Here is a 113,574-nt window from a genome sequence, read left to right on the forward strand (position 1 = left end):
CAACCTAGACAGGCCCCACCTTGGTATCGGAGGCCAAACTCCGATCGATCGAGTCAACAACGGTCGAGGTCAGTACAGCTAGAGGCGGCGCGCACCCGGCTGAAGCCCGCGGCCAGGGCGCTGCGCAGCGCAACCGCCCCGCGTGACGGACCGAGCAATATCGCGGCTACGGCGACCAGTGCCGCCGCGAACGCGAGCGCCGCCAGGGCGGCGCGGAGGGAAGCGGTCAGCTGGGTAGTCAGCGCGGCAGCGGTCGAGAGTGGCATGATGCCGGGGCTCACGGTGGTCTCGAAATATGCCGCCCCGAGGCTCAGCGCTCCGCTGAGCAGCAGAAACGCCGCGACGAGGCCGAGACTCGTGCGGGCGAGCGCGCGCGTGCGCCGGCGGGCGAGCGCGATGCCCCCGGCCAGGAGCCCGAGCGCTACCCACGGGAGCCGGGCGCCGACCGCGACCGCGGACGCATACCCGAGCTGGGCGCCGACCATCGCGTCCGAGGTCGCGAGCGGGATCGAGGCGTGGGTGCGGGGGATCATCGACGCGAATGCCATCCCCCGTGCCTCGAGTTGGGCTCGCACCTCGTCAACGATCACCCCGGCTTCGAGCGCGAGGGTTCCGGTGTCGCGGTCGAGGGTGAGAAGGCCGTTCGTGTTGCCCTGCAGGAGCGCCACGGTGGCCCGGTGCGTCTGCGTGAGGGCGAGCTGCCACGTCCCCGAGAACGCGTCTGAAGCGACGGTATCCTCAACGGCGGTTGCGACGACCGACCGCATGCCCTGGGCCGCCGGAACGGCGAGGAGTGTGAGGGCTGCGTCCGCTTCCTGCGGCAGGTCCAGGCTCGTGAGCCCGGTCACGACCGAATCGACAATCCCGTCGAAATCGACCTGGGCGTCCACGGTGGCCATGACCTCATCGCTGAGGAACCCCTGCACGGCAGGATCCGAGGCAAGCGGTGCCAGCGTCGCGACGAAGCGGTCCGTATCGACGAGCTCGACGCGCACCCAGGACCCGAGGACGGCCACCGGGGCGAGCAGGACCGCGAGCGTGAGCGCGAGTGCGGAGAGGACGCTGCGTCCCATGCGCCGTGGCTGGGCTTGGGCGCGCAGCTTTCGGTTCTCGCGTTCGAGCTCTCGGAGGCGCCGTTCGTGGGCCGCGGGGAGGGGTGGGACCGCGCTCATTCGGGGCTCCTTCGGGATGCGCTCAGGGGACTGGGCCCCGCCGCACCGGGGCGCAGAGGGATAGGTTCCCATCATGCCCGATCTGGTGAGCCGAAGTGGCCTCCTCGCACGCGGCAATGAGTTCGCGGGCGGTCGTGAGCGCCTGTGCCGCCTCGGCGGCGGAGACGCGCACGAGGGCGAATGCCGCCACCACCTGGCCGGTGCACGCGTGTGCGAGCCGATCGATGGTCGCGGGGTCGTGTGCGGGTAGGCGGGCGGAGACGCCGCGCCGGATCGCGGCGAAGAGTTCTGCGCGGTAGGCCGCGATGGTTGCGGCGACCACCGGGTCGTCCGCGAGGGCGGATCCCGCCGTGTTGATGAGGAGGCACCCGCCGAGTGCTGGGAGCGCGTCGGGGCGAGCGAGGGCGTCGCGGAGTCCGGTGAGGTAGGTGTCGATCGCGTCGGGTGTGGTGGGGTCGGCCGTGAGCGGCTGCAGCCGGGGGCGCACCACACGGTCGAGATAGAACTGCACCGCCGCGTCGAAGAGCCCCCGCTTTGAGCCGAAGGAGTTGTACATGCTGGATCGGCTCAGCCCCGTGGCGCGCTCGAGCTCGGGGATCGATGCGGCGTCGTAGCCGACGCGCCAGAACACGTCGAGGGCGGCGCGCACGGCCGACGTGTGATCGAACGCGGGGGTGCGGGCCACGATTCCTCTTTCTGTACTGACCAGTTCAGTATATATTGGAACGATCATTACAGAAAGGGTCGCGTGACGACCCCATTCCCGAAGGGGGCGCAATGCTCGTTGCCGGCTTAGTCCTCGCGGCGCTCGCCGCGGTGCTCCACGTGTTCATCTTTGTCTTGGAGTCGATTGCGTGGCTCGGACCCCGCGCTCGCGCGACCTTTGGCACCTCGCCGAGCGAGGCGGCGGCGACCAAGGAGCTCGCCTTCAACCAGGGCTTCTACAATCTGTTTCTCGCGGTTGCGGTGGGCCTCGGCATCACTGTGACGGCGGCGGGATCACCGGCCGTCGGCCTCACGCTCGTGTTCACGGGGATCGGGTCGATGCTTGCCGCAAGCCTCGTGCTGGTGCTTGCGAACCGCGCCCGGGCCGCTGCCGCGCTCACGCAGGGCACGCTGCCGCTCCTGAGCACGGTGCTGCTGACCGTCGCACTGCTCACCGCACACTAACCACGGCCCGGCATGAGCCGGTCCCTGTCCCCACCCACCACCCAGGAGGCCCCCGAATGACCACTGACACGCACGACATCAGCACCCAGATCCAGCTCGTCTCGCGCCCCATCGGATGGCCGACCGCCGAGGATTTCCGCACCGTGCAGATCGCACTCGGGCCGCTCCAGCCTGGGGAGATCCGCGTGCGCAACGAGTTCGTCTCGGTCGATCCCTACATGCGCGGGCGCATGAATGACGCGCGCAGCTATGTCGCCCCCTACGAGCTGGGGGAGACCATCCTCGGCGGCGCCGTGGGGCGCGTGGTCGCCTCGGCGGCGGCGGATGTGCCGGTGGGGGCCGCGGTTCTGCACCAGCGCGGCTGGGCCGACGTAGTGCAGGGCGACGCGGCGACATTCCGCGTGGTGCCGGACCTGCCGGGGGTCCCGCTCTCGCTCCGCCTGCACATCCTCGGAATGACGGGCCTGACCGCCTACGCGGGGCTGACCCGGATCGCGGCGATGCAGCCGGGGGACACCGTGTTCGTTTCCGGGGCTGCCGGCTCGGTCGGCACCGCCGTCGGCCAGATCGCGAGACTTCTCGGGGCCGGCCGGGTCGTCGGATCCGCGGGAACGCCGGAAAAGGTGGCGCTCCTGACCGAGAAGTACGGCTTCGACGCGGCATTCAACTACCGCGACGGTGAGGTGAGTGCCTTGCTCGCGGCCGCGGCACCCGACGGGATTGATGTGTTCTTCGACAACGTGGGCGGCGACCATCTGGGCGCCGCGCTCGATGCGTTCCGCGACGGCGGCCGCGCCGCGCTGTGCGGGGCGATCTCGAGCTACAACGCGTCCGAGCCGGTCCCGGGCCCCGCGAACCTCGCGAATATCATCACCCGGGCGCTCCGCCTCGAGGGGTTCACGATTGGTCAGCATCTCGACCTCGCGCCCGAGTTCCAGGGCCGCATGGCCGAGTGGATGGCGGCGGGCAAGATCGTGTTCGACGAGACAATCGTGGACGGGATCGAGCACACGGTCGACGCGTTCCTGGACATGCTCCGCGGGGCGAACACCGGCAAAATGCTGGTGCGGGTTGGCGCGTAGCGCAACCGAGCGCGTCCGAGCGCGAGGGGGCGGTGGGTGCGGCACGCCTGAGCGTCTCGCACCCACCGCCCCGGGGTGAGCGCTAGCCGAGTGCGACCGCGATCTCGTTGGGTGCGTCCGGGAGGGTGACACTCGCGAGGGTCGCGCCCGTCGTGAGGTCTACCGCGTGCACGGCCCGGCTCGCCGGCTCGGTCACGTAGGCAACGTCACCGTCGGCGACGATCGTCGGGTGCGGGTCCTGCCAGTCGGCCGGACCCGTCCACGGGTCAATGACGGGGAACGCGTCCAGGATCTTGCCTGACGCGGCATCGAGCACGTGGATGGCGCCGTCAGTGGAGAGAATGTAGGCGTGGCCCTCCGGTCCGCGCACCACGTCGCGGTAGGTATACCGCACCTCGTCCGGCAGCTCGGCGACCCGCAGCGTCTGGGCCTGGGTATCGATGAGGGTCACGGCGTCGAGGAGGTATCCCTCGGCGTCGGGGTCGTTCTTGTAGTCGCCGACCACCAGCGGGCTCTCCTCCGACACAAAGGCGTTCCCCATCCGGCCGTAGGCGTCGGGGGCCGGCAGCTTCGTGAACGTTCCGTCGGTAAAGAGGAGCGCGCCGTTCTCGCAGCCGAACACGACGGCCTCACCCTGCGCGGTGCCCTCACCATGAATGCCGGGGCAGTCGCGCGAGGTGTCGTGCTCGTGCCAGTGATCGTCGTGCGCCTCGAGCGCGGCGGCGCCGCTGCGCGTGTTCGCATCGCCGACCGTGGTCAGGAGCGTGCCGTCCCCGAGCACGATCGATACGCCGTGGTGCGGTGCAGCCGCCTCGTGCACCCGGCTCTCGGGCATCGTCGTGTTGTCCGCGGAGAGCGCGTCTGACTCCAGCACGGTGGTGCGCCCGGTGCCGTCGTCGAACAGCACCGTGTGGCCGTCGTGCCGCACCACGTGTCCCGCCGCGGTCGCGGGGAACACGAGCCCGGTGAGTTCCGCGGCGTGCGTGTCGAGCACCTCGAATCCCCGCGAGGTGGTGACGAGCAGGTGGCGCCCGTCGCCAAACGCGTTGAGGCGAGTGAACTCCTCGGTGTCGAGGCTGTCGACCGCGGTGAGGGTGCCGTCAGCGAGGCCACTCGCGTCGAGCACCGTGATGCCGCCGTTCGTGGTGACGGCGAGCCGCTGAGCCGAGGCGAGCGGCGCGGTCTCCGGGTTCGACCCGGCCGCGGGTTCGCCGGGCGTGGCGCAGCCGCTGGCGAGCAGCGCGAGCCCCGCGCTCGCCGCGATGCTGAGCATCAGGCGGGCGTGCCGCGCTGACCTCGGGCGGGTGGAAGTGGGGTGATTCATGCGTTCCCTTTCTGGGGGTGTGGGGTGGGTGGCCGCGGTGCGGCCGGGGGTCAGGATCCGAGGCCGTCCGCGATGCGTGCGGCATTGGTGGCGAGCATCTCCAGGTAGCTCTCCGCGCCACCGCCCGGCGGCGAGAGTGACTCGGTGTAGAGTTCCGCGACGGCGACGTCAATGCCGGCTTCGTCGGCGAGGACCCGCATCAGCCGATCCGGCGCGGAAGACTCCGCGAAGATCGTGGGCACGCCCGCTGCGGTGATGGCGTCCACGAGCTCGTTCAGATCGGCCGCGCTCGGGGCCGCGAGGGTGGTGCCGCCCGGGATCGCGGTTCCGAGAATGCGGAAATCGTAGCGCTCGGCGAGATAGGCGAAGACATGGTGATTGGTGACGAGCGTTCGCTGTGCTCGGGGGATCGCAGCAAAGCGGTCCGCGATGTCTCGGTCAAGGGCACCGAGCTCCGCCCGGTAGGCGGCACCGCGCTCGGCGATCTGGGTGCGGGCCGTGGGGTCGAAGCCCGGGAGTGCGCCGCTCGTGAGCGTCTCCGTCAGGGCGGCAATCACGTCGTCCATGCGCTGCGGGTCGGTCCAGAAGTGGGGATCGGGCGTCGCCGGATCGGGGGCTGCGGGATCGGAATCCGCGCCCGCGAGCCCCGCGCCCAGCGGCGTGATGTGCTCCCCAGCAACAAAGAGCGCGCCGCCCGCCTCGCTGACGCGGTCCAAGTGGTGCTGCACGCCCTCCTCGAGTCCCAGACCGCTCGCGACGACGAGGTCCGCGCGTTCGAGCGCCGCGGCCTGCGGGGCGGAGATCTCGAAGGAGTGCGGGTCGGCGTTCGGGCGCATGAGCGTGGTCACCGCGGCCGCGTCGCCCACGATGTTCTCGACGACGTCGCCCAGGATATTGGTGGTGACCATGATGGTGGGCGCGTGCGCCGCCGTGCTGCCCGTGGCGGCGCCGGGCGCGCACCCGGCCAGGGCGAGCAGCGCGGCGAACGCGAGACCCGCGCCCAGGCGCCGGAGTCGCGGGGGCCGCGGCACGGCGACCCGGCCGTTCCCGGTCCCGCTCATCGCCCGGTCTCCGCGAGGAAGGCGGGGGCGACCCCGGGATGGAGCTCGCGTGCGACGCGCGCCGAGTCCGCGAAGTCGATCTCGAAGACGGTCCCGAGTTCCGGCGAACCGAGATAGGCCCGGTTTGCGTCGACCGTGAGGGAGAGCGCCGGCTCGGCCGCGTCCGCGAGATCCGCCGCGGTGAGGAGCGGCTCGGTCGCGGCACGTTCCCTGCCCTCGGCGAACACCCGGACGCGGCCGGTCTGATCGAGCACCACCACGTGGCCCACCGCATCGTCCACGGCCACCGCGCGGAGGAGCGGCACGTCGGTCGGGGTCCATTCCCAGCTCTGAGCGCGGGTGTCGAGCAGCCAGAACCCCGGATCCGTGCCGAGCCCGGCGACGGTGGGGCGGCCCATGCGTCCCGCGAACGCGGTCGCGGGTGCGACGCCGAGATCCGGCAGGGGGAGATGCGCGAAGTTCGGCGTTCCGTCCTCGGCGATGGTGCCGAGCACGGCCCCGTCGCTGCAGCCGATCACCACGCCCGCGCGGGTGGGGTGAGCGCCAGCGGCCGCCGGGCACGCCGCACCGGAATCAGACGGCGTCCCGTCGGCGGCGAGGAATCGGAGCCGGTCGGCCCGCCCCTCGGTAGCCGCGGCCGCGCCGAGCTCCGTCACCACGGCCCCCTCGCCGAGCGGAACCAGGAGCCCGGCGTGCGGTGCACCGGCGAGCCGGAATGACTCGGTGATCCGGCCCTCGGAGAGTGCCGCGTTGTCGAGCAGTACCGCCTCGCCGGTATCCGGGAAGAAGACACCGGTGTGCCCCGCGGTCGCGAGGGGGCCGCCGACGGTGGTGGCCACGCCCGCCCCGGGCACGGTGCCGAGCAGAGCGGGCGTGCCGCGGTAGTAGTGAAAGTGGTCCCCGTGATCCCACGTCCACGCGGCGCTGTCGACGATGTCGAGCCCGTCGTCACGGGCGGCGAAGACGTACCTGCCGTCGGTCGCGGCGGTGGCCGGCGGAGCGATGGTGCCGAGGGTCGACTCGGATCCGCTCAGCAGGTCGAGCAGTCCCACCGCGCCCTGCGGGTCGATGGTGACGAGGTGCAGCGGGGCTTCGCCGAGCTCCTCGGCCCCCGCAATGTCGCCGTGGGGCGCGTCGGTCGCGGCCGACGGGGGCGTGTCCGGCCGGGGAGCCTGTGGCTGCGGCGTGGCCGCCGTGCAGCCGGTGAGGGTGAAGGCGAGGAGCGTGCCGATGGCGGCGGTTCTGGGGGTGAGGTTCATGCGTGACTTTCCAGCGGAGAGGCGGGCAGGGGCGCGCGCGAGGGGCGCGGGCGGGTGGTGATGAGGTGCGCGAGATGCGATGCGCCGGCGAGCGCGATCGCGCTGATCGCGATCGTGGCCCCGGCCGCGGTGGCGGCGTGCCAGGACACCGCCAAGCCGAGCCCCACCGCCGCGATGCCTGCGACGCCGGCGAGCGCCATGCGGTCGGGGATCCGGCGACTCCACGGGGTCGCGGCGACGGCCGGCCCGAGCAGCAGCGCGACGACGAGGAGCGTGCCGACGGCCTGGGCGGACGCGACAACGGCGAGCGTCACGAGCCCGGTGAGCGCGGCGCCCGCGAGCCTGACGCGGTGCCCGAGCGCCTGGGCGATCCGCGGGTCGAAGGCGAGCGCGACGAAGGCCCGGTGTCCGGCGGCCGCCACCGCGATGGTGAGGGCCGTCGCGACAGCGAGGAGCAGCAGATCGGCGGTGGAGATCGCCAGGACGTCGCCGAAGAGCAGGGCGGTCGCGTCGGTGGCAAAGCTGCCGGAGTGCGAGACGATGATCACCCCGAGCGCCAGCATGGCCACAAAGAGCAGGCCGATGCTGGTGTCGTACGAGAGCTTGCCGCGCCGCTGGAGCGCCCCGATCAGCGCGCTCATGAGGGCCGCGGTGACGGCGCCACCGAGCATCGGCGGCGCGCCGGCGAGCGTCGCGACGGCCACCCCGGGCAACATGCCGTGCCCGAGCGCTTCGCCCAGAAACGCCATCCCGCGGATCACGACCCAGGTGCCGACGACCCCACAGATGATCGCCACGAGGGCACCGCCCACGAGGGCACGAGCGAAGAACGCGGTGCCGAGGGCGTCGAGAATCCAGTGCATGGGAGACGACCATACAGATAACGAGAACCATTCTCAACATGATAGATTTCGTGTCATGGAACACGACACCGCGATCCGGGCCGCCGGAATCCACGCCAGATATGGCCACCGTCCGGTGCTGACCGGGATCGATCTCCGCGTGTCCTGGGGTACCGTGACCGTGATCACGGGCCCCAACGGTGCCGGCAAATCCACACTGCTGGAGATCCTCGCCGGCGTGCGCGCCCCCCACGCGGGCACCGTGCGGCGGGCCGGCCCGGTGGCGCTCGTGGTGCAGCGCCCCCTCGCCCCACCCGGGCTTCCGCTCACCGTCGGCGACGCGGTCGCGATCGGGGCCGCGCGCCCCGGCCGGCGCGCCACGCGCAGCGCCGCACCCGGCTGGGCCCCCGCACCACGACGCCGCCGGCGCGACATCGCGGGAGCCGTGGCCGGCGCGCTCGCCGCCGTGGACCTCGCAGGCTTCGCGGCACGCGATTTCGCCGGGCTCTCGGGCGGCCAGCGGCAGCGCGTGCTCATCGCTCAGGGGCTGGCCACCGGCGCACCGATCCTGCTGCTCGACGAACCGGCCGCCGGCCTCGACGCCGCAAGCCGTGCGCGGACGCGAGACATCCTCGCCGCGGCCGCCCACCGGGGCGTCGCCGTGTGCTGCGTGAGCCACGACCCCGAAGACATCGCCGCCGCGGATCGGAACATCCCCCTCGACGCCGTGGCGACGGCGTGAGTCTCCTCGCGCGGGCGCGGCCGCCCGGGGTGCCGCACCGGACTGGCACCCGCACCGGCACACGCACGTTCGCGTATGCGATCGCGGGCGGGGCGACAGTGCTCGCGCTGATTGCCGTGCGCGCGATCCTGCCGGGCGATGCGCCCTGGCTGCCCGCCGCGGCGAGCGACCTCGTCACCCTCGCCCTCGCCGTGTTCGTCGAATCGTTGCCCTTCGTGATCCTGGGGACACTGCTGTCCATCGGGGTGCAGGTGTGGCTGCCCGCCGGGGCGCTCGAGCGCCTCCTGCCGCGCCGCCCGTGGCCGCGCCGCGTGGTGCTCTCGCTGTGCGGCGTCGTGCTGCCCGTCTGCGAGTGCGGCAACGTGCCGCTGGCGCGCGGCCTGATCCAGCGCGGCTTCAGCCCTGCCGAGGCCATCACCTTCCTGCTCGCCGCTCCGATCCTGAATCCGGTCACGATCCTCACCACCGCTCACGCGTTCGGTTGGGACTCGTGGGTGCTGATCGCGCGCATCGGCGGAGGGTTCGTGATCGCGAACCTGCTGGGCTGGTGGCTCAGCGCGCACCCGCAGCCGCGGGACCTGCTCGCACCGGGGTTCCGTGCCGCCTGCGATCATGCGCACGCACCGAGTGGGAGCCGCATCGCCCGGAGCGCCGACAGTTTTCTCACGGAGCTGTCGCAGCTGATGCCGGCCCTCGCGTTCGGATCACTCCTCGCGGGGGCGATCCAGGTGGGCGTGCCGCGCAGCGTGCTCATTGCGCTCGGCGCACACCCCCTCTGGTCGGTGCTGGCGCTCCTCGCACTCGGGTTCGTCATCTCGCTGTGCTCCAACGTTGATGCGTTTTTCATCCTCTCGCTGAGCGCCGCGTTTCTGCCGGGAAGCATCGTCGCCTTCTTGCTCTTCGGCGCGATGATGGACGTGAAAATGGTGGCGCTGCTGCGGACCACCTTCACGGGGCGCACGATCGCGCTCCTCGGCGGTACCGCCGCCGCGTGCGCCGCGGCGATCGGGTGGGGGATGAATCTTGTCGCCTAAACCGAACCGCCGCCCCGGGCTCGTGCTGCTCGTCGCCGGCATCGCGGTCACGCTCTCGCTCGCGCTGTCCGGCCGGCTCGAGTGGTACATCCATCCCCGCTCCGTGACGTTCACCATCGTGATGGTGTCCCTCGCCGGCGTCGCGTGGTGCGCGGCCTGCGCGGTGCGCGGCTCTGCGCAGCCGCGGCACACCGTGGCACGGCAGCCCCGCGGCTGGCGACGCCCGCTCGGCACGGTGCTCGCGCTGTGCTGCGCCGGGGCGGTCGTGCTCCTGCCACCGGCAACGCTGAGCCCGGAGGCCGTGGCCCAGCGCGCGGCCCCGGAAGCGATGGGACTCGGGATCGGCCCGGAAACCGCCGCGGGCACGGCCGATCTCGCCCAGCGTGACGACGGCGAACTCACCATCCGCCAGTGGGCGCTCCTCGTGCGCGGGGCCGACTCCGCGGCGATCACGGGACGCGCAGCCGAGCTGGTGGGCTTCATCACCCCGGATGCCGACGATCCCGAGTCGCTGTTCGTGGTGACCCGGTACGCCATTACCTGCTGCGCGGTCGACGCCCAAGCCGTGGGGGTGCCCGTGTACCGGCCCGGGTGGCAGGCGGAGTTTGCCCCGGGTGACTGGGTCCAGACCACCGGGGTGTTCGCGGCGAACCCGAGCGTCACGAGCCGCTGGGCGGCGGTGCTCTTGCCCGCACGCATGGCACCCACCGCCGAACCGGAGGATCCCTATGTCAGCTAGCCGATTCCGCGCGCGCACCGCCGGCATCCTCAGCGCGGTGTTGCTCGGGGCGACGGGACTCGCCGCCGCGAACGTGCTGCAGCCCCCGCGCATCATCGCGGTCGAATCACGTCCGGCGGCGCTCGCCGAGACCGACGGGGCGAACATCACCATTCGGCTCAGTCAGCCCATCGCCGCGGTCGCCCCCGCCGACATCCGCACCGAACCCGAGGTCCCCCTCACCGTGTCCACGGCTGGGGCCGCGGTCACCCTGCGACTCGGGACCCGGCTCGACTATGCCAGCACGCTGCAGCTGACGCTGCGGGTGACGGGCACGGCGACGGGCGTGCGCGGCGAGCTGGTTACGAGCCTGGCAGCCCCGGACACCCGCGTCACCACGCTGGTGCGGGGCGGCCCGGGGCAGGATCGCTTCGTGAGCGATGACCTGGTGCGGGGCGGCCGCCCGACCGATTTTCTCCCGGGGGTGGGCGTTCGCGAGTACGCGATGCTCCCCGATCGCGTTGTGGTGCTGCACGATGCGGGCACACCGGACTCCGCGCAGCAGGCGCTCGGCACCTACGCGATCGCCGACGGCACCTCCCAGCCGGTCATCCGAGACACCGACGGAGATCTGTCAGCGCTTCGGGCGGATCCGGCGGCGCTGTCGTTTGGGGTCGTCGCGACGGGGCTCGTGGTCGACGGGCAGCTCCTCGAGCGCGCCCTGCTCGTGTTTGACGGGCGAAGCGCGACGGGCGCACCCGCGGTGGTTCGGGACGAGGCCGGTGCCGCCATTTCCGTGGCCGACTGGCGCTTCGTGCCCGGGGACGGCGAGCTCGTGATCCGTGACGCCGCCGGCCAGAGCTGGCGGGCGCATCCGCTCCTGGGGGAGCCGGCGACGCGGATCCCACCCGACGATCCCCGCGCGCTGCTGCTCCCCGCGCCGGACGGTGCCGTCACCGTGTCCGACGGGGCCGAGATGCTGCCGAGCGCCGACCGGCGCCACGTGATCCGGCGCACCGCCGATGGCGCACGCGAGTGGTTCACGCCGCCCGGATCCGGCAGCCGCGTGGGTGCCATCTGCGCGGCCCCGGGTGGCCGCATCGTTGCCGTGGAGATCACCTCGGCGGAGGGTCAGCCCGACGGTCGGCCGGGGCGGCCCGGCCTGACGCACACCGTGACGCAGTTCCGTGATGCCCGATCGGGGGTGCTGCTCCGCAGCCTGATCGGCTTCGCGCCGCACTGGTGTTGAGGCGAGGGGTTACCCGGCGGACAGGCGCAGCGAGGCGTTGCCCTGCCGGGTCACATAGCAGCGTTCGGCGGCACTCGCGGTGACGGCCTCTGGGCTGGCGGTCAGGCGGACGCGGCCACCCGAGAGCGCTGCCCCGATCCCCGCGACGGTCCAGAGGTCCACCCGGTCCTGCCCGAAGCTCGCGAGCAGTTGCTCCGAGAGGAAGAAGGAGTACTCGGGCGCCCCGGCACCCGCGTCGACGCCCACCGGGCGGCCGATCAGGGTCGCCGAACGGTTCCGGCGGCGGCCGTTGAGGATCAACGTCGCGTTCGGGAGCCTGTTCGCGAGCGCACCGGCAAGACGGCGGCTCGCGCCGCGCACGCCGCGGGTGCCCGCACAGGCGGTGCTCAGCCGGTCCACCGCGCGAAGCGCGCCGAGCCTGACTGCGGAGGGCGGGGCGGTGGGGAAGCGGGTGCTGGCCTCCTCGGGCACGAGCGCGACGCGAAGCTCCAGGCCGTGCGCGGACGCCTCGAACCGGATCGCGCGCGCGGCGTGTGCGAGGCCCGGTTCGGCCGCGACGAGCGCGTCGATCCCGGCGACATCGCCCGCGCGGATGAGTCCGAGCTTGCGCCGGTCCGTGGGATGGGGCAGCGACGCATCGCGCGCCTCGGGCACGAAGTCTCGCAGGAACGCGCGGTGCAGCCCGACCCACTGGGTGCGGGTCTCGGGCGACATGCGGTGCCACCGCTTCGGGGCGTAGAAGCGGAGTCCTTTCCGCTGAAAGAACTGGAGGACCAGACGGTCGCCGGTCTCGGTGTCCGCGCTGCCGTCACGCAGGATCTGCGCGATTCGGCGGCAGGATGCAACGTAGTTCTCGGGGTCGATGCTGCGGGACGAAATATTCTGCCCGTCGTCGCGCAGCGCGATGAAGTACAGCGGGTCGGTGCCGCAGAACATGATCCGGTTCGCACGGGTGTAGGCCTGGGCCACGAAGATCCCGTCCTCGAGCCGCACCTGCTCCTCCGGAAAGGTGAGCCCGTGCCGCTCGATGAACTCCCGGCGGAACAGCTTCTGCGGGGACAGCGTCTCCATCGCGCGCGAGATCGAGATCGCGCCTTGCGGGTGGCGACTGTACAGCGACTGCACCTGGCGGCCGCCGGTGCCCGCGAAGCGCGGGATCACGATCTCGGCGGGCGGCTTCGCCGGGGACCGCTCCGCGAGCTCCACCATGCTGCGCAGCGCATGCGGTGCCATCGTGTCGTCGGCATCCATGAAAAACAGGTACTCGCCCGCGGCGCGCTCGATGCCGCGGTTGCGCGGGTGCCCGGGCCACCCGCTGTTGGCCTGATGGATCACCAGGACGCGCGGATCTCGCGCGGCGAAGCGATCGAGCTCGGCCCCGGAACCATCGGTCGAGCCGTCGTTGACCGCGATGATCTCGAGTTCGGGAAGATCCTGCGCGAGCACCGACTCGAGCGCGCCCGTGAGGTAGGGCATGGCGTTGTACACGGGAACAATCACGCTCACGCGGGGGTGGGAAAGGGAATGCATCGGGTGGTCCGTCCTGCTCGGCAGGGAGGCGGACCCTCCTGCAGCATCCCTGAGCGTACTCGCGGAAGCATGAGGGTCGGCTGAGGGGTTCCGCTGGGGTGAGGGGCGACCGGACCCCCGCGAGACGCCAGGTTGGGGCCTTTCTCCGTCAGATGCCGTGCGAGATCGAGATCTCGGTGCCGTGGGGGTGGGCAAGGCCGGGTAGGGGTGGTGGAGGGGCTGTGCAGGTGAGTGTAAGGTTAGGGGACAGTGGTCAAGTATGGCCAGAGTCCAGAAAAATTTGATTGTTTGTGGGGCACGGTCTAGCTTCACACTATTGATGGTGCGAGCCTCGATGTGTGTCACAGGAGGCTCATCGCATCAGGGGGAGTAGGGTCGATATGCGTCACGGAATTGCTGGAGGGCGGCGCTCGTTCAGCTGGCGACGAAGTCAGTCATTCGCGGCTGTCCTCCTCACGCTTTCAGCGCTATTCGGGCTGTTGGCGTTCCCGGTGCCGGCCCATGCGGACGATGAGTTCGCTGTCGGAACGCTGAGCTACCGAGTGAATGAGTCGTCTCCTGGCACCGTTACGGTCACCGGGGTGGTGCTCGCAGAGGGGTACTACCTTCAGCGTGTTCCTCCCACAGTGACCTTCGGTGGTCAGACCTACGATGTGACGGATATCGGCCCATTCGCGTTCATGCAGCCTCTGTGGCAAATTGAGCTCGGCGATGCCACGAACCTGAAGACGATCGGCGACTCTGCGTTCGTATCGCAACCCATCAGCTCCGTGACGATCCCTGACGGTGTCACCACAATTGGAGATTACGCGTTTTCTCGGACTCACTTGGACGAGATTGTTCTTCCTGACAGCGTGACTTCGCTCGGGGTCCACGCATTCAGTTACTCCCAGCTGAAGTCAGCGGTGTTGTCCAACGGCCTCACCGAGGTCCCGGACTCTGCGTTTCTCGGGAACAAGCTCACCTCTGTGCAGATTCCTGAGGGCGTCACGAGTGTGGGCGACTACGCGTTTCAGTTCAACCAGCTGACATCAGTCGCGCTTCCCGACACCCTTTCTGAGATCGGGTTTGCCGCTTTTGCCGAGAATCGATTGCCCTCGATCGAGTTTCCAGGGGGTCTCTCGACAATTGGGGAGTCGGCCTTCAACGACAATGAACTGACTACCGTGACGTTTCCGCGGTCTCTCAGTCGCCTGGAGTCCGCGTTCAATTTCAATCGTCTGTTGACTTCTTTTGTCTTCCTCGGGCCGGTTCCTCTGGGAAGTCAGGGGACGTTGGAAGTGACGGGGATTGGGCGCAAGGGCAAGATCTCCCATCTCGAGGAATTTGGGCCGTCGGCAGACTGGGTTGCCAGTGTAGGCGGATACTTGGACCCCGAACACGTCGAGCAGCTGCCGGAAATCGATGAGCCTGCGGCCGGAACTCACAGCGCGGGCGCGATGACTCCCACGCAGGCCCTGCAGACGGAGTTTTCTCCGTGCTGGGGAGAGGGGGACGACCAGTGGTTCTGGGGTGCCTCACGCTGCGACGGGTAGCTTCATTCTGATTCGGGAGCGCACTTCGGGCAAAGAAAAAGGCTCCCACCGCCGGAGCGATGGAAGCCAGTGTTGCAGTGCCCCCGGAGGGATTCGAACCCCCGACCTACGGTACCGGAAACCGGCGCTCTATCCCCTGAGCTACGGAGGCGAGCAATTGCAACCACGCCAGCCTAGCGCATATCCGAGGCGGGGTTGTGCACCGTGGGCGGAGCCGGGCGGTTCGCGCCGCTAGACTGTGGTGTTGTGACGCCACAAGAACTCGCCTCCGCCCTTGCCCGCATCGTGACCGACATTGTGGGGGCCCGCGGCCTCGACCTCGTCGTGACGGACGCCGACACGCAGGTGGACCGACCCAAGAACCGAGATCACGGCGACTGGGCCTCGAACGTGGCCATGAAGTTCGCCAAGCGCCTGGGTGTCAACCCGCGCGAACTCGCGCAGGAGATCGCCGCCGCCGCCGAGGGAATCGACGGTGTTGCCAAGGCCGAGGTCGCTGGGCCCGGCTTCATTAATCTCACCCTCGACGCGGCAAGCGCCGGGGAGACCGCCCGCCGCGTCGTCGAGCAGGGCGAGAACTACGGCCGCACGGACGTGCTCGCCGGGCACCGGATCAACCTCGAATTCGTGTCGGCGAACCCGACCGGGCCGCTGCACATGGGCCACACCCGGTGGGCCGCCCTCGGCGACTCCACCGCTCGCGTGCTGCGGGCCGCCGGTGCCGAGGTGACGAACGAGTACTACATCAACGACGCCGGCGCGCAGATGAACAAGTTCGGCCGCTCCGTGTTCGCGGCCGCGCTCGGCGAGGACGCGCCCGAGGACGCGTACCCGGGTGAGTACATCCAGTCGCTCGGGGAGCGCGTGCGCCAGCAGATCCCGAACCTGCCCGAGCTCGCCGCCGCCGACCGCGAGGCCGCCCTCGAACAGGCGCAGGAACTCGCGTACCAGCTGCAGCTCGCGGAGATCAAGGACTCGCTGGAGCGCTTCAACGTGCACTTCGACGTGTACTACTCCGAGCGCACGCTGCACACGCCCGGCGCGGACGGCAGCCCGAGCCCGATCGAGGCCGCCGTGGACCGCCTGCGGGCGCAGGGGCACGTCTTCGAGGAAGACGACGCGATCTGGGTGCGCACCACGACGTTCGGCGACGACAAGGATCGCGTGTTTACGCGCGGCAACGGCATCTACACCTATTTCGCTGCGGATGCCGCCTACTACCTCGACAAGATGGATCGCGGCTTCACCGAGAAGATCTACCTGCTGGGTGCGGATCACCACGGCTACATCGGGCGCCTCACGGCGATCGCCGGGGCCGCGGGCGACGACATCGAGACCGGTATTTCCGTGCTCATCGGCCAGCTCGTGAACCTCGACGGCGCGCGCCTGTCGAAGCGCGCCGGCAACATCATCGAGCTCGACGATCTGCTCGAGTGGCTCGGCGCGGATGCGCTGCGGTACTGGCTCGCCCGCTACCCGGCCGACTCCCCGCTCGCGCTCGACGGCGAGAAGCTGCGCAGTCGCACGAACGACAACCCGGTGTTCTACGTGCAGTACGCCCACGCGCGCACCTGCGCCGTGGATCGCAACGCGGCCACGGCCGGCCTGGATCGCAGCGCGTTCGCGCCGGAACTGCTCACGCACGAGACCGAGGCGGAGCTGCTCGGCAAGCTGCAGCAGTACCCGGGGATCGTCGCGGGTGCGGCAGAGCTGCGGGAGCCGCACCGCGTTGCGCGCTTCCTGGAGGAACTCGCGGCCGCGTTCAACCGCTGGTACGACAACTGCCGCGTGCTGCCCCAGGGCGAAGACCCGATCACGGACCTGCACCGGACGCGCCTGTGGCTGAACGACGCCGCGGGGCAGGTGCTGCGCAACGGCCTGGACCTGTTGGGTGTGAGCGCGCCCGAGCGGATGTAGCCGCATTTCCCGGTAGGCTCGGCGCACGATCAGTCCCGAAGGAGCGCTCATGACACGCGGTACCCCTCGCTGGTGGAAGAAGCTGCTGGGTGTGCTCATCGCGCTCGCGGTGCTCGCCGGGGCGGGGGAGCTCGCGCTGCGCCTGATCGTTCCCGGCGTGATCGAGAACGCGGTGCGGTCGCAGCTGAAGCTCTCCGGGGATCACCCCGTGGACGTGTCACTCGGCGGTTCTGCGCTGCTGAACGCCCTGCGGGGTGGGATCGGCGACGTTCGCGTCGCGGTGCCGGAGGCCCCGATCCGCGACGGCATCGTCGCGGACGCGGAGCTCGCGGCCGGCCTCGTCCCATTCAACCCGCTGAACGGGGAGATCCGTGACGGCGACGTGCGCGTCACCGTGCCGCAGGATCAGCTGGGGCCCTTCGTGAGTCTCCTTACGAAGGGCGTTGCAACCACGGGCGAGGTGCGCGACGGGAACGTGGTGATCGGGCGGAGCATTTCCGTGCTCGGGCAGGACATTCCGCTCACGATTTCGCTCTCGGTCGGCGTGGTCGACGGGGACATCCTGCTCGAACCGCAGCGGGTGAGCGCGGCCGGGCTGGATCTCACTGCCGAGCAGATCACCGAGGCGACCGGCACCCTGCTCGACCCGGTGCTGCACCCGGAGCCGGTGTGCGTGCGGGATCAGCTCCCCGCGGGCGTGACGATCACCGAGGTCACGCTGTCCAGCACCGGTTCCGCGATCATCGACGCGTCCCTCGCCCCGGGCATCGTGTCCGATCCGGCACAGCGCGCGAAGGGCAGCTGCGAGTAAGTCGCCCGGGCGGGAAGGCCCCGCGGGCTACAGCCCCGCCGCGCGGAGCGCGAGCCACGCGGCGGCGCGGTCGTCCGCGCGGTGCATCGCGAGCCCCGTGAGCTCCTCGATCCGCCGGATCCGGGAGGCGAGGGTTTGCCGGTGGATGCCCAGCTGTTCCGCGCTTGCGCGATGCGCGCCGTGGGACGCGAGGAACACCTGGAGCGTGGCCCCGAGCTCCCCGTGGGCGCCCGTGGCGTCCCGCAGCGGATCGAGCACCCGCGCGATCTCTTCCCCGGCGCGGTCGTCGAGCGCGGACAGGACGAGGCCGACGGTGGAGAGCTCGGTGAAGTCCACCACGGGGAGGTCGTCCGTGAACGCGGACTCGATCGCCTGATGCGCCTGCGTGGCGCTCGGGGCGAGGGCATCGGCGGGGGCCGCGGCACCGATGCCGAGGTGGAGCCCCCGGCCGGCCACGGGGGTGAAACCGTGCACGCGGGCGGCGAGTTCCGGGGCGAGCTCCCCGCGCACGAAGCCGCGAACCCGCCCCTGGGTGCTCGCGAACACGTGCTCCGCGCCGAGTTCGTCGCACCAGCGCCGGATCAGGCGCTCGGTGTCGATCGTGCGGGTCTTCGCGCCGAGCTCGAAGGCCGTGAGATGCGATTCGTGGACGCCCCAGCGGTGCAGGAGCGCGGGGGCGTCGGGGCCGCCGGCGAGCAGGGTGTCGATGAGCGCTTCTCGGCCGAGGTGCTCGGTGAGTGAGGGGTCGTGTGTGCGCAGCAGGAGGTCGAAGAGCGCCGCGGCGAGGGAGGCGAGGTCGCGCGCGTGGCTCGTGCGGCTCGATCGGGTGGCGATGACCAGCCGGCCTGCGAGGTCCTGGTCGGAGCCGACCTGATGGGTCTGGAGGCCGTGGTGCCGCACGCGTACGGGGCGGCCCGTGGCGACGGCGATGGCGTCGGAGACGTGGAGCCGGCCGGCACCGGCGCTCGCGATCACCTGCGCCTCCGGATCGAGCAGCACCGCCCACCCGTCGATGCGCCGGGCCAGCTCGGCGATGACGGCGGTGAGGCCGCCGCGGCGCGCCACCTGCGTGAGTACGTTCATGCCGGCGGTGACGAGGCGGTCCGCGGCCCCGCGGTCCTCGGCGATGAGGGTGGTCAGGGTCGCGTGCAGGGCCACGTCGGCGAACTCGGTGCCGAGGATCGCGGTCATCCCGGCTGCCGAGAGTGCTGAGCGGAGCTCCGCGTCCCGCAGCGGGGTGACGTAGACGGCACCCGTGAGCGCCTCGCTCGCGGGTCCGCCCGCACTCAGGCGTGCGAGAAGTTCCTGTTCGGAGCCGGTAATGAGCGTCGCATAGTTGGGGTTTCCGACGACGACATACGAGGAGATGTCGGTCACCCCGTCGACGGGGGTGCGCGCGTCCAGGCGCGCCTCGACGCACTCCCCGCCCACGGCGCGGACCACGGCGGCAAGATCCAGGGCCATGCATGGAGTGTACCAAGTGGTGAATTGAGTACAGAAGATTCATCGTTTGGGTCGGTGACAGGTGGGCGGCTTCGTCCGTAACATCGCTTCCGTCGCGTTCGCCGCACCGTGCACCCGCCGGGGCCGCGACGCGATCCGAGTCACTCGAAAACGAAGGAGTTGTCCCCATGAAGGCTGTGGTGTTCCGCGATCCGGAGACCCGTGTCGAGGTCGCTCAGGTCGACCTTGCTGCCCCGAAGGCCGGAGAGGTTCGCGTCAAGATCGCCGCAGCCGGCGTCTGCCACTCTGACCTGCATGTCAAACGTGGCGAATGGGAAGCCCCCGCACCGATGGTGATGGGGCACGAGGGCTCGGGGGTCGTCGTCGAGCTGGGCGAGGGAGTGACCTCCCTGGCCGTCGGCGACCACGTCGTGCTGAGCTGGGTGCCGCCGTGCGGCGAGTGCCGTCACTGCCTGCAGGGCCACGAGGCGCGCTGCCAGAAGGTCGCCACGGTCGTGGCACCCCAGGGCGTGCTGTTCGACGGCACCTCGCGGCTGTCGCTGGGGGAGGAGCAGATCCACCACTACCTCGGCGTCTCCTCCTTCGCCGAGGAGGTCATCGTGCCGGCTTCCGGCGCCATCAAGGTCCGCGACGACGCGCCGCTCGATGTCATCGCGGTCGTGGGCTGCGCCGTGGCCACCGGGGTCGGGGCCGTGCTGAACACCGCCGCGGTCGAGCCCGGGGCCACCGTCGCCGTGATCGGCTGCGGCGGCGTGGGCCTCAACGTGGTGCAGGGCGCGAAGCTCGCGGGTGCCGAGCGCATCATCGCGATCGACGTGGTCGCGGAGAAGACCACCATGGCGCTGCAGTTCGGGGCGACCGACCGGATCGACGCGTCCGAGCGCGATGCCGTCGAGCAGCTGTTCGAGCTCATGCCCGACGGCGTGGACTACGTGTTCGACGCGATCGGTCGCACCTCGACCACCGAGCAGGCGATCCAGATGCTCGGCCTCGGCGGCGCCGCCGTCATCGTCGGGCTGCCCCCCACGGGTGCGAAGGCCTCGTTCGAGCCGCTCGTGCTCGCGGAGGCCGACCAGCGGATCCTGGGCTCGAACTACGGCTCGGTGCGCCCGTCGATCGACATCCCCGCACTCGTGGACCGCTACATGGACGGCCAGCTGAAGCTGGATCCGCTCATCTCGGGCCGCCGTTCCCTCGACGAGGCCGCAGAGGCGCTCGACGACCTCGAGGCCGGCGGCGTGCTGCGCACGCTCCTTATCCCGTAACCCGACCCACGTCCTCGACGAAGAGAAAAGACTCACGTACTGACATGACTCAGACCACCGAACGCAAGGTCGACGCCGGCCTCCGCGAGGGGGTGATGTCTGGCCCCGAACTCGCGGCCCAGGCCATCGCCAACATCGCGCCGAGCGCCGTCATCGCCTTCACCGCCGCCTCGATCTTCCTCGGGGCCGGCAATGGCACCATGTTCGCTTTCGTGCTCGCCACGATCGTGATCCTCTGTGTCGGCTACATCATCTCGATGTTCGCCCGCCGCCACGCCTCGGCCGGCTCGCTCTACACCTACGTGTCGAAGGGCCTGGGCCCGACCGGCGCCTTCGCCGCGGGGACCGCGCTGCTCATCGGCTCGTGGGGCATCGCCGCCGGCTCGCTCGGCGGTGCCGTCTCCTACAGGTCGGACCTCCTGCGGATCTTCGGCATCGACCGCGCCGACAGCACGGGGTGGCTCATCGGCCTCGCCGTGGTCATTGGCGGCCTCGCGACCTTCTTCACCATTCGCGGAATCCGGATCTCCGCCCGCGTCTCGCTGGTTCTCGAACTCGCGTCCGTGGCGATCATCCTCGTCCTGCTGATCGCGGCGCTCGTGTGGCTCGGCCCGGACGCGTGGGATCCCGCGCAGTTCTCGTTCGAGGGGGTGCCGTTCCAGGGCGTCGCCGCGGGCATGGTGCTCGGGATCCTCGGCTTCGTCGGCTTCTCCTCGGCCGACGCGCTTGGCCGCGAAGCGCGCAACCCGCACACCGCGATCCCGCGCGCCATCATGTGGAGCGCCGTGGTGGTGGGCGTCCTCTACGTGTTCGCCGCCTACACCCAGATCGCGGTGCTCGGCGACGATCTCGGCACCGTGGCGAGCCCGCTGCAGGCCATCAACGACCGGATCGGCATGCCCGGCTGGTTCGCGCCGGTGCTCGTGTTCGGCGTTGCGGCATCGTTCTTCGCCGTGGTGGTCGCGCCGCTCAACGTCGTGGGACGCATCGTCTACGTGATGGGCAAGGAGGGCATCATGCCCGAGCGCTTCGGCCGCACCCACGAACAGCACCTCACCCCGCACCGCGTCCTGCTGATCGCGGGACCCGCGGCGATCGTGCTCGACGTGATCCTCTTGCTGGCGGGCACCCATCCGATGGACATCGTGGTGTGGGTGGACACCTACGGCACGTACGGGTACATGGTCGCCTACGCGCTCGTCGCGATCGCCGGTGTGGTCTACACGACGCGCGCCGGGATCCCGAACCGACTCGTGTGGCTCTGCGCCGTGGTCGCGGTGGTGGCCATGGGGTATGTGTTCTTCGCGAATGTGTGGCCCGTCCCCGCATTCCCGATCAACGTGATCCCCTACCTGTTCGCAGCGACCATGCTTGCCGCGTTCCTGCGGTTCTGGTGGGTGAAGCGGAACCGCCCCGAGGTCCTGGCGCGCGTGGGCAACACGCACACCGAGATGCTGGAGGGCGTGGGCTAACCGCCACGCACCGACACCGCGGCCCGGTCACACACGGCGTGTGACCGGGCCGCGGTGTCGGTGCCACACGTCGGCGGTGCCAGCCCCGAGGCCTCGCCGCCCAGCGGATGTTGTCACACTCCCGTTCGGACATGCGTCGCACGCTAAGCTGGACGGGTTCGTTCTGAGCCTGTGCTCCGTTCGCACGGCTTCAGGGGCCAATCCGGGTCCGCTCGCCACGCGCTGCCCGCTGCAGCGCCGCGAGCGCAACGACCACGACGTACTCACCCCAGGAGCCCCAGATGGACACCACCAACACGATTGACCCGCGCGTCTTTCCCCCGACCGCCCGCCGCGGCAGTTCCTGCGGCGAACTGAAGCTCGGCGAGATTCAGGCGACCGCGCTGACCGCGGAGTTCGGCTCGCCGCTCTACGTGGTCGACGAGGACGCCGCCCGGGCTCGCGCCGTCGAGGTGCGCACCGCCCTGCAGCGCGAGGCCGCGCGTATCGGCACCGCGGCCACCGTGTATTACGCGACCAAGGCGTTTCTGTGCGTCGAGGTGGCGCGCTGGATGGCGGAAGAGGGGCTGGCCATCGACGTCGCCAGCGGGGGCGAGCTCGCCGTCGCGCTCGCCGCGGGGGTCGATCCTGCCCTGATCGGTTTTCACGGCAACAACAAGTCCGAAGCCGAGATCGCGCGCGCCGTCGCCGCGGGCGTGGGCACCATCATCCTGGATAGCGAGTGGGAGACCGAGCGCGTTGCCCGCGCCGCGGCCGCGGCCGGGGTCCGGCAGCGCGTGCGCCTCCGCGTGAACAGCGGCGTGCACGCCTCGACGCACGACTTCCTCGCGACCTCGCACGAGGACCAGAAGTTTGGCCAGCCGCTCGCGGAGGCCCCGCGCCTCGTCGGCGACATCCTGCAGCACGAGTCGCTCGAGTTCGTCGGCCTGCACTGCCACATCGGCTCCCAGATTTTCGCGACCGACGGGTTCCGCGAGTCCGCGCGACGGCTGCTCGGGGTCTACCCCGAACTGGCGCGCCTCGCCGGTCGCGACATCCCCGAGTTGAACCTGGGCGGCGGCTTCGGCATCGCCTACACGAGCGCGGCGGCCGATGAGGCCCCCGCGATCGCAGACGTGGCGCGCCAGCTCGCCGATATCGTCGCAGAGACCGCCGCCGAGGCCGGCATTCCGGTCCCGCACCTCGCGTTCGAGCCGGGCCGCGGCATCATCGGCCAGGCGGGTGTCACGCTGTACACGGTCGGCACGACAAAGACGGTGCAGCTCGCGGGGAGCGACGCGGCGGCGGATCCCGCCGACCTCGGCTTCAGCGAACGGCTCTACGTGAGCGTGGACGGCGGTATGAGCGACAACGCGCGCCCCGCCCTCTACGGGGCTGACTACCAGGTCCGCATCGCGAACCGCGCAAGCGACGCCGCCCCGGCCCTCGTGCGGGTCGTCGGCAAGCACTGCGAGTCCGGCGACATCGTGGTGCAGCGCGACGTGCTCCCGGGCGATGTTCGCCCCGGCGACACCCTCGCGGTGGCCGCGACCGGCGCCTACTGCTGGGCCCTCGCGAGCAACTACAACTACGTGCCCCGGCCACCGGTCGTCGCGATCTCCGGCGGCTCGGCGCGGATCATCGTGCGCGGCGACACGGAGGAAGAACTCCTCGCCAAGAGCGTCCAGGACGCACGCGTATTTACCCCCACCACGAACGGAGCAACCAAGTGAACGGATACCGCGATCTCCGCGTCGCGCTGCTGGGCTGCGGCTCGGTCGGCGCGCAGACGGCCCGACTCATCCTCGAACACGGGGAGGAGCTCGCCGCCCGCATCGGAGCGCGCTTGACGCTCGCCGGGATTGCGGTGCGCGACGTGAACGCGAAGCGCGACGTCGAGCTGCCGCAGGAGCTGTTCACCACGGACGCTGAGCGTCTCGTGCAGAGCGCCGACATCGTGATCGAGCTCATGGGCGGCATCGAGCCGGCCCGCACCCTGATCCTGCAGGCGCTGCAGGGCGGTGCCGACGTGGTCACCGCCAACAAGGCCCTGATCGCCGAGCACGGCCGCGAGCTCGCGGACGCCGCCGAGCAGGTCGGTGCACAGCTGTCCTACGAGGCCGCCGTCGCCGCCGCGATCCCGATCCTGCGCCCGCTGCGCGAGAGCCTCGCGGGTGACCACATCACCCGCGTGCTCGGGATCGTCAACGGCTCCACAAACTACATCCTCGATCGCATGGATCGCTTCGGGGACAGCGCCGAGGACGCGATGCGCGTTGCGGCGGAGCTCGGCTACCTGGAGGCGGACCCCACGCTCGACGTCGAGGGCTTCGACGCCGCGCAGAAGGCGACGATCCTCGCGAGCATCGCGTTCCACACCGAGATGCCGGTCGACGCGGTGCACCGCGAGGGCATCTCGAACATCACGCTCGCGCAGATCGAGGCGGCGAAGCACGCCGGGTACGTGATCAAGCTGCTCGCGATCGCCGAGCGGATCACCTCGAGCGACGGCGTGGCCGGCGTTTCGGCCCGGGTCTACCCGGCGCTGATCCGACGCGACCACCCGCTCGCCGCCGTCTATGGCGGCAAGAACGCGGTCTTCGTGGAAGCCGAAGCCGCGGGCGAACTCATGTTCTACGGTGCGGGCGCGGGCGGCGCGGAAACGGCATCCGCCGTGCTCGGTGACCTCGTGTCGGCGGCGCGTCGCCACGTCATCGGCGGCCCCGGCATCCCGGGTTCGCTGCACGCGGAGCTCCCGATTCTCCCCGTGGGTGAGGTCAACACGGCGTACCAGGTGATGCTTGACGTGCACGATCAGCCCGGGGTGCTTGCCGGGATCGCGGGCATCCTCGCGGAGCACGGCGTGTCGGCGGCGAGCGTCGAGCAGACCGTGGCGAAGGAGCAGGAAGGCCGCGCCGCCCTCGTGATCGGCACGCACGTCGCCCGCGAGGCCGATCTGGCCGCGATGGTTGACGCGCTGCGCGCCTCCGACCTCGTGCTCGAGGTCACCAGCGTGCTGCGGCTCGAGGGCAACGCATGAGCGGCGCCGCGTCTCGCGCCGTCCGCGTACACGTCCCCTCGACGAGCGCCAACCTCGGCCCCGGCTTCGACACGCTCGGGATCGCCCTCGCCTACGGGGACGACCTCACCGCGGTGACGCGCCCGGAGGCCGGCGCGACGGTTGCCGTGACCGGCGTCGGCGCGGGCGAGGTTCCGACGGACGCCTCGAACCTGGTGGTGCGCTCCGCCGCGCACGTGTACGAGCGGCTCGGCCGCGAGCTGCCGGGCCTGAACGTTGAAGCCACGAACCGGATCCCGCACGGCCGCGGCATGGGATCCTCGGGCTCCGCGATCGTCGCGGGCGTAATGATTGCCGCTGGCCTGCTCGCGAGCGATCCCGACGCGCCGGTGGAGCTCACGGAAGCGCAGCTGCTCGCCTTCGCGACGGAGCTGGAGGGGCACCCGGATAACGTGGCGCCCGCGCTCTTCGGCGGGCTCACGATCGCCTGGTCCACCGAGGCCGGGCCGCAGTTCAAGCGGCTGCTGGTGCACCGCGGAGTCGCTCCGCTCGTGCTGGTGCCGAGCTTCACCATGTCCACCGAGCTCGCGCGCAGCCTGCAACCCGAACAGGTGCCACACGAGGACGCCGTGTTCAACGTGTCGCGCTCCGCGCTGCTGATCGCCGCCCTCACGCAGAGCCCGGAACTGCTGATGCAGGCCACCGAGGACCGCCTGCACCAGGACTACCGCGGCGACGCGATGCCCGCCACGCGGGATCTGATTCGGGAACTGCGCGCTGCGGGACACCCGGCGGTGGTGTCCGGGGCGGGCCCCTCGATTCTCGTGCTGTCACCCGGGCCCGCCGAGCGTCAAGCCGCGGCGGATCTGGTCGCGCAGGCCCACCCGGATTGGCGTGTGCTGCTCCTCGCCGTGGACACCAAGGGTGCTACAGTGGAGGAGATCCCCGCGTAGCTGGTGCGCTCATCGAGTGCGTCGGATACCCGCGGCCCGGATGGTTTCGGTGCGAGTTCCTCGGAGCTCGCAACCGGCACGCCGCTGTGGCCGGGGAGTGTGGATCGTTTTCCTCACCGTGACGCGAGTGTCCGGTGATCCCGACGCACCTGATGTGCACCCTCTCGGGAGCGCGTGGCCGTGAGTGCCCGCGGTTCCTGCGGAGTTCCGAAAGGAAGAAACGTGGAATCCAACGTAGAAGACCAGAACACCCCCGCCGCGAGCGAGGAAGCGCCGGCACCGCGCCGTCGCGCCTCGCGTCGCGTCAGCGCAGCCGCTGGCGCGACCGCGGAGGCCGCGGCCGTCCTCGCTGCACCCGCAGCGGAGGCGACCGCGCCCGAAGCCGCCGCGGCACCCGCCGCCGAGGCACCCGCCGCCGCGGCACCCGCTGCTGAGGCACCCGCTGCTGAGGCGCCAGCAGCCGAGGCCGCGCCGAAGAAGCGCGCGACGCGCACGCGGAAGAAGGCGGAGCCCGTCGAGACGCCCGCCGCGGAGACGGCAGACGCCGCGCAGGCTCCCGACGCTGCGGCTGACGCGCCGGCCGAGGAGGCCGCCGCCGAGCCCGCGCCGAAGAAGCGCGCGACGCGGAGCCGGAAGAAGGCCGAGCCCGCTGAGGCCCCGGCAGCTGAGGCTACCGATGCCGCCGAGGCGGCACCGGCTGCCGCCGAAGCTCCGGCCGCCGCAGCCGAGACGCCGGCCGAGGCACCCGCCGAGCCGGTGAAGCGCACGCGGAGCCGCCGTGCAAAGAGCGAGCCCGCGGACGCCACCGCGACGGACGCGGCAGCCGCGGACACCGCCGCAGCCCCGACCGAGACCCCCGCCGAGGCACCCGCCGAGACGGCTCAGGCCGAGTCCACCTCGGATGACTCCGCGAAGAGCGCGGACTCGAAGAACGAGGCGGGCGAGGGCGAGAAGCCGAGCCGCAACCGCCGCACCCGCGGCCGCGGTGCGAAGACCGAAACGCCGGATGCCGCCGAGCAGGGCGAGCCGGAGTCGGATGCCGAGGAGACCGGCCGGGGTCGCGGCCAGTCGCAGAACGGCGACAAGGGTCGGCAGAACGGCCAGAATAACGGCCAGAACGGCCAGAACGGCCAGAACGGCCAGAACAGCGGCCAGAACGGCCCCGCGGACAAGGGCGGTTCGGAGAGCTCCAGCCGTTCGAGCCGCACCCGGCAGCGCGATCGCAAGCGTCGCGGATCCGGCGACGATCTTGAGCCGGAACTCACCGAGGATGACGTTCTGCTGCCGATCGCCGGCATCCTGGACGTGCTCGACAACTACGCCTTCGTGCGCACGAGCGGGTACCTCCCCGGCACGAGCGACGTGTATGTGTCGCTCGGCCAGGTCAAGAAGTACGGCCTGCGCCGCGGCGACGCGGTGGTGGGCGCGATCCGCCAGCCCCGCGAGGGCGAGTCGGGGAGCCGTCAGAAGTACAACGCCATCGTCAAGATCGACGCGGTGAACGGGCGCACGCTCGAGGAGACCGACACCCGCGTCGACGCGGCCGACCTGACGCCGATCTACCCGGACACCCGCTTGCGTCTCGAGGGAACGCCGAGCCCCGCGCTCGGTCGCGCCATCGACCTCGTGGCCCCCATCGGGCTGGGCCAGCGCGGCCTGATCGTGGTGCCCGCGCGCACCGCGGGCACCCCGATCCTGACCGAGCTCGCCGAGGCCGTCCGGGCCAACGCGCCCGAGGCACACCTGATGCTGGTGCTCGCCGATGCGCAGCCCGAGGACGTCACGCACCTCCAGCGCACGGTGCGCGGCGAGGTCGTCGCGGCCTCCTTCGACCGCCCGGCCGAGGACCAGGCCACCGTCGCGGAGCTCTCCATCGAGCGCGCCAAGCGGATGCTCGAGCTCGGCCACGACGTGGTCGTGCTCATCGACTCGCTCAACCGTTTCGCCCGGGCCTACGCGCAGGCGCAGCACGGCCAGGCCCGCCCGGCCCACGACGAGATCGACGAGTTCGCGCTCGGCCAGATCATGAAGCTGCTCGCCGCCGCGCGCAACGTGGAGAACGGGGGCTCGCTCACGATTCTTGCCACTGCGCAGCACGGCACCGGCCTGCCCGCAGATCAGACGCTGCTCCGCGAGGCGCGCCGCGTCGTCAACAGCGAGATCCGGATCGGCAAGACCCGTGCGGGCATCGCCCCGACCGTGCAGCTCGCCAAGTCGCGCACCGCGAACGCCGCGGCCATGCTGAGCGCGGACGAGTCCAGCGTCCTCGGCCTGCTCCGCGAAGCGCTGCAGGACGACGACGCCGAACAGCAGCTCGTGAAGCGCATCCGCGAGACCGCGTCGAACGCCGCGCTCCTCGCCGAGGTGCAGCGCGCCGGCGGCCTCTCCTAAGCAGTTCCTCGCGCTCCGCGACTGATCACGGGTCTTCCCGTCATCCTGCGCGCGCGGAGCCTTCCGCGGAGTCCGGCCTCACGGCCGGGCTCCGCGGGGTCGGCCGCCCGGCCGGAGCGCAGGATGCTGAGTTTTGATCACCCGGAGGAAACATGTTCGAACAGGTCGCGGGACTGCTCGCAGAGCACGCCCAGCTGCAGGAAGACCTCGCCGATCCGGCGCTGCACGCCGACGCGGCGCGCGCCAAGAAGGTGAACCGGCGCTACGCCGAGCTCAGCAAGATCAAGGCCGCGCACGAGCACTGGGTCCAGCTCGGTGCCGACCTCGAAGCCGCCCGCGAGCTCGCGCGCGAGGACGAGGCGTTCGCCGAGGAGATCCCCGAGCTCGAGGCCGGGCTTGCGGAGGCGCAGGAGAAGGTGCGCCGACTCCTGATCCCGCGCGATCCCGACGATGCCCGCGACGTGATCCTCGAGATCAAGGGCGGCGAGGGCGGAGCCGAGTCGGCGCTGTTCGGTGCCGACCTGCTCCGGATGTACATGTACTACGCGGAGTCGAAGGGGTGGAAGACCGAGATCCTCGAGAAGGACGAGAGCGACCTCGGCGGCTACAAGAACGTGCAGGTTGCGATCAAGGCGAACCCGAGCGATCCGTCGCAGGGGGCCTGGGCGCACCTGAAGTACGAGGGCGGGGTGCACCGGGTGCAGCGCGTCCCCGTGACCGAGTCGCAGGGTCGCATCCACACCTCGACCACGGGCGTGCTCGTGTACCCCGAGGTGGACGAGCCCGAGGAGGTCGAGATCCACCAGAACGACCTCAAGATCGACGTCTACCGCTCCTCCGGCCCCGGCGGGCAGTCGGTGAACACGACGGACTCCGCCGTGCGCATCACGCACCTCCCCACCGGCATCGTTGTCGCGATGCAGAACGAGAAGAGCCAGCTGCAGAACCGCGAGGCCGGCATGCGCGTGCTCCGCGCCCGCATCCTCGCGCGGCAGCAGGAGGAAGCGGCAGCCGAGGCCAGCGCGCACCGCTCGAGCCAGATCCGCACCATGGATCGCTCGGAGCGCATCCGCACGTACAACTTCCCGGAGAACCGCATCGCGGACCATCGGACCGGGTTCAAGGCCTACAACCTCGACCACGTCATGAACGGTGCCCTCGATCCCGTGATCGAATCGTGCATCCGGATGGACGAGGAGTCCCGGCTGGCGGCGCTCGGCCAGCAGTAGCGGGTGCGGGGGCTCGCGCTGGCGCAGTACGCTGAGGGGATGACCGAAACTCAGCTGCCCATCGTGGGCCCCCTCGTTACGCTCCGCGTTCCCCGGCAGGAGGACCACGCGCCGCTCGTCGCGATTCTCGCCGAGCCCGAGGTGGCGCTCTGGTGGGTCGGCTACACGCCGGAGCGCGTGCAGGCGGAGTTCATTGACGAGCCGGGCACCACCCGGATCATCGAGGTGGACGGGGAGTGCGCGGGCGTGCTCGTGGTGCTGCGCGGCTCGGACCCCGAGTACCCGACCACCGTCATGCACATCTTCATCGGCACCCGCTTCCGCGGTCGCCGGATCGGCGAGGAGGCCCTCGCGCTCGGCATTCGGGCCGAGTTCGCGGCGGGAATCAGCCGCATCACGCTCGACCCGAACATCCACAACGAGGGCGTGATCCGGAGCTACGAGCGGCTCGGCTTCAAGCGCGTGGGCGTGTTCCGCGACTACCAGGTGCGCCCCGGCGGTCACCTGGAAGACGCGATGTTCCTGGATCTCACCCGCAGCGACTTCCCGGACGGCCCGCCGCTGCCGCCCCGCGACTAGCATTCGCGCGGGCCGGGGTGCCCGGGGAGCGTCGTCGCGCCGCGGGCGCCCTGACCAGGAGTAGCATGGACGATATGCGATCCGCACGTCCTCTGCTGCCCTGGATCGTGTGGGGGATCGCGGCGCTGCTCTACTCCGTCGCGGTGATCAATCGTTCCTCTCTCGCCGCGCTCGGCCCGGCCGCGCAGTCGCACTTCGGGATCGACGCGACCACGCTGTCGCTGTTCCCCATGATTCAGCTCATCGTGTACGCGGCACTGCAGATTCCCGTCGGCGTGCTGCTCGACCGCTTCAGCGCAACGTCGATGCTGCTCGCGGGATCGCTGCTCATGGTGCTCGGGCAGGTGCTCATGGCGACGGTGCACAACGTGGAGCTCGCGATCCTCGCCCGCGTGCTCGTCGGAGCGGGCGACGCGTGCACGTTCATCAGCGTGATGCGCCTGCTGCCGGAGTGGTTCGCGGTGCGGCAATTGCCGATCGTGAGCCAGCTCACGGGCCTGATCGGCCAGGCGGGTCAGCTCGTGTCCGTCGCACCGCTCGCCCTGTTTGTGGACATCGCGGGCTGGTCGAGCGGTTTCCTGGGGCTCGCCGCGGTCGGCCTGCTGATGACGATCGTGGGCGCGCTGGTGGTGCGGGATCGGCCGGGTGCCGGCACCTTCGCGGAGCGCCTCGTGGGGCGTACCGGCAGGATCACGCGGAACGCACGGGGCCTGGGCGGCGGGCTCGCCACGGGCGCGTTCCAGATGCCGCCGCCGAGCACCGAGCTGATCCAGATCGTGGGGGAGCGCTCGCCCCGCAGCGAGAAGAGCCTGTGGACGCGGGCGCGGCGCCTCCTGCGGATCCCGGGTGTGCGGCTCGCGTACTGGATGCACTTCACCTCGCCGTTTGCGCTGAACGTGTTCCTGCTGCTCTGGGGCACGCCGTTCCTGGTGGGCGGCGTGGGGCTTTCGCAGCCGGCCGCGGGCGGCCTGCTCAGCCTGACCGTGCTCTCCTCGATGTTCGCGGGGCTGGTGCTCGGTCCGATCAGTTCGCGGTTCCTGGAGCGCCGGGTGTGGGTGTATTTCGGGATCGTGCTCGCGATCGCGGCGGCCTGGATCGCGGTGCTCGTGTGGCCGGGCACCCCGCCGACCTGGTTGCTCGTGGTGCTGCTCGTCGTGATGCCGCTCGGCGGCCCCGCGTCGATGATCGCGTTCGAGGTGCTGCGCTCGCACACGCCACGCAGTTTCACGGGCTTCGCGACTGGCCTCGTGAACACGGCCGGGTTTACCGCGTCGCTGATCGTGATCCTGCTCATCGGGCTGGTGCTTGACCTCCAGGGGGCGGGCTCGCCGGAGGACTACTCGTTGACCGCGTTCCGGGTGGCGTTCGCCGTGCAGATCCCGTTCTGGGCGCTCGGGATCATCATGATCCTGATCGAGCAGCGCCGCACGGGTCGCTGGATGCGCACCCACGGCCGCAGCCTCCGCTAGCCGCACAGCCACCCTGCTGCCGCTGCCGCTGCCGCTGCCGCTGCCGCTGCCGCCGCGTCCGCGCGGGGCGCCGCCCCGAGGCTAGATCACGTAGAAGTCGGCGGTGTCGGGCTGCTCGGCCCGGGGAGCGCCGCGCCGCGGGCGCGCCTGCGCGGGGATCCCGGTGAGGGTGGTCCAGGGCGGCGCGGAGCGCACGACAACGGCGTTCGCTCCCACCGCGGAGTCGTGCTCGAGTTCGATGGCCCCGAGCAGCTTCGCGCCGGCACCCACGATCACCCGATCGCCGAGCGTGGGGTGCCGCTTCCCCGTGCCGTGGCCGGTGCCGCCCAGGGTGACGCCGTGGTAGATCAGCACGTCGTCGCCGATCTCTGCCGTTTCCCCGATGACCACGCCCATGCCGTGATCGATGAACAGGCGGCGTCCGATCCGCGCGCCCGGGTGGATCTCGATCCCCGTGACGAAGCGGGTGAGCTGCGAGATCGCGCGGGGGAGAAAGCGCATGCCGCGCCGCCACAGGGCGTGCGAGAGGCGATGCCACCACACGGCGTGCAGGCCCGAGTAAATGAAGAACACCTCGGCGCTGCCGCGCGCCGCGGGATCGTGGTCGCGCGCCGCGGCGATGTCCTCACGGATTCGGGAAAAGATGCTCACGCCGTGCGTCTCCTGTTGGGGGTCGGTGTCGGGTGCGGATGGGGCCGTCTCGGGTGCAACAGCGGGTCCGGGCAGAATATGCCCGGACCCGGAGTGTGCGTGACGCCGATGGGGCGCTCGGGGATTAGACCGCGAGGTCTTCGTAGAGCACCGTGGAGAAGTAGCGCTCACCGAAGTCGGGCACGATGACCACGATCTTCTTTCCGGCGTTCTCGGGCCGCTGCGCGAGCTGCGTCGCCGCCCACACGGCGGCACCGCCCGAGATGCCCGCGAGAATGCCCTCGTCGGTGCCGAGCGCCCGCGCCGTGGTGATGGAGTCCGCGAGGGCGACGTCGATGACCTCGTCGTAGACGTCGCGGTCGAGGATCTGGGGCACGAAGTTGGCGCCGAGGCCCTGGATCTTGTGGGGGCCTGCGGTGCCCTCGGTCAGCAGCGGGGAGTCGACGGGCTCGACCGCGACAACCTGCACCCCGGGGTTCTGGTCCTTGAGGTAGCCGCCGGCACCCGTGATGGTGCCGCCCGTGCCGATGCCGGCGACGAAGATGTCGACGCCGCCGTCGGTGTCGGCCCAGATCTCGGGTCCGGTCGTGGCGCGGTGGATCGCCGGGTTTGCGGGGTTCGCGAACTGCTGCGCGAGCACCGCGCCCGGGGTGCTCGCGGCGATCTCCTCGGCCTTCGCGACCGCACCCTTCATGCCCAGGGGGCCCTCGGTGAGGACGATCTCCGCGCCGTAGGCGGCGAGCAGCTTGCGGCGCTCCACGCTCATGGTCTCCGGCATTGTGAGGATCACGCGGTAGCCGCGGGCCGCGCCGACAAACGCGAGCGCGATGCCGGTGTTGCCGCTCGTGCCCTCCACGATGGTTCCGCCCGGGGCGAGCGCACCCGACTGCTCAGCGGCGTCGATGATCGCGATCCCGATGCGGTCCTTCACCGAGCCCGCGGGGTTGTAAAACTCGAGCTTCGCGAAGACCTCGGCACCGGCGTCCCCCGTGACCCGATTGAGTCGAACGAGCGGGGTGTTGCCGAATGCCTGCGTGATGTTGTCGTACGTCCGTGCCATGAGCCAGGGTCCTCCTCGGGTTGGTCGATCCACTCAAACTATAGCTCCACCTTATTCCACGAGTATGTATGCGTTATGGGATATTGCGGCGTGTGACGGCCCGTGGCGCGGCGGACACGATCCGCTGTGGGAGAGTGGGGGAGTGCAGGATGCGGAACACACGGAGATGGGCGCGGCGATCGCGCGGATGCAGGCGATGCTCGCGGCGGGCGGGATCGAGGATCCGGCCGCCGACGTCGAGCTGATTCTCGCCCACGTGCTCGGCGTCAGCCGCGGCCGCGTGCAGGCGCTCACCGTGATGGGGGAGTCGCTCACGGGGGCGCAGTGGGACGCTGCGCGGGAACTCGCCGAGGAACGGGCGCGGCGCACCCCGCTCCAGCACCTGACAGGGCGGGCGCCGTTCCGGACGATCGAGCTCTCGGTCGGCCCCGGCGTGTTTGTGCCCCGGCCGGAAACCGAGACGGTCGCGCAGTTCGCGATCGATGCCCTGCAGCTCGTCCCCTCCGCCGCGCCCATCGCGGTCGACCTGTGTACCGGGAGCGGAGCGATCGCGCTGGCCCTCGCCCATGAGGTGCCCACGGCGCGGGTGTGGGCGGTGGAGAAGAGCCGCGAGGCGCACGCCTGGGCGGAACGCAACGTGTCCGAGTGGGGCGACGGGCGGGTGACCCTGCTCCGCGGCGATGTGGCCAGGCTGGGGGCGCTCCCCGAGATCGGGGCGCTCCAGGGCACCGTGGACGTGCTGATCTCGAACCCGCCCTACGTGCCCGCGGACATGGTGCCGCGGGACCCCGAGGTCCGCGACCACGATCCGGAACTCGCGCTGTACGGCGGGGCGGACGGCCTCGACGTGGTGCGCATCATCAGCCGGGCCGCCCGGGAGCTGGTGCGCCCCGGCGGCCTCCTCGTGCTGGAACACGCGGAACTGCAGGGGGCGGCGATTCGCGAACTGCTCGCCGCCGACGGCTGGCGGGCCGCGGCAACCCACCCGGATCTGACGGGCCGGGATCGCGCGACCACCGCGCTGCGGTAGCCCGGCCCCCGCGCCCGCCGCGCACGATCTCGGTCCGGAGCGACCCACGCCCAGCCGCGCAGGAGTAGCATTGATCGCTATGGCCGAGGTCTTTGATTGCACTGATAGTTCCGAGCTGCTCAGCGGCACCCGCACCGCGCGTCGCGCGATCGGTCGGGGGGAGCTCATTGTGATGCCCACGGACACCGTCTACGGCGTGGCCGCTGACGCGTTTTCGCCCGAGGCGGTGCAGCGCCTGCTGGACGCCAAAGGACGCGGACGGCAGTCGCCGCCGCCCGTCCTGATCCCGAACACCGGGACGCTCGCGGCGCTCGCGGTCGAGGTCTCCGAGTCCCTCGAGGCGCTCGCCGGGGCATTCTGGCCCGGTCCGCTCACCATCATCACCCAGGCGAATCCCGCGCTGAGCTGGGACCTGGGGGACACGGGCGGCACCGTGGCGCTCCGGATCCCGAACCATCCGCTCGCGCTTGAACTGCTCCAGGAGACCGGCCCGCTCGCGGTGTCCTCGGCGAACAAGACGGGCGAGCCCGCGGCGCGCACCGCCGCGGCGGCGCAGGAGATGCTCGGCGACAGCGTTGCCGTGTACCTCGAGGTCGGCGAGGGGGAGGGCGACGGCGTCGCCTCGACTATCATCGACGCGACCGGACTGAGCCCGGAGGGCGGAACGATCCGGATCCTGCGCGCCGGCGGCGTCACCCGGGAGGCCATCGCGGAGCTGTTGCCGCAGGTCACCGTCGAGGGGTAATCGTGTTCCCGTACCTCGTGGTGGCGCTGGTCGCGGCAGCGGTGACCGCGGCGGCGTCGTTTGTCGTGCTGCGGCTCAGCCGACGCTTCAAACTCGCCCCGGAGGTGCGCGCGCGCGACGTCCACAGCACGCCGACCCCGCGCCTCGGCGGGATCGCCATGTTTATCGGGGTGCTCGCGGCGTTCGCCGTCGCGGGCTCGCAGCGGGAGTTCGCGGAGCTGTTCACGGAGGGCTCCGAGATGTGGGCGCTGCTGGGCGCCTGCGCCATCATCGCCGCCGTCGGGATCCTCGACGACCTGCTCGATCTCGACTGGATGATCAAGCTCGCCGCCCAGCTGGCCGCGGCCGGGCTCCTCGCCTGGAGTGGCGTGCAGATCATCTCGTTGCCCTTCGGGAACACGCTGATTGTCGGATCGCCCGTCCTGAACTTCATCCTGACCGTGTTCTTGATGACCCTCGTGATGAACGCGGTGAACTTCGTCGACGGGCTCGACGGCCTGGTCGCCGGCGTCGCGATCATCGCCAACGCGGTCTTCTTCATCTACACGCGGCTCTTGCACGAGCAGATCGGCCGGGTGGACTCGGTGACACTCGCGAGCCTCATCGCCGCGGTGCTGCTCGGGATCTGCATCGGATTCCTGCCCTTCAACTGGCACCGGGCACAGATGTTCATGGGCGATACCGGGGCGCTTCTGGTGGGGCTCCTGATGGCGACCTCCACGGTCTCGGTCACGGGACAGCTCAACCCCGCCGCACTCGACGTGAATCTCGTGCTCCCCAGCTTCATCCCGATCCTGCTGCCCATCGCGGTCCTCGCGTTGCCGCTCGCGGACTTTACGCTCGCCGTGCTGCGCCGCATGCGGGCGGGGAAGAGCCCCTTCACCGCGGACCGGATGCACCTGCATCACCGGCTGCTCGACATGGGACACTCTCCGCTGCAGGCCGTGTGCATCTTCTACCTCGGCACGGCGGTGCTCTCGGTCGCGCTGCTGCTCGCGTTCACGCAGCAGAATCTCGTGCTCCCCGCGGTGGTCCTGCTCGTCGGCGGTGCGCTCTGCGCGCTGCTCCTCTTTTTCCCCGCGCGGCGAGTGCGTGCAGCGCTTGCGCAGCGCGGCGCGGTAGCGTTGACGAGACGGGGCACGCCCGTCGCCGCCCCCGAGACGCCCGAAGCGGCCGGAGGCCCGTCGACCGAAAGGACCTCCGAGTGAGTTCTCCCGCCCAGCCCGAGAGCCCCCGAGGCGTGACCCCCGCGTCCGCGGATGCGTTCCCGATGCCTACCTCCCAGCCGATGCTGCTGCGCGGCGTGAAGTGGGGCATTATTGCGACGCTCGCGTCGATGATCGTCTTCGCCGGCATCGGTTTTGCCGTGAGCGCGAACCGTGGCCTGGTCGGGGGACTCCTCGGCGCGGCGATCGGCGGGGTCCTCCTGCTCATTACGGTCGGCAGCATCGCGTTCGCGAACCGCTTCGTGCGCAGCCCCATGTACCTGCAGATCTTCTTCAGTATTGTCCTGGGGGCCTGGGTCGTGAAGCTGATCGGCTTTGTCGTCGCGGCGTTCCTGCTCCGGGATCAGCCCTGGCTCGACCCGAAGATGCTGTTCATCGCCCTCGTTGCGACGGTCCTGGTCTCGATCGTGATCGATGCGATTATCGTTGCGAAGGCCCGCGTTCCCTACGTTGCCGACACGCCGTAGCCCGCAGGGGGCAGCTGGATCGTCGGAGAATAAACCCCGATGATGCGGAAATTGGCCGCTCCCACGCCGGGGGCCGGGTTTTGCTCAGAGTGAAATCTTGCTAGGATAAGTTCGTTCCCTGCTGGGCCGCACCGCTCCTGTGTGCCTGCCGGTGCCGGGGCACGACCATCGTTCGAAGCCGTGCGGCATGCCGCACCCCGAATCAGGAGAATGGCGCTGTTCGCTAACCCTATGCACTTCGTTGCCCCCGGACTTGTCCGCACCGAAGAGGGCGGCTTCCACGGCCCCACTCTTGACGACTTCTTCCCGGCCGCGCTGCTCTTCGAGGGCACCCCGTTCGAGATGAACCGCATCATGATCATTCGCGTGGTCATGGTCTTTGTACTGCTGCTGCTCTTCTGGCTCGGCACGCGCAACCTGCGCGTCATCCCCGGCCGCGGGCAGGGCGTACTCGAGTTCGCCCTCGACTTCGTTCGCAAGAACGTCATCGAGGAGCAGCTCGGCGTCAAGGAAGGGCGCCGCTTCCAGCCGCTGCTGATGACCATCTTCTTCTTGGTCTTCGCGTTCAATATCACCGGCGTGATCCCGGGCTTCAATATCGCGGCGTCGTCCGTGGTGGGCTTCCCGATCTTCATGGCCGTGGTCGCGTACATCGCGTTCATTTACGCGGGCCTCAAGAAGCACCCGGGCAAGTTCCTGAAGAACTCCCTGTTCCCGGCTGGCGTCCCGAAGGTCATGTACCTGCTGGTGACCCCCGTCGAGTTCCTCTCGACGTTCGTGATGCGTCCGGTGACGCTCGCGCTGCGACTCCTCATGAACATGCTCGTCGGTCACATGATCCTCGTGCTGCTCTGGGCCGCGACGAACTTCTTCATCCTCGAAGCGGGCGGCCTGTTCCCCGCGCTCGGGGCTGGCACGTTCGTCTTCGGCTTCGCGTTCACCCTCTTCGAGGTGTTCGTGTCCGCCCTGCAGGCCTACGTCTTTACTCTGCTCACCGCGCTCTACATCCAGCTCGCGCTGGCTGAAGAGCACTAAGAAAAAACCCCTGGGCGCGGTTTCCGCCGCGCACCACTACGGAAGGAAACACATAACGTGTCTGTTCTCGCTGAAATCTCGGGCAACATCGCAACCGTCGGCTACGGCCTCGCAGCCATCGGCCCGGCAATCGGTGTGGCCATCGTCGTCGGCAAGACCATTGAGAGCACCGCTCGCCAGCCGGAGCTCGCTGGCAAGCTCCAGGGCATGATGTGGATCGGCATCGCCTTCACCGAGATGCTCGCCCTCATCGGCGTCGCGACGTACTTCATCTTCGCGTAACCCCCATCCTTTCCTGAGTCTCGAAAGGGAGGCACGATGAATCCCGCAGTGCAGCTCGCTGCCGAGGGCGCGGCCCAAAACCCGCTGCTCCCAGCGACGTACGACATCGTCTGGTCGGCGATTGCGTTCATCATCATCCTCATCGCGTTCTGGAAGGTCTTCCTTCCGAAGGTGCAGGCAATGCTTGACGCCCGCGCAGAAGCGATCGAGGGCAATATCGCCAAGGCCGATGAGGCTCAGGCGAAGGCCGAGGCGGCCCTGCAGGAGTACACCGCGCAGCTCGCGAGTGCTCGCCAGGAGGCCGGCGAGATCCGTGACTCGGCCCGCGCCGACGCCACCAAGATCGTCGCCAAGGCGAAGGACGATGCAGTGGCTGAGTCCGCGCGCATCGCCCAGGCCGCACAGGTGCAGATCGAGGCGGAGCGCCAGAGCGCCGTTGTCTCGCTGCGTAAGGACGTGGGTTCGCTCGCGATCGACCTCGCCTCGAGCGTGGTCGGCGAGAGCCTGACCGACGACCAGAAGGCATCCGCGCTCGTGGATCGCTTCCTCGCTGATCTCGAGGCGTCCGAGAAGGCGGCTCAGTAATGGGCAGCGCGTCACGCGAAGCACTGGCTCAGGCGCAGACCGCGATCACCGGGCGTCTCGCTCAGGCCGCGGGCTCCGAGCTGCTGCAGGCCGCGAGTCGCATCGCCGAGAGCCCGGCTCTGGCCGCGGCCCTCGGCGACGCCTCAGCTCCGGCTGAGGCGAAGACCCAGCTCATCGAGCGGCTCTTCGGCGGGTTCTCCGCTGGCGCGCGTTCCGTGCTGTCTGCCGCAGTCCAGGGCCGCTGGTCCACCGTTGACGAGTTCGTCGACGGCGTCGAGGAGCTCGGTCTGCGAGCCGAGAGCGCCTCGAACGCCGGACTCTCCGATGAGCTCCTCGCGATCGCCGACGTGATCTCGGGCAACCACGAGCTCCAGCTCAGCCTGGCCAGCAAGCTTGCCGATCCGGCGGGGAAGGTCGCACTGATCTCCCGCCTGGTTGACGGCAAGGTCTCCGCCTCCGCCGCCCGCGTCGTGACGCACCTCGTGGCTTCGGCCCGTGGCCGCAAGATCGACTCCGCGCTTCGCCGGGCAGCCCGAACCGCTGCGGATCAGAACGGCAGCGAGCTCGCGACCGTCACCGTCGCAGCGCCGCTGTCCGCTGATCAGCAGAGCCGGCTCGCCCGCGCGCTTGAGCAGTCCGCCGGTCGTCCGGTGACGCTCAAGATCGTGATCGACCCGAGCCTGGTCGGCGGGATCCGTATCCAGATCGCAGACGACATCATCGACGGCAGCGTCCGCGCCCGCCTTGATGACCTCCGCGTGAAGCTCGCGGCATAGCGCGCACAACTTTTCATCCCGGGGGCGGCGCTTCCGGATCAGACAGAGGAAACGAAATGGCAGAACTCTCCATCAGCCCGGACGAGATCCGGAATGCGCTGAAAGACCTCGCAGCGTCGTACGAGCCGGCCCAGTCGGGTAAGACCGAGGTCGGTACGGTTGTGGACGCCGCTGACGGCATCGCCCACGTCGAGGGTCTCCCCGGCGTGATGGCGAACGAGCTGGTCCGCTTCGCGGACGGCACGCTGGGACTCGCACAGAACCTTGAAGAGGACGAGATCGGTGTCGTCGTGCTCGGCGAGTTCACCGGCATCGAGGAGGGCCAGCAGGTCACCCGCACCGGCGAGGTGCTCTCGGTCGCCGTGGGCGAGGGCTACCTCGGCCGCGTGGTCGACCCGCTGGGCAACCCGATCGACGGCCTCGGCGAGATCGCCGGCGTCGAGGGGCGCCGCGCGCTCGAGCTCCAGGCTCCGGGCGTGATGCAGCGGAAGTCGGTGCACGAGCCCCTGCAGACCGGCATCAAGGCGATCGACGCCATGATCCCCGTCGGCCGTGGCCAGCGCCAGCTCATCATCGGCGACCGCCAGACCGGTAAGACGGCGCTCGCGATCGACACGATCATCAACCAGAAGGCCAACTGGGCTTCGGGCGACAAGACGAAGCAGGTGCGTTGCATCTACGTCGCGATCGGCCAGAAGGGCTCGACCATCGCTTCGGTGAAGGGCGCGCTCGAAGAGGCTGGCGCGATGGAGTACACCACCATCGTGGCGTCTCCCGCGTCCGACCCCGCAGGCTTCAAGTACCTGGCACCGTACACCGGCTCGGCCATCGGCCAGCACTGGATGTACGACGGCAAGCACGTCCTCATCATCTTCGATGACCTCTCGAAGCAGGCTGAGGCCTACCGCGCCGTGTCGCTGCTGCTGCGCCGCCCGCCGGGGCGCGAGGCATACCCGGGTGACGTCTTCTACCTCCACTCCCGCCTGCTGGAGCGTTGCGCGAAGCTGTCGGACGAGCTCGGCGCGGGCTCGATGACGGGTCTCCCGATCATCGAGACCAAGGCGAACGACGTCTCGGCGTACATCCCGACCAACGTGATCTCGATCACCGACGGCCAGATCTTCCTCCAGTCGGACCTGTTCAACGCGAACCAGCGTCCCGCGGTCGACGTGGGCATCTCGGTGTCCCGCGTGGGCGGCGACGCGCAGGTCAAGTCGATCAAGAAGGTCTCCGGCACGCTCAAGCTTGAGCTCGCCCAGTACCGTGCACTCGAGGCCTTCGCGATGTTCGCATCCGACCTCGACGCGGCAAGCCGCAAGCAGCTCGAGCGTGGCGCACGCCTCACCGAGCTCCTGAAGCAGCCGCAGTACACGCCGTACCCCGTCGAGGAGCAGACCGTCTCCATCTGGGCCGGCACCAAGGGCTTCATGGACGACGTGCCCGTCGAGGACATCCTCCGCTTCGAGCGCGAGTTCCTCGACTACCTCGGCCGCAACTCCGAGGCGCTCAACACGCTCCGCGCGACCAACGTGCTCGACGACGACACCGTCGCCGACATCACCGCGCAGATCGAGAAGTTCAAGAGCGAGTTCCGCACCTCCTCGGGCAAGAGCCTGAACGAGCAGTTCGGTGAGCTCGACGAGGCCGAGATCAAGCAGGAGCAGCTGGTCGTCAAGAAGTAGTGATGTTCCCCGGCGGGCGCCCACGCGCCCGCCGGGGTCACACGACCAGCCAGCACCTACCAATACAGGAGAGACATGGGAGCGCAACTTCGGGTCTACCGGCAGAAGATTCGTTCTGCCCAGACGACCAAGAAGATCACCCGTGCGATGGAGCTGATCGCGGCCTCTCGCATTCAAAAGGCGAAGGCCCGCGTCGAAGCTTCGACGCCCTACGCCACAGCGATCACGCGCGCGGTCTCGGCCGTCGCAACGCACTCGAACACCGATCACCCGCTGCTCACCGAGGCCGACACGGTCACGCGCGCAGCCGTCGTGATCTTTTCCTCGGACCGCGGCCTCGCGGGCGCGTTCAACTCGCAGGTTCTGCGGGAGGCCGAGGAGCTCAGCGAGCTGCTCCGCTCTGAGGGTAAGGAAGTCGTGTACTACCTCGTCGGCCGCAAGGCGCAGGGGTACTTCGCGTTCCGCAAGCGCGCTTCCGAGCGCGTCTGGATCGGCGACACGGAAAACCCCGGCTTCGAGGTCGCTTCGGAGATCGCTGACGCGGTCCTCGAGGTCTTCGGACGCCCGGCGGACGAGGGCGGTGCCCAGGAGATCCATCTCGTGTACAACCGCCTCATCAGCATGGTGAGCCAGGTTCCCGAGGTGCACCGCCTGCTCCCGCTGGAGGTCGTCGAGGGCGTCGCAGATCCCGAGGAAGGCCCGTCGCCGCTGTACGCGTTCGAGCCCGAGCCCGATATGGTCCTCGACCAGCTGCTTCCCGCCTACATCGAGTCGCGCATCTTCAACGCGATGCTCGAGTCCGCAGCGGCCAAGCACGCAGCGACGCAGAAGGCGATGAAGTCCGCGAGCGACAACGCAGACACGCTGATCCGCGACTACACCCGCCTCGCGAACAACGCTCGTCAGGCAGAGATTACCCAGCAGATTTCCGAGATTGTTGGCGGCGCGGACGCGCTGTCAGGCTAAGTGGAAGCACGAAGAGAGAGAATCATGACCGAATCCGCCGCTGTGGCGACTGAGGCTACCGCACAGGTTGCCGGGCGCATCGCCCGCGTGACCGGCCCCGTCGTCGACATCGAGTTCCCGCACGACGCGATCCCCGCTGTCTACAACGCGCTCCACACCACGATCGACTTCGGCGATGGCCAGGAGCCGCTGAAGCTCGTCCTCGAGGTTGCTCAGCACCTCGGCGACAACGTGGTCCGTGCGATCGCCCTGAAGCCCACCGACGGTCTCGTTCGTGGCCAGGAAGTCTTCGACACCGGTGACTCGATCACCGTTCCCGTCGGCGACATCACCAAGGGCAAGGTCTTCAACGTCACCGGTGATGTGCTCAACCTCCCCGAGGGTGAGACCATCGAGGTGTCGGAGCGCTGGAGCATCCACCGCACGCCGCCCGCCTTCGACCAGCTCGAGTCCAAGACGCAGCTGTTCGAGACCGGCATCAAGTCGATCGACCTCCTGACGCCGTACGTCCAGGGTGGCAAGATCGGTCTGTTCGGTGGTGCCGGCGTCGGCAAGACCGTCCTCATCCAGGAGATGATCCAGCGCGTGGCGCAGGATCACGGTGGTGTGTCGGTGTTCGCCGGCGTGGGCGAGCGTACCCGTGAGGGCAACGACCTCATCCACGAGATGGACGAGGCTGGCGTCTTCGACAAGACCGCACTGGTCTTCGGCCAGATGGATGAGCCGCCGGGGACCCGTCTCCGTGTCGCGCTGTCGGCACTGACCATGGCGGAGTACTTCCGCGATGTGCAGAAGCAGGACGTGCTGCTCTTCATCGACAACATCTTCCGCTTCACGCAGGCCGGTTCCGAGGTCTCGACGCTGCTCGGGCGTATGCCCTCCGCCGTGGGCTACCAGCCGAACCTCGCCGACGAGATGGGCATCCTCCAGGAGCGCATCACCTCGACGCGTGGCCACTCGATCACCTCGCTGCAGGCGATCTACGTCCCCGCCGACGACTACACCGACCCGGCACCCGCGACCACCTTCGCGCACCTCGACGCCACCACGGAGCTCTCCCGTGAAATCGCGTCGAAGGGCCTGTACCCGGCAATTGACCCGCTGACCTCGTCCAGCCGGATCATGGACCCCCGGTACTTGGGCGCGGACCACTACCGCGTCGCCACGACGGTCAAGCAGATCCTGCAGAAGAACAAGGAACTGCAGGAGATCATCGCCATCCTCGGTGTCGATGAGCTCTCCGAAGAGGACAAGATCACGGTAGCGCGCGCACGCCGCATCCAGCAGTTCCTCTCGCAGAACACCTACATGGCGAAGAAGTTCACCGGTGTCGAGGGCTCCACGGTCCCGCTCAAGGAGACCATCGAGTCCTTCGATGCGATCGCCAAGGGCGAGTTCGACCACGTCGCAGAGCAGGCGTTCTTCAACGTCGGCGGCATCAGCGATGTGGAAGAGAAGTGGGCACAGATGCAGAAGGATCTGGACTAAGCATGAGCCAGCTCAACGTGAGTGTCGTCTCGGCGGACCGCGAGGTCTGGGCCGGCGCCGCAACCCAGGTGGTTGCGCGCACGGTCGAGGGCTCGATCGGCATCCTCGCTGGTCACGAACCGCTGCTCGCTCTCCTCGGAGAGGGTGAAGTGAAGGTGACCACTCCGGACGGTGAGAACGTGACGGTCGACGCAGAGGGCGGGTTCCTCTCGGTCGATCACGACACGGTGACCATCGTCGCTGGTAAGGCAGGTCTCGCCTAGCGAGATCCCCGCAGCGGCCGCGTGAGCGGCTGCCGCGACCGAGCGTGAGGCCGGTTCGCCACCCCCGGGTGTGCGGACCGGCCTCACGCCGTTTTCCCGAAGTGCAAAGGACCCCCGCATGCTGATCCTCCTCCCTCCCTCCGAAACCAAACGGACCGGCGGCACCGGTGAGTTCGATCCCGCGCGCCTGTCGCGGGACGCCATCCTGGGCGCGCCCCGAGCCGCGGTGCGCGCGGCGCTCGAGACCGTGAGCGCCGACGAAGAGGCTGCGGTGCGCGCGCTCAAGCTCGGCACCAAGAACCGTGGGGAGCGCGAGCACAATCTCGCTCTCTCGACGAGCGGGGTGATGCCGGTCATGGATCGGTACACCGGGGTCCTCTACGACGCGCTCGACGCGCCGTCCCTGGACCCTGCCGCCCGCGAGTGGCTGGCCGCCCATGTCGCCGTGCAGTCCGCGTTGTTTGGGGTGCTCGGACTGGGGGAGGAGATCCCCGCCTACCGGGTGTCCGCGGGCTCCCGGCTGCCCGAGCTGGGGTCGCCGCTGAAGCGGCTGTGGTCCGACGCCCACGCCGAGCTCGACTGGGCGCGTGCCGGGCTCATCCTGGATCTCCGCTCGCTCGACTACGTGGCCCTCGCCCCGCTTCCGCGAGATCGCGGCTGGTTCGTGCACGTGTCGCAGCGCGGTGACGACGGCGTCGTGCGCGCCCTGAACCACTTCAACAAGGCGGCGAAGGGCGACCTGGTGCGGCGGCTCGCCCGTGCGGGGGAGGACTACGAGCGTGTCGAAGACCTGCTCGACTGGGCCACCGCCGAGGGCCTTGAGCTCACGGCGGACCCCGAGGCGCGGGAGCTCACCCTGATCACCCGGCTCGGGGCCCCGGCGCGGACTTCGTGAGGGGCGTCTGCGCGGCGTCGATCGCCAGGACCGCGTCGTAGAGCACCTGGATTCCGCGCCCAATATCCGCGGTGTCGCTCCATTCCTCGGGACAGTGGCTGCGCCCGTCGCGGGACGGGATGAAGATCATCGCGCTCGGCGCGATCTCTGCCATCGACACGCCGTCGTGCGTGGCGCCGGAGGAGAGCCTGAGGGGCGCGTGACCGCTGCGCTCCGCCGCGCGAACGACGAGCTGCGAGAGCGCCTCGTCCATCGGTGTGGGCGCATCCGTGTGCACCCAGCCCAGCCTGGTGCTCGTGCGATGAGCTCGGTCAAGCTCCACGACTCGCGCGCCGAAGGCGGTGCGCAGATCCGCGAGACCTTCGGCCGTCGGGCTCCTGAACTCGCCCGTAACGTGCGCGGCCTCGGAGATGGTGTTGGTCAGCGGGCTCGGGGTCGTGATGGCACCGGCGGTGCCGACCGCGTCCGCGGCGGCAGCCGCGACATCCCGAATCGTGAGTACGGCGTCCGCCGCACAGCACAGCGCATCGGAGCGTGTGGACATGGGCATGGTGCCGGCGTGGTCCCGGCGACCGGTGACGTCGAGCGTGAAGGTGCTGATGCCGCAGATGCTCGTGACCACACCGATCGCGGCTCCGCGCGCTTCGAGCACCGGCCCCTGTTCGATGTGTAACTCCAGGAAGGCGGCGATGTCGCCGCGTTTCCACCGCACACCGTCCAGGTGCTCGGGGGAGTGACCGCCCCGAGCCATGAGCGCTGCAAGCGATTCACCGCGCTCGTCGGTCGCCTCGAGGGCGGCGCGGTCGAGGCTCCCCGCGATGGCTCTGGAGCCGACGAGCTTGATCCCCTGCGGGTTGCCCTCCTCGTTTGCGAAATCGACAACGCGCAGGCCGCGGCGCAGGCGGACGCCTGCCGCGGTGAGCATCCGGACGACCTCGATGGCCCCGAGCACCCCGACGATGCCGTCGAAGCGGCCGCCACCGGGAACGGTGTCTGAATGACTCCCCATCACGATGTCCGGCATCGCAGGATCGGTGCCCTCGCGCACGCCGATGAGGTTTCCGGCGGCGTCGATCTGTGCGCTCAGGCCGGCGTCGCGCATGCGTGCGAGCAGCCAGGAGCGTGCGGCCCGATCCTCCTCGCTAAAGCCGGTGCGTGACCAGCCCGGCAGCTCGGTCGAGACGAGGCCCGACAGGTGCTCCCACTCCTCGGAGAACCGCGCCAGCTCGGGGGCACCGCGTGTCATGACCGCACCCGCGTGAGCGCCCCGGGTCCCAATTGCGCGCCAGAACGCTCGGTGCTGGCAGCGCTGGCGGCGACCGCGGCAGCGGCGGCAGCCGCGACGTCGCCGTGCCGTGCGAGTTCGGCCGCGAACACCCCGCAAAACACGTCGCCGGCACCGCTCGTGTCGACGGGCGTCACGGCCGGCGGGGGCAGCACGAGCGGGGTGCGCGCACCCGGTTCCCAGACGGCGGCGCCGTCAGCTCCGAGCGTCACGATTACCGTCCCGGCAAAGGCCAGCGCAGCGACGCAGGCCGCCACCTCGTCAAGTGACCGCGGTTCCTGTCGCCCGGCAAGCTGCCCGAGCTCCGTTCGATTTGGAATCACGACGTTGAAGCCGGGGAGCAGCGGTGCCAGCGCGGCGGCGTCACCTGCCGGTGCCGGATTCAGCACTCGCCAGGGCACGGTCGGCTGCGCGGCACACACCGCGGTGACGGCGAGTGGCGTTTCGAGCTGCGTCAGCAGCACCGTCGGCGGGTGCGCGCTGAGGGCTGCGGCAACGCCGGCGGGATCGACCGCGCGGTTTGCGCCCGGTGTGACGATGATGACGTTCTCGGCATCGTCCGCGACCAGCAGCACCGCGCTCCCGGTCGGCGCGTCCGGGGCGCGCTCGAGGCCGGAAAGCTCAACGCCGAGCGCGCGCAGATTCGCCGTCGCCGCATCCGCCGCGGCGTCGTCACCGACGCTGCCCACGAAGCGGACGGTGGCACCGCCCCAGGCCGCGGCCGCGGCCTGGTTCCCGCCTTTCCCGCCCGGTGCGACGAGCTGCGCCGTGCTCAGGGTGGTCTCACCCGGGCCGGGGAGCGACGTGACCCGCAGCGTCGTGTCCAGGTTGATCGAGCCCACCACGGTCACCGCAGGCGTGTGCCCCGGCGTCATGAGCGGCGTCCCAGCTCCTCGAGCGCGGCGAGCACCAGGTCCCAGTACCCGGCGGCGTCGAGCCGCATGGCGACCCGCGCGTTGGGAGCGTGCTCCGGGTAGCGGTTGTGGAGATCCACCAGCGTGGCACCGCGCGTCCACTCACCGGTGAGTTCCACCGCGACAAACGCGTCAACCCACTCAATGAGCTCGGGCTGGATGAGCGCCGCGATGGTGCAGGGATCGTGGACCGGCGGGGCGGCGAAGTCCCAGACCCGGTGGTACGAGGATCCGAAGAAGCCCATCCACGCCGCAGCGGTCTGGCCGACCTCGTGCGGCAGCTCCTGCATTCGCCGCACGACCTCGGGTGTGGCGAGCGCCTGGTGGGTGAGGTTGAGCCCGATCATTCGCACAGGCACGCCGGAGCGGAGCACAATGTCGAGCGCCTCCGGATCCGCGAAGGTGTTGAACTCGGCGGCCGGGGTGTGGTTCCCACGCTCGGTCGAACCGCCCATGAAGATGATCTCGGCGATGCCCTCGCGCAGATCCGGCCTGGCGGACAGCAGCGCCCCCACGTTGGTCATCGGTCCGATCACCGCGAGCGTCACCGGCTGCGCCGCGCCCTCGATCAGCCGGGTCATCAGGGCGACCGCGTCCTCCGCGATCGCACCGCGCCTGGGCACCGGCAGTTCGGGGCCGTCGAGGCCGGAGCCGCCATGCACGTAGTTCCCCAGCGTGGCGGCACCCCGCAGCGGTCCCGTCGCTCCCGCGGCGACCGGCACGTCAGTGGCCCCCGCCAGCTCCAGGACCTGGAGCGCGTTGCGCGTGGCGTCCTCGAGCGCACAGTTGCCGAAGCACGTGGTCACGGCGAGCAGATCGATCTCGGAGGAGGCGACGGCGAGCAGGATCGCGATCGCGTCGTCGTGCCCGGGGTCGCAGTCGATGATGACGGGAGTCGCGGTCATGAGTCCTCCCCTGCGAGCCAGCGGAGCATGCCGCCGACGAGCGGCGCGAAGCCATCCCAGTCGAGGAACGGCTGCGGGCACCAGTGCGGTCCGATGTCAGAGGTCCACGCGAGCGCGCGGCCGGCACCGAAGGTGTGCGTGGTCAGCAGCGGATGATTCCCCACCGTGGCGACGAGCTCGGCCCCGTCTCTGAGCGCGACCTCGTTGTAGCCCAGCAGATCGGGCGCGCCGGCGAGCAGCGCCCCGAGCGGGTGCCCGCCCGCCACGGCGGCGACCGGGGACCCCTCGGGGGTCTCGACGCGGTCGTCGCCAGCGAGCATCTGCACGGGGAGGGCCTCCGCGAGCGGTGTGCGGGCGAAGTTCGCCGCGGCGTTGATGCCCTGGAAGCTCAGGTAACCACCGGCCATCATGAGCCCGCCGCCGCGCTGGGTCCATTCGACCAGTGCGCGGAGGGAGTTCTCGCTGCGCTCGCCTCGGGTCCAGGTCTCCGGGGTGAGGAGGAACGAGTTGGAGCCGATATCGGAGATGATGATGACGTCGTACTCGGCGAGTTCATCCGCGGTGCGCGGGAATTTCGCGGCGACATCGTGTCCATACATCTGCTCGACGACGATCGATTCCGTCGCGGCCGCCGCGATGAACGCGTCGGCACCCGTCCCGAAACTGGTGCTCGTGAAGTGGTCGAAACCCTTCTGATGGATCTCGTGAACGGTCCAGCTTTCACCTGCGAGCAGTACGCGAATCATGATTGCCTCCTGGTGGCGTTGGGAGTGGGGGAGTGGGAAGAGGGTGCGGCCGCGCGGCCGGCGAGCATCGCGCGCGGGTTCGCGATCAGCAACTGGTCGATTGCGGCGGTATCGAATCCCAGCCGGCGCAGCCGCGGGACAAAGTACTGCAGGATGTGCCCGTAGCCCGGGCCGCCGTACTCGCGAAGCAGTGATTTCAGGAAGATGTCCTGTGAAATGAGCAGCCGAGACAGGTGCCCGGCGGCCGCGAGGTCGGCGAGGCGCTGCGCGTTCTCCTCGTCCGAGGGGCACTGCACGCCCTGGTCGGCGTAGAACACTTCCATGCCGATCATGTCGTACTGGAGCCACGCGCCGCGTCCGAGCAGTTCGTGCTGATACGCGACGTCCGCGCCGGAGGGGCCCATGTGGCAGAGCACCACCGACTCGGGGGCGACGCCACTGCGCTCGGCGAGATCCAGCACCTCGTGTCCGCGGCGGAACCAGGCCGGCAGGTGCACCTGCACCGGGAGTCCGGTCTCGCGCTGGGCGAGGAAGGCGCCGCGCAGGCTGCGCCGCTCCGTCTCGGGGAACTCGGCACCCACGCCGATCTCGCCGATGATGCCCGGCCGTACCCCGTCGACCCCTACGGTGAGGTCGGCGAGGATCTGTTGCGCGATGTCCTCCGAATCGAACGCCGCGAAGCCCTCCGGCAGACTGGGATCGAGGTAGTACCCGGTGCCGGCGATGATCGTTACGCCGGTGCGGCGGCTCAGCTCGCGCAGCGCCGGAAGATTCCGGCCGCCGTTCATGCTGGTCGTGTCGATCACCGTCGCCCCGCCAAGGTCCCGAAACCTGGCGAGCTCGCGTGCCGCCAGGTCGAGGTCGTCGAGCCGGCAGTTGTCGAGATTGCCGAAGGGATCGTTCTTGAGCTCCCAGAGCACACTCATGTCGACGGGCTGATCCCAGTACGCCTCCGCGTCGACGCCGCGGGCGGTGGTGCGCTGCGCCCACGACGTGACATCGTTGACGAGGTGCTCGTGGGTGAGCGTGACGCCGAGCTCGGTGACCGGAATTTCCCCGGTCACGGTCGTGACGGTTGCGGTCACGTCGCGCTCCGTGAGAACTTCGCGAACAGGCGGGTGTTCACGAGGATCGCGACCACCAGGATGAGCCCCTGCACGATGGGAATCCAATACACGTCGACCTTCAGGAGCACGAGCCCGTTGCTGAGGATCCCGAGGGTGAGCGCCCCGACGGCGGTGCCCATGATCGAACCGCGGCCGCCCATGAGCGAGGTGCCGCCGAGCACCACGGCGGTGATCACCTCAAGCTCGAACATGGTCCCGGAGTTCGGGGAGCCGCTCGAGAGCCGCGCCGCGGTGATGATGCCCGCGACCGCGGCGGCCAGCCCGGTCAACCCGAGCACCGCCATCTGGATCCGGCGAATGTCGACGCCGGAGCGGCGCAGCGATTCCGCGTTGGAACCGACCGCGACGACGTACCGACCGAAGCGGGTGTGGTTGAACACGTACCAGGCGAGCGCGACGGCGAAGATCGCGATCCACGTCGGCGTGTACAGGCCCAGGAAACGGCCCTGGCCGATGGGCGTGAGCAGGGGCGAGGTGATGGGCGTGCTGTAGCCGCCGGTCACGAAGAGCGCAACACCGCGGAGCGCGGTGAGGCCGGCGAGCGTCACAATGAACGACTGCATCCTGCCAAACGCCGTGAGCGCACCGTTCACGAGCCCGAGGACAAGGCCGAGCGCGAGGGTCAGGATCAGCGCGACGATCGCGTTGCCGCTGACCGCCCAGATCCCCAGCACGGCGGCGGAGAGCCCGACGAGCGAGCCGACGGAGAGGTCGATCTGGCCGGTCGTGATCACGAACGTCATCGCCATCGCGACAATGACCGTCGGGGCGATCTGGCGCGCAACGTTCACGAGGTTCTCTGCCGAGAAGAAGTCCTGGGTCAGAATCGAGAAGAGCACGAAGAGCAGGACGAAGACGACCGTGATGGACAGCACGCCGAAATGCGTGCTGACGAAGCGGGACATCCCCCGGGAGGACGTCTGAGTTGCTGTGGTGATGATCGATGAGGTCACTGGAGGCTACTTTCCCATCATGGCCGTGACGAGGTCGGTCAGGCTGGTCTGCTCGGGATTCAGTTTCTTGTGGAGGACGCCCTCGTAGAGGACGTCGAAGCGGTCGCACACCTCGAAGAGATCCTGCAGGCGGTGCGTGATGAGGATCACGCTGACCCCGCGCGCCGACACGTCGCGAATGAGCTGGAGCACCATCTCGACCTCCTTCGCGGCGAGCGCAGCGGTGGGCTCGTCGAGGACGAGCACCTTCGGATCGAATGCGACGGCGCGTGCAATCGCGATGGCCTGCCGCTGGCCACCCGAGAGTGTCCCCACCTCCTGAGTGGTGTCGGGGATCCGGATGTGCAGCTTTTCGAGGTCGCGCGCCGCATCCTCGTGCATCTTCGCGAGGTTGAGCCTGCGCGTGAGCGGGTGGTAGGGCTCGCGGCCGAGGAAGAGATTGCCAGCGACATCGATGTCGTTGCAGAGCGCGAGGTCTTGATAGACCATCTCGATTCCGGCCCGCCGTGCTGCGCGGGGATCCGAGTTTTCGAGGGCGACGCCATCGATCAGAATGCTCCCGGAGTCCGGGGTGACCGCGCCCGCGAGCATCTTCATCAGCGTCGACTTGCCCGCGCCATTGTCGCCGACGAGGCCGATGACCTCGCCGGGTGCGACAGCGAGGTTGACCCCGCGGAGCACCTTCACGGCACCGTAGTGTTTCCGGATATCCACCATTTCAACGCGTGGTGTGGAGTTCATGTGTTCGTTCCTTGGCAGTAGGCGGGTGGCATCCGCGGTGGATGCCACCCGGTCACTCAGTTGAAGATCTCGCGGAACTCGTCGACGTTGTCGCTGGTCACCATGGTGATCGGCACGTCGATGAACTCGCTCGGCTCGGCACCGTCGAGGATGGCCTTGATTTCCTTGACGGCCTCCGTGCCTTCCTGCCGGGGGTCTTGCTGAATGACGGCCCGGACCAGCCCGCTGTCGATCCCGGCGATGACCTCGGCGGTCAGATCCCAGCCGATGATTGTCGTACTCGTGTCTTTCCCGGAGAGCGCGGCGACAGCGCCGACCGTGGCGGGCTCGCCGGTGGTGTAGATGAAGTTCATGTCCGGCTGCGCGGTGACGAGATCCTGGGCCGCGGTGGCCGCCTTCTCCTGGACGTTGTCGCCGTTGACGCTCTGCGTGTGTGTCGCGCCGGCCTTGTCGATCGCGGCGCGGAAGCTGTCTTCGCGCTGGTTCTGGATGAACGAGCTCTTGGCGTTGACGACCCCGTAGCTCTGGCCGGAAATGAGGCCTTCCTCGATGGCCCAGGCGGCCGCTTCGGCACCGGCCGCGGTGTTGTCGACCCCGACGAAGGTGTCGACGCCCTCCACCTCCGCGTCGATCGCGATCACGGGGATGCCCTGGGCCTGCGCTGCGGTGACCGCGGGCTGCACCCCATTGACATCAATGGCAACCACAATCAGCGCGTCCACGCCCTGGGTGACGAAGTTCTCGATGTCCGAGCTTTGCCGGGCCGAGTCGTTGTTGGCGTTGGTGATGTTGAGCTCGCAGCCGAGTTCGTCGGCCGCTTCCTGAGCTCCCGCGTTCATCTCGGTGAAGAACACCGCGGTTTGGTTGATCTGCGTCATGCCGATGACGCAGGAATCTGAACTGGCTCCGCCGGAGCCGCCCGCCTCGGGGCTTTCGTTTCCGGTGCTGCACGAGGTGAGGGCGACGGCCGCCATGGCTGCCGTCGCCGCGACGGCAAGACCGCGTTGGGTGCGTGTGAGAGACATCTTTGTACTCCAATAACACTGGGTTGGAAATCGATTACCGGACTGGACTTCAGAGTAGCCTTACGAGAGAGCGCCGGGAACCGGAACTTGTGTCTCATTTTGGTAACGAGTGTGGGAGGTGGGCGTGAGCCATCGGAAACCCGTCACGATGAAGGACGTCGCGGCCCATGCGGGGGTCTCGGCCGCAACCGTTTCGCGCGCGTTGAGTGGTGGGCGATCCATGAACCCCGCGGTTCGGGATCGCGTGCAGGCCGCCGCGCGGGATCTCGGCTACCAGATCAACCTGCTGGGCCGCGCGCTGCGTCAGCAGCGCCTCAACATCGTCGGGCTCATGGTCCCCGACCTCGACAATCCATTCTTCGCGGCCCTCGCTGAGCAGCTGGCTCGCACGCTCAGGAGCCACGGCTTTGAACTGCTCGTGAGCAGCGCAGCGGGAAGCGTCGAGGTGGAAGCGCAGGGGGTGCAATCGTTCCTCGGGCAGCAGATCCATTCGCTCGTGATCATCCCCTGCGACGAGGTGGAGAGCGCGGCCACGCTGCGCCTCGCTCAGCAGCGGGTCACCGTGGTCCAGTTCGACCGACGAGTCGCCACGGTTGACGTGCCGTTCGTGGGCGGGGACAACGCCGCGGGCATGGAACTGATCGCGGCCCACGTGCGCGCGACGGGGGTGTCTGAATCCGAGGTCGCCTTTTTTGGCGCGGATCCGCACTCCTCTTCCGGACGAGAGCGCTGGGAAGGATTCCACCGGGCATTCCCCAACTCCCCCCAGTTCTCCGGGGCGTTCGATATCGACTGGGGGTACCAGGCGGTCACGGAGCTCTTGAGCCGCGGAACGAAGACGGGGACCATCGTCGCCGCGGCCGACGTCATCGCGCTGGGAGCGATTTCCGGGCTGCACGCGGCGGGCATGAACGTTCCGGGTGACTTCCGCGTGGTGGGGTTTGACGGCGTCGGAATCGCAAGCTTCGCGCTTCCCAAGCTCACCACTGTGCGCCAGCCGGTGGAGAAAATGAGCGATGCGATCAGGCTCCTGATTGGTGCGGAGCCCGGCAGCGCGACCCCGGCGGAGACGCTGCTGCAGCCGGAGTTTGTGCTCGGAGAGTCGAGTCCGGAGTAGGGCTTTTGCCCCGAGGCGGCGTTCACTTGCTCGGCACGGTAGGATATCCAGGTGTCTAAGAGGTGGAACCGGTGACCGTGCGCGGCGAGAACGCGTCTCGGCGACGTTTGCGGTACCGCACCGATTGTGACCTCGAGATCGAGCTCTCCTGGTTCGGGGTGACCGATGTCGGGCGACGACGCGAGACGAATCAGGACAGCTACGTCACGCTGCCCCCGATCTTCGCGGTTGCCGACGGCATGGGTGGGCACTCGGCGGGCGAAATCGCCTCGGCCGCCGTGGTGCGGCGCCTCGCCGAACTCGGCGGTTCGATCGAGGTGTCCGAGAACGACATCGACGAGCTGCTCGCCGATGCGGTCGACGACATCGAGCTCGACGCCGGAGAAACGGAGCTGGGCGCGGGCACGACCGTGACCGGGGTCTGCCTGAGCGCCGAGGACCAGCCCACGTGGAAAGTCTTTAACATCGGCGATTCCCGCGTGTACCAGTACTTCAAGGGTGCGCTGAGCCAGATCACGGTGGACCATTCCGTGGTCCAGCACCTGATCGACACGGGCGCGATCACGGAGGAAGAGGCGGAAACGCACCCGCACGCCAACGTGATCACCCGCGCGGTCGGCTTCAACGAGGCTCCGGTGCCCGAGTACACCTCGCTCGCCCTGATCCCGGGACAGCGCCTGCTGATCTGCTCCGACGGCCTGACCAAAGAGCTCACCGACATCGGGATCCAGCACTTTCTCGCGACCCAGCCCACCGCTGAAGCGGCGGCGACGATGCTCGTGCAGCAGGCCGTGGAAAACGCCGGGCGCGACAACGTCACCGCGATCGTGCTCGACGTCCACGCCGTGGGCGACGTGATCGACACCGGCAGCGTGCAGGCGGCGGGCATCGACCTCTCCGAACTCGACGAAGAGGTCGACACCGAACCCGTGACGGTGTTCGAAGCCCCGTAGCGATTCCGGCTGCGTTTACGCGGCCGTCGGGCGCTCACGCGGACGCGTCGCCGGGCCCACCGGGCGGCGTGGCGCGGGAACCGGGCCACTGCGGACACGTCCGCGCCGGGGACGCCTAGCCGCGCTTCCGGAGCGTGAGGAGTGCGACGGCCACCGATCCGGCGCACCACAGCAGCACCACCAGGAGATCTCGCCCGCTCGCGGAGAACGTCTGGCCCGCGAGGCCCGCGCGCATGAGATTCGCCATCGACTCGATGGGGAGCACGTCGTGCACGTTCTGGAGCCACTGCGGCAGGTGCGCGGCGGGGAAGCTGATGGGTGAGAACAGCAACAGCAGGAAGACCAGGAGCTGAGAGAGCAGCATCGCGATCATCGGCGGCAGGATCACCGCGAAGGCGTACCCGATCGATGCCGCGGTGAGCGACACCAGCAGCGCCACGGGAACGATCCACCACTGGAGTTCGTAGCTGAGATCGTAGCGGATCGCGCCCACGACCGCGCCCAGTACGAGCCCGGGGAGTGCGAGCAGGGTCCACACGCTGAGATCCGCGGCGAGAAACGCCGCCCGGGGGACGGGGAGCGTGCGCAGCCACTCGGCGCTGCCCTCCAAGCGTGACTGGGACATCTGCTGCGGCGTCATGACCAGTCCGACCGTGATGAGCGTGATCGTGGGAGCCCCGGTCGCGAGGAACAGCGCGGCCTCGGGGGACACGTCGCCGATCAGGATTTCGTAGCCCAGCACCGTGGAGACCGCGAGCCCGGTCTGCACGACGATCGTGAGCGGCAGGTTCTCGGCCTGTCGCCGCACCTGCCAGACGAGCAGGAACCAGGTCGCGCGGAGGCCCGCGGCGCGCGGGGTGCGCTGCAGCGCCGGGACGCCCCGCGCCGTGGTCGAGATGGTGCTCATGCGGCCCGCCCCCGTTCCTGCGACGCCGGCTCGGAAGACTCTGCCCCGACCAGTTCCAGATAGACGTCTTCCAGTGACGCGGGGGTGAGCGCAAAGCGATCCAGCGCTCCCGCGTCGACCGCTGCGTGCGCCCACGCCACCAGCTCCGCGGCGCGCTCGGCGGGGACCGCGACGGTGGCCTGAGCCGGACCCGTGCGATCCGCACGGAGGCCGGGTGGGAGGGGCGGGACGGTGACTCCGTCGAGCGTGAGGAGGAGCTGCGCGCGGAGGTGCGCGGTGAGCGCTGCGGGCGTGCCCGAGGCGAGGACCGCACCCCGGTTCAGCACCACGAGCTCGTCGACGGCGTGCTCCGCCTCGCGCACGTTGTGGGTCACGAGCAGCACGGCCTGGCCCTCGGCGGCGATCTCGCGGATTGCGGCCCACAGGAGGCGTCGCCGCGCCGGGTCGACGTCGTTGGTGGGTTCGTCGAGGATGACGAGCGAGCCCGGGCGCACCGCGGCCATGCAGAACGCGGTCAGCCGAGCGATGCCGCCGGAGATCTTCTGCGCCGGTGTGTCGGCCCAGGGGCCCAGGTCGAGCGCGTCCAGAAGCTCCGCCGTGCGCGTGCGAATCTCGCGGGCTTCGCCGCCGCGGATCCGGCCGACGAGCTCAATCGCGGTACGCGGCGAGAGGCCCGTGATCGGCACGTTGGCCTGCGCCTGCACGGAGACGAGCGCGCGTGCCCGGGCGGGGTGCGCGACCGCGTCGACCCCGGCGAGGGAGATGGTCCCGGAGTCGGGTGTGAGGAGACCGGTGATCTGGTTGACGAGGGTCGTCTTCCCGGCGCCGTTGTGGCCGAGTACGCCGAGCACCTGTCCGGGATGGGCGGTGAGGGAGACTTCCGCGTTCGCGGCAGCGGGTGCCCCGCGATAGCGCTTGGTGAGGCGCTCGATGCGCAGCACGGGATCGTGCGGCAATCGGGCAGTGGTCGTGCGGTGGGGCATGTGCGGTCCTTTCGTCGGCCGGGTTCACCCGGTCATACCCTTCGGGATCAACATACTCACGGGTATGTATTGAAAACAATACGGATACCCGGAAGGATTTGCGGTTACACTGTCCGCATGGGGGCACGAGCACGCAACGACCGCGGCGAGAGCGGCGACCAGCAACTGCGGGACGCCGCGCAGGCGCTCGCGGATGCCGCGGGCCAACTCGGCCAGAGCTTCAAAGCCGCGAGTAGCTCAGCGGAGAGCGGCGTCACGAAGGGGCTCCTCGCCGCAGCCGAGGCGTTGGCTCAGGCCTCGGCGTGGGTGGAACAACGTGCCCGGCCGCTGAGCACCCGCGAGCAGCTCCTGGTGCAGGCGGCGCGACTGTTCGCAGAACGTGGCTTTGCCGGGGTGTCGCTCGTGGACATCGCGCAGGCCGCGGGGTTCACGAAGGGGGCGGTCTACACGCACTTCGGGTCCAAGGAGCAGGTGTTTCTCGCGAGCGTCCGCTCGGTCGTGGAGCGGCTCCGGGACTCGGACGGTGCGGGTGAGCCGGAGACGCCACTGCCCGAGCGAGCAGACGTGGAGCCCGACCTCGACGCGATCGCGACGCTCGGCGTCGAAGCCCTGCTCTTCGGCCGCCGCGTCCCCGAGCATCGCGCCGAGGTGCGCGAACTCATCGCCGAGCTCATCCCCGCGCTCGCCCGCGCGGGGGAGCAGGCCGCGGCGGGGCAGGCCGCGACGGAGACGGGTGCCGAGCCCAACGACGAACGCGTCCTCGCGCGCGAGGAGATCGCCTTCGCGCTCCAGGCCATGCGCGCCCTGCTCGCGGGCATCGCCGAGCGCTAGGCGCCCTCGAGCGAGCGTGCGCCCGAGCGTGCGTCCGCCCGCGAGTGTGCTTGCGTCCGCCTGCCCGCGCGTCCGCGCGAGTGTGCGCCCGCCTCCACGGAGGCGCTTGCCTGCGCGTGCGCATGGGCCGGGGTGCTCGCGCGCGTCCGTGCCTGCCCGCGAGCGTGCGCCCGCCCGCCCGTCTCCACGGAGGCGCTTGCCTGCGCGTGCGCCAGGGCCGGGGTACTCGCGCGCATCCGTGCCTGCTCGCTTGTGCGCCTGCCCGCCCGTGTGTCCGGGCACCCGGCCCCGCTCTTGCGCACGATCCGGCCATCCATGGGTGAGTTTTCGGGGCTTCGCGGCGCTCAAGCCCCGAAAACTCACCCATGGATGCTGTGCCAGGGGCGGGAAGGGCCCGGAGCCCGGGGCGGGGGCGCGACGGGGCGGGGCGCGGGCCGAGCCGAGGGTCGAACGCGTGCTCGCGCGTGAGGAGATCGCCTCCGCGCTCCAGGCCATGCGTGCCCTGTTCGCGGGCATCGCCGAGCTCTAGGTGCCCGCGCGCGTGCGCCTGCTTGGCCGCTCGTGCATGCGCGTGCTCGCCCGCGTGAGCCTGCGTGCCTGTGTGCCCGCGCGTGCACCTGCTCTGGGGTACCCGTGCGCGTACGTATTTGTCCGTGCATGCCCGCCCTGGGGCCCGGGTGCCCGTGCGCCAGGGTGCCTGGGCACCCGGACTCCGCGCTCGCGGACGATCCTGCCGTCCATGGGTGAGTTTTCGGGGCTTCGCGGCGCTCAAGCCCCGCAAACTCACCCATGAATGCTGTGCCGGGGGCGGGCGGGGCCCGGATCCCGGGGCGGGGCGGAGGCCGAGACGAAGGTTGAACGCGTGCTCGGGCGTGAGGAGATCGCCTTCGCCCTCCAGGCCATGCGTGCCCTGTTTGCGGGCATCGCAGGGCTCTGGGCCCGCGCGCGCTCAAGAGTGAGCCTGCCTGGCCGCGTGTGCTTGCCCGCGTGTGCGTGCCCGCGTACTCCCGGGTACCTGTCTGCCTGCGTGCCGGGTCCAGGGTACTCGCGCGCGTACGTACATGTCTGCCCGTGGCATGGGTGCGCGTGCGCCCGGGCCGGGGTACTCGGGCGCGTCCGGACGTGCCCGCCCGGGCACCGGGCCCCGCTTTCGCGAGTGATCCCGCCATCCATGGGTGAGTTCTCGGGGCTTCGTGGCGCTCAAGCCCCGAAAACTCACCCATGGATGTGCGCCGGGGAAGGGAAGGGCCCGGATCCCCGGGACGGGGGCGCGGGGCGGAGGCGGAGCCGAAGGTCGAACGCGTGTTCGGGCGTGTGGAGATCGCCTTCGCGCTCCAGGACATGCGTGGCCTGTTCGCGGGCATCGCCGAGCGTTGGGCCCGCGTGCGCTCAAGAGTGAGCCCGCCTGGCCGCATGTGCTTGCCCGCGTGCTCCCGGGCGCTTGTCTGCCTGGGTGCCTGGGCCTGGGGACTCCCGCGCGTACGTACAAGTCTGCCCGGGCCCGAGTGCCTGTGCGCCCGCCCGCCTCTACGTAGGTGCTTGCCTGCGCGTGCGCCTTGGCCGGGGTATTCGGGCGCGTCCGGACGTGCCCGCCCGAGCGTCCGGGCGCCGGGCCCCGCCCTCGCGCGGACGATCCGGCCATCCATGGGTGAGTTTTCGGGGCTTCGCGGCGCTTAAGCCCCGAAAACTCACCCATGGATGCTGTTCCGGGGAAGAGAGGGCCCGGATTCCCGGAGCGGGGTAGGGAAGAGCAGGGCCCGGATCCCGGGGCGAGGCGCGGCGCACGCGGCCGGCACAGGGCCGGGGCGGCGCACGCGGGCGGAGACACGAACGCCCGCCGGGCACACGGGGTGACCGGCGGGCGCGTGTCGCGGCGCGCGACGGGTTACGCGGTGGCGGCGGCGAAGGCCGCGTCGAGCACGCTCAGCACGTCCTCGAGGAGCTCATCCGTCATCTTCAGCGAGGGCAGGAAGCGGATCGCCTGGTTGTGCACGCCCGAGCTGAGCAACAGCACGCCCTGCTGCGCGGCAAAGTCAATCACCTGCGCCACCACCTCGGCGTTCGGCGCCGTGGTGCCGGGCTGTACGACCTCGATCGCGAGCATCGCGCCCTTCCCGCGGACCTCGGCGATGACCGGGTACTTCTCCGCGAGACGCGTGAGGCCCGCACCGAACACGCGCTCGATGCGCCGCGCCTCGGCCAGGAGATCCTGCGCCTCGATCTGCTCGAACACGGCGACGGCCGCCGCGCAGGAGACGGGGTTGCCGCCGAACGTGCCGCCGAGGCCGCCGGGCTGGGACTGATCCATGATCTCCGCGCGGCCCGTAATGCCGGCGAGGGGCAGGCCGCCCGCGATGCCCTTGGCGGAGAGCACGATGTCGGGCTCCACGCCGAACTGCTCGATCGAGAACACGGTGCCGGTGCGCGCCATGCCGGCCTGCACTTCGTCCGCGATGAACACGATGCCGTTGTCCCGGCACCACTCGGCGAGTGCCGGGAGGAAACCGTCGGCGGGGACAATGAAGCCGCCCTCACCCTGGATCGGCTCGACCACCAGGCAGGCCAGATCCGACGCGCCCGCGCACTTTTCGAGGTAGGCGATGGTCCGCGCCGCGGCCTCCGCGCCGCTGAGCCCATCCTGCAGCGGGTACGAGTTCGGGGCCTTGTAGATGTCGCTGGCGCGGGGGCCGTAGCCGAGCGCGTACGGCGCCGCCTTGTGGTTCATGCTCGCGGTGAGCATCGTGCGGCCGTGGTACGCGTGCTCCAGCACGGCGACGCCGGGGCGGCCCGTGAACTTGCGCGCGATCTTGACGCCGTTCTCCACGGCCTCGGCCCCGGAGTTCATGAGCAGCGTCTTGTACGGCGCGTCCGCGGTGGAGCCGGGCACGTGCTTCGCGAGGTGCTCGGCAACCTGCACGTACGGCTCATACGGGGTCATGGTGAAGAGGGTGTGGGTGACCTTCTGGAGCTGGGCAGTGGCCGCCGCGACGACGGCGTCGTCGGTGTGCCCGACGGTCATCACGCCAATTCCGCCGCACATGTCGACGATGTGGTTCCCGTCGACGTCGACGACAATCGAGTCGTGCGCACGCTCAATGTAGACGGGGAGCACGCTGTGCACCCCGGGCGGCACCACGGCCTGCCGTCGGGCGTGGATCTCCTGGGATCGGGGCCCGGGGATCGCGGTCACCACGCGACGCTCCTGAGAGACGGCGGTCTCCGGCGAAGCCGCGTCGGCGCTGACGGGGGAGGAGTGAGTGCTCACGTTCGATTCGGTCATGAGTTCGATCCTAGTCTTGCGGGGCGAACGCGGGGGCTGGCTCCCGCGGGCCCGCGGTGACTACGCTGGGGCCATGAAGGATCTTCACGAGTACCGGATCGACATCGAATGGTCGGGCAACCGCGGCACCGGGACGAGCGGCTACCGCGAGTACGGCCGGGAACTCCTGATCCACGCGGAACACAAGCCCCCGCTTGAGGGGTCGGCCGACCCCACGTTCCACGGCAATCGGGATCGCTGGAACCCGGAGGAGCTCCTGGTGGCGGCCCTCGCGCAGTGCCACATGCTGTCGTACCTGCACATGGCGGTGCGCGCCGGGGTGGTCGTGACGGCGTACACGGACGCCGCGAGCGGCACGATGCAGCAGCGCGGGATCGGCGGTGCCTTCACGGAGGTCGTGCTGCGCCCCCGCGTCACCGTGACGGACGCGAGCATGGTGGACGCGGCGCGGGAGGCACACGCCGCGGCGCGGGAGGCCTGCTTCATCGCGAACTCGGTGAACTTCCCCGTGCACCACGAACCGGAGATCGTTGTCGCCGGATCGGAGAGCGCCGCTCCGGAGCCGATGTAACACGGACCCGCGAGCCCGCGAGACCGAATAGACTGGAGGGTATGGCCCAGACCTCCTCGTTTTCGCTCTCCACGCCCATCTTCTATGTGAACGACGCCCCGCACATCGGGCACGCGTACACGGAGGTTGCCGCGGATGTGCTCGCCCGGTGGCACCGCCAGGCGGGTGACGAGACGTATTTCCTCACGGGAACCGACGAGCACGGGCAGAAGATCCTGCGCACCGCGACCGCGAACGGTGTCGCCCCGAAGGAGTGGGCGGATCGCCTCGTCGAGTCGGCGTGGAAGCCCCTGCTCGACACCATCAACATCTCGAACGACGACTTCATCCGCACCACGGATGCGCGTCACGAGGCGGGCGTCGCGACGTTCTTGCAGAAGCTCTACGACGACGGCCACGTGTACGCGGGCGAGTTCGAGGCGCTGTACTGCGTGGGCTGTGAGGAGTTCAAGCCGAAGAGCGAGATCGTCGACGGCGTCGGGGCGTTCGAGGGCGAGAAGGTCTGCGCGATCCACTCCAAGCCGCTCGAACTGCTGCAGGAAAAGAACTACTTCTTCAAGATGAGCGCGTTCCAGGATCGCCTGCTGGCCCTCTACGAGGAGCGCCCCGATTTTGTGCAGCCCGCGAGCGCGCGCAACGAGGTCATCGCCTTCGTGCAGCAGGGGCTCGAGGACCTCTCGATCTCGCGCACCTCCTTCGACTGGGGGATCCCGATTCCGTGGGACTCCTCCCACGTCACCTACGTCTGGTTCGACGCGCTGCTCAACTACATCACCGCGCGCGGCTACGGCGCGGATGCCGAGCAGCCCGCGGCGCAGCTGCAGCACTGGCCCGCCGCGCAGATCGTCGGGAAGGACATTCTGCGCTTCCACGCCGTGATCTGGCCGGCCATGCTGATGGCCGCCGGGCTCGAGGTCCCGACGACCGTGTTTGCGCACGGCTGGCTGCTGGTGGGCGGCGAGAAGATGTCGAAATCGAAGCTCACGGGCATCGCCCCGAACGAGATCACCGACACCTTCGGCGCGGACGCCTTCCGCTACTACTTCATGCGCGCCGTGTCCTTCGGCCACGACGGCTCCTTCAGCTGGGAAGACCTTTCGGCCCGCTACCACGCGGAACTCGCCAACGGCTTCGGGAACCTGGCGAGCCGGGTGCTCGCCATGAACGCGAAGTACTTTGACGCGCGCGTGCCCGAGGCGGGGGAGGAGGCGCCCGCCGATGCGGCGATCCGTGAGCTCGCCGCGAGCGTGGCCGAGCGTGCGGACGCGAAGATCGAGGCCTACGCGATCCACGAGGCGATCGCCGCCGTGTGGGAGCTGGTGGACGCGCTGAACGGCTACATCACCGAGCAGGAGCCCTGGGCGCTTGCGAAGGATCCGGCACAGCGCGCGCGGCTCGGCACGGTGCTGTACACGACCTCCGAGGGGCTTCGCGTGCTCGCGGAGCTGCTCGCCCCGGTGCTGCCGGAGGCGACGGCAAAGCTGTGGACCGCGCTGGGCGCGGAGGCGGCGCTCGGCGAGCTGAGCGCGCGCCCGATCCGTGAGGCCGGCGCCTGGGGCGGCCTGCCCGCGGGCACTGAGCAGCACGCGCTCGCCGTGCTCTTCCCGCGCATCGAAAGCGAACTGCCGACCACCGGTGGTGCTGCCCAGTGATGAGCTCCACCCCCGCGCCCGAGCCGGGGTTGCGGAAGCGCGTCGGCGCGCCCGGCCGGGACATGACCCGGCCGGACGCGCCGGAGCCGCTGCCGATTCCGCTGTACGACAACCACACGCACCTCGAGTTCGAGGACGGGATCGATCAGCTCGAACCGCTCGACTCGCTGGATCGTGCCGCGGCCGTCGGCGTGCGCGGCGTGGTCCAGGTCGGCACCGACCTCGAGACCAGCCGCTGGAGCGCGCAGCTTGCGGCGAGCGACCCGCGCGTGCTCGCGGCCGTCGCGCTGCACCCGAACGAAGCCCCGAAGCTGTTCGCGCGCGGGGAGCTGAGCGCGCACCTCTCCGAGATTTCGCGGCTCGCCGCGGAACCGCGCGTGCGGGCTGTGGGGGAGACCGGGCTCGACTTCTTCCGCACGGGCGAGGACGGGCGTGAAGCGCAGATCGAGGCCTTCGAAACGCACATCGACATCGCGAAGGCCAACGGCATCGCGATGCAGATCCACGACCGCGACGCGCACGACGAGGTCGTGGCGACCCTGTTGCGCGTCGGTGCGCCGGAGAAGACCGTGTTCCACTGCTTCTCGGGCGATGCGAAGCTCGCGCGAATCTGCAACGACCGCGGCTGGTTCATGTCCTTTGCGGGCACCATGACGTTCAAGAACGCGCCCGCCCTGCGCGAGGCGCTCGCGGTCGCGAGGCCCGAGCTCATCCTCGCGGAAACGGATGCGCCGTTCCTCACGCCCGAGCCGTTCCGCGGCCGGCCGAACGCCCCGTACCTGCTGCCGCACACCGTGCGCCGCATGGCGGAAACGCTGAGCATGCCCCTCGACGAGCTGTGCGCGCAGCTCGCCGCGAACACGGAACGCGTCTACGGCTCGTGGGACCCCGAGGAGGCGGCCGCGTGAGCGCGGCACCGGACGCCGGATCCGGCGCCGGCGAGTCCGGCGCTGTCGAGTCCGGCGCTGTCGAATCCGGCACCGGCGGATCTGCCGCTGGCGGTTCCACCCCGGCGCTCCTCGGCCCCGCCGAGGTGCGGGAACTCGCGGAACGGCTCGGCGTTTCCCCGACCAAGAAGCTCGGCCAGAACTTCGTGATCGATCCGAATACGGTGCGGAAGATCGTGCGGCTCGCCGGGGTGACCGCGGCGGATCACGTGATCGAGGTCGGCCCGGGACTCGGCTCGCTGACGCTCGGGATCACGGAGACCGGTGCCGAGGTGACGGCCGTGGAGATCGATCACCGCCTCGCCGCGGAGCTGCCCGCCACCATCGCCGCGATGCAGCCCGCGGCTGCCGCGCGGTTCCGGGTGATCCGCAGCGACGCGCTTGAGCTGACCGCGGACATGCTTGCCGCGCTGCCGAGCGCACCGCAGCTGCTCGTCGCGAATCTGCCGTACAACGTGTCCGTGCCGATCCTGATGGAGCTGCTCGATCTCATCCCCGAGCTGCGCGGCGGGCTCGTGATGGTGCAGGCCGAGGTGGGATACCGCATCGCGGCGCAGCCCGGCAGCAAGGAGTACGGGGCCCCGAGCGCGAAGGCGGCCTGGTACGGCCCGTGGCGGATCGCGGGGACCGTGAGCCGGCGCATCTTCTGGCCCGTGCCCGGCGTCGATTCGGTGCTCGTGGGATACGAACGCCGGGACACGCCGCGCGGCACGATCGAGGAACGCGACGTCACGTTCGCGCTCGTGAACGCGGCGTTCGCGCAGCGCCGCAAGATGCTCCGCCAATCGCTGCAGCCCGTACTCGGCCCGCTCGACACCGTCGTGACGGTGCTGGAGGCGGCGGGGATCGATCCCACCTTGCGCGCGGAGCAGCTCGGCATCGACGACTACCTCGCCATCGCCCGCGCACGGTAACGCGCGAGTGAATGACGTCGTGTGAACGTGCGGGATTTGGGGGGCCGTGCGGACCACTAGTGTGGTACCTATGAGCCCCACTCCGAAGCGCACGGTCACCGTGCGAGCACCGGGGAAGATCAACGTGTTCTTCCGCGTCGGTGCGTTGCAGGACGACGGTTATCACGACGTTGCCTCGCTCTACCAGGCCGTGTCGGTGTTCGAGGAGGTCACGGCGACGCCCGCCGACGACTTCTCCGTGCAGTTCACCGGCCCCATCGACTGCAGCGGTCTCGCGGTCGACGGCACGAACCTCGCGATCGCGGCGGCGAAGGCGCTCGCCGAGCGCACCGGATACCCGGGCGGCGTCGCCCTGACGATCCTGAAGCGAGTCCCGATTGCGGGCGGCATGGGTGGCGGATCCGCGGACGCCGCCGCGACCCTCGTCGCCTGTGACGAGCTGTGGGGGACCGGCCTCGGAAGGTCCGGCCTGCTCCCGCTCGCCGCCGAACTCGGAGCTGACGTCCCGTTCGCCCTGGAGGGCGGCACCGCCGTCGGCACGGGCCGCGGCGACGAGCTGAGCCCGGCGCTCGCGAAGGGCGCGTTCCACTGGGTGCTCGCGCTGTCGGACCTGGGCCTGAGCACGCCGCTCGTGTACGGCACGCTCGACCAGCACCGCGATGTCTACGCCGACGACCTCGGGCCGCAGCCCGATCTCGTGAAGGTCGACACGGCCGTGCTGCAGGCCGTGCGGATCGGTGACGCCGACTCGCTCGCCGACGCCATGCACAACGATCTGCAGGTCGCCGCGCTGAAACTCGCCCCCGAGCTCACGGAGCTGCTCGAGCTGGGCGAATCGCGCGGCGCGCTTGCCGGCATCGTGTCGGGATCCGGCCCGACCATCGCGTTCCTCGTCGAGAGCCCGCAGGCCGCGGCCGAGCTGCGCAGTGTGCTGGGGCGGCGCGATATTCGTGCGCTGATCGCGACCGGGCCGGTGCCCGGGGCGCGGGTGCTCGACGCGCACTGATCCGGCACCGGGTGTGGGGCGCTGATCACGGCGCAACTTTCCGGGTGTCTCGGGGAATAGGCCGCGCAGTCGCCCGGTTGCACTGTGCGTGAGTGAAACGATCCGCGTAGACATTTGGTCCGACATCGCCTGCCCCTGGTGCTACATCGGCAAGCACCGCTTCGAGGCGGGCATCGCGGCGTTCGCCGCGCAGCACCCGGACGTCACCTTTGAGATCGAGAGCCACAGCTACGAGCTCGCCCCCGACACCCCGCTCGACTTCGCCGGCAGCGAGGTCGATTTCCTCGTGACGCACAAGGGCATGCCCGCCGCGCAGGTCGAGCAGATGCTGGGGCAGATGACCGAGCTCGCCGCCTCCGAGGGGATCACCTTCGACTTTGGGCGCGTGCGCCACGCAAACACGCAGCGCGCCCACCGCGTGCTCCACCTTGCCAAGGCCGAGGGCGTGCAGCCCGAGGTCCAGGAGCGGTTGTTCCGCGCCTACTTCGCCGAGGGGGAGGACATGTCCGACCCGGACGCGCTCGCCCGACTCGGGGCCGAGGCGGGGCTCGACGCAGACGCCGTCCGCGCCGCCCTCGAGAGCGAGGAACTGGGCGAGGCCGTGCAGCACGACATCACCCGCGCGAAGATGCTCGGCATCTCCGGGGTGCCGTTCTTCCTGCTCGAGCAGCAGTACGGGGTGTCGGGTGCGCAGACCGCCGAAGCGTTCACCGGCGTCTTCGAGCAGGTGCTCGAGCTGAAGCAGGCCGCGGCGGCGGCCGAGGCAGCCGCGCAGTAGCGCCCCCTTTTCCCACCCGTTTCCCCTGTGAAAGGATCCCCCATGAGCGAGACCACGAAGACCGAGGCCGAGGTATCTCAGGCCGCACCCCACACCGAGTCCGATCCGGCCGCGGGCCTGGACGGGGCCGCGAGCTTCGCCGATGCGGAGACCCGCGAGATCCTGAACCTCCTGGGCAACACCTCCGCCGGCGGCTCGTGCTGCGGCGGATCCTGCTGCGCGTAGCGGTCTTTCGGGTCCGCGAGCGGCCCGCGGATTCGCGGATCCGTAGCCCGCGGATCCGTAGCCCGCGGCCCGCGAACCGCGGCCCGGGCGCTACTTCGGGAGCGCGGCGCAGTTCGGGGTGGCGGGTGTCCCGGCCCAGCGGTCGAGCGTCCACTCCACGAGCTGCGGGGTGAGCGGGGAATCGGCCGCGACGAGCGAGAGATGGTCGAGGCCGGGGAACGTACGGTAGTCGATCTCCTCGCCCGCGGCGCAGCGCCCGGCGACCCAGGCGCGCTGCTGCGCCGGCTTCACGAGCGGGTCCGAGAGGCCCTGCGCCACGAGCACCGGCGCAGGGAACGGGCCCACGGGGGTCTGTTCCTTGAGCAGGTGCCCGAACTTCCCCGCGAGCAGGCTGTCCGGGAAGATCTGGTTGGGCACCTGCGTGCCGCGCAGGATCGCGGCGAGCACGTCCTTGCCGTTGAAGCAGAGGTTCTGGATCTTCGTGACGGGACCCGCTGAGCCGGGCGTGAGCTGGGACTGCAGCTCGAGTTCCGGGTAGAGCGTGTTCCAGGTCGCCGCGATGTACGCGGAGACCGTCTTGCCCGGGGCATCGTTCTTGTTCACCTCGGCGAGCCCGTAGAGATCCGCCGCCGGGGCGAACGCGGCGATCCCGACCACGGTGAGTTCGGGCGCGTACGATTCGGCGATCTGGCCCGTCCACAGCGAGCCCTGGCCGCCCTGCGAGTGCCCCCAGACGACGGTGTCGGTGGGGGTGCTCAGCTCGGAGAACTGCTGCACGGCCCGCGCCGCATCGAGCACGTTGCGTGCCTCGGCGTCCCCGATGAGGTACGGGTGCGTGCCGCTGGTGCCGAGCCCGACGTAGTCGGAGGTGACCGCGGCGAAGCCGTGGCGGGTGACCATCTGTTCGAGCGCCGCCCCGGCACCGTCGGCGAACGGGGTTGCGCTGAGCGACGGCGCGCACTTCGCGGCGACCCCGGTGGTGCCGTGCGCGACGGAGAGCAGGGGCAGGGCATCTGCGCCGCGATCGCGGGGCGCGAGCAGCGTGCCGCTCGAGATCGCGGGGCTGCCGTCGCTGTGGGTGGTCGTGTACAGAATCTTCCACGCCTGCGCGCCGTGCGGCACGCCCTCCGTGAGCGGCTCGCTGCGCAGCAACTGGCCGGGCTCGCTCGGCACCTCGGCGGGCGCGGCGTAGAACGTTCCGGGCTCGGGGAGCGGTACGCCGCCGAGGATCGCGCCGGTGCCGAGGGCGAGCCCCACCGCGAGCACGAGCGCGAGGCTCGCCCCGATGGTGCGCGACCAGCGGCGCAGCCGTGAGCGCGGCCGGGGGGCGCGCAACACGCTGTCGGTGCGATGGGTGAGCGCGAGCATGACCAGCTGCAGCCCGAAGAACACGAACCACGCCCCGACCCCGAGCCGGAAGAACGTGAGCGTGAGCACGGGCCAGGAGAACGTCACGACGCCGATGATGACGCTCGCGAGCGCCCCGATGATGTTCGTGACGCGCTGGTCGCCGCCGTTGCGGATCGACTGAATCCCCTGGAAGAGCCCCTGCCCGATCAGGGCCGCGCCCACGACGAAGGCGAGCCACGGCGCCCCCGCGCTCGGCCAGACCGCGATGAGCACGCCGAGGGCGATCCCGATCCCACCCAGAATGCGCGCCGAGAACCGGGTGAAGCGATCCGCGGTCGGGAGGAGCAGGGCCGCCACGCCGGCAAGCGCCAGACCGATGCCGGTCACGACCGCGATCTGGTGGGTGCTGAGCGGGGCCAGTACGAGGGTGACCCCGAGCCCGACGGCCGCCAAGCCGATGAGCGCGCGCGCCGGGCCCGCGAGACCGGCGATTCCGGTCGTGACTTCTGCCCTCAGTGACATCTCCAGCACCCCTCCGGTCCGGGCCCCTGGCTCGCCACGCGAGCGGGGGTGTCGCGGCGCGCGACGCTTCCCAGCGTAGTGGGCGGCGGGGGCGCGGGGGATCCCCACGGAACTGAACTACCATTGAGGAGTTATGGCACATCTTCTGGGGGCCGAGGCCCTACACCTTGAAGTCCCGACGAAGACCGTGTTCGACTCGGTCACGTTGGGCGTCGCCGAGGGCGACCGGATCGGCATCGTCGGGCGCAACGGCGACGGCAAATCGAGCTTGCTGATGATGCTCGCGGGGCGGCGCGAGCCGGACGGTGGCAAGGTGACGATGCGTGGGGGGACCACCATCGGGGTGCTGGATCAGGCCGACGCATTCCCCGAGGGCGAGACCGTGGGCCACGCCATCGTGGGGGACCGCCCCGAGTACGAGTGGGCGGGGGATCCGCGCACGCGCGACGTGATCGCGGGACTCGTGGCGGATCTGGGCTGGGACGCCGAGGTCGCCTCGCTGTCGGGCGGGCAGCAGCGCCGGGTCGCGCTCGCCGCGCTGCTGAGCCGCGAGGTGGACATGCTGTTCCTCGACGAGCCGACGAACCACCTCGACGTCGAGGGGATCGCCTGGCTGGCCGAGCATCTGAAGCGGCGCTGGCCGCGCGGTCAGGGCGCGTTGCTCGTCGTGACGCACGACCGGTGGTTCCTGGACGAGGTCTGCACCACGACCTGGGAGGTGCACGACCGCATCGTCGAGCCTTTTGAGGGCGGCTATGCCGCGTACATCCTGCAGCGCGTGGAGCGCGACCGGCAGGCCGCCACGATCGAGCAGAAGCGGCAGAACCTCGCCCGGAAGGAGCTCGCGTGGCTGCGGCGCGGGGCGCCCGCGCGGACCTCGAAGCCGAAGTTCCGGATCGACGCCGCGAACGAGCTGATCGCCGACGTCCCCGAGATCCGCGATCGCGTCTCGTTGCAGTCGATGGCCGTCTCGCGCCTCGGCAAGGAGGTCGTGAATCTCCTCGATGTGGGCGTGAGCTACGGGGATCGGGTGGTCCTCGAAGACATCGAGTGGCGCCTGGCCCCCGGCGAGCGGACCGGGATCCTCGGCGTGAACGGTGCCGGCAAGTCGACGCTGCTGGGCCTGATCTCGGGCACGGTCGAGCCGAGCAGCGGCACGGTGAAGCGCGGCCAGACCGTGAAGGTCGCGACCCTCACGCAGCGGCTCGACGAGCTCGAGGAGCACCTGAATGAGCCCGTGCGCACCGTGATCGGGCGGCTCCGCACGAGCTTCACGGTGGGCAGCGGCTCGAAGGCCCAGGAGCTCACCCCCGGCCAGCTGCTCGAACGGATGGGCTTCACGAGCGCGCAGCTCTCGACCCCGGTGAAGGATCTCTCCGGCGGCCAGAAGCGCCGCTTGCAGCTGCTCCTGATCCTGCTCGACCAGCCGAACGTGCTGATCCTTGACGAGCCGACGAACGATCTCGACACCGACATGCTCGCCGCGATGGAGGACCTGCTCGATTCGTGGCCGGGAACCCTCATCGTCGTGAGCCACGATCGCTACTTCCTGGAGCGGGTCACGGACCAGCAGTACGCGATTCTGGACCACGGGCTCCGGCATCTGCCGGGCGGCGTGGACCAGTATCTCGAGCTGCGCGCCGCGGAGGAGCGCGCGGCGTCGGAGGGGGCGGCGAAGCCCGCAGCGCGCGGCGGTGCCGGCATCGCGACCGCGCCGAAGGTCTCGGCAGCGGCGGCCCCCGCGCTGAGCGGCGCTGAGCTGCGCGCCGCGCAGAAGGAGCTGTCCGCCGTGGAGCGGCGCATGGAGAAGCTGCAGCAGCAGATCGTCGCGGACCGGGAGCGCCTCGCGACGCTCGATCAGAGCGACTACCAGTTGCTGAACGCGGAGATGGCGAAGATCGCGGCGTTCGAGGCCGAGGTCGGCGAGCTCGAGGAGCAGTGGCTGGAGCTGTCCGAGCAGATCGGATAGCGGACCCGGGCGGATCAGGCGTCGCGGACCCGGACGGTTCAGGCGTCGCGGACCCTGGCGGATCAGGCGTCGCTGGCTCGGGCGGTGGGCGCGGCCCGGAGCGCGGCGAGGGCGAGTTCGAGGCCCCCGGGGAAGGCCGCGGCTTCGACGCCCATGCCGGAGGCCGCGAGCGCGCCCTCGTGGGCGAGGAACAGGCCGCGGGCGAGCGCCTCCGGATCTCGCGCCCCGGCGTCGCGGGCGATGTCCGCGAAGCGTTCGCGCATCCACCGTTTTTGCCGCAGCATCACGGCCGTGGCCGGGTGCTCCGGGTCGCTGATTTCCGCGTGCGCGTTGATTACGGCGCAGCCGCGCGGGCCCCGCTCCGCGCTCCACTCCGCGGAGGCTTCGAAGAGCGCGCGCAGTCGCGCTTCGGGGTCGGTTCCCGCGGCCGCGAGGCGCGGGGAGAGGACGTCGCGCCATGCGCGATCGCGCTCGTCCAGGTACGCGGCGACCAGCTGGGCCTTCGAGCCGAAGCGGTCGTAGAGGGTCTTTTTGGTCACCCCGGCGTGCGCGGCGATCGTGTCCACCCCGACCGCGTGGATCCCCTCGGCGTAGAAGAGCTCGCTCGCGGCGTCAAGGATCGCGCGCGCTTTGGGGGACCACTGGGTGGGTGTCATGGTGGCAAGTATACCGTTCTGTATACTCGACGCCATGGGTATACAGATCGGTATACATGCCGTCCGGCAGCTCGGTGCGACCGTGGGATTGGGTGCGCTCTTTGTGCTGTGTTGGTCGTCGGGGTTTATTGGCGCGAAGCTCGGGGCGGCCGAGGCACCCGTGACCACGGTGCTGATGTGGCGCTTCCTCCCGCTCGCCGTGATCCTGAGTCCGTTTCTGCGACCCCGCGGTGCGGGGCGGCTCGCGCCCCGGGAGCTGCTGCGGCAGATCGCGATCGGCGTGCTCTCGCAGTCGGGGTATCTGCTGAGCGTGTACGCCGCGATCGGCCTCGGCGTGAGCACGGGCACGACCGCGCTGATTGACGGGAGCCAGCCCCTCGTGATCGCGGCGCTCGCGGGTCCCCTGCTCGGCGTCGCGGTCCGCGGGCGGCAGTGGCTGGGGCTCGGGGTGGGGGTGCTCGCGGTGGTTCTCGTGACCGGTGCGGACGCCGCGCACCCGAGCACCGTCGCCCCGCCGTGGGCGTACGGCGTACCGTTCCTCGGGATGCTCTGCCTGGTGGCGGCGACCTTCCTGGAGCGCCGCGGCGCTCCGCTGGCACCGATGCGGGTGCTCGCGATCCACTGCGCGACCTCGGCGGTGGTGTTCACCGGGCTGGCGCTCGCGAGTGGTACCGCCGTGCCTCCAGCGGGCGGCGCCTTCTGGCTCGCGCTCGCGTGGCTCGTGCTGTTCGCCACGTTTGGCGGCTATGGGCTGTACTGGGGGTTGATCCGGCGGCTCGGCGTGACGACCGTGAACGCGCTGATGTTCCTCGTGCCGCCCGTGACCGGGGTGTGGGGTGCCGTGATGTTCGGGGAACCGCTCACGCCCGTCACGGTGACCGGCTTCGCCCTGGCGCTGTGCGCGGTGACGCTCGTGAGTCGAGCGCCGCGCGGAATTGATTTGTCATAGGTCAAACATTACGATGGGCTGTGACGAATCCCGCGCGGCCGCAATCCGGCCCGACCCCGAGAGGTGGACCCATGGCGCAGCCGCGGCTGTTCGTGCTGGCGACGCGGAACGCGGCCAAGATTGCGGAGTACGCGGACATCGTCCGCGCCCACGCGCCCGAGTGGCGGGCGACCTCGCCGGCGGGGGAGGAACCCGTCGAGACCGGAACCACCTTCGCGGCGAACGCGCTGATCAAGGCCCGCGCCGCCCACCGGCACACGCGGCTGCCGGTGCTGGCGGATGATTCGGGCCTCTGCGTCGATGTGCTGGGCGGCGCACCCGGCGTCTTCTCCGCGTACTGGGCGGGGCAACAGCGAGACCCCGCCGCGAACCGCGCGCTGCTGCTCGACCAGCTCGCAGACATCGCCGACCCGCACCGCGGTGCCCACTTCGCCTCCGCCCTCGCGCTCATCGAACCGGACGGCACCGAGCACCTGGCCGAGGCCCGCTGGCCGGGACGGCTCGCGCGGACCGCCCGCGGCGACGACGGTTTCCCCTACGACGCGATCTTCGTGCCCGACCCTCCCCGGGGCAGCGCCGAGCCAGCGCCCGGCGCGGTGCCCCGGAGCGTGGCGGAGTGGGAGGCGCGCACCCGGCACCTGGCCTCCCATCGCGCCCGGGCCTTCCGCGAGCTGCTGCCGGTGTGGGCCCGCTTGGCGGGTGCTCGGGCCGGGGCGACCCCACCGCCGCCGGCCCGGTGACCGCCCTCCTCGGCGCCGCGCCGGTGTTCGCGGTGGTGCTCGCGATCGGTCTCCGCGCGAGCTCGCGCACCGCGGCGCTCAGCGGCCTGGCAGTGGCGGCCGTGGTCACCGCGATCGGGTTCCCGGTGTCGTGGCGGACGCTCGCGGCCGCGGGCTGGGAGTGGGCCCCCACCGGCGTTGAGGTCATGCTCATCCTCGCCGGCGGCATCTGCTTCGCCGAGGCCGGTCGCGCCACCGGAATCCAGGACACGATCTCGCGCTGGGTGCAGCGCGCGTTCGGCACCGGCGTGGCCCCCGTCCTCGCGATCGTGCACGGGCTCACGCCGCTGACGGAGAGCGTGACCGGCTACGGCGTGGGGGCCGCGATCGCGGTCCCGCTGATCCTCGCGCTCGGCGTCCCCGGACCGCGCGCGGCCGCGGTCAGCCTGTGCGGGCTGTGCACCGTACCGTGGGGGTCGATGGGCCCGGGCACCCTGATCGGCGCCCAGCTCGGTGGCGTCACGCTCGACGAGATCGGCGTCGCGAGCGCGCTCTTCACCCTGCCCGTGACGATCGCGACCGGCATCGGCGCCGCGGTCCTGGTGGCGGCCCCGGAGCGGCGCTGGCGCGCCGCCCTCGCCGGTGCGGGCTCCGGCGCCCTGCTCGCGGCGGGGATCCTGGCCGCGAACCTGGCCGTGGGAACGCCGCCCGCGGGCGCGCTCGGTGCCGTGCTGACCCTGGGCGTGCACGCGGCCATCCGGCGGCTGCGTGCCCACGCGACGACGGCCGGGTCGGGAGACGTGGGAGGCGCGGGCAGGCCGGAACGGACGGCAGGCGAGCCCGGCGAGCTCTCCCGCGCGGCCGTCCCCTACGGCGTCGTGCTGGGCGGCATGCTGGTCGCCCACACGGTGTTCCGCCTCGCGCCGTCCGTGCCCGCCGGAGTGCGCGGCGTGCTCGGATCGCCCGCCTGGTGGCTCGCCTGCGCAATCGCGGTGATCTTCCTCACCCGCGACGCGGACCGCCGGGAGATCCTGCGCGGCGCCGGCCGCATGTGGGCGCGCGTCGCACCGCCGACGGCGGTGTTCCTCCTCCTCGGGATCCTGATGAGCACCGCCGGGATGCCGCAGGCCATCGCCGGGGCCCTGGCCGCGCTCGGCACGCCCGTGGTCCTGGCCCTGCCGTTTCTCGCGGGCTTCAGCGGCTTCATCACCGGCTCCAACACCGGGGCGAACGCGCTCGCCGCCGCCTCACAGGGGGAGGTCGCGCGCGCACTCGCCCTGGACGCTCCGCTCGTGATGGGAGCGCACAACGCCGCCGCCTCGGTGGCCGTGATGTCCGCGCCCGCGCGCGTCGAGCTCGCGGCGCAGCTCGCCCGGGTTCCGGCGGCGCGCACGCGAATCCAGCTGTTCGCCTGGGGAACGGCGCTCGCCGCCTGCGCCGGGATCGCCGGGATGAGCGCGGCGCTGACCGGCGCGGGGCTGATGTAGCGCGGCCGCGGCCGGGCACCCGGCGTCGCGCGGCCGGCCGCCCGGCCGCGCGAGGCGGCTCAGCTCGCGGGCTCCGCCACGCAGACGACGGTGCGCGGGCGGCCCCCGGCGGCCTCCGTCATCCCGTGGGTGAGCGTCTCGAAGCCGGGGAACTTCGCGGTGAACCGCTCCTCGAAGCGCAGGTAGCGCATGATGGTCGCGTGAATGCGCTCCCCGGGGACCAGCAGCGGGATGCCGGGCGGGTAGGGCGTGAGCAACACCGCCGTGATGCGGCCCTCGAGATCCGCGAGAGCGACGTGCTCGACGTCACCGGCGGTCATGGCGGTCCAGGCTTCCGTGGGGAGCATGGCCGACTCGACGGGCGAGGTGTAGATCTCGGTGGTCAGCGCCGCGATGTCGTGCGCGCGATACTCCGCGTGGATCGCCTGGCAGAGATCGCGGATCCCGGTGCGGGCGGTGCCCGGTTGCTCCGCCGCGAACCGCGGCATCGCCTCGGCGACGGGGAGGTTCGCGTCGTACGCCGCCTTGAACCGGTGCAGTTCGGAGATTAGCGTGTTCCAACGACCGGTTGTAATGCCGATGGTGAACAGAATGAAGAACGAGTACAGCCCCGTCTTCTCGACGACGATGCCGTGCTCGGCGAGGTAGCGGGAGAGCATCACGGCGGGGATGCCGGTGTTCCCGAACACGCCGTGCACGTCCAGGCCGGGGGTCATCACGGTCACCTTGATCGGGTCGAGCATCGTGAAGCCCTCGTCTACGCGCTCGAAGCCGTGCCAGGGTGCGGACGCCGAGAGCTCCCATTCGCGCCGGTCCGCGAGCCCCTCGCGCGCGGGCGTGTCCGGCCCCCACACGTCGAACCACCAGTCCTCGGCCGCGCGTGCCCCGGCAGGACCGCGCACCCCGAGCTCCTCGCCGATCCGGATGATCGCGCGCCGGAACTCCAGGGCCTCGGTGATCGCCTCCTCGACGAGCGCGTGCCCGCCGGTGCCCTCCATCATCGCCGCGGAGACGTCGCAGCTCGCGATGATCGAGTACTGCGGGCTCGTCGAGGTGTGCATGAGGAATGCCTCGGTGAACACGGTCTCGTCGAACTCGCGATCCGTCGCTTCGTGCACGAGCACCTGCGACGCCTGCGAGAGGCCCGCGAGGAGCTTGTGCGTGGACTGCGTCGCGTACACCGTGGTGTCGCGCAGACGCGGCCGGTCGCGGCTGATCGCGTGCATATCGGTGTAGAGCTCGTGGAATGCGGCGTGCGGGAGCCACGCCTCGTCGAAGTGCAGCGCCGTCACGTAGCCGTCGAGGGTGCGCTGGATCTCCGCGGCGTGGTAGATGATCCCGTCGTAGGTGCTCTGCGTGAGCGCGAGCACCTTCGGCCTGCGGCTTTTGTCCGTGATCCCGGGGTGCGCGTCGATCTTCGCCTGGATCGACTCGGGCGTGAACTCGCTGCGCGGGATCGGGCCGATGATGCCCGCCCGGTTCCGCGTCGGGGTCAGGAAGATCGGGATGGCCCCCGTGAGGATGATCGCGTGGAGCACGGACTTATGACAATTGCGGTCCACGACCACGATGTCCCCGGCCCCGACGAGCGAGTTCCAGACGATCTTGTTGGAGGTCGAGGTGCCGTTGGTCACGAAGTAGAGGTGGTCCGCGCCGAAGGTCCGCGCCGCGCGGCGCTCCGATTCGGCGATCGGGCCCGTGTGGTCGAGCAGCTGCCCGAGCTCCTCGACCGCGTTGCACACGTCCGAGCGCAGAAGGTTCTCGCCGAAGAACCGATGGAACAGGGTCCCGGTGGGGCTTTTCAGGAACGCCGTGCCGCCGGAGTGGCCCGGGCAGTGCCAGGAGTAGGCCCCGTCGTTCGCGTAGCTCATCAGCGCGGAGAAAAAGGGCGGCGCGAGCTGAGCCAGGTACTGCGCGGCCTCCCGAGTGATGGACCTGGCGACGAACTCGGGGGTGTCCTCGAACGCGTTGATGCAGCCGCGGACGTGGCGCAGCAGTTCGGTCGGGAGGGTCCGGGCGGTGAGGCGCTCTCCGAACAGGAAGATCGGAAGCTGCTCGGTGCGTGCCCGGATCGCCGCGACGATCCGGGCGGCCCGAGCCACGTCCGCGGCGCTCTCCGCGGCGCTTTCCGTGTCCCGCGGCGGGAGGACCGGCACGATCACCGCGGCGATCCGGCTGGTCATCGCGCTCACGGTGGCCTCGTGCGCGCCCGGGGCGTGCACCACGTCGATCCCGAGCGCGGTGAGCGCGTCCGAGAGTTCGGCGAGCGCGGACGGGCCGGCCCCGCGGGCCGCGTCGGCGGCGGGGACGGGATCGTGGTCATCGGTCACGATCATGATCGGGAATTCAAGCTGCATGGGATCTCCGGGGTCTGCGGGGAGGTGGGGGTCGGGGCGGACGGCGTGAGGCGGCGCGGGATCAGGCGATCGACGAATGCACCACGCGGCCGTCGACGACGGTGGCGGCGACCGCCATCGCGCGGAGCCGATCCGCCGCGGCGGCGGTGTCGTCGCCGGGGAGGTCCAGCGGGTCGGCGTCGAGGAGCACGAGGTCCGCCCGCGCGCCGACCCCGAGCGCGGCGACGCCGCCCGTGCTCGCCGCGAGGGCCTCGCGCACGGAGATCGCCTCCACCGGGTTCCAGGGGTCGCGGTCGTCGCCGCTGCGGTGCACGGCGGCGGCCAGCGCGAGCCACGGATCCAGCGGGGACACCGGCGCATCGGAGCCCAGCGTGAGGGTGACGCCGGCATCGAGCATCGAACGCAGCATGAAGCTGAAGTCGGTGCGGTCGGCCCAGCACTGGTGCGTGACGTCGCGATCGTCCCAGAGGTGCGCGGGCTGCACACTGGCGTGCACGCCGAGTTCGGCCATCCGGCGGACGTCGTCGCGCATGGTGAGTTGCGCGTGCTCGATACCGCCGCGCGCGCCGCTCGCGGCGAACGCGTCGAGCGCCGCGCCGATGGCGGCGTCACCGATGGCGTGGCAGGCGATCTCCAAGCCGGACGCGGCACCCCGGGCGAAGAGGCCGGTCAGCTCCTCGGGCGCCACGTTCGGCGCCCCGCAGGGGTGCTGCAGCGCCGCCGCGTCCGTGTACGGCTCGCGGCACCACGCCGTGCGCGTGTTGAGCGAACCGTCCGAGATGATCTTGAGCGGGCCCATCCGGATCATGCCCTGTGTGCCCGGCACGGGGGTGCCCGTGCGCAGCCCCGCGGCGATGGCCTCGTCGAGGGTCTCCGCGTAGGTGGCGGTGCGGACCCGCAGGGTCGTGGTGCCGGCCGCGTAGCGCTCCGCCCAGGTCTCCCAGCCGCGCCCGAACTCCATATCGGTGAGGCCGACAATGCCCCGGGCGTGCGCCCGGGCGACCATCTCGGCGACCTCCCGGGCCTCGCCCGCGGCACCGTCGCGGAGCTCGTCGAGGCGACCGAACACGGGGAACCAGTCGGATTCGGCGAGCACGGAGTCGCGCGGCGGCACGCCGAGCCGGTGCAGTGCGGCCGAGTTGAGCCAGCCGTGATGCCCGTCCCCGCTCACGAGGACCACCGGGGTCTCGCCGCTCACGGCGTCGAGCTCGGCGACGGTCGGTGCCGCGCTCCAGGACGCGCTCCGGTGTCCCCAGCCGAACAGGGTGCGGTGCGCCGGATCGGGGCGGGACGCCAGGGCGTCGGCGACCCGGGCGAGGACGTCCTGGGGGTGGGCGGTCCCCGAGGTATCGAGCTGGGTGGCGGTGCGCGCCCACTGGGTGGCGTGCACGTGCTGATCCCAGAGCCCCGGAATGACGTATCGGCCGTCGGCGTCGAGCGTTGCCGCACCCGGCGCGGTGGTCGCGAGCGTGCCGCCCGGCGCGAGCTGCGCGATGCGCCCCTCCCGCACGAGCAGGTCCGCGGGCGCGGCCGCCGACCCGTCGCCCGTCAGCGGGACGACGCGCGCGTTGGTGATGATGAGATCAGGCATGGTGCTCCTTCTGCGGGTCCGCGTGCTGCGGGGTGGGGATGATCGGGAGGTGGGAATCGGGCATCGGATGCCGGCGGCGCACGATCTCGTACGCAATGTTGAGCCCGCCGAGCAGGATCACTGCGCCGCAGAGGCTGTAGTACCAGTGGGGGTTCCGGGTGTCGAACATCATCCACAGGGCGAGCCCCACGAGGAGTGCCAGGCACACGTAATCCACCGCGGCACCGCCGGCGCGGAAGGCCGGTGCCGGGATCTCGCCAGCGCGGACCTTGCGCAGGTAGCCGAGGTGCGAGACGAAGATCGTGATCCAGCCGAACAACACGAACACGGCGACGCCGCCGAGGACGATCTCGAAGGCGGCCATGGCACCCGCGAAGCTGATCAGGATCACGCCGAGGAGGAACACGGCGGACAGGGCGAGCAGTGAGCCGGCGGGCGAGCCGTGCCGGTTCATGTAGTTGGCGAACCGGGGTGCGCGCGAGTTCGCGGCGAGGTTGCGGAGCATGCGCACCGTCGAGTAGATCGTGGCGTTCAGGCCGGAGATGGCGGCGGTGAGCACGATGAAGTTCATCACGCCGCCGAGGCTCGTGACGCCGAGGCTTGCGAGCGCGGTCACGAAGGGCGACTCCTCGGCGGTGTAGCGGTGCCAGGGCATGAGCACGGCGAGGACGGCGACCGAGCCGACGTAGAAGATGAGGATCCGCGCGACGACGCCGCGGATCGCCTGGGGGATCGTGCGCTGGGGGTTGGCGGTCTCCCCGGCCGAGGTGGCCACGATCTCGACGCCCGAGAACGAGAACACGACGCCCTGCATCACGAGCACGATGCCGAGCATGCCGTTGGGGGCGAAACCGCCCTCGGTCCAGAGGTTCTGCAGGGCGGCGACGGACTCCCCGAGCGGGCGGCCGAAGGCGGCCAGCACGACGGCCGCAACGCCGACAATCAGGAAGATGATGATGGCGACGACCTTGATGCCGGAGGCACCGAGCTCGATGATCCCGAACGCCTTCACCGCGAGGAGGTTCACGCCGATGATCACGACGAGCGCGGCGAGCGCGGGGATCCAGCCGGGCAGTTCCGGGAACCAGAAGTTGACGTACACGCCGATCGCGGCGATTTCCACGCAGCCGGCGGTGGCGCAGAGCGCGACGTAGATCCAGCCGGTGAGGAAGGACCAACGGTCGGAGACGAACTCGCGGGCGTAGGAGACGAAGCTGCCGGTCGTGGGCCGGTAGAGCACCATCTGGCCGAGCGCGCGCATCATCGCGTAGATGAGCGCGCCGGCGACGAGATAACTGACGATGAGTGCCGGGCCCGCGACCGCGAGCCGGGAGCCGACGCCGAGGAACAGTCCGGTGCCGATCGCGCCGCCCAGGGCGATCATCTGAATATGCAGGTTCGAGAGTCCCTTGTGGAAGTCCGCGTCGCCGAGATCGACATAGTTCGAGCGCGTGGCGGGGGGATCGGTGGACACAGTGGCCTCCTTGACGGTTGTCCAACGGCGAGCGCCCGGCAGTGGGCGCTTTAGCATTGTGCGGCCCCGCTACCCATGCTGTCTAATGCCTGAAAGGTTCCGTATATATACTTTTCAGTTATGACAACGCTGCTGCGCCTCAGCTACTTCGTGGCCATCATCGACGCCGGATCCATCACCGCGGCGGCCGACGAGCTGCGGCTCACGCAGCCCGCGCTGAGCCGGCAACTCGCGGCCCTGGAACGGGAGGTCGGCGTGGCGCTGTTCGAGCGCGCGGGGCGGCGCACGAGCCTCACCGCGGCCGGCCGGGCGTTCGAGCGGGAGGCGCGGGGCATGCTGCGCCAGGCCAGCCAACTCGAGCGCGCCGCACGGGAGCTCCGCGGCGGCCAGCCGAGCGAGCTGACGATCGCCGCCCCGGACTCGACGCTGGCCGAGGTCGTCGCGCCGTGCCTCGCGACCCTCGCGCACGAGGCGTTTCCCGTGATCGCGCGGACGGTGTCGAGCCTGACGCCCGCCCGGGAAGCGCTGCGCGCGGCCGACCTCGTGGTCACCGCCGGGCCCCCGGAGGACGGTCTCGGCACCTGCACGCTCGGCCGCGTGCCGATCTGCGCGCACGTCGCGCCGACCCACCCCTGGGCGCGGGACGGCGTTACCGCGGTCGACGTCGCCGAGCTCGCGGGGTCCGGGCTCATCGTGCAAACCATCGACAACCGATCACGGGTGCTGCTCGATACCGTCCTCGCCGCGCGGGGCATCCGGACGACCATCCTCGCGACGAGCGAGCTCGAGAGCGTGGTGCAGGCCCTCGCGGCCTCAGGCTACGGGATCGGCGTGCTCACGGAATCCCCGAAGTTCGGGGCACACGCCGTGCGCCTGTTCGACGCGGAGCGCCCGCTCGAGGTCGTGACGCGGGCCTCGTGGCAGCCGGAACACTTCGCCGCCGCGGCGATCGCGGAGCTCGCCGAACGACTGCGGGCGCAGCTGCAGCAGGCGACCGCGCGGATCGCCGATGCCCAGCGCTGGGAGTGATCCACGCGCTACGCCCAGTGCGGTGGCGTGACGTCTCCCGTCGCGAAGCCCGCCGCGTCTACGCGGTGCCCCATCCGCTTGATCCGGCGCATCGTCACGGTCGTCTCCACCACGGTGAGCTCGGGCACCGCCTGCAGCACCGAGCGCTCGAGCGCGGCGAGGTGCGCGATCTGACGAGCCACCACCGAGAACACGAGATTCGCCTCCCCGGTCAGGCTCGCGCAGAGCTTCACCTGGGGAATTGACAGCAGCGTGCGGACCACCGAGGGGATCGCGGCACCGGGCACGCGCGCGAGCACGCTGAGCTCGATCGGCCAGCCGCTCACCTCCGGCGCGGTGTCGAGCCGGATCCGGATCGCGCCGGAGTGCAGGAGGCGATGCAGGCGTCGCCGCAGCGTCGCGGGATGGTCGCCCAGTTCGCGGGCGAGCTCCGCGACGCTCGCGCGCGGGCGGAGGGCGAGCGCGCCCACGAGCTCCCCGAACTCACCCCCGATCGGCCGCGCGTCTGGATCGTTCGGACCCCCGGCGAGTCGCGCCGCGCTGGCGCGCTCCGCGCGGCCGAGGCTGTCCAGCCGCCAGTCCCCGCCCTCGGCGTGCATCTCCGTGACGAGCCGGGTGACGGTGCGGGTCACCCCGAGCTCGTCCGCGAGGAGCGTGTCGTGCAGCCGGCGCAGCTCGGCGAAGTCCGCCACGATCACGGTGAGCAGCAGGTCGGCACCGCCGCTGCTGACGTCGACGCTGGACACCCGGGCGTCGGCGCACACGCGAGCCACGAACGCGCCGCGGCGGTCCGGCAGCACGGAGACCTCGATGAACCCGACGGTGAGCCGCATCCGCGCGTGGCTCGGGTAGACGGACAGCCAGGCGAGCCCGTCGCGCTGCAGCGCACTCCAGCGCGCGGCGAGTGTGCCGGGTGAGACCCCGACGATGGGCGCGGCGTCGCTCCAGCTCGCGCGTGGGGCGATCTGGAGCAGGTGCAGGAGCCGAAGATCGATCTCGGCGACCTGCCCCGGGCTCGGTGCAGGATCTGGCATGTGACCTCCTCGTAGGTGCATGATTCTTCACCGAAGCGCCCCCGACATGCAAACTTCCGCAGATTCGCCGGCCCGCCCGGGTCGGCGCGGAACACTGAGTCCGACAGTTTCGAACGAAGGAGTTCCATGCGTGTGACGCGAACCCACCCGGCCGCCTCGGCCCTCGACGCGCGGGCGGCGGCTCGCGAGCTGGCCCCCAGGCTCGAGCGGCTCCGACACGAGCTGCACGCCCACCCGGAGATCGGCCTGCAGCTGCCGCGGACGCAGGAGCGCGTGCTTGCCGAACTCGCGGACCTCCCCCTGGAGATCACCCTGGGGGAGCGCTGCAGCTCGATCACCGCGGTGCTCCGCGGGACCGCGCCCGATCGCCCGGAATCGGCCCCCGCCGTGCTGCTCCGCGCCGACATGGACGGGCTCCCCGTTACCGAGGACACGGGGCTGCCGTGGGCGTCGCAGGTTCCAGGCGCGATGCACGCCTGCGGGCACGACCTGCACACGGCGATGCTCGCGGGGGCGGCGCGGATCCTCTCGGAGCACCGCGACCAGCTGCCCGGCGACATCGTGTTCATGTTCCAGCCGGGGGAGGAGATGCACGACGGGGCCCGGGTGATGATCGAGGAGGGAGTGCTCGACGCCGCGGGGCCGCGCGTGCGCGCCGCCTTCGGCGTCCACGTCTTCGCGAACACGCTCGCCCAGCACGCCCTGGTCAGCCGCCCCGGCGCGATGCTCGCCGCCGCGGACGGGATCCGCGTGACGGTCATGGGGCAGGGCGGCCACTCCTCGGCCCCGCAGCGCGCGGTCGACCCGGTGCCGATCGCGGCGGAGATGATCCTTGCCCTGCAGAGCTTCGTGACGCGCGAGTTCGACGCCTTCGACCCGCTCATCATCGGGATCGGTGCGGTGCAGGGCGGCGACCTGGCCGCACCCAACGCGATCCCCGAGGAGGTCCGGTTCGCGGCCTCGGTCCGGTTCTGGTCCGAGGAGACGCGGCAGCGCTTCCACACCAGGGTCGACGAGCTGCTCGGGGGGATCGCGTCGGCGCACCGTGCCCGGGTCGATGTGGCACACGTCTCGGGCTACCCGGTGACCGTGACCGATCCTGCCGAGACCCGCTTCGCACAGGACACCCTGACCGCGGCGTTCGGGGCTGACGCCTTCACGCTCATGCGTAACCCGCTCGGCGGATCGGAAGATTTCTCGCGCGTGCTCGCGGAGGTCCCCGGGACCTTTATCGGCCTGGGGGCGACGCCGTCCGGGGAAGACCCGGCCGTCGCACCCGACAACCACAGCCCCCGCGCGCGCTTCGACGACGCGGTCCTCCCCACGGGTGCCGCGGTCTACGCGGAGCTCGGGGCGCGCCGCCTCGTCGAGTTCGCCCACCACACCCCATCATCGCTGTAGACCTCCTCCGAGGGAAAGGACACGGGTCATGACCCACACCATCAGCCCCGCACCGCCCGCGAGCGCAGCGCAGCGCTCCGCGGCCAGGCGCAATCTCGCCGGCACCGGCGTCGGCAACGCGCTCGAGTGGTTCGACTGGTCGATCTACTCGACCTTCGCGCCGTTCTTCGCCGCCAGCTTCTTCGACGCCACCGATCCGGTGTCCGCGTTCCTGTCGACCCTCGTGGTGTTCGCCGTCGGGTTCGTCGCGCGGCCCATCGGGGGCGCCCTGTTCGGGCGCCTGAGCGACCGCGTCGGCCGCAAGCGCACGCTCTCGCTCACCATGGTGACGATCGCGGCCGCCAGCCTCGTGATTGGGATCACCCCGAGCTACGAGACGATTGGCGTCGCGGCGTCGATCATCCTCGTCGTCGCGCGGCTCGCGCAGGGGCTCGCCTACGGTGGTGAGCAGCCCGCGGCCGGCGCGTTCCTCTCGGAGCAGGCACCGCCGGAACGCCGCGGCCTCTGGTCATCGCTCGTCTACTTCTCGGGCACGATCGGCGCAGCGAGCGGGATGGCGCTCGGGGCGATCCTGGCCGCCGTGTTCGGGACGGAGGCGCTCGGCACCTGGGCGTGGCGGATCCCGTTCATCGTGGCCGGCTGTAGCGGGCTGTTCGCGCTGTACATGCGCTCGCGGATGACGGAGACCGAGCAATTCACCGCGACCCTGGAGGTCCCCGTGGCCGCCGCGGGCGGGTCATCGGCCGGGCGCGGCCTGTGGCGGGACTTCTGGCGCATGCGGCGATCCGCGCTCACGGTCATGGGCATGGGGGTGGGGCTGACGGTGGCCTACTACTTCTGGGTGGTCGCCGCTGCGGCGTTCTCCATCGCCGTGCTGGGGGCCGACGCGACGCAGGTGCTGTTCGCCTCGCTGCTCGCGAACCTCGTGTTTATCGCGGTGTTGCCGCTCTGGGGTCGGTTGTCCGACCGGATCGGGCGGCGGCCCGTGCAGCTCATCGGTATTCTGGGCACGCTCGTCTCGATCCTCCCGCTCTCCCAGCTGATCGACGGCGACCCTGTGCACCTGTTCGCGGCGATGACGGTCGCCGGCGTGCTGCTCGCCGCGCCGTGCGCCGTGAGCCCGGCGGTCATGGCCGAGTTGTTCCCGACCCGCGTGCGCACCGCGGGCGTGGCCATCCCGCTGGCCGTCACCACGGCCGTGTTCGGGGGAACGTCGCTGTACCTCCAGACCTGGATGGCCACGGCCATCGGCCCGAACGCGTTTGCGATCTACGTCATGGTGCTGCTCACGATCTCCGCGGTCACGGTGTTGCTGATGCCGGAGACCAAGGGGCGGATCCTGACGGACAACGAGCGGGACTTCCAGGCCCGACCCTGAGTGAGCCCGCGCGCGCCGGTGCGGTTCCCGTGCCGGCACGCGGGGCATCTGTTATCCTGTTGTATGAGACAACTAGATAACGTTACGCAGTTTTTCCCCGAACCGTTTTCCCCTGGGGTCGTCGCTTCACGCCACGGGCGGCTCCCGCGGCTCCCGCGGGTCGCGCGGTGATGGCCATGGTCCGCGCGGTCTGGCGCGATCTCTCGCTCTCGGCCGTGATCGCGGGGTTCCTGTCCGCGCTCATCAACTTCGCGGGTCCCTTCCTCATCGTGCTCGAGGCCACCCGCACCGTCGGGCTGAACGAGGCGCAGACGGCGTCGTGGGTGTGGGCGCTGTGCATCGGGAACGGTGTGTGCAGCGTGGTGCTCAGCCTCGTCACCCGGATCCCGGTGGTCGTCGCGTGGTCGACCCCGGGGGCCGCGCTCCTCATCGCCTCGCTCGGCGGATTCAGTTTTGCCGAGGCGGTCGGCGCGTTTCTCGTGGCCTCCGTCGCGGCCGCCGTGGCGGGCTTCACCGGCTGGTTCGGCCGGCTGCTCGCGCGCGTGCCCGCGTCGGTGCTGCAGGCGCTCCTCGCCGGGATCCTCGTGCCGTTCATCGTCACCGCGGCCGGCGCCTTTGCGAGCGCCCCACTGATCGCGGGGAGCATCGCGATCACCTTCTTCCTCGGCAAGCGCTATGCCGACCGCTACGCCGTGCTCGGGGCGCTCGTGGTCGGGCTGGCGGTGACCTGGGCCACCGGATCGTTCCACGAGGCGGGCCCGGCGCTGACCCTGGGCGGGCCGGTGTTCACGATGCCCGAGTTCACGCTCCCCGCGCTCGTGAGCGTCGCGTTGCCGCTGTTCATCGTGACGATGGCCTCGCAGAACGCGCCCGGACTCGCGCTGCTGCACTCACAGGGCTACGCGCCCAACGACCGCCTCCTCGTGGGGTCGATCTCGTCGGTCTCCGCGGCGCTCGCCCCGTTCGGCTGCCACGGCATCAACCTGGGGGCCATCACGGCCGCGATCGCGCTCGGCCCCGAGTCTCACCCGGACCCGCGCAAGCGGTATATCGCGGGGCTCTCCGGTGGGATCACCTACCTCGTGGTGGGAGCATTCGGCGGCCTGCTCGTCACGGGCTTCCAAGCGATCCCCTCGGAAACGGTCTCTGTGCTCGCGGCGGTCGCGCTGCTCGCCTCCGCGTTGACGGCGCTCCGTGGCGCAATGTCCGGCAGCGATGCGCGCTCCGGGCTCGCGGCCCTGACGACCTTCGCGGTCGCCATGTCGGGCGTCGTGCTGTTCAGCGTGGGTGCCGCCTTCTGGGCCCTGGTCGCGGGCAGCCTCGTCACGCTGTTCCTCAGGCCCCGGCGTGCTCCCGCGCAGGCCGAGCACCCGGCCGCCGCGGTCACCCGGGCCTCCGATCCCGCGCCCCACGCCGGAACCCCCGCCAGCACTCCCGCAAGCTCCCCGAAAGGAACCCGATGACTCGCGCACTTGATGCCCCGCTCGCCGAGATCGACCCCGAGATCCTCGCCGTCATGGGCGACGAACTGGCCCGGGAGCGCGACTCCCTGGAAATGATCGCCTCCGAGAACTTCGTGCCGCGCGCGGTGCTCGAGAGCGCGGGAAGCGTGCTCACGAACAAGTATGCGGAGGGGTACCCCGGGCGGCGCTACTACGCGGGCTGCGAGCCCGTCGACCGGGCCGAATCGCTGGCGCAGGAACGGGTCGCCGCGCTGTTCGGGGCGGCGTACGCGAACGTGCAGCCGCACTCCGGCGCGAGCGCAAACGCCGCGGTGCTCGCCGCCGTCGCGCGGCCGGGGGATACGATCCTCGGTCTCCGCCTGAACCACGGGGGCCACCTCACGCACGGGATGCCGCTGAACTTCTCGGGCCAGCTGTACCGGGCCGAGGCCTACGGGGTGGACGAGCGGACGCATCGGCTCGACATGGATCGGGTCCGGGACCGGGCGCTCGCCACGCGGCCCCGGGTGCTGATCGCGGGCGGTTCCGCGTACCCGCGCCAGCTCGATTTCCCGGCCTTCCGCGCGATCGCGGACGAGGTTGGCGCGGTGCTCTGGGTGGACATGGCGCACATCGCGGGCCTCGTCGCCGCCGGGCTGCACCCGAACCCGGTGCCGATCGCCGATATCGTGACCTCGACGACGCACAAGACGCTCGGGGGGCCGCGCGGCGGATTCATCCTGAGCCGGGACCCGAGCTTCGGCAAGGCGCTCGATCAGGCGGTGTTCCCCGGTCAGCAGGGCGGGCCGCTCATGCACCTCATTGCGGGCAAGGCGACCGCCTTCCTGATCGCCTCGGGCGCGGAATTCCGGGAGCGGCAGCGCCGCACGCTGCGTGGCGCCGCGATCCTTGCGGATCGACTCCTCGCCGCAGACGCGCGCGCGAACGGCGTGAGCGTGGTGAGCGGCGGCACGGATACCCACCTCGTGCTCGCCGATCTGCGTGCCAGCGCGCTCGATGGCCGCACCGCGGAGGATCGGCTCCACCAGATCGGGATCACCGCGAACCGGAACAGTGTCCCGTTCGATCCGCGGCCGCCGCTCGTCACCTCGGGTGTGCGCCTCGGCACGCCCGCGCTCGCGACGCGCGGCTTCCAGGAGGCGGACTTCCGCGAGGTTTCGGACATCGTCGCTGCGGCGCTCGGCACCGCCCCCGACCTGCTCGCCCTGGAGGCGCGCACGCGGGCGCTGATCGTGGCGCACCCGCTGTACCCCGGGCTGTAGGGGCCGGGGTCGCGGCGGTCCGGGGAACTGCGGCCCCGGGCCGCCGCGGGCCCGGGCTACCAGCCGCGCTCAGCGAGGCGGTGCGGCGCGGGAAGCTCCGCAACGGTGATGCCGACCATGGCCTCGCCGAGCCCGCGCGATGCGGCGGCGATCGCGGCGGGATCGGCGTAGTCGCGGGTCGCGGCGACGATCGCCGCGGCGCGCTGGGCCGGGTCACCGGACTTGAAGATGCCGGACCCGACGAACACGCCGTCCGCGCCGAGCTGCATCATCATCGCGGCGTCCGCCGGGGTTGCCACTCCGCCCGCCGTGAGCAGCGGGACGGGCAGCGCACCGCGCTCGGCGACCTCCGTCACGAGATCGAGTGGGGCCTGCAGCTCCTTGGCCGCGAGGTAGAGGTCCGCCCGATCACGCCCACGCAGGCGCGCGATCTCGCCGCGGATCGTGCGCAGGTGGCGGGTCGCTTCGGACACGTCACCCGTGCCGGCCTCGCCCTTCGAGCGGATCATTGCCGCGCCTTCGGCGATGCGGCGCAGCGCCTCACCCAGGTTCGTCGCGCCGCACACAAACGGCGCGGCGAACGCGTGCTTGTCGATGTGGTGTGCGTAGTCCGCGGGACTCAGCACCTCGGACTCGTCGATGAAATCAATGCCGAGCGATTCGAGCACCTGCGCTTCGACGAAGTGACCGATGCGCGCTTTCGCCATGACCGGGACGGAGACGGCGGCCTGAATGCCCGCGATCAGATCCGGGTCGCTCATGCGCGCGACGCCGCCCTGGGCGCGGATGTCTGCGGGGACGCGCTCGAGCGCCATCACGGCGACGGCGCCGGCGTCTTCGGCGATGCGGGCCTGTTCTGCGGTGACGACGTCCATGATGACGCCGCCGGTCAGATGGTCCGCGAGGCCGCGGCGGACGAGTGCGGAGGGAACGGAAGCGGGCAATTTGGTCTCTGAAGATGTGGACATGACTGCCAGCCTGTCGGACCAAATGGACTCATTCAAGATCCACTTATGTCGAACTCAAATGGACCACTTGGGGGAGTGTTCCCGGGAACCCGGGCACCGGAGGTGCGGTCACCGTCCGATGCCCGGGTGTCCGGGTCAGGGGCGCGGTGCCCGTCGGCGCTGTGCGAACCGCCCGGTGCCCAGCGCAGCAAGGGCCGCCGCGATCAAGGCCGCCGCAGCGACCAACACGCCGGTGGGCGCGGCTCCGCCGGTACGGGCGAGGCGGTCGGTGCCGGCCGGCGCAGGCTGGGCGACCGCGGGAGTGCCGGGGCCGGCCCCCGGGCCAGCGCCGGGATCGCTCCCCGGATCCGTGACCGGCTCCGGGGCCCGGAGTTCGAGCGTGACCGCGGCCTCCGCGGTCACGCGCGTCCCATCCGGGGCCGTACCGGAGACGGTGACGGCGTTTGACGCTCGAAGCGCGGCGAGCTCTGCCCGGGTCATGGCCGTTGCCACGCGAGCGGTCGCGTTCCCGCCGACGGGGAGATCCGCCACCGCGACTGTCTCGGAGGCGTTTCCGGCGCCGTGGTCGAAGCGTGCCGTCACCTCGGCCAGGGGCGTGTTCCCCGGATTCGACAGCGTGGCCTCCCACGCGATCGGCGCGTCGACCGCGCCCTGCGGGGGTGCGGTGCCCGCGAGGGAGGTGTCAATTCCGGGCGCGGGTGCCGTCGCGACGACCGCATCGATCTGGGCCATATCGCCGCGACCGGCCTCACTGTAGGCCGCGACCCGGAAGCTGTACTCCCCGGGTGCCAGCCCGGCGATGGTCGCGTTGGTCGCGGTGCTGATCTCGCGCGATACGGTGTCCCACGTCATGCCCCCGTCGGCCGACTGCTCGATCACGTAGTCCAGGACGGGCACCTGGCCGGTGCCGTAGCCGACCTCATCCCAACTCAGCGTGACGCTGCCCGCCGCGGCACCGCTCGCGCCGGTCAGTCCCGTCACGGGGTCCGGGCTCTCCGCGAGAATGCGGAGGCTATGGTCGCCCTTCGCGGTCATCACGAGCCACCCCTCGGGCGTGACCGCCAGGTCGCGGGCCTGGGAGTACGGCACGTCGCGCACTTGCACCTCCGCCAGGAAGTTTCCCTCGTGATCGAAACGCTGGATCGCGCCCGTCTGCGGGATCACGAAGAGCTCGCCGTCGGTCCCGATCACGGTCTCATAGATCATCTGGCCGGGAAAGCTCAGCGCCCCGTCGGTGCCGAAGGACGTGTCGAGTGCCCACGAATCGGTGTCGGGATCCACGTCCCAGCGCTGCACCATTCCGGTCGCAGGGGTCCGGGTGAAGCCGAGGTCCGAGGTGTAGATCTGTGTGCCGTCGGAGGAGACGCCGTAGATCTCGTCGAGGCTGCCGGGGCCGTCCGTGCCCGGTGGGTTCGGCGAGGCGCCCGCCGTCTGGCCGGCCCCGGTCAGGCGGTACAGCGGCGCGCCATCGGGGACGGAGAACACGCTGACGACGTTGCACCCCTCATAGGGCGCGTAGAGTTCGTCACCGACAAAGCCGAAGTACGGCCCCCAAGCGAGCTCGCCCTGCGCGAGTTGCGTGCAGCCCTGGTCGCCGCCGACGCCGGCGTTGCCCAGGATCGTGGTGTGGGCGGCGTCATACATCAGGATGGTGCCGACCGGGGTGCTGGTGTTCCCGTTGGTGTCGCTGACCGCGATCCCGCCGCCCGGCAGGGGTTCGATCCCGCGCGGCTCCGCCCACGCCTGCGATCCACCCGCGGGGTCGGCCGCGGTGCTCTCGCGGTGCGCGTACCGGATCGGGGCCTCCCACGCGGACCCCAGGTAGCCCGTTCCATCCGCGTAGTCACCGTCGCCGAGGTAGTCGCCGCCGGTGGGATCGAAGGTGCCGGGCCGGTACTCGACGATGCCACGCTCGGCGCCGTCGGGGATCGCGTACCAGATGCTGCCGTCCGCATCGAGGGCCACGCCGTAGATGCTGGGCAGCGTCTCCTGGCTATCGCCGATGAGCCCGTACTCGCCGCTGCCTTCGGCCTTCCCGGCCGGCAGCGGGTCCGGGGCCGCGGCCGCCGCCTGTGGCGTACACAGGACGGCCGCGATGAGGAGGACGGCGACACTGAGGCCGCCCCACGGTTTCGCATGCATCAGAGAGTCCCTTCACAGGGTCGCGCGTCGACGTCCCTGACTCGTGTGGTTCGCCCACGGTGGAGCGCGATTTCACGGTATGCGGGCGGATGTCGTGGGCCCTCCGGAACTGAGTGAATTGCGCAGGAATCGTGAGGTGGGGGTGAAAAAAATGAGTGGTGGCCGCCGCCGCGCCGCGCCGCGAGGTGCGTGTCAGCTCCTGTCTGGCCTCCCAGACGCACGCGGGCCGCGCGGGACTGGCCCCGTGTGAGGCGTTCTCGATAGCCTGGATGTCCACGACGCGGCCGAGTGGCCCGTCCGTGCGCAAAGTCGCGAGCGTGAAAGGAAGATCTATGGTCTATCGAGTACAGGGTGTCGTGGTCCGGGAGAAGAACGCGCCGGCGACAATTGAGACAGTGATCGTTCCGGATCCGGGGCCGGGCGAGGCCGTGGTCGACATCATCACGAGCGGCGTGTGCCACACTGATCTCCACTACCAGCAGGGCGGGATCTCGGACGAGTTCCCCTTCCTGCTCGGGCACGAAGCGACCGGTCGCGTCTCCGCCGTGGGCGAGGGGGTCACCGAGGTTGCGGTGGGCGACCGGGTGATCCTGAACTGGCGTGCCGTCTGCGGCCAGTGCCGCGCCTGCGCGAAGGGCCAGGCCCAGTACTGCTTCAACACGCACAACGCGACGCAGAAGATGACGCTCGAGGACGGCACGGAACTCTCGGCAGCGCTCGGCATCGGCGCGTTTATTGAGAAGACGCTCGTCGCCGCGGGGCAGTGCACCAAGATCGACGAGGAGTCGGACGCCGCGGCCGTCGGCCTCCTCGGCTGTGGCGTCATGGCCGGCATCGGCGCCGCTATCAACACCGGCGAGATCGCGCTCGGCGAGTCCGTCGCCGTCATCGGCTGCGGCGGCGTGGGCACCGCCGCGATCGCCGGCGCGCAGCTCGCCGGGGCCACGACGATCATCGCCGTCGATATCGACGACGCGAAGCTGGAGCAGGCGCGCGGCTTCGGGGCCACCCACACCGTCAACTCGCGGAACACCGATCCGGTCGCCGCGATCCAAGCGCTCACGGGCGGCTTCGGCGCGGACGTCGTGATCGACGCGGTCGGGCGGCCCGAGACCTACCGGCAGGCGTTCTACGCGCGCGACCTCGCGGGCCGCGTGGTGCTCGTCGGGGTGCCGACACCCGAAATGACCCTCGAGCTGCCGCTGCTCGACGTGTTCGGCCGCGGCGGCTCCCTGAAGTCGTCCTGGTACGGCGACTGCCTGCCGAGCCGCGACTTCGCGATGCTGATCGATCAGTACAAGCTGGGCCGACTCGATCTCGATGGCTTCGTCACCGAGCGCATCGGCCTCGGCGACGTGGAGGCGGCATTCGCGAAGATGGCCGACGGCACCGTGCTGCGTTCGGTGGTGGAGCTGTAATGCCCGGCGCGCAGATCGAACGCCTCGTCACGAGCGGCACCTTCTCGCTGGACGGCGGAACCTGGGACGTCGACAACAACGTGTGGATCGTGGGCGATGACCGAGAGGTGATCGTGATCGACCCGGCGCACGATACGGCGGCGGTGGTCGCTGCGGTGGGGGATCGCCGGACCCTCGCCGTGCTGCTCACCCACGGTCACGACGACCACATCCGGGCCGCTCGCGCCACGGCCGCGGCGCTCGGGGCGCCCATCCATCTGCACCCGGCCGACCGGATGCTGTGGGACGCGGTGTACCCGGACGCGGCCCCCGACGCGGAGATCGCTGACGGGGACGAGTTCGCCGTCGCGGGCGTCACGCTGAGCGCCGCGCACACCCCGGGGCACTCGCCCGGCTCGGTGAGCTTTGTCGCCCCGGCGCTCGACGCGGTGTTCACCGGGGACACCCTGTTCCAGGGTGGGCCCGGCGCCACCGGCCGCTCGTACAGCGATTTCCCGACGATCATCGAGTCGATCCGGAACCGCCTGCTCACGCTCCCCGCGGAGACCGTGGTGCACACGGGGCACGGCGACACGACCACGATCGGGGCGGAGGCCCCGCAGCTCGAGGAGTGGATCGCGCGCGGGCACTGACCCCGCACAACGCCCCGGACACCCGAGGTGCCCGGGGCGTTGTCGTGCGCGCACACGTCTGGCTCCCGAAAGGTCCATGAGCGCGCTCGCGGCGGGGAGGCATCAGGGGAACCTGCACAGGTGCTCCTAGGCGGGAGAGCCCATCAGGGAAAGCGTCGGGGAGGCCACAGGCAGCCTGGGGCACCCGGTCTCGCCTAGCGGCGGGGGAGCTGCGCCGCGACGGCGTCCAGGATCGCCTCGGGCGCACCGGCGGCGTCATACACCGCGACCATGACCTGCCGCGGCACGGCGGCGCTCGCGGGGTCGAGCCAGGGCGCATACAACCCGGCGACGCGTCGCAGATCCTGCGTCACGGCGCCCGCGGCGTCTCGCACCGAGCCGCGGAGCCAGTCGCGCAGGGTCGCGTTGTGCACCGCGACGAGTGATGCGGCGAGGGCGGGCGCCACCCAGCCCGGCGTCTCGGCCGGTGCCACCCGCCGGATGAACCGCGCGAACACCCGTTCGTAGCGGTGCGTGATCACCAGCTCGCGATCCCGCAGTGACGGTGTGACGCGCATCAGCTCAAAGCGCAGCCGGGCGGCCTCGGGATCGCGCGTGAGCAGGCGCAGCACGTCCGCGGTGCTCTGGACCAGTGCCTCCGCGGGGTCCAGGCTCGTGTCCGCGAGGAACGCCTCGGCCTGGGCGAGCGCGTGGTCGTGATCCGCGAACACCACGTCGTCTTTGCTGCCGAAACGGCGGAAGAACGTGCTCCGGCTCATCCCGACGGCATCGGCGAGATCCTCCGCGGTGGTCGCCTCGTAGCCCCGCTCGGCGAGGCGGCGAATCGCCGCGGGGGCGCTGTGCGGCGCGGGAACGGCGCGTGACGACTTACTGCTCATGCAGCGAAGCTAGCACATTCTGGGCTTGTGGGACTCCGTTTCAGAACCCTTGCTCCTGGCGGGGTAACTTGTGGAGAACAGAGAGCTTCCGCGCGAGAGCTTGACTTGAAACCGAGTCTCAGGCAGTCTCGGGGCACAGCACCAGGGCGGTGCGGAGAGGACGATCCCATGTCGCAGACCGGTACTGGACCCATCCCGCAGGGCACTGAGGAGCCCGACTACGAGCTCTGGGAGCCGCTCGATCCCGACGTTGCCGGGGTGTTCCGGGATGTTCCCGCCGAGGACCGCGCGTATCGGGAGCGTGCGCGCGAGTTCGTGCAGACCGAGGTGCGCCCGGTGATCGCGGGGATCTGGGATCGTGCGGAGTACCCGCTCGACCTGGCGAAGCGGCTCGGTGAGCTCGACCTGCTGCGCGACGGGGTCGACGTGCCGGGCTTCCCGGAACAGAGCCTGCTCGCGGCGAGCCTGACGACCATGGAGCTCGCGCGGGGCGACGGCTCCGTCGCAACCATCGTGGGCGTGCAGGGCGGCCTTGCGCTGCGCTCCGTCGCGTGGTGCGGATCCGAGGCGCAGCGGGAGCGGTGGCTCGAACCGCTCGCGCGCGGCACCGAGTTGGGCGCGTTCGCGCTGACCGAGCCGACGCACGGTTCGGACTCGGTGAGCCTCGAGACGCGGGCGGAAACGCGCGCGGAGGGTTTCGTGCTGAACGGCCACAAGAAGTGGATCGGCTCCGGTAGCGTCGGGCAGCTCGCGGTGGTGTGGGCGCGCGGCGATGACGGTCAGGTCCAGGGCTTCCTCGTGCCGCAAGACGCCCCCGGCTATCGCGCCACCACGATCGAGGGCAAAGTCTCGCTGCGCGCCATTTGGCAGGCCCACATCGAACTCGACAACGTCGCGGTGGGGGCGGACGCCCGGATGCCGGGCGCGAACTCCTTCAAAGACACCGCGCGGGTGCTCCAGGCCACGCGGCTCGGGGTCGCCTGGGCGGCACTCGGGCAGGCCACCGCGGTCTACGAGTCCTCCGTGCACTACGCGAAGCAGCGCGTGCAGTTCGGCCGACCGCTCGCGGCGTCCCAGATCGTGCAGGCCCGGCTCGCGGAAATGCTGAGCCAGCTCACGACGCTGCAGGCGCTGCTGATGCAGCTGACGCGTGCCGAGGAGCGGGGCGAGCTTTCGGGGCCGGGTGCCTCCCTCGGCAAGTTCACCGCGACCCGCACCGCGCGAGACATGGCGCGCAACGCTCGGGACCTGCTCGGCGGTAACGGGATCCTGCTGGAGAACCGCGTCGCACGGCACTTCGCCGACATCGAAGCGCTCCACACCTACGAGGGCACGGAGACGGTGCAGGCCCTGATCATCGGGCGCGACATCACGGGCGTGTCCGCCTTCGCCTAGGGTCTGTGCCGCCGCGTGCGGGTCGGGTCAGGCCCCCACGCCCGACCCGGCCCGCGCGGCGGCATCCGGGTCCGGGAGCGCACCGGACTCCAGGGCGAGCCAGATGAGCGCGCGGTCCCCGGGATCATTGAGCGAGATCCCGAGCTCCCGCTCCGCGTCGCGCAGCCGCGCGTTCAGCGTCTGGCGGTGCACGCCCAACCGCGCGGCCGCCTGTTCCCGGCCGCCGTTCTCGGCGACAAACGCGCGCACCGCGGCGAGGAGCCGCGCCGCCGGTGCCGCGTCGAGCTCGGCGAGCCGCTGCCGCCACGCGTCGAAAATCGGGGCCTCGCCGCTGCGACGCAGCCACTCGGCGAGGTGATCGCTGCGGTCGAGCGCATTCGCGCCGAGCACCCGCGCCTCCGGCCGGGCCGCGGTCGCGCGGTAGGCCCGGCGCGCGTCCGCCGCGAGCGTCAGCAGCTCCCCGGGCGGACCGGGCTCGCTGAGGCCGGCCCGCCACCGTGCGAGCGAGCCGGTTTCCCCGCGGAGGAAGTGCTCGACGGCCGCGTGGACCGGGCCGTCCGCGACGCCCGGGACGACGAGCATGAACCCGTCGTCGACCGTGCTGAGCAGCGGCGTCGTCGGGATGTCCGCGGCGGCGAGGGCGGCGGCGACCGCGGACTTGAGGATGAGGCCCGCCGCGGGTTCGCGCGTGCGCCCGGGTCCCGCCGGATCGGGTCCGAAGGCGACGACGGTGCAGCGCGGGACGCCGGGAAAGAGCGTTTCGAAGAGCCGCGCGTCCGCGGCCATGCGCCCGCTCAGCGCCTCGGTGATGAGCTGTTCGCGGAGCGAAGCGGCGAGCCCCGGCAGCGCGCTCGTGTCGCGCGAGAGATCGATGAAGGTGGCGAGGGAGCCGATGAGGCCCTGCTCGAGCGGGGTGTACCGCCGCCGCCGGACGACCGCCAGCGGCGAGCCGGCGGTGCTCGCGAGATGCAGGAAGAGCGTTCCGACGGCGGCCGTGCCGCTCGTGCGCCCCGCGGCAAGGTGCCGGGCGAGTTCGTCGGCGATCGCGCGGGTGTCCTGGGCGGAGAGGTCGGCCGGACCGGCCGTGGTCCGGCGCATCCCGCCCGGCGCGATCCACACCACGGCCGCGTCGAGTTCCCGGGCCAGCTGCTCCAGGCCCTCGATCTGCTGGGCGGGGCTCGCCTCGGAATAGGCGAGGCGCTGCTGCACGTCGAGCATGCGGCGCACCTGATCGAGCTGGCGATCCGCGGTCCGGCGCGACACGAACTCCGAGACGGCGATGTAGGGGGTGTCGAGCGGGATACTCAGGATCGGGATCCCGTGGGCATCGCCCGCGCGGAGCCAGGCCTCGGGGATGGCATCGAGAATGAGGCCCACGCCGAAGCCCACGGCGGCGACCCCGCGTGCCGCGAGGCCGGCGAAGAGCGCCTCGAGTTGCGCGGGGGAGCGGTCGACGAGGCCGGTGGTGAGCAGCAGGACACCCGCGGTCAGCCACGGGGTGGGATCGTTCACCTCGGCGACGTGCACGTGGGTGACGGCGCGGTGGAGCTGCGCGTGCCCCGTGGCACAGCTGAGGCGCAGCGTGGGATCGGCGGTGAGATCCGCGAGCGTGGTGGCCATATTCACGATAGTAGTGAATTGCTCACGATCTTTCACGGTCAGCGCGATTGTGCCGTGCTGCCCGGCGCGTCAGGCTTGAGGGCGTCCCCACCCGCAGACCGAGGAGCACCTCATGTCCGTCCCCACCCGCCAGTTCGAACTCATCGGCGCCCCCTTCGACGGGGCCTCGACGCTCGGCTTCCCCGGATCCCGGTTCGCGCCGGATCGGATCCGGCACGCCCTCCGCTGGATCACGCAGCGCGTGGAGCACGGCGAGGTGTTCTCGCTCGAGAGCGGGCAGCTCCACCCCGCCCCACGCCTCGCGGACGGCGGCGACGCGGAGGTCGTCGCCCACGACCTGATGACCACCCTCGCGAACACGAGCGCTCGCGTCAGCGACAGCGTCCGCGCCGGGAACGTCCCGATCCTGCTGGGCGGCGACGACTGCTTCTTGTTCGCGGGGACCCAGGGACTCCACGACGCCACCGAGGGAACCGTCGCGGTGATCCACTTCGACGCGCACCTGGACGTCATGGACGCCAACGTGCAGCAGGGCACCCACAGCCAGTCGAGCGGCATGCGCCGGTCACTCGAACTGGCCCGTGCCAGCACCGAGCACAGCATCCAGGTCGGCCTGCGCCACTTCAACTTCCCGTCCTCGCGGGACTACCTGGAGGACTCCGGCCTCGCCCGGATCACCGCGGCGCAGTTCACGGAACTCGGCACGGAGGCCGCCGTCGCCCGGATTCTGGAACGGATCGCGGGTGCCGATCACGTGCACTTCTCGTTCGACATCGACGCGATCGATCCGGCGCACGCCCCCGGCGCGGGCGCGCTCGAACCGGGCGGGATCACCTCGCGCCAGGCCATCGACGCCGTCTCCGCGCTCGCGCCGTACTGCGACTCGTTTGCGGTGACCGAGGTCAACCCGATGACGGACCACCAAGACATGACCGCGACCCTCGCGGCCTACCTCTGCTATTACTTCGCGGTGTTCGGGCAGGAACCCGCCGCGCAGTAGTCGCTCGATCGCCGCGGCACCGACGCCGCGGCGATCCACCGCATCCCAGCAACGAAGGAGTTACGCAATGCATGAGCCACAGGCGGGGGCCACCCCGCAGCTCGACACCGGAACCGTCAACGTCGTCGAGAAACGAGACCTTCGCCGCGCGGTCCGCGGCACGTTCGTGGGCAACGTCATGGAGTGGTACGACGTCGGGGTGTTCGGCTACCTGATCGTGACGCTCGGCCCCGTGTTCCTGCCGGACGCGAACCAGGCTACGCAGGTCATCTTCATGCTGGGCACGTTTGCGAGCACGTACCTGTTCCGCCCCCTCGGCGGCCTGTTCTTCGGCTGGCTCGGGGACAAGATCGGACGCAAGCGCGTGCTGTTTATGACCCTCACCCTCGTGGCGGTCGCGACGTTCCTGATCGGACTCCTCCCGGGCCACGCCACCATCGGCACCACCGCCGCGGTGCTGCTCGTTGCGCTCAAGATCCTGCAGGGCTTCTCCGCCGGCGGGGAATTCACGGGGGCGCTCACCTTCATCAGCGAGTCAGCGCCGGATCGCCGCCGCGGCTTCTACGCCGCGTTCCTCGACTCGGGCAGCTACCTCGGCTTCGTGCTCGGAGCCGCGATCGTGACCGCCATGCAGATCATGTTCGGCCAGCAGGCGATGGAGGACGGGCTCTGGCGCGTACCGTACCTCATCGCCGGGCCGCTCGGGCTGATCGCGGTGTACCTGCGCATGCGGGTGGAAGAGACGCCTCACTTTGCCGCGCTCGCCGCGGAGCAGGACGCCGCGGGCACGACGCTCCGGGTGAACCCCCTGCGCGTGTTCGCGGCGAACTGGAAGCCGATGCTGCTCGTGATCCTCCTGGTGGCGGCAGCAAACTCGGCCGGGTACGCGTTCACCTCGTATATGCCGACGTATCTCTCCACCGTGTTGCGCCACGATGCGATCCAGGGGAACCTGTTCTCCCTCCCGCTGATGCTGCTGATGGCGTGCCTGATGCCCTTCGTGGGGATGCTGTCCGATCGTGTGGGACGCCGGCCGGTCCTGTTCGCGGCCGCCATCTGGATCATCCTGCTGAGCTACCCGGCCTTCGCGCTCATCGGCTCGGATTCGCCCGTGGGCGTGGTCGCGGGGCTCGCCCTCATCGGGATTCCGGTGGCCCTGTACATGGGGACGCTCGCCGCCACCTACCCGGCGATGTTCCCGACGGCCTCGCGGAACACGAGCCTCGGGGTCTCGTACAACATCTCGATCGCCCTGTTCGGCGGCACCGCCCCGCTCGTCATCGACTCCCTGGTGCGGGCCACGGGCAGCCCGGCCGCGGCGGCGTTCTACCTGATGGGCATGTCCGTGATCGGCCTGATCACGATCTGCTTCCTCCCGGAGACCGCGGGCAAGCCGCTCCAGGGCTCCGAGCCGAACGTCGAGACCGCGCAGGAGGCGCACGAGATCCATACGGCCCGGCTTCGGGTGAGCGCGGGGGCCTGACACTCACCCCTCGGTGGTGGGGCGCACGATGGCGCGCCCCACCACCTAGACGGCGTCGGGGAGCTTCACGGCCGCGGTCAGCGGCCGGCCCGCGCGCAGCAGGCGGCGCTTGGTCACCTGCCACATGATCGCGAGCGCGATGAACCACAGCGGCGTGAACATGAGCGGCAGGCGGGTGTCGTCCGCGAGCGCGAGCGTGACCAGGATAAACGCGAAGAACGCGAGCACCAGCCAGGGCACGAGCCGGGGCAGCGGGGTGCGGAACGCCGAGGAGGCGTGGCGCTCCGGGTGCTTCCTCAGGTACTGAATGAAGCTGATCGCGATCATGCTCCAGATGAACAGGATGAACGTGGAGGCCACCGAGGTGACAAAGGTGAACGCCTGGATGACACTGTCCCCGAGCAGCAGGATCGGGACCACCGAGAACACGAACACCGTGGAGAAGAACACCGCCCGTTTCGGCACGCCGCGGGCGTCGGTGAGCGCGAACGTGCGGGGGGCGTGACCGTCGCGGGCGAGCGCGTGCATCATGCGCGTGCCGGAATAGAACCCGGAGTTCGCGCTGGAGGCGGCGGAGGTCAGCACCACGAGATTGATCGCGAAGGCCGCGGCCCCGAAGCCGGCGTAGGCGAACGTCGTGACAAACGGGCTCTGATCCGGGTCGAGCTTGTCCCAGGGGGTGATCGCCATGATCACGGTGAGGGCGCCGATGTAGAAGATCAGGACGCGGACCACGATCGAGTTGATCGCGCGGGGCAGGTTGTGCGTCGGGTCCTTCGTCTCGGCGGCCGCCGTGCCCACGAGCTCGACGCCGATGAACGAGAAGATGCCCAGCTGGAACCCGAGCAGGAAGCCGCTCGCGCCGAACGGGAACATGCCGCCGTGATCCCACAGGTGGGTGAGGGAGGCCTGCGTCCCGGTGTCGGGGTTGGTGAACCCGGAGACGATGAGCACGATGCCGGTGACGATGAGCGCGAGGATCGCGACGATCTTGATCATCGAGAACCAGAACTCGAACTCGCCGAAGAAGCGCACGGGCTGCAGGTTCAAGATGGTGAGCGCGGCGACGCTGATGAGCGCTGGCAACCAGGCCGGGATATCCGCGTTGATGTAGGCCACGTAGCTGGTGATCGCGATGATGTCGGCGACGCAGATCACGACCCACGTGATCCAGTACGTCCAAGACACGAAGTAGCCGGCCCACGGCCCGATGAGATCCTTCGCGATATCGCCGAAGGTCTTGTAGTTGAGATTGGAGAGCAGCAACTCGCCGAGCGCGCGCATGAGCAGGAACATCATGCAGCCGATGACCGCGTAGATGAACAGCACGGACGGGCCGGTCAGGCTGATGACCTTGCCGGAACCGAGGAACAGGCCCGTGCCGATGGCACCGCCGATCGCGATGAGTTGCAGGTGTCGATTGGACAGGCCGCGCTCGAGTTCGTCGTGCGTGTCCGCGGGGGCGGTGGTGGTCATCAGGTCTCCCATCCCGGAGGGGTCGTTCCGATTGTAGCCACGGCACCGCGTCGCATCGGCGCGCGGCATGCCGGGATATGCGGCCGCCCCGCCCCGGTTCGCGTGAGGGAACCAGGGCGGGGCGGCGAGGTGATGCGCTCAGTGCTCCGAGTCGGGGAGGGGGATCGCGGCGGTGAGCGGGCGCCCCTCGCGCTGCAGCTTGCGCTTGCGCAGCTGCCACAGGATGGCGAGCAGAATGAACCAGAACGGCGTCGCGAGGAACGGCGGTCGCGTGTCTTCACCGTAGAGCAGCGTGCCGGCGATGAACACGAAGAACGCGAGCACGAGCCAGGGCGCGATCCGCGCCATGGGCAGCTTGAACTGCGAGGCGGCGTGGCGCTCCGGGTGGCGCTTCAGGTACACGATGTAGCTGACGACGATCGAGCCCCAGGTGAAGAGGATCATCGTGGCGCACATCGACGACACGAAGGTGAACGCGGCCACCACGCCGTCGCCGGCGAACAGCAGCGGGATCGCAGCGAACAGGAACACGCTCGTGAAGAACACAGAGCGGCGGGGGACGCCGCGGGCGTCGGTCAGCGAGAACGATTTCGGGGCGTGCCCGTCCTTCGAGAGGCCGAACAGCATGCGGGTGCCGGAGTACAGGCCGCCGTTCGCGCTCGAGGCGGCGGAGGTGAGCACCACGAGCTGGATCGCGGCGGCGGCGAGGCCGAAGCCCGCGAGCGCCAGCGTGGTCACGAACGGGCTCTTGTCGGCCTCGATCTGGTTCCACGGGGTGACGCTCATGATGATCGCCAGGGCGCCCACGTAGAAGATGAGGATGCGCAGCACGATCGAGTTGATCGCCTTCGGCAGGGTTTTGCGGGGGTTCTCGGTCTCCGCCGCGGCGGTGCCGACCATCTCGACGCCGATGAAGGAGAAGATGCCCATCTGGAAGCCGAGCACAAAGCCCGAGGCGCCCATCGGGAACATGCCGCCGTGCTCCCACAGGTTCGCGAAGGACGCGGTGGTGCCCTCGGGGCTCGTGAAGCCGGTCAGCACGAGGATGACGCCGACCGCGATCAGGCTGAGGATCGCCACGATCTTCAGGATCGCGAACCAGAACTCGGTCTCCCCGAAGTACTTCACGGGCTGGAGATTCAGGACGAGGAGCACGCCCGCGGTGATGAGCGCGGGCAACCAGCTGGGGATCTCCGGGTTGAACCACTGGACGTATGCGGTGATCGCGATGATGTCCGCGACGCAGGCGATCACCCAGGAGAACCAGTAGTTCCAGGAGACGAAGAAGCCGGCCCAGGGGCCGAGCATATCCTTCGCGATGTCCCCGAAGGTGTGGTAGTTCAGGTTCGACAACAGCAGTTCGCCGAGGGCGCGCATGATGAAGAAGACGAAGAACCCGATCACCATGTACACGAAGATGATCGACGGGCCGGACACGCTGATGAGCTTGCCGGACCCGAGGAACAGCCCCGTACCGATTGCACCCCCAATCGCGATGAGTTGCAGGTGGCGGTTTTTCAGACCGCGCTGCATCTCGCCCGTGGGCGAGCTGGTGACTGTCGAGGACATGACACTCCCTTGTGTGGAGACGGCTGCGCCGGGGTGTGGCGCGGGGTACAGGGTGACCTGGAGATTGTAGTGGGCGTTACGCGACGACTCTGAACGTCGCCAGTGCGGGATCGGCGGCGCCGCGGACGTAGCCCGAGGGGGCCGCACCCGTGGCGCGCAGGAAATCGACGACCTCGGCGCTCAGGATCTCACCGGGCAGCACGTTGGGGACGCCCGGCGGGTAGGCGGCGAGGGAGTCCGCGGAGATGCGCCCCACGGCCTGATCGAACGGGACCACCTCGACGGGGCTGTAGAACGCCTCGCCCAGGCCCATCGCCCGCTCGCACGGGGCGGGGAGCACGATCGGGCGCTCGGGTTCGATGGCGGCCTCGGGGAGGGACTGCAGCGCGTTCCAGAAGCGGTCGACGTCGACGGGGGAGACCGCGCCGACGAGCAGCAGCAGGGCCGACGGCGTGGACAGCTCGGCGTACACGCGGTGATCGCGCAGCAGCTGGTAGTGCGCGTCGCTGCCGGTGATGCCCGCCCCGCGCGTGTCGATCGCGATCTTGAACGGATCGTTGGTGATCGCGTCGGGGCTCGCGAGGATGTCCGGCGTGGCGTCGCGGAAACGGCGGTCGGCGCGCACCCGTGCGCGAATATCTTCGGCGGTGGCGAGGGCGCGCTCCACGAGCTCGGGGCGCGTCACAATGTTCTTGCGCGCCTCGTCGAGCGAGGCGAGCAGCAGCGCACTGCAGCTCGTCGACTGGTGGGAGCGCACCACGCGATCCACGAGCGGTTCGAGGGACGCGGCGTAGGGGCCGTGGCCGAGCTGGATCATGGCGGACTGGGTCAGCGATCCGACGGCCTTGTGGGTGCTCGACACGATGAGGTCGGCGCCGAGGCGTGCCGCGTTGACGGGCAGCTTCGGGTGCAGCCCGAAGTGGGAACCCCACGACTCATCGACGATCAGCGGGACGTCGTGGGCGTGGGCGACCTGCGCGATCGCCGCGATGTCGGCGACCGCCCCGAAGTAGCTGGGGGAGACGATGTACACGGCGGAGCTTTCGGGGTTCGCCGCGAGCACGGTCTCGACCTGCTCGGCGGTGACGCCGTGTGCGGAACCGAGCCCGGTGTCCACGTGGCCCGTGACGAAGTGGGGCGTGAGGCCCACGTGCGTGATGCCGTCGATCACGCTCGAGTGCACGCTGCGCTGCACGACGAGCTCGGTGCCGAGCGCGCGCACCACCGTGGTGGCGACGTGGTTGCCGCCCGAGGCGCCGTTCGTGATGAACCAGGTGCGGCTCGCGCCCCACGCCTCGGCCGCGAGCTCCTGCGCGCGCATCAGCGGGGTCACGCGACCGGGGGTGACGAGTCGCCAGGTCTCCTGGTCGACCCCGCTGAACAGCATCGGGAAGTCGATGGACAGGGCCGCTTCACCCACGAGGTTTGCGACGCCCGGCGCGTGCTCCGGATTGGCCTGGTGGCCGGGAACGTGCAGCCGCTGCCAGTCGTGTCCGGCGAGCGAGCGGAGCGCGTCCGCGTAGGGCGTCTCGAACTGGTGCGCGGGGATCTCCGCCGTCACGGGGGTCGTGAGTGTGGCGTCCGCGATGGGGTCGGAGGTCACGGCGGCGTCGGCGGTCGCGGCCGGAACGGTCGCGGGGGAAACGGTCTGCATGGCTCCAGGGTAAGAAGAAACCCGTCCCCATGCGTACTATCATGTTTTCGCGCGTGGTCATATAGTATCTATGACATGATGTCGCTGCAGCAGTTCCGCGTTCTGCTCGCGATCCGCGAGCACGGCAGCCTCACCCAGGCCGCAGATGCGCTCCAGGTCGGGGTGCCCACCGTGACACATCACCTGGGGGCCCTCGAAGCCCACCTCCGAGTGCGGCTCGTCGATCGCGACCGGCGGGGGGCGCACCTCACGCCGCTCGGCGCGGCGTTCGCGGCGGACATTGCGCCCGTGCTCACTCGCATCGAGCGGGCGGAGCGCGCGGTCGCGGATCAGCGCGACGCGGGCGTGGTGACGCTGCGCGTGGGGACCTTCTCCTCGATCGGCTCGCGGCTGATGCCCGCCGCGATCGCGCGGTTGCAGCAGCGCACCTCGGTGCGGGTCGAAGTGGTCGAGGCGGAACCCACGGAGGTATTGCGCCTGCTCCGCGGCGGGGAGGTGCACGCCGGGCTCATCTATGACGTGTCCGACGAGCTCGCGCTCGAGGTGCCGGACGTGGCGCGCACGACGCTCCTCTCGGAACCCTACCGGGTCATGGTGTCGCGCAGCGGCCCGCTCGGCGCGGGGGACGCACTCGATTTCGCCGAGCTCGCGGAGGTCGCGTGGGTGTGCAGCCGCAACCCCGATGAGGCCTCGGACCGGGTGCTCCGGCGGGTGTACCACTCGCTCGGCTTACCCGTGCGCGAGGTGATGCGCACGGACGACCTCACGATGATCCACGGTCTCGTGGCCGAGGGGCTCGGCTGCGCCCTGACCACGGCCGCCGCCGTCGACGCGGACTTCGACGTGGTGCTGCGGCCGGCCGTGCAGGATCTGGGGGAGCGGCGAGTTTCCTTCGCCACGCGGCGCGGCCCGGTACCCCCGGCCGTGCAGTGGCTCGGCGAGATTCTGCGCGACCTCGCCGTGGAGCGGGTCGCGGGGGAGTCCCCGGGTGGGAACTCGCCCGCGACCCGCCCCCGCGACTCCCTATCGCGGGGCGATGCAGGCGGCCACGAGGACCTCGGCGGCCGGGTCCAGCCGTGACAGGTCGTAGTGCATCGCGGGGTCGTGGAGGCCGGGCGTCACGTCGGCCCCGACCCCGAGCATGGCCGCCTGCAGCGTGGGCCGGTGCAGGGTGTAGCAGTGGAAGTCGTCGGACCCGGAGGTGACGGCGCGCGGGGCGAGGGCCGTCGCGCCCGCGACCCGGACGATCGCCGCCGCGAGCGCCGCCTCCGCGGCATCGCCGACGATGGCGGCGGGCACGTGGTCCTCCTCCGCGAGGGTGATCTCGACGCCGTGCCGGAGCGCGAGCGCCCGCCCGATCTGGGTGACCCCCTCGCGCAGCCGCGTCATCGCCGCGTTGTCCTGTGCCCGGAGGTCGATCCCGAAACTCGCGGAGCCGGGAATCACGTTGAGGTTGCCGGATCCGGCACGGAGTTCCGTGAACTTCGCGGAGGCCGGCACCTGCGGGTCGAGGCGCAGCGCGGCGACCATCCCCGCGAACTCGGCGGCGACCTCGATGGCGTTGACCCCCTGGTGCGGCCGCGCGCCGTGGTGATCCGATCCGGCGATCTGGCCGCGCACGAAGCAGCAGGCACCGTGCGAGATCGCGGGCGCAAAGCGGGGCGCGGGCAGCTCTGATCCGGGGCGCAGGTGCACGCCGAAGAGCGTCTGGAGTCCGTCCGCGACGCCGAGGGCCGCGACCGAGGCCGCGCCGTTGCCCTGCTCCTCGGCGGGTTGGAAGATCGCGCGCACGCCGTGGGGCAGGGCGTCGCCGAGTGCGGCCAGCCGCAGCACCGTCTCGGTGACGATCGCGAGGTTCGCGTCGTGCCCGCAGGAGTGGGCGAGCACCGTGCCCGCGGGCGTGTCATGGGCGAGCGCGTCGAGGTCCCCGCGGAGCCCGACAACCGGGGTCCCGGGCCCCACGTCGACCGTGAAGCCCGGGAAATCCGCAAACGGCTGCGGATCCAGACCCGCCGCCCGGAGCAGGTCCGCGAGATACGCGGCCGTGCCGTGTTCGCGCCAGCTCGGCTCCGGGTGGGCGGCGAGGTGCGCGCGGATCTCGAGGATCCGCGACGCCGGGGCGACGGAGTCGATCACGCCGGCACGCCCCAGATCGCGCCGGCGACGAGCGCGAGCGCCGCGACGACGAGCCACACCGCGATGAGTTTCCAGATGAACTTCACCCAGAGTTCGTAGGGGATCCGTGCGACCGCGAGGTAGCCCATGAGCGCGCCCGAGGTGGGGATGATCGAGTTCGTGATCGCGTCGCCGTACTGGAACGCGAGCACCGCCACCTGGCGATCGATCCCGAGCAGATCGGAGAGCGGCACCATGAGCGGCATCGTGGTGGCGGCCATCCCGCTGCCCGAGGGGATGAAGAAGTTGAGGATCGCCTGGAATACGAACATGCCGAGCACGGTCATCGTCGGCGGCCAGTGCGAGATGCCCTCGGCGATGAAGTTCACGATCGTGTCGAGCGTCTGCCCGTCCTGCATCACGACGAGAATGGCGCGGGCGAAGCCGACCACGAGCGCGCCGAACACGACGGCCCGCATGCCCTCAACGAGGTTCGTGAACGAGCCGTTGACGCCGAGCCCGCCGATGATGCCCGAGAGCATCGCGACGATGAAGAAGTTCGCGGCCAGCTGGTCGAGGAACCAGCCCCAGTTGAAGACGCCGTACATGTTCACGGCGATCCCGAGCGCGAGCAGGATCAGCACGATGCTGCGGCGGGCGGTGAGCGGCGGGATCTCCTCGCTCACGGCGTACTCGGTCGAGCCGACGCCGCCGACGCGACCGTAGAGGATCGACGTCTCGGGGTTCTTCTTGATCCGCGCCGCGTAGCGCATCACGTAGAAGATCGCGAAGGCGAGGATCGGGATGTAGACGGCGGTGCGGAACCAGATTCCCGAGAACAGCGGGACCTCGGCGATGCCCTGTGCGACGCCCACGGTGAAGGGGTTCATCATGCCGCCGACAAAGCCGGACGCCGCGCCGATGGCGACCATCGCGGTGCCGACGATCGCGTCGTAGCCGAGCGAGAGCGCGATGCCAATCCCGATGGGAACGAAGATGATGCATTCTTCCGCCATGCCGGTGGTGAAGCCGAGCACCGAGAACACGATCATGACGAGCGGGATGATGAACCGCTCGCTCGAGCCGATCTTCTGCACGAGCCGGTTGATCCCCGCGTCGATGGCCCCCGTGGCGCGGATCACGCCGAACGCGCCGCCCACGAGGAAGATGTAGAACACAATCTGCGCGGCGGCCTGCATGCCGCGGGGGATCGCGGTGAAGATGTCGAACGGCTGCATCACGGTCTTCGCGATGGTGTCGAAGGTGCCGGGCACCACCATCAGGCGGCCGTCCACGTCGACGCGTTCGAACTCACCCGAGGGGATGACGTAGGAGAGCACCCCGACGAGGATCACGATCGTCAGGATGATCGCGTAGGTGTGGGGGATTGAGAGCCGATCGCGCAGGCGGCGCTTCGGGGATTCGGTGACGGTGGTCATGCGACGGTCAGCTCCTTCGCTGAGACGGTGAGGCGGTCGATTGCGGCGGGATCGAGGGTGACGCCGAGGCCCGGGCGGTCCGTGATGTCGACGTACGGGAGGGGGAAATGCAGGTCGCCCGGCTCGTCCGAGAACGCGACGGGGCCGGAGAGCTCGGTGGACACGATGTTCGGGTGCGCGAGGGCGAGGTGGTAGCCGGCCGCGGACGAGACGCTCGTTTCGAGCATCGACCCCACCTGCACGGCGAGGCCACCGAGCGCCGCCTGGGTGGCGAGGCGCTGGCACGGCAGGATCCCGCCGGACTTCATGAGCTTGAGGTTCACCATGTCCACGGACTCGTCGCGGATGAGGCGGGCGAGGTCGCCGCGCGTGATGACGGATTCGTCGGCCATGATGACGGCGCTCGTGTGCGGGCGGAGCCGGCGGAAGCCGTCGAGATCGTCGGCCGCGATCGGCTGTTCGATCCAGTCGATGTCGTACGGCTCGATGGCGGCGATCATGCGGCGGGCGGTGGCGACGTCGCGCCAGCCCTGGTTCGCATCCACCCGGATCCGCACCTCGCTGCCGACCGCGGTGCGGACGGCGGCGACGCGTGCGACGTCCTGGACGGTGTCGGTGCCCAGCTTCATCTTCAGGTGCGTGAAGCCGTCGGCGATCGCGGCGCTTGCCTGAGCGGCCACCTCTGCGGGGGGCAGGATGCTCAGCACCTTCGCGATCATGGGCTGCTCGGGCTTCCGCCCGCCCAGGAGCGCGTGGACGGGGAGGCCCGCGTGTTTCCCGAGCAGATCCCAGCAGGCGATATCGACGGCGGCCTTCGCGGCACCGTTGGCCACGAGCGCGGTGTCCATCCGGTCGTGGACCTGGTTCAGGTTGCGCGGGTCGGTGTCGCGGAGCGCGGGGAGGAGGTGCTGGCTGAGCGCGGCGACCACGGACTCGACCGTTTCGCCGGTGACGTGTTCGTCGGGGACGGCCTCGCCGATGCCCACGAGCCCGGTGTCGGTGCGGAGCGTGAGCATCACGCTCGGCATGACGTCGTAGCGCGCGTAGGACACGATGAAGGGCACCTTCAGGGGCACCTCGATCACCCGGATGTCGGCGCTGACAATTCTCATTTGGGGAAATCCACCTCGTCGTTGATTGTGTCGTTTGAGTGTCGGTAATACGAGAGAGTAGGGGGCGCACGTGCTCGCTGTCAAAGCGAGCGGCACCCCGGGCTTCCTGTCGCACCCCAGAGACCGGCTGGAGCCGGGGGTGTGTCGGCGCTGAGCGCGGGAATGCTGGGGTCGGGCGCGCCGATCACGCCCCGGTGCCGGGGAGCGCGGCACCCTCGGCGAGGGTGTTCCGATGCTGCCGAGCCGCGCGCTCGAGCTCGTCGGAGAGCGCGTAAATGGTGCGCGGCCGCCCCGCGTCGAGCGGTTGCTCCTGCCCGACGGCGGCAAGCGCGCCCGCATCGAGGAGCTTGCGCACGGTGCGCTCAGCGGTACGCGGCGACGTCTGGCTCGCGACCGCCCACTCGCCCGCGGTGAACGGGGAGAAGTCCCGCGTCGCGAGGAACCCGAGGAGCCGCGTGACCGAGCGCGCCTGCATGCCGGCCCGGGCGGCGAGCTCGACGAGCCAGGGGGCCGTGTGCCGGGAGTCCGTGGCGGGCTCCGCAGCGTTGCGCAGGCTGTGCACCCGCGCGTCCTCGTCCACGAGATAGGCGGCGGTCCCGGCGTCGGCGATCGCGCGCCGCAGCGCCTGCAGCGCCCGGTCTTCCGCCTCATAGAGGTGGCGTCCTACGCCGGCCCCGAGGGCGAGCTCGCCGGGCACCGCGGGGTCGCCGAGTTCCGCCAGGATCGCGGGAAGCTCCGCGTCGAGGGCGCCGCGCGTGGTGGTGAACATGTCGAGCCCGCCGCGCTGCCAGCTGGCCAGTCGGTGCTGCACGGGGGTGGCGAAGCGCCCCAGGCGGGCGGCGAGCTGGGCGCGGAGCGCCGTGACCGGGGCGTCCGCCGGGGGCATCGAGGTGAGGGTGATGACCGCGAGCAGGCCGCCCTCGAGGCGCCGCACCGAGACGCGCTGCTGCGCGGTGCGGATGAGATCGAGATCGCGCTGCAGGGAATCGACCATGAACATCGCCGGGTACCCGGCAGCGCTCAGCCGGTCGTAGACGGCGTGCACGCTCGTGATCGCGAGCTTGGCACCCGCGCTGGCCGCCCGGGTCTCGTGGAAGGCCACGAGGGCGTCGACGTCGACGGGGCGGGAGTACCGCGACTCGTAGACCCAGCGGTAATCGGTCACCTGCGCCGGATCGAGCGCGATGCCGGTGTCCGCCGCGACGGTGGCCGGGACGTCGGGGTTCGGCATGTCGAGCGAAAGCTCGGCGATCGTGAGCGCGCTGCCCGCGGTGGCGGCGAGCAGCGACGCGACGAGGGTGTAGTCGGAAAAGCGACCCACCAGGACGGGGGTCTCCCCGTCGAGTGCGCGATCGCGGTGGTAGTGCGAGATCGTGCCCGAGAAGCAGACGGCGTCGTTCTCCGCGAGCGCCGCCGCGTACTGGGCCGCGGTGTCGTGCGGGTCCGCGTAGGCATAGCAGCGCAGCGCGACGCCCGGCAGGAGCGCCTCCGTCCCGGCCAGCCGGGCCACAGAGTGCGCCGAGCCGATGAATCCCACGCGAACGGTCACGCCCTTAGCTTGGCACAGCAGGGGACTCCGGGCCGAGCCCCAGCCCGGCGAGTGCCCCGCGCACGGCCGCCTGCGCCTGCGTCGCGGAAAGCTGTCCGGTGAGCCAGCGGCCGGAGAGCCCCTCGACGAGGGCGGTGAGCGTGAGCGCCGTGGCGGTGGCGTCGAGGCTCGGGACCGCCGCGGCGACGAGCGCCGCGACGTCGGCCTCCCACGCGCCCGTCGAGCGGGCCACGGCGGCGGCCCGGCTGGCGTCGAAGACCGCGGCGGCGCGGACCTCGTTCCACACGGTGGATCCGGCGCGGATCTCACGCTCGTCACCGAACTCGGAGCACAGCAGCGCCGCGAGCCGGGCGGCCGGGGTCCGGGTCTCGGGTACGAGCTCCGCGCGCCGTGTGGCGCTGGCCGTGACCTCGTCGAGGGCGGCCTGGAGGAGCCCGTCGCGATCGCCGAAGTGGTAGGCGAGCAGCCCGATCGAGACGCCGGCCTCGCGTGCGACCTCGCTCATGCGGAAACGGGCGAGACCGCCCCGGGCGATCACCGCGGCGCAGGCCGCGAGGATCCGTGCGCGGGTGTCCTCGGCCATGTCGGCTCCTCTCGGGTGGGCGCCGGGGCGCGGCGAGCTTGACACCGCGCGGCAAAAAACTGAAACTATTTTCAGGATACCCGAGTCGGGGCTGACATGAGGAGCGGAATGAACGACACCACTGCGCAATTCGAGCTGATGGAAGCGAGCATCGACGACGTGCTCGCCGCCCTCAATGCCGGCGAGATCACCAGCGTCTGGCTCACGGAGCGCTACCTCGCCCGCGCCGCCGCCTACGACCAGGGCCCCGAGGGGCTGCACGCGATCATCGTGCCAAACCCCGGCGCGCTCGCCGCAGCCGCCGAGTCCGACCGCCGGTGGGCCGCGGGCGAGGCACGCGCGCTCGAGGGCGTGCCCTTCACGGTGAAAGACTCGTACATGGTCACGGGGCTCACGGTCGCCTCCGGCTCGCCCGCGTTCCAGACCCTGGTCGCGCAGTGGGACGCGTTCTCGGTCGAGCAACTGCTCGAGGCGGGGGCGGTGCTCCTCGGCAAGACGAACATGCCCCCGATGGCCGACGGCGGCATGCAACGCGGCGTCTACGGCCGCGCCGAGAGCCCCTACAACCGGGACTACCTCGCCGCCGCCTACGCGTCCGGATCCTCCAACGGCTCCGGCGTCGCCACCGCCGCGAACCTCGCCGTGTTCGGGATGGGGGAGGAGACCGTGTCCTCCGGCCGCAGTCCGGCCTCGAACAACAGCCTGTGCGCCTACACGCCGTCCTGGGGCATCCTCTCGATCCGCGGAAACTGGCCGCTGTTCCCCGCCCGCGACGTCGTCGTGCCGCACACTCGCACCATGCCCGACATGCTCCGCCTGCTGGACGTGCTCGTGCAGGACGACGCGAACACGCGCGGCGATTTCTGGCGCAACCAGGACACCGTCGAGCTGCCGCTGCCATCAGCGCACCGACCGGAGAGCTACCGCGACCTCGCCGACCCCGAGGCGCTGCGTGGCAAGCGTTTCGCGGTGCCCGCGATGTACCTCGGCGAGGACCCGCGCTTCCCGATCGCGGTGCGGCCTTCGGTGCTGGAGCGCTTTGCCGTGGCGCGCGAGCGGCTCGAATCGCTCGGCGCCGAGCTCGTCGTGACGGGCTTCCCGCTGATCGAGCAGTACGAGGGCGACCGCCCCGGCCAGGAGAACGTCGGCGCGCTGGGCGTGCTCCCCGACGGCTGGATGGACACCGAGTTCACCGACTTCCTCGCGTTCGGCTGGGACGACTTCCTGCGGGCCAACGGTGATCCGGCGATCCCGAACCTCGGGGCCGTCGATCCCGATCAGATCTTCCCGCAGCCTGAGGGCACGCTGCCCGACCGCTACGAGGAGGTCGAGGACTACCCGAACCGCTACCGGGCGACGGTCGCCATGGCCCAGGTCGAGGGCGGCGTGCCGGATCCCCGCCAGCGCGCCGACTTCGCCGACGGCCTGCGGGCGCTCGTGCGACTGCGCGAGGATCTCTTCGAGCGCTGGCTGCGCGAGGAAGGGTTCGACGGCGTCGTGTTCCCGGCAAACGCCGACGTGGGGCGTGAGGACGCGGAGCGGGATCCCGCCGCGGCCGATCACGCCTGGTCGAACGGCGTGTTCTTCTCCAACGGCAACTACGCGCTGCGGCACCTCGGCATTCCCACGGTCACCGTCCCGATGGGCACCATGAGCGACATCGGGATGCCGATCGGGCTGACCTTTGCGGGTGCCGCCTACGCCGATCCCGCGCTGCTGGGCTATGCGGCCGCGTTCGAAATCCCCGGTTCGCTGCGCGAGGTCCCGGCCGCGACGCCCGCCCTCCCGGAGGATCGGGTCTCCCGCTAATTCGGGGTCCGGGCGCCGGGGTTCGGGCCTCCGTAGTCCGGGGCATCCGGTGCTCCGAGCCTCGGGTCCCCAGGGTCCGGGCCCCGCCACACGTCGAAGGGTGAGGGGGACCGGCTTCAGCTCGCGCGAAGCCGGTCCCCCTCACCCTTCGGTGCTCGTGTGGAGCGGCAGTTAGTCGTCGTCGACGGGCACGGTCTCCGGCTCGAAGCGGTCCACGCTGAGTGCGAGGCGTCGCAGCAGCACCGAGAGCCGTTCCCGCTCGGATCGGGGGATCCCGCCGAGCAAGCGCTCCTCGGAATCGCTCAGCCGGGTCATCGCCGCGTCGACGAGCGTGAGCCCGAGCGGCGTCATCTCCACGAGCACCCCGCGGCCGTCATTCGGGTCCGTGAGCCGCTGCACGAGCCCCCGATCCACCATCCGGTCGATCCGGTTGGTCATGGTGCCACTCGAGACCATGGTCTGCTGGACCAGCACCTTGGGGCTCTGCCGGAAAGGCTCGCCGCCGCGACGCAGCACGGCGAGCACGTCGAACTCCCAGGAGGCGAGGCCGGAACGGTCAAAGGCGTGCGCGCGGGCGCGGTCGAGGTGCTTGGTGATCCGCCACAGCCGCGAAAAGATGGCGAGCGGCGTTAGGTCCAGATCGGGGCGCGCGGCGCTCCAGTCCGCGATGATCCGATCGACCTCGTCTTCGTGCTTCATCCATCCATTATCGCGTCCGCGCCGCCAAATATTGTGAGCGTACGCGAGAGGTCCCGGAGTCTGACAGAATGTATCCGTGCTGAACTGGCACGGTCCGCCTTAGTGTAATGGCAGCACGACAGCCTTTGGAGCTGTGAAGTCTAGGTTCGAATCCTGGAGGCGGAACAACGCGGCGGGCGGGGAAACCCGTGGCTGTTGCCGCAGAATGGGCCTCGCGTCCGGAGAAAGGGAATGCACATGGCAGAACGCTCACTCGCGGTCGTGATCCTCGCCGCGGGCCAGGGAACACGCATGAAGTCTTCGCTCCCGAAGGTGCTGCATCCCATCGGCGGACGCTCGCTCATCGCTCACGTGCTCGACACGGCGGCCGGCTTGCAGCCCCAGCGTGTGCTCGCCGTGGTGCGCCACGACCGTGACCGTGTTGCCGAGCATATCCTCGATCACGCGCCCGACACCACGATCGTGGACCAGGACGCGACGCCCGGAACGGGTCGCGCCGTGGAGCAAGCGCTGGAAGCCCTCCCCGAGGACTTCGACGGCACCGTGGTCGTGCTGTCCGGCGACGTGCCGCTCGTGGACACCGCCACGCTTGAGCGTCTCGTCGGCGGCCACCTCGAGGGTGCCCGCGCCATGACGATGCTGTCCGCGGTGTTCGAGAACCCCACGGGGCTCGGCCGGATCCTGCGCTCGCCCGAGGGCGCCGTCACCGGCATCGTCGAGGAGAAGGACGCCGACGAAGCCCAGCGCCGCATCACCGAGATCAACGGCGGCATCTACGTGTTCGCCCGCCGCGCGCTGCAGGACGCCCTCGCGCAGATCGACACCAACAACGCACAGGGCGAGAAGTACCTGACCGACGCCGCCGCGCGGATCCTCGCCGAGGGTGGCCGGGTTGAGGCGATCGCGACCAACGACCCGTGGCTGATCGCGGGCGTCAACGACCGCGCCCAGCTCGTGCAGGCCGGCCGGGAGCTCAACGCGCGGATCGTGCGCGAGCACCTCCGGGCGGGTGTCACGATCCAGGATCCGGCGACCACGTGGATCGACGCGGACGTCTCCATCGCCGCCGACGTGGAGATCCTCCCCGGCACGTTCCTGCACGGTGCGACCACGAT

At 70.5% G+C, this 113,574-nt stretch carries 99 protein-coding genes and 2 tRNA genes (1 of these 101 only partly in view); 60 read left to right on the forward strand and 41 right to left on the reverse strand.

Going from position 1 to position 113,574, the window contains the following annotated elements:
• Nucleotides 1-53: 53 nt before the first annotated feature.
• Nucleotides 54-1,172, reverse strand: a complete 1,119-nt coding sequence (locus tag D3230_RS11415) for a hypothetical protein (RefSeq protein ID WP_202345178.1) — start codon at nt 1,170-1,172, stop codon at nt 54-56.
• Between the two features lie 22 nt (nt 1,173-1,194).
• Nucleotides 1,195-1,857, reverse strand: coding sequence for a TetR family transcriptional regulator (locus D3230_RS11420; protein WP_202345179.1), 663 nt, complete (start codon nt 1,855-1,857; stop codon nt 1,195-1,197).
• Nucleotides 1,858-1,949: 92 nt separating this feature from the next.
• Here D3230_RS11420 and D3230_RS11425 point away from each other — a divergent pair, with 92 nt between their 5' ends.
• Both D3230_RS11425 and D3230_RS11430 read left to right on the forward strand, forming a co-directional pair.
• Nucleotides 1,950-2,342 carry a DUF1304 domain-containing protein gene (locus D3230_RS11425; protein ID WP_202345180.1) on the forward strand — a complete coding sequence of 131 codons (393 nt, stop codon included), beginning with the start codon at nt 1,950-1,952 and terminating at the stop codon, nt 2,340-2,342.
• Between the two features lie 56 nt (nt 2,343-2,398).
• Nucleotides 2,399-3,424: an NADP-dependent oxidoreductase gene (locus D3230_RS11430; RefSeq protein ID WP_202345181.1), complete on the forward strand. Its 1,026-nt coding sequence runs from the start codon at nt 2,399-2,401 to the stop codon at nt 3,422-3,424.
• Between the two features lie 82 nt (nt 3,425-3,506).
• Here D3230_RS11430 and aztD read toward each other — a convergent pair whose 3' ends face one another.
• Genes aztD through aztB form a run of 4 tightly spaced genes read right to left on the reverse strand, consistent with a single transcriptional unit; the run spans nt 3,507 to nt 7,931 of the window.
• Complete coding sequence (gene aztD / locus D3230_RS11435; RefSeq protein ID WP_237467469.1) at nt 3,507-4,748, reverse strand: zinc metallochaperone AztD; 1,242 nt, start codon at nt 4,746-4,748, stop codon at nt 3,507-3,509.
• A 50-nt stretch (nt 4,749-4,798) separates the two neighbouring features.
• Nucleotides 4,799-5,809 (reverse strand): metal ABC transporter substrate-binding protein, encoded by a 1,011-nt coding sequence (locus D3230_RS11440; RefSeq protein WP_202345182.1) that lies wholly within the window; start codon nt 5,807-5,809, stop codon nt 4,799-4,801.
• On the reverse strand, nt 5,806-7,068 hold the full coding sequence (locus D3230_RS11445; RefSeq protein WP_202345183.1) for an ABC transporter: 1,263 nt from the start codon (nt 7,066-7,068) through the stop codon (nt 5,806-5,808). The genes D3230_RS11440 and D3230_RS11445 overlap by 4 nt, the downstream gene beginning before the upstream one ends.
• Nucleotides 7,065-7,931 (reverse strand): zinc ABC transporter permease AztB, encoded by an 867-nt coding sequence (gene aztB, locus D3230_RS11450; protein ID WP_202345184.1) that lies wholly within the window; start codon nt 7,929-7,931, stop codon nt 7,065-7,067. The genes D3230_RS11445 and aztB overlap by 4 nt, the downstream gene beginning before the upstream one ends.
• Before the next feature lie 55 nt (nt 7,932-7,986).
• Between aztB and D3230_RS11455 the strand changes: the two genes are divergently transcribed.
• Genes D3230_RS11455 through D3230_RS11470 form a run of 4 tightly spaced genes read left to right on the forward strand, consistent with a single transcriptional unit; the run spans nt 7,987 to nt 11,653 of the window.
• Nucleotides 7,987-8,652, forward strand: a complete 666-nt coding sequence (locus D3230_RS11455; RefSeq protein WP_237467470.1) for an ATP-binding cassette domain-containing protein — start codon at nt 7,987-7,989, stop codon at nt 8,650-8,652.
• Nucleotides 8,649-9,686, forward strand: a complete 1,038-nt coding sequence (locus tag D3230_RS11460) for a permease (RefSeq protein WP_337249166.1) — start codon at nt 8,649-8,651, stop codon at nt 9,684-9,686. Before D3230_RS11455 ends, D3230_RS11460 begins: the two co-directional genes overlap by 4 nt.
• Complete coding sequence (locus D3230_RS11465; RefSeq protein ID WP_202345186.1) at nt 9,676-10,425, forward strand: TIGR03943 family putative permease subunit; 750 nt, start codon at nt 9,676-9,678, stop codon at nt 10,423-10,425. Before D3230_RS11460 ends, D3230_RS11465 begins: the two co-directional genes overlap by 11 nt.
• Nucleotides 10,415-11,653 carry a hypothetical protein gene (locus D3230_RS11470; RefSeq protein WP_202345187.1) on the forward strand — a complete coding sequence of 413 codons (1,239 nt, stop codon included), beginning with the start codon at nt 10,415-10,417 and terminating at the stop codon, nt 11,651-11,653. The genes D3230_RS11465 and D3230_RS11470 overlap by 11 nt, the downstream gene beginning before the upstream one ends.
• A gap of 9 nt (nt 11,654-11,662) precedes the next feature.
• Here D3230_RS11470 and D3230_RS11475 read toward each other — a convergent pair whose 3' ends face one another.
• Nucleotides 11,663-13,183 carry a glycosyltransferase family 2 protein gene (locus D3230_RS11475; protein WP_202345188.1) on the reverse strand — a complete coding sequence of 507 codons (1,521 nt, stop codon included), beginning with the start codon at nt 13,181-13,183 and terminating at the stop codon, nt 11,663-11,665.
• Nucleotides 13,184-13,563: 380 nt separating this feature from the next.
• Here D3230_RS11475 and D3230_RS11480 point away from each other — a divergent pair, with 380 nt between their 5' ends.
• Nucleotides 13,564-14,718 (forward strand): leucine-rich repeat domain-containing protein, encoded by a 1,155-nt coding sequence (locus tag D3230_RS11480; protein ID WP_202345189.1) that lies wholly within the window; start codon nt 13,564-13,566, stop codon nt 14,716-14,718.
• A 78-nt stretch (nt 14,719-14,796) separates the two neighbouring features.
• Here the strand turns inward: D3230_RS11480 and D3230_RS11485 are convergent.
• A tRNA-Arg gene (locus D3230_RS11485) sits at nt 14,797-14,869 on the reverse strand.
• Between the two features lie 95 nt (nt 14,870-14,964).
• Here D3230_RS11485 and D3230_RS11490 point away from each other — a divergent pair.
• Both D3230_RS11490 and D3230_RS11495 read left to right on the forward strand, forming a co-directional pair.
• Nucleotides 14,965-16,635 carry an arginine--tRNA ligase domain-containing protein gene (locus D3230_RS11490; protein ID WP_202345190.1) on the forward strand — a complete coding sequence of 557 codons (1,671 nt, stop codon included), beginning with the start codon at nt 14,965-14,967 and terminating at the stop codon, nt 16,633-16,635.
• A gap of 49 nt (nt 16,636-16,684) precedes the next feature.
• Nucleotides 16,685-17,446: an LmeA family phospholipid-binding protein gene (locus D3230_RS11495; protein WP_202345191.1), complete on the forward strand. Its 762-nt coding sequence runs from the start codon at nt 16,685-16,687 to the stop codon at nt 17,444-17,446.
• A gap of 27 nt (nt 17,447-17,473) precedes the next feature.
• On the opposite strand, the gene D3230_RS11500 is transcribed toward D3230_RS11495, so the two are convergent.
• Complete coding sequence (locus tag D3230_RS11500) at nt 17,474-18,910, reverse strand: PucR family transcriptional regulator (RefSeq protein ID WP_202345192.1); 1,437 nt, start codon at nt 18,908-18,910, stop codon at nt 17,474-17,476.
• A gap of 167 nt (nt 18,911-19,077) precedes the next feature.
• Here D3230_RS11500 and D3230_RS11505 point away from each other — a divergent pair, with 167 nt between their 5' ends.
• The 9 genes from D3230_RS11505 (at nt 19,078) to D3230_RS11545 (ending at nt 31,266) form a co-directional block, all read left to right on the forward strand.
• A complete protein-coding gene (locus D3230_RS11505; RefSeq protein ID WP_202345193.1) occupies nt 19,078-20,175 on the forward strand; it encodes an alcohol dehydrogenase catalytic domain-containing protein in 1,098 nt (365 codons plus the stop codon).
• A gap of 44 nt (nt 20,176-20,219) precedes the next feature.
• Nucleotides 20,220-21,647, forward strand: a complete 1,428-nt coding sequence (locus D3230_RS11510) for an APC family permease (protein WP_202345194.1) — start codon at nt 20,220-20,222, stop codon at nt 21,645-21,647.
• A gap of 281 nt (nt 21,648-21,928) precedes the next feature.
• Nucleotides 21,929-23,359 carry a diaminopimelate decarboxylase gene (gene lysA / locus D3230_RS11515; protein ID WP_202345195.1) on the forward strand — a complete coding sequence of 477 codons (1,431 nt, stop codon included), beginning with the start codon at nt 21,929-21,931 and terminating at the stop codon, nt 23,357-23,359.
• The gene (locus tag D3230_RS11520; protein ID WP_202345196.1) at nt 23,356-24,666 is read left to right on the forward strand and encodes a homoserine dehydrogenase; all 1,311 of its coding nucleotides are present in this window, start codon (nt 23,356-23,358) and stop codon (nt 24,664-24,666) included. Before lysA ends, D3230_RS11520 begins: the two co-directional genes overlap by 4 nt.
• A complete protein-coding gene (thrB, locus tag D3230_RS11525) occupies nt 24,663-25,598 on the forward strand; it encodes a homoserine kinase (RefSeq protein WP_202345197.1) in 936 nt (311 codons plus the stop codon). The genes D3230_RS11520 and thrB overlap by 4 nt, the downstream gene beginning before the upstream one ends.
• A 222-nt stretch (nt 25,599-25,820) precedes the next feature.
• On the forward strand, nt 25,821-27,989 hold the full coding sequence (locus D3230_RS16445) for a transcription termination factor Rho (protein WP_202345198.1): 2,169 nt from the start codon (nt 25,821-25,823) through the stop codon (nt 27,987-27,989).
• Between the two features lie 152 nt (nt 27,990-28,141).
• Nucleotides 28,142-29,218, forward strand: coding sequence for a peptide chain release factor 1 (gene prfA / locus D3230_RS11535; RefSeq protein ID WP_202345199.1), 1,077 nt, complete (start codon nt 28,142-28,144; stop codon nt 29,216-29,218).
• Between the two features lie 39 nt (nt 29,219-29,257).
• Nucleotides 29,258-29,797 (forward strand): GNAT family N-acetyltransferase, encoded by a 540-nt coding sequence (locus D3230_RS11540; protein ID WP_202345200.1) that lies wholly within the window; start codon nt 29,258-29,260, stop codon nt 29,795-29,797.
• A 65-nt stretch (nt 29,798-29,862) separates the two neighbouring features.
• Entirely contained in the window at nt 29,863-31,266 is a 1,404-nt protein-coding gene (locus D3230_RS11545) for an MFS transporter (protein WP_237467472.1), read from the forward strand.
• An 81-nt stretch (nt 31,267-31,347) separates the two neighbouring features.
• Here the strand turns inward: D3230_RS11545 and epsC are convergent, their stop codons facing one another.
• Together epsC and cysK are read right to left on the reverse strand one after the other, a co-directional pair.
• On the reverse strand, nt 31,348-31,917 hold the full coding sequence (gene epsC, locus D3230_RS11550) for a serine O-acetyltransferase EpsC (protein ID WP_202345202.1): 570 nt from the start codon (nt 31,915-31,917) through the stop codon (nt 31,348-31,350).
• A gap of 124 nt (nt 31,918-32,041) precedes the next feature.
• Entirely contained in the window at nt 32,042-32,977 is a 936-nt protein-coding gene (gene cysK / locus D3230_RS11555; protein WP_202345203.1) for a cysteine synthase A, read from the reverse strand.
• A 166-nt stretch (nt 32,978-33,143) separates the two neighbouring features.
• Here cysK and prmC point away from each other — a divergent pair, with 166 nt between their 5' ends.
• The 13 genes from prmC to D3230_RS11620 all read left to right on the forward strand — a co-directional run bounded on the left by prmC (nt 33,144) and on the right by D3230_RS11620 (nt 44,417).
• Nucleotides 33,144-34,007: a peptide chain release factor N(5)-glutamine methyltransferase gene (prmC, locus tag D3230_RS11560; protein ID WP_202345431.1), complete on the forward strand. Its 864-nt coding sequence runs from the start codon at nt 33,144-33,146 to the stop codon at nt 34,005-34,007.
• Between the two features lie 79 nt (nt 34,008-34,086).
• Nucleotides 34,087-34,752, forward strand: coding sequence for an L-threonylcarbamoyladenylate synthase (locus D3230_RS11565; RefSeq protein ID WP_202345204.1), 666 nt, complete (start codon nt 34,087-34,089; stop codon nt 34,750-34,752).
• Nucleotides 34,753-34,754: 2 nt separating this feature from the next.
• On the forward strand, nt 34,755-35,960 hold the full coding sequence (locus tag D3230_RS11570) for an MraY family glycosyltransferase (protein WP_202345205.1): 1,206 nt from the start codon (nt 34,755-34,757) through the stop codon (nt 35,958-35,960).
• Entirely contained in the window at nt 35,957-36,445 is a 489-nt protein-coding gene (locus D3230_RS11575) for a Cg1360 family ATP-synthase-associated protein (RefSeq protein WP_337249167.1), read from the forward strand. Before D3230_RS11570 ends, D3230_RS11575 begins: the two co-directional genes overlap by 4 nt.
• A gap of 231 nt (nt 36,446-36,676) precedes the next feature.
• A complete protein-coding gene (atpB, locus tag D3230_RS11580; RefSeq protein WP_202345206.1) occupies nt 36,677-37,480 on the forward strand; it encodes a F0F1 ATP synthase subunit A in 804 nt (267 codons plus the stop codon).
• Nucleotides 37,481-37,537: 57 nt separating this feature from the next.
• Nucleotides 37,538-37,762: an ATP synthase F0 subunit C gene (gene atpE / locus D3230_RS11585; protein ID WP_025133963.1), complete on the forward strand. Its 225-nt coding sequence runs from the start codon at nt 37,538-37,540 to the stop codon at nt 37,760-37,762.
• A gap of 36 nt (nt 37,763-37,798) precedes the next feature.
• Entirely contained in the window at nt 37,799-38,347 is a 549-nt protein-coding gene (locus D3230_RS11590) for a F0F1 ATP synthase subunit B (RefSeq protein ID WP_202345207.1), read from the forward strand.
• Nucleotides 38,347-39,123, forward strand: coding sequence for a F0F1 ATP synthase subunit delta (locus tag D3230_RS11595; RefSeq protein ID WP_202345208.1), 777 nt, complete (start codon nt 38,347-38,349; stop codon nt 39,121-39,123). Before D3230_RS11590 ends, D3230_RS11595 begins: the two co-directional genes overlap by 1 nt.
• 56 nt (nt 39,124-39,179) lie before the next feature.
• A complete protein-coding gene (gene atpA, locus D3230_RS11600; protein ID WP_202345209.1) occupies nt 39,180-40,805 on the forward strand; it encodes a F0F1 ATP synthase subunit alpha in 1,626 nt (541 codons plus the stop codon).
• Between the two features lie 75 nt (nt 40,806-40,880).
• Nucleotides 40,881-41,771, forward strand: coding sequence for a F0F1 ATP synthase subunit gamma (locus D3230_RS11605; protein WP_202345210.1), 891 nt, complete (start codon nt 40,881-40,883; stop codon nt 41,769-41,771).
• A gap of 24 nt (nt 41,772-41,795) precedes the next feature.
• The gene (atpD, locus tag D3230_RS11610) at nt 41,796-43,259 is read left to right on the forward strand and encodes a F0F1 ATP synthase subunit beta (protein ID WP_202345211.1); all 1,464 of its coding nucleotides are present in this window, start codon (nt 41,796-41,798) and stop codon (nt 43,257-43,259) included.
• A gap of 2 nt (nt 43,260-43,261) precedes the next feature.
• Nucleotides 43,262-43,522 (forward strand): F0F1 ATP synthase subunit epsilon, encoded by a 261-nt coding sequence (locus D3230_RS11615; RefSeq protein ID WP_087012952.1) that lies wholly within the window; start codon nt 43,262-43,264, stop codon nt 43,520-43,522.
• 118 nt (nt 43,523-43,640) lie between these two features.
• Nucleotides 43,641-44,417, forward strand: coding sequence for a YaaA family protein (locus tag D3230_RS11620; protein ID WP_202345212.1), 777 nt, complete (start codon nt 43,641-43,643; stop codon nt 44,415-44,417).
• Here D3230_RS11620 and D3230_RS11625 read toward each other — a convergent pair.
• The 8 genes from D3230_RS11625 to D3230_RS11660 all read right to left on the reverse strand — a co-directional run bounded on the left by D3230_RS11625 (nt 44,383) and on the right by D3230_RS11660 (nt 52,113).
• Entirely contained in the window at nt 44,383-45,663 is a 1,281-nt protein-coding gene (locus D3230_RS11625) for a M20 family metallo-hydrolase (protein ID WP_202345213.1), read from the reverse strand. The two genes, D3230_RS11620 and D3230_RS11625, sit on opposite strands and share 35 nt — an antisense overlap.
• Nucleotides 45,660-46,577, reverse strand: a complete 918-nt coding sequence (locus D3230_RS11630; RefSeq protein WP_202345214.1) for a PfkB family carbohydrate kinase — start codon at nt 46,575-46,577, stop codon at nt 45,660-45,662. Before D3230_RS11630 ends, D3230_RS11625 begins: the two co-directional genes overlap by 4 nt.
• Nucleotides 46,574-47,521: a nucleoside hydrolase gene (locus tag D3230_RS11635; RefSeq protein WP_202345215.1), complete on the reverse strand. Its 948-nt coding sequence runs from the start codon at nt 47,519-47,521 to the stop codon at nt 46,574-46,576. The genes D3230_RS11630 and D3230_RS11635 overlap by 4 nt, the downstream gene beginning before the upstream one ends.
• Nucleotides 47,518-48,267: a glutamine amidotransferase gene (locus D3230_RS11640; RefSeq protein ID WP_202345216.1), complete on the reverse strand. Its 750-nt coding sequence runs from the start codon at nt 48,265-48,267 to the stop codon at nt 47,518-47,520. The genes D3230_RS11635 and D3230_RS11640 overlap by 4 nt, the downstream gene beginning before the upstream one ends.
• Entirely contained in the window at nt 48,264-49,352 is a 1,089-nt protein-coding gene (locus D3230_RS11645) for a phosphotriesterase family protein (protein WP_202345217.1), read from the reverse strand. The genes D3230_RS11640 and D3230_RS11645 overlap by 4 nt, the downstream gene beginning before the upstream one ends.
• The gene (locus tag D3230_RS11650; protein ID WP_202345218.1) at nt 49,349-50,269 is read right to left on the reverse strand and encodes an ABC transporter permease subunit; all 921 of its coding nucleotides are present in this window, start codon (nt 50,267-50,269) and stop codon (nt 49,349-49,351) included. The genes D3230_RS11645 and D3230_RS11650 overlap by 4 nt, the downstream gene beginning before the upstream one ends.
• Before the next feature lie 84 nt (nt 50,270-50,353).
• On the reverse strand, nt 50,354-51,088 hold the full coding sequence (locus tag D3230_RS11655; protein WP_202345219.1) for an ATP-binding cassette domain-containing protein: 735 nt from the start codon (nt 51,086-51,088) through the stop codon (nt 50,354-50,356).
• Between the two features lie 56 nt (nt 51,089-51,144).
• Nucleotides 51,145-52,113: a substrate-binding domain-containing protein gene (locus D3230_RS11660; protein WP_202345220.1), complete on the reverse strand. Its 969-nt coding sequence runs from the start codon at nt 52,111-52,113 to the stop codon at nt 51,145-51,147.
• Nucleotides 52,114-52,237: 124 nt separating this feature from the next.
• On the opposite strand from D3230_RS11660, the gene D3230_RS11665 reads away from it, so the two are divergent.
• Together D3230_RS11665 and D3230_RS11670 are read left to right on the forward strand one after the other, a co-directional pair.
• Nucleotides 52,238-53,230, forward strand: coding sequence for a substrate-binding domain-containing protein (locus D3230_RS11665; RefSeq protein ID WP_202345221.1), 993 nt, complete (start codon nt 52,238-52,240; stop codon nt 53,228-53,230).
• A 71-nt stretch (nt 53,231-53,301) separates the two neighbouring features.
• Nucleotides 53,302-54,183, forward strand: a complete 882-nt coding sequence (locus tag D3230_RS11670; protein ID WP_202345222.1) for a protein phosphatase 2C domain-containing protein — start codon at nt 53,302-53,304, stop codon at nt 54,181-54,183.
• Nucleotides 54,184-54,298: 115 nt separating this feature from the next.
• On the opposite strand, the gene D3230_RS11675 is transcribed toward D3230_RS11670, so the two are convergent.
• Nucleotides 54,299-55,090 (reverse strand): ABC transporter permease, encoded by a 792-nt coding sequence (locus tag D3230_RS11675; RefSeq protein ID WP_202345223.1) that lies wholly within the window; start codon nt 55,088-55,090, stop codon nt 54,299-54,301.
• The gene (locus tag D3230_RS11680) at nt 55,087-56,073 is read right to left on the reverse strand and encodes an ABC transporter ATP-binding protein (protein ID WP_202345224.1); all 987 of its coding nucleotides are present in this window, start codon (nt 56,071-56,073) and stop codon (nt 55,087-55,089) included. The genes D3230_RS11675 and D3230_RS11680 overlap by 4 nt, the downstream gene beginning before the upstream one ends.
• 117 nt (nt 56,074-56,190) lie before the next feature.
• On the opposite strand from D3230_RS11680, the gene D3230_RS11685 reads away from it, so the two are divergent.
• Nucleotides 56,191-56,904, forward strand: a complete 714-nt coding sequence (locus tag D3230_RS11685) for a TetR/AcrR family transcriptional regulator (RefSeq protein WP_202345225.1) — start codon at nt 56,191-56,193, stop codon at nt 56,902-56,904.
• A 319-nt stretch (nt 56,905-57,223) separates the two neighbouring features.
• A complete protein-coding gene (locus D3230_RS11690) occupies nt 57,224-57,433 on the forward strand; it encodes a hypothetical protein (RefSeq protein WP_202345226.1) in 210 nt (69 codons plus the stop codon).
• 1,356 nt (nt 57,434-58,789) lie between these two features.
• Here the strand turns inward: D3230_RS11690 and D3230_RS11695 are convergent.
• Nucleotides 58,790-60,184 carry an aminotransferase class III-fold pyridoxal phosphate-dependent enzyme gene (locus D3230_RS11695; protein ID WP_202345227.1) on the reverse strand — a complete coding sequence of 465 codons (1,395 nt, stop codon included), beginning with the start codon at nt 60,182-60,184 and terminating at the stop codon, nt 58,790-58,792.
• A gap of 73 nt (nt 60,185-60,257) precedes the next feature.
• Between D3230_RS11695 and D3230_RS11700 the strand changes: the two genes are divergently transcribed.
• The 7 genes from D3230_RS11700 (at nt 60,258) to D3230_RS11730 (ending at nt 66,277) form a co-directional block, all read left to right on the forward strand.
• On the forward strand, nt 60,258-60,755 hold the full coding sequence (locus D3230_RS11700; RefSeq protein ID WP_202345228.1) for an OsmC family protein: 498 nt from the start codon (nt 60,258-60,260) through the stop codon (nt 60,753-60,755).
• A 41-nt stretch (nt 60,756-60,796) separates the two neighbouring features.
• Entirely contained in the window at nt 60,797-62,407 is a 1,611-nt protein-coding gene (gene metG / locus D3230_RS11705) for a methionine--tRNA ligase (protein ID WP_202345229.1), read from the forward strand.
• Nucleotides 62,407-63,315: a TatD family hydrolase gene (locus D3230_RS11710; RefSeq protein ID WP_202345230.1), complete on the forward strand. Its 909-nt coding sequence runs from the start codon at nt 62,407-62,409 to the stop codon at nt 63,313-63,315. The genes metG and D3230_RS11710 overlap by 1 nt, the downstream gene beginning before the upstream one ends.
• A 125-nt stretch (nt 63,316-63,440) precedes the next feature.
• A complete protein-coding gene (gene rsmA / locus D3230_RS11715; RefSeq protein ID WP_337249177.1) occupies nt 63,441-64,268 on the forward strand; it encodes a 16S rRNA (adenine(1518)-N(6)/adenine(1519)-N(6))-dimethyltransferase RsmA in 828 nt (275 codons plus the stop codon).
• Between the two features lie 70 nt (nt 64,269-64,338).
• A complete protein-coding gene (locus D3230_RS11720) occupies nt 64,339-65,274 on the forward strand; it encodes a 4-(cytidine 5'-diphospho)-2-C-methyl-D-erythritol kinase (protein WP_202345232.1) in 936 nt (311 codons plus the stop codon).
• 88 nt (nt 65,275-65,362) lie between these two features.
• Nucleotides 65,363-66,052: a DsbA family protein gene (locus D3230_RS11725; RefSeq protein WP_202345233.1), complete on the forward strand. Its 690-nt coding sequence runs from the start codon at nt 65,363-65,365 to the stop codon at nt 66,050-66,052.
• A gap of 42 nt (nt 66,053-66,094) precedes the next feature.
• Complete coding sequence (locus D3230_RS11730; RefSeq protein ID WP_202345234.1) at nt 66,095-66,277, forward strand: hypothetical protein; 183 nt, start codon at nt 66,095-66,097, stop codon at nt 66,275-66,277.
• A 90-nt stretch (nt 66,278-66,367) separates the two neighbouring features.
• Here the strand turns inward: D3230_RS11730 and D3230_RS11735 are convergent, their stop codons facing one another.
• Nucleotides 66,368-68,149 (reverse strand): alpha/beta fold hydrolase, encoded by a 1,782-nt coding sequence (locus D3230_RS11735; RefSeq protein WP_202345235.1) that lies wholly within the window; start codon nt 68,147-68,149, stop codon nt 66,368-66,370.
• A gap of 133 nt (nt 68,150-68,282) precedes the next feature.
• Here D3230_RS11735 and D3230_RS11740 point away from each other — a divergent pair, with 133 nt between their 5' ends.
• Entirely contained in the window at nt 68,283-70,118 is a 1,836-nt protein-coding gene (locus D3230_RS11740; RefSeq protein WP_202345236.1) for an ABC-F family ATP-binding cassette domain-containing protein, read from the forward strand.
• A 62-nt stretch (nt 70,119-70,180) separates the two neighbouring features.
• On the opposite strand, the gene D3230_RS11745 is transcribed toward D3230_RS11740, so the two are convergent.
• Complete coding sequence (locus tag D3230_RS11745) at nt 70,181-70,774, reverse strand: TetR/AcrR family transcriptional regulator (RefSeq protein ID WP_202345237.1); 594 nt, start codon at nt 70,772-70,774, stop codon at nt 70,181-70,183.
• 34 nt (nt 70,775-70,808) lie between these two features.
• On the opposite strand from D3230_RS11745, the gene D3230_RS11750 reads away from it, so the two are divergent.
• From D3230_RS11750 to D3230_RS16450, 3 genes are all read left to right on the forward strand, one after another.
• Nucleotides 70,809-71,723: a DMT family transporter gene (locus tag D3230_RS11750; protein WP_202345238.1), complete on the forward strand. Its 915-nt coding sequence runs from the start codon at nt 70,809-70,811 to the stop codon at nt 71,721-71,723.
• Nucleotides 71,724-71,794: 71 nt separating this feature from the next.
• Entirely contained in the window at nt 71,795-72,463 is a 669-nt protein-coding gene (locus tag D3230_RS11755; protein ID WP_202345239.1) for a non-canonical purine NTP pyrophosphatase, read from the forward strand.
• Nucleotides 72,460-73,929, forward strand: a complete 1,470-nt coding sequence (locus D3230_RS16450; protein ID WP_337249168.1) for an L-lactate permease — start codon at nt 72,460-72,462, stop codon at nt 73,927-73,929. Before D3230_RS11755 ends, D3230_RS16450 begins: the two co-directional genes overlap by 4 nt.
• A gap of 59 nt (nt 73,930-73,988) precedes the next feature.
• On the opposite strand, the gene D3230_RS11765 is transcribed toward D3230_RS16450, so the two are convergent.
• The 3 genes from D3230_RS11765 to D3230_RS11775 form a co-directional block, all read right to left on the reverse strand.
• Nucleotides 73,989-76,286 (reverse strand): Orn/Lys/Arg family decarboxylase, encoded by a 2,298-nt coding sequence (locus tag D3230_RS11765; protein ID WP_237467474.1) that lies wholly within the window; start codon nt 76,284-76,286, stop codon nt 73,989-73,991.
• A gap of 61 nt (nt 76,287-76,347) precedes the next feature.
• Nucleotides 76,348-77,877 (reverse strand): amidohydrolase, encoded by a 1,530-nt coding sequence (locus D3230_RS11770; protein ID WP_202345241.1) that lies wholly within the window; start codon nt 77,875-77,877, stop codon nt 76,348-76,350.
• Nucleotides 77,870-79,351 carry an amino acid permease gene (locus tag D3230_RS11775; RefSeq protein ID WP_202345242.1) on the reverse strand — a complete coding sequence of 494 codons (1,482 nt, stop codon included), beginning with the start codon at nt 79,349-79,351 and terminating at the stop codon, nt 77,870-77,872. The genes D3230_RS11770 and D3230_RS11775 overlap by 8 nt, the downstream gene beginning before the upstream one ends.
• 120 nt (nt 79,352-79,471) lie before the next feature.
• Between D3230_RS11775 and D3230_RS11780 the strand changes: the two genes are divergently transcribed.
• Nucleotides 79,472-80,380, forward strand: coding sequence for a LysR family transcriptional regulator (locus D3230_RS11780; protein WP_202345243.1), 909 nt, complete (start codon nt 79,472-79,474; stop codon nt 80,378-80,380).
• An 8-nt stretch (nt 80,381-80,388) separates the two neighbouring features.
• Here D3230_RS11780 and D3230_RS11785 read toward each other — a convergent pair whose 3' ends face one another.
• Nucleotides 80,389-81,414, reverse strand: coding sequence for an Lrp/AsnC family transcriptional regulator (locus D3230_RS11785; RefSeq protein ID WP_202345244.1), 1,026 nt, complete (start codon nt 81,412-81,414; stop codon nt 80,389-80,391).
• Nucleotides 81,415-81,540: 126 nt separating this feature from the next.
• On the opposite strand from D3230_RS11785, the gene D3230_RS11790 reads away from it, so the two are divergent.
• The 4 genes from D3230_RS11790 (at nt 81,541) to glyA (ending at nt 86,918) form a co-directional block, all read left to right on the forward strand.
• Nucleotides 81,541-82,815 carry a M20 metallopeptidase family protein gene (locus D3230_RS11790; protein WP_202345245.1) on the forward strand — a complete coding sequence of 425 codons (1,275 nt, stop codon included), beginning with the start codon at nt 81,541-81,543 and terminating at the stop codon, nt 82,813-82,815.
• A gap of 28 nt (nt 82,816-82,843) precedes the next feature.
• Entirely contained in the window at nt 82,844-84,193 is a 1,350-nt protein-coding gene (locus D3230_RS11795; RefSeq protein ID WP_202345246.1) for an MFS transporter, read from the forward strand.
• 176 nt (nt 84,194-84,369) lie between these two features.
• On the forward strand, nt 84,370-85,656 hold the full coding sequence (locus D3230_RS11800) for a benzoate/H(+) symporter BenE family transporter (protein WP_237467475.1): 1,287 nt from the start codon (nt 84,370-84,372) through the stop codon (nt 85,654-85,656).
• Complete coding sequence (glyA, locus tag D3230_RS11805; RefSeq protein ID WP_202345247.1) at nt 85,653-86,918, forward strand: serine hydroxymethyltransferase; 1,266 nt, start codon at nt 85,653-85,655, stop codon at nt 86,916-86,918. The genes D3230_RS11800 and glyA overlap by 4 nt, the downstream gene beginning before the upstream one ends.
• 56 nt (nt 86,919-86,974) lie before the next feature.
• Here the strand turns inward: glyA and pdxS are convergent, their stop codons facing one another.
• Entirely contained in the window at nt 86,975-87,886 is a 912-nt protein-coding gene (gene pdxS, locus D3230_RS11810; protein ID WP_202345248.1) for a pyridoxal 5'-phosphate synthase lyase subunit PdxS, read from the reverse strand.
• Nucleotides 87,887-88,021: 135 nt separating this feature from the next.
• The gene (locus D3230_RS11815) at nt 88,022-90,028 is read right to left on the reverse strand and encodes a fibronectin type III domain-containing protein (protein ID WP_202345249.1); all 2,007 of its coding nucleotides are present in this window, start codon (nt 90,026-90,028) and stop codon (nt 88,022-88,024) included.
• A gap of 332 nt (nt 90,029-90,360) precedes the next feature.
• On the opposite strand from D3230_RS11815, the gene D3230_RS11820 reads away from it, so the two are divergent.
• Together D3230_RS11820 and D3230_RS11825 are read left to right on the forward strand one after the other, a co-directional pair.
• The gene (locus tag D3230_RS11820; protein WP_202345250.1) at nt 90,361-91,446 is read left to right on the forward strand and encodes an S-(hydroxymethyl)mycothiol dehydrogenase; all 1,086 of its coding nucleotides are present in this window, start codon (nt 90,361-90,363) and stop codon (nt 91,444-91,446) included.
• A complete protein-coding gene (locus tag D3230_RS11825; protein ID WP_202345251.1) occupies nt 91,446-92,078 on the forward strand; it encodes an MBL fold metallo-hydrolase in 633 nt (210 codons plus the stop codon). Before D3230_RS11820 ends, D3230_RS11825 begins: the two co-directional genes overlap by 1 nt.
• Nucleotides 92,079-92,272: 194 nt before the next feature.
• Here the strand turns inward: D3230_RS11825 and D3230_RS11830 are convergent, their stop codons facing one another.
• On the reverse strand, nt 92,273-92,956 hold the full coding sequence (locus D3230_RS11830; RefSeq protein ID WP_202345252.1) for a TetR/AcrR family transcriptional regulator: 684 nt from the start codon (nt 92,954-92,956) through the stop codon (nt 92,273-92,275).
• 168 nt (nt 92,957-93,124) lie between these two features.
• On the opposite strand from D3230_RS11830, the gene D3230_RS11835 reads away from it, so the two are divergent.
• On the forward strand, nt 93,125-94,351 hold the full coding sequence (locus D3230_RS11835; RefSeq protein ID WP_202345253.1) for an acyl-CoA dehydrogenase family protein: 1,227 nt from the start codon (nt 93,125-93,127) through the stop codon (nt 94,349-94,351).
• A 27-nt stretch (nt 94,352-94,378) separates the two neighbouring features.
• On the opposite strand, the gene D3230_RS11840 is transcribed toward D3230_RS11835, so the two are convergent.
• On the reverse strand, nt 94,379-95,971 hold the full coding sequence (locus D3230_RS11840) for a PucR family transcriptional regulator (RefSeq protein WP_202345254.1): 1,593 nt from the start codon (nt 95,969-95,971) through the stop codon (nt 94,379-94,381).
• 112 nt (nt 95,972-96,083) lie between these two features.
• Between D3230_RS11840 and D3230_RS11845 the strand changes: the two genes are divergently transcribed.
• Both D3230_RS11845 and D3230_RS11850 read left to right on the forward strand, forming a co-directional pair.
• On the forward strand, nt 96,084-96,971 hold the full coding sequence (locus D3230_RS11845; RefSeq protein ID WP_202345255.1) for an arginase family protein: 888 nt from the start codon (nt 96,084-96,086) through the stop codon (nt 96,969-96,971).
• A 67-nt stretch (nt 96,972-97,038) separates the two neighbouring features.
• A complete protein-coding gene (locus D3230_RS11850) occupies nt 97,039-98,454 on the forward strand; it encodes an MFS transporter (RefSeq protein ID WP_202345256.1) in 1,416 nt (471 codons plus the stop codon).
• A gap of 45 nt (nt 98,455-98,499) precedes the next feature.
• Here D3230_RS11850 and D3230_RS11855 read toward each other — a convergent pair whose 3' ends face one another.
• The 3 genes from D3230_RS11855 to D3230_RS11865 form a co-directional block, all read right to left on the reverse strand.
• A complete protein-coding gene (locus D3230_RS11855; RefSeq protein WP_202345257.1) occupies nt 98,500-99,930 on the reverse strand; it encodes an amino acid permease in 1,431 nt (476 codons plus the stop codon).
• A gap of 138 nt (nt 99,931-100,068) precedes the next feature.
• The gene (locus tag D3230_RS11860; RefSeq protein ID WP_202345258.1) at nt 100,069-101,499 is read right to left on the reverse strand and encodes an amino acid permease; all 1,431 of its coding nucleotides are present in this window, start codon (nt 101,497-101,499) and stop codon (nt 100,069-100,071) included.
• Between the two features lie 76 nt (nt 101,500-101,575).
• Nucleotides 101,576-103,153 (reverse strand): aminotransferase class I/II-fold pyridoxal phosphate-dependent enzyme, encoded by a 1,578-nt coding sequence (locus tag D3230_RS11865; RefSeq protein WP_202345259.1) that lies wholly within the window; start codon nt 103,151-103,153, stop codon nt 101,576-101,578.
• A gap of 75 nt (nt 103,154-103,228) precedes the next feature.
• On the opposite strand from D3230_RS11865, the gene D3230_RS11870 reads away from it, so the two are divergent.
• Nucleotides 103,229-104,233 carry a LysR family transcriptional regulator gene (locus tag D3230_RS11870; RefSeq protein WP_202345260.1) on the forward strand — a complete coding sequence of 335 codons (1,005 nt, stop codon included), beginning with the start codon at nt 103,229-103,231 and terminating at the stop codon, nt 104,231-104,233.
• On the opposite strand, the gene D3230_RS11875 is transcribed toward D3230_RS11870, so the two are convergent.
• From D3230_RS11875 to D3230_RS11895, 5 genes are all read right to left on the reverse strand, one after another.
• Entirely contained in the window at nt 104,177-105,289 is a 1,113-nt protein-coding gene (locus D3230_RS11875) for an amidohydrolase (protein WP_202345261.1), read from the reverse strand. The genes D3230_RS11870 and D3230_RS11875 overlap by 57 nt on opposite strands.
• Nucleotides 105,286-106,707, reverse strand: coding sequence for a YfcC family protein (locus D3230_RS11880; protein WP_202345262.1), 1,422 nt, complete (start codon nt 106,705-106,707; stop codon nt 105,286-105,288). The genes D3230_RS11875 and D3230_RS11880 overlap by 4 nt, the downstream gene beginning before the upstream one ends.
• Entirely contained in the window at nt 106,704-107,819 is a 1,116-nt protein-coding gene (locus D3230_RS11885; RefSeq protein ID WP_202345263.1) for a mandelate racemase/muconate lactonizing enzyme family protein, read from the reverse strand. Before D3230_RS11885 ends, D3230_RS11880 begins: the two co-directional genes overlap by 4 nt.
• Before the next feature lie 184 nt (nt 107,820-108,003).
• The gene (locus D3230_RS11890) at nt 108,004-109,368 is read right to left on the reverse strand and encodes a hypothetical protein (RefSeq protein ID WP_202345264.1); all 1,365 of its coding nucleotides are present in this window, start codon (nt 109,366-109,368) and stop codon (nt 108,004-108,006) included.
• Nucleotides 109,369-109,372: 4 nt separating this feature from the next.
• On the reverse strand, nt 109,373-109,951 hold the full coding sequence (locus D3230_RS11895; RefSeq protein WP_202345265.1) for a TetR/AcrR family transcriptional regulator: 579 nt from the start codon (nt 109,949-109,951) through the stop codon (nt 109,373-109,375).
• A 108-nt stretch (nt 109,952-110,059) separates the two neighbouring features.
• Between D3230_RS11895 and D3230_RS11900 the strand changes: the two genes are divergently transcribed.
• Nucleotides 110,060-111,760 (forward strand): amidase, encoded by a 1,701-nt coding sequence (locus tag D3230_RS11900; RefSeq protein WP_202345266.1) that lies wholly within the window; start codon nt 110,060-110,062, stop codon nt 111,758-111,760.
• Nucleotides 111,761-111,931: 171 nt separating this feature from the next.
• Here the strand turns inward: D3230_RS11900 and D3230_RS11905 are convergent, their stop codons facing one another.
• Complete coding sequence (locus tag D3230_RS11905; RefSeq protein WP_202345267.1) at nt 111,932-112,459, reverse strand: MarR family winged helix-turn-helix transcriptional regulator; 528 nt, start codon at nt 112,457-112,459, stop codon at nt 111,932-111,934.
• 93 nt (nt 112,460-112,552) lie between these two features.
• Between D3230_RS11905 and D3230_RS11910 the strand changes: the two genes are divergently transcribed.
• Together D3230_RS11910 and glmU are read left to right on the forward strand one after the other, a co-directional pair.
• Nucleotides 112,553-112,624, forward strand: a tRNA-Gln gene (locus D3230_RS11910).
• Nucleotides 112,625-112,696: 72 nt separating this feature from the next.
• A protein-coding gene (gene glmU / locus D3230_RS11915; protein WP_202345268.1) for a bifunctional UDP-N-acetylglucosamine diphosphorylase/glucosamine-1-phosphate N-acetyltransferase GlmU crosses the window boundary here: on the forward strand, nt 112,697-113,574 show its 5' portion. The gene runs 559 nt beyond the window's last position; the window shows 878 of its 1,437 coding nt (coding positions 1-878); the start codon lies at nt 112,697-112,699; the stop codon falls past the right edge of the window.

It is taken from the genome of Leucobacter chromiireducens subsp. solipictus (assembly GCF_016758195.1).
GTDB lineage: Bacteria > Actinomycetota > Actinomycetes > Actinomycetales > Microbacteriaceae > Leucobacter > Leucobacter solipictus.

What these genes read in the sequence shown, in the direction of transcription:
- D3230_RS11470 (WP_202345187.1), top strand. Translation starts at nt 10,415, where the DNA reads ATGTCAGCTAGCCGATTCCGCGCGCGCACCGCCGGCATCCTCAGCGCG.
- D3230_RS11800 (WP_237467475.1), top strand. Translation starts at nt 84,370, where the DNA reads ATGGTCCGCGCGGTCTGGCGCGATCTCTCGCTCTCGGCCGTGATCGCG.
- D3230_RS11865 (WP_202345259.1), bottom strand. Translation starts at nt 103,153, where the DNA reads ATGCAGACCGTTTCCCCCGCGACCGTTCCGGCCGCGACCGCCGACGCC.
- D3230_RS11735 (WP_202345235.1), bottom strand. Translation starts at nt 68,149, where the DNA reads ATGTCACTGAGGGCAGAAGTCACGACCGGAATCGCCGGTCTCGCGGGC.
- D3230_RS11615 (WP_087012952.1), top strand. Translation starts at nt 43,262, where the DNA reads ATGAGCCAGCTCAACGTGAGTGTCGTCTCGGCGGACCGCGAGGTCTGG.
- D3230_RS11880 (WP_202345262.1), bottom strand. Translation starts at nt 106,707, where the DNA reads ATGACCACCGTCACCGAATCCCCGAAGCGCCGCCTGCGCGATCGGCTC.
- D3230_RS11620 (WP_202345212.1), top strand. Translation starts at nt 43,641, where the DNA reads ATGCTGATCCTCCTCCCTCCCTCCGAAACCAAACGGACCGGCGGCACC.
- D3230_RS11655 (WP_202345219.1), bottom strand. Translation starts at nt 51,088, where the DNA reads ATGAACTCCACACCACGCGTTGAAATGGTGGATATCCGGAAACACTAC.
- D3230_RS11900 (WP_202345266.1), top strand. Translation starts at nt 110,060, where the DNA reads ATGAACGACACCACTGCGCAATTCGAGCTGATGGAAGCGAGCATCGAC.
- D3230_RS11425 (WP_202345180.1), top strand. Translation starts at nt 1,950, where the DNA reads ATGCTCGTTGCCGGCTTAGTCCTCGCGGCGCTCGCCGCGGTGCTCCAC.
- D3230_RS11750 (WP_202345238.1), top strand. Translation starts at nt 70,809, where the DNA reads ATGGGTATACAGATCGGTATACATGCCGTCCGGCAGCTCGGTGCGACC.
- D3230_RS11415 (WP_202345178.1), bottom strand. Translation starts at nt 1,172, where the DNA reads ATGAGCGCGGTCCCACCCCTCCCCGCGGCCCACGAACGGCGCCTCCGA.
- D3230_RS11605 (WP_202345210.1), top strand. Translation starts at nt 40,881, where the DNA reads ATGGGAGCGCAACTTCGGGTCTACCGGCAGAAGATTCGTTCTGCCCAG.
- pdxS (WP_202345248.1), bottom strand. Translation starts at nt 87,886, where the DNA reads ATGTCCACATCTTCAGAGACCAAATTGCCCGCTTCCGTTCCCTCCGCA.
- D3230_RS11540 (WP_202345200.1), top strand. Translation starts at nt 29,258, where the DNA reads ATGACCGAAACTCAGCTGCCCATCGTGGGCCCCCTCGTTACGCTCCGC.
- D3230_RS11440 (WP_202345182.1), bottom strand. Translation starts at nt 5,809, where the DNA reads ATGAGCGGGACCGGGAACGGCCGGGTCGCCGTGCCGCGGCCCCCGCGA.
- D3230_RS11505 (WP_202345193.1), top strand. Translation starts at nt 19,078, where the DNA reads ATGAAGGCTGTGGTGTTCCGCGATCCGGAGACCCGTGTCGAGGTCGCT.
- D3230_RS11635 (WP_202345215.1), bottom strand. Translation starts at nt 47,521, where the DNA reads ATGACCGCGACTCCCGTCATCATCGACTGCGACCCCGGGCACGACGAC.
- D3230_RS11590 (WP_202345207.1), top strand. Translation starts at nt 37,799, where the DNA reads ATGAATCCCGCAGTGCAGCTCGCTGCCGAGGGCGCGGCCCAAAACCCG.
- lysA (WP_202345195.1), top strand. Translation starts at nt 21,929, where the DNA reads ATGGACACCACCAACACGATTGACCCGCGCGTCTTTCCCCCGACCGCC.
- atpD (WP_202345211.1), top strand. Translation starts at nt 41,796, where the DNA reads ATGACCGAATCCGCCGCTGTGGCGACTGAGGCTACCGCACAGGTTGCC.
- D3230_RS11455 (WP_237467470.1), top strand. Translation starts at nt 7,987, where the DNA reads ATGGAACACGACACCGCGATCCGGGCCGCCGGAATCCACGCCAGATAT.
- D3230_RS11905 (WP_202345267.1), bottom strand. Translation starts at nt 112,459, where the DNA reads ATGAAGCACGAAGACGAGGTCGATCGGATCATCGCGGACTGGAGCGCC.
- D3230_RS11870 (WP_202345260.1), top strand. Translation starts at nt 103,229, where the DNA reads ATGATGTCGCTGCAGCAGTTCCGCGTTCTGCTCGCGATCCGCGAGCAC.
- D3230_RS11740 (WP_202345236.1), top strand. Translation starts at nt 68,283, where the DNA reads ATGGCACATCTTCTGGGGGCCGAGGCCCTACACCTTGAAGTCCCGACG.
- D3230_RS11710 (WP_202345230.1), top strand. Translation starts at nt 62,407, where the DNA reads ATGAGCTCCACCCCCGCGCCCGAGCCGGGGTTGCGGAAGCGCGTCGGC.
- D3230_RS11860 (WP_202345258.1), bottom strand. Translation starts at nt 101,499, where the DNA reads ATGTCCTCGACAGTCACCAGCTCGCCCACGGGCGAGATGCAGCGCGGT.
- D3230_RS11825 (WP_202345251.1), top strand. Translation starts at nt 91,446, where the DNA reads ATGCCCGGCGCGCAGATCGAACGCCTCGTCACGAGCGGCACCTTCTCG.
- thrB (WP_202345197.1), top strand. Translation starts at nt 24,663, where the DNA reads ATGAGCGGCGCCGCGTCTCGCGCCGTCCGCGTACACGTCCCCTCGACG.
- D3230_RS11595 (WP_202345208.1), top strand. Translation starts at nt 38,347, where the DNA reads ATGGGCAGCGCGTCACGCGAAGCACTGGCTCAGGCGCAGACCGCGATC.
- cysK (WP_202345203.1), bottom strand. Translation starts at nt 32,977, where the DNA reads ATGGCACGGACGTACGACAACATCACGCAGGCATTCGGCAACACCCCG.
- D3230_RS11895 (WP_202345265.1), bottom strand. Translation starts at nt 109,951, where the DNA reads ATGGCCGAGGACACCCGCGCACGGATCCTCGCGGCCTGCGCCGCGGTG.
- prfA (WP_202345199.1), top strand. Translation starts at nt 28,142, where the DNA reads ATGTTCGAACAGGTCGCGGGACTGCTCGCAGAGCACGCCCAGCTGCAG.
- D3230_RS11640 (WP_202345216.1), bottom strand. Translation starts at nt 48,267, where the DNA reads ATGATTCGCGTACTGCTCGCAGGTGAAAGCTGGACCGTTCACGAGATC.
- prmC (WP_202345431.1), top strand. Translation starts at nt 33,144, where the DNA reads ATGGGCGCGGCGATCGCGCGGATGCAGGCGATGCTCGCGGCGGGCGGG.
- D3230_RS11445 (WP_202345183.1), bottom strand. Translation starts at nt 7,068, where the DNA reads ATGAACCTCACCCCCAGAACCGCCGCCATCGGCACGCTCCTCGCCTTC.
- D3230_RS11755 (WP_202345239.1), top strand. Translation starts at nt 71,795, where the DNA reads ATGGCGCAGCCGCGGCTGTTCGTGCTGGCGACGCGGAACGCGGCCAAG.
- D3230_RS11480 (WP_202345189.1), top strand. Translation starts at nt 13,564, where the DNA reads ATGCGTCACGGAATTGCTGGAGGGCGGCGCTCGTTCAGCTGGCGACGA.
- aztD (WP_237467469.1), bottom strand. Translation starts at nt 4,748, where the DNA reads ATGAATCACCCCACTTCCACCCGCCCGAGGTCAGCGCGGCACGCCCGC.
- D3230_RS11745 (WP_202345237.1), bottom strand. Translation starts at nt 70,774, where the DNA reads ATGACACCCACCCAGTGGTCCCCCAAAGCGCGCGCGATCCTTGACGCC.
- D3230_RS11430 (WP_202345181.1), top strand. Translation starts at nt 2,399, where the DNA reads ATGACCACTGACACGCACGACATCAGCACCCAGATCCAGCTCGTCTCG.
- D3230_RS11545 (WP_237467472.1), top strand. Translation starts at nt 29,863, where the DNA reads ATGGACGATATGCGATCCGCACGTCCTCTGCTGCCCTGGATCGTGTGG.
- D3230_RS11495 (WP_202345191.1), top strand. Translation starts at nt 16,685, where the DNA reads ATGACACGCGGTACCCCTCGCTGGTGGAAGAAGCTGCTGGGTGTGCTC.
- atpB (WP_202345206.1), top strand. Translation starts at nt 36,677, where the DNA reads ATGCACTTCGTTGCCCCCGGACTTGTCCGCACCGAAGAGGGCGGCTTC.
- D3230_RS11680 (WP_202345224.1), bottom strand. Translation starts at nt 56,073, where the DNA reads ATGCCCCACCGCACGACCACTGCCCGATTGCCGCACGATCCCGTGCTG.
- D3230_RS11885 (WP_202345263.1), bottom strand. Translation starts at nt 107,819, where the DNA reads ATGAGAATTGTCAGCGCCGACATCCGGGTGATCGAGGTGCCCCTGAAG.
- D3230_RS11835 (WP_202345253.1), top strand. Translation starts at nt 93,125, where the DNA reads ATGTCGCAGACCGGTACTGGACCCATCCCGCAGGGCACTGAGGAGCCC.
- D3230_RS11475 (WP_202345188.1), bottom strand. Translation starts at nt 13,183, where the DNA reads ATGCATTCCCTTTCCCACCCCCGCGTGAGCGTGATTGTTCCCGTGTAC.
- D3230_RS11855 (WP_202345257.1), bottom strand. Translation starts at nt 99,930, where the DNA reads ATGACCACCACCGCCCCCGCGGACACGCACGACGAACTCGAGCGCGGC.
- D3230_RS11780 (WP_202345243.1), top strand. Translation starts at nt 79,472, where the DNA reads ATGACAACGCTGCTGCGCCTCAGCTACTTCGTGGCCATCATCGACGCC.
- aztB (WP_202345184.1), bottom strand. Translation starts at nt 7,931, where the DNA reads ATGCACTGGATTCTCGACGCCCTCGGCACCGCGTTCTTCGCTCGTGCC.
- D3230_RS11730 (WP_202345234.1), top strand. Translation starts at nt 66,095, where the DNA reads ATGAGCGAGACCACGAAGACCGAGGCCGAGGTATCTCAGGCCGCACCC.
- D3230_RS11500 (WP_202345192.1), bottom strand. Translation starts at nt 18,910, where the DNA reads ATGGCCCTGGATCTTGCCGCCGTGGTCCGCGCCGTGGGCGGGGAGTGC.
- D3230_RS11790 (WP_202345245.1), top strand. Translation starts at nt 81,541, where the DNA reads ATGCGTGTGACGCGAACCCACCCGGCCGCCTCGGCCCTCGACGCGCGG.
- D3230_RS11700 (WP_202345228.1), top strand. Translation starts at nt 60,258, where the DNA reads ATGAAGGATCTTCACGAGTACCGGATCGACATCGAATGGTCGGGCAAC.
- atpA (WP_202345209.1), top strand. Translation starts at nt 39,180, where the DNA reads ATGGCAGAACTCTCCATCAGCCCGGACGAGATCCGGAATGCGCTGAAA.
- D3230_RS11820 (WP_202345250.1), top strand. Translation starts at nt 90,361, where the DNA reads ATGGTCTATCGAGTACAGGGTGTCGTGGTCCGGGAGAAGAACGCGCCG.
- D3230_RS11850 (WP_202345256.1), top strand. Translation starts at nt 97,039, where the DNA reads ATGCATGAGCCACAGGCGGGGGCCACCCCGCAGCTCGACACCGGAACC.
- D3230_RS11685 (WP_202345225.1), top strand. Translation starts at nt 56,191, where the DNA reads ATGGGGGCACGAGCACGCAACGACCGCGGCGAGAGCGGCGACCAGCAA.
- D3230_RS11770 (WP_202345241.1), bottom strand. Translation starts at nt 77,877, where the DNA reads ATGCCTGATCTCATCATCACCAACGCGCGCGTCGTCCCGCTGACGGGC.
- D3230_RS11830 (WP_202345252.1), bottom strand. Translation starts at nt 92,956, where the DNA reads ATGAGCAGTAAGTCGTCACGCGCCGTTCCCGCGCCGCACAGCGCCCCC.
- D3230_RS11845 (WP_202345255.1), top strand. Translation starts at nt 96,084, where the DNA reads ATGTCCGTCCCCACCCGCCAGTTCGAACTCATCGGCGCCCCCTTCGAC.
- D3230_RS11785 (WP_202345244.1), bottom strand. Translation starts at nt 81,414, where the DNA reads ATGCCAGATCCTGCACCGAGCCCGGGGCAGGTCGCCGAGATCGATCTT.
- glyA (WP_202345247.1), top strand. Translation starts at nt 85,653, where the DNA reads ATGACTCGCGCACTTGATGCCCCGCTCGCCGAGATCGACCCCGAGATC.
- D3230_RS11565 (WP_202345204.1), top strand. Translation starts at nt 34,087, where the DNA reads ATGGCCGAGGTCTTTGATTGCACTGATAGTTCCGAGCTGCTCAGCGGC.
- D3230_RS11625 (WP_202345213.1), bottom strand. Translation starts at nt 45,663, where the DNA reads ATGACACGCGGTGCCCCCGAGCTGGCGCGGTTCTCCGAGGAGTGGGAG.
- D3230_RS11510 (WP_202345194.1), top strand. Translation starts at nt 20,220, where the DNA reads ATGACTCAGACCACCGAACGCAAGGTCGACGCCGGCCTCCGCGAGGGG.
- D3230_RS11765 (WP_237467474.1), bottom strand. Translation starts at nt 76,286, where the DNA reads ATGCAGCTTGAATTCCCGATCATGATCGTGACCGATGACCACGATCCC.
- D3230_RS11660 (WP_202345220.1), bottom strand. Translation starts at nt 52,113, where the DNA reads ATGTCTCTCACACGCACCCAACGCGGTCTTGCCGTCGCGGCGACGGCA.
- D3230_RS11630 (WP_202345214.1), bottom strand. Translation starts at nt 46,577, where the DNA reads ATGACGCCGGGGCACACGCCTGCGGTGACCGTGGTGGGCTCGATCAAC.
- D3230_RS11795 (WP_202345246.1), top strand. Translation starts at nt 82,844, where the DNA reads ATGACCCACACCATCAGCCCCGCACCGCCCGCGAGCGCAGCGCAGCGC.
- D3230_RS11815 (WP_202345249.1), bottom strand. Translation starts at nt 90,028, where the DNA reads ATGCATGCGAAACCGTGGGGCGGCCTCAGTGTCGCCGTCCTCCTCATC.
- D3230_RS11675 (WP_202345223.1), bottom strand. Translation starts at nt 55,090, where the DNA reads ATGAGCACCATCTCGACCACGGCGCGGGGCGTCCCGGCGCTGCAGCGC.
- metG (WP_202345229.1), top strand. Translation starts at nt 60,797, where the DNA reads ATGGCCCAGACCTCCTCGTTTTCGCTCTCCACGCCCATCTTCTATGTG.
- D3230_RS11720 (WP_202345232.1), top strand. Translation starts at nt 64,339, where the DNA reads ATGAGCCCCACTCCGAAGCGCACGGTCACCGTGCGAGCACCGGGGAAG.
- D3230_RS11695 (WP_202345227.1), bottom strand. Translation starts at nt 60,184, where the DNA reads ATGACCGAATCGAACGTGAGCACTCACTCCTCCCCCGTCAGCGCCGAC.
- D3230_RS11840 (WP_202345254.1), bottom strand. Translation starts at nt 95,971, where the DNA reads ATGGCCACCACGCTCGCGGATCTCACCGCCGATCCCACGCTGCGCCTC.